Source organism: Kutzneria sp. CA-103260 (assembly GCF_018263855.1).
Lineage (GTDB): Bacteria > Actinomycetota > Actinomycetes > Mycobacteriales > Pseudonocardiaceae > Kutzneria.
In genome coordinates this window covers 1,378,506-1,492,626 of record NZ_CP073318.1, presented here as the reverse complement: position 1 = coordinate 1,492,626, position 114,121 = coordinate 1,378,506, and the positions used below count along the sequence as shown (strand labels likewise).

The following is a 114,121-nucleotide window of genomic DNA, read 5'->3' as shown; positions in this document are numbered from 1 at the left end:
GTCGCCAGCGGCCGCACCTCCTGGCCGAACGGGATCATCGGCACCCCGACCCCGGCCAGGCGCTTCTCGAACTCCTCGTCGGGCGGCAGGCACACCCGCACCTCCGCGCCCTGTTCCCGCAGTCGAACGGCCAGCGCCACCAGCGGCTCGACGCCGCCCCGCGAGTCGAATCCAGACACCACTACACGCACTTGTTGTGCCCCCCAATTCCGCGGAATTTCCGCTACGGCGGGCAATTGTGCGGCACACCCCGGGTCTTGCCACAAGACCCGGGGTGTGCTATAGAGTTATAGTGGCGGGAAGAGGGATTCTCCCGCTTTTCTCATTTCCGGACGAAGTCGAGCAGGTCCGCGTTCAGGCGCTCGGTGTGCGTCAGGTACAGGGCGTGCGCGGCATTGGTGTACACCTTCAGCTCCGCGTCGGCCAGTAGCTCGGCGGTGACCCGCCCGCACAGCTCCAGCGGGGCCGAGGCGTCGTGATCGCCGTGCAGGATCAGCGCCGGCACGGTGACCTTGGCCAGCTCCGGCCGGAAGTCGGTGGTGGCGTTCGCGGTCAGGCAGCCGATCGCCGCGTGCAGGTTGACGCTCATGCAGTCGCGGATGGTCCAGTCCCGGGTGGCCTGCGGCAGCTCGCAGCCGGGCAGGCCGTCGCCGAAGAACGGCCCGGCGTTCTCGTCGATCCAGCCGCCGAAGTCGACCCGCAGCTGGGCCAGCAGCTGTTCCCGGGCGGCCGCCGGGATGCCGTTCGGGTTGTCCGGCAGCTGCGGCAGGCACGGCAGCGTCGAGCCGACCAGCACGATCCTGGCCACCCGGGCGTCACCGTGCCGGGTCAGGTAGCGCACGATCTCGCCGCCACCCATGGAGTGCCCCACCAGCGTGACGTCGGTGAGGTCCAGGTGTTCGACCAGCGCCGCCAGGTCGTCGGCGAGCGTGTCGATGTCGTAGCCGCCGCCCGGGTCGTCCGACCGGCCATGGCCCCGGCGGTCGTAGCCGACGGCCCGGAATCCCTTGTCCGCCAGGTGTTGCATCTGGTACTGCCACATGCTGCCGCTGAGCGCCCAGCTGGTGACGAACACGACCGGCCGGCCGCTCCCCCAGTCCCGGTAGAACAGCTGCGCCCCGTTGGCGTTCAGGAAAGGCATCTCGTTCCCCTCGTCGTTGACGAGGACAATCCTGCTGGGCCACAACGGGTCTTGGCGATTACGCGGCAGGTAATGGAAGCTACTCGGCCGGCGCGTCGCGGCCAAGGGCCAGGCCGATGACCGTGATCACCGCCGTGACCGCGATGTAGACGGCCAGCGCCGGCCAGGTGCCGGTCCACGCCAGCAGGGCGGTGAACAGCAGCGGCGCGGGCGCGCCGCCGATCACGCCGGCCAGGGTGTACGCCAGCGAGCTGCCGGTGTAGCGCAGCCGCACGGAGAACTGCTCGGCGACAAAAGCGCCCTGCGGGCCGTACATCGCCGAGTGGATCACCAACGCCACGATCACGCCGATGAACACCGCGGCGACGGATTTGCCGGCGACAGCGGGGAAGAACACCAGCGGCCAGATCGCGGCGGCGATGGCCGCGATCAGGTAGACCTTGCGCCGGTTGACGCGGTCGGACAGCGCCCCGAACGCCGGGATCGCCACCACCTGCACGGCCGAGCCGACCAGCACCGCGGCCATGCCCACCGCGCGGGACATGCCCAGCTGTTGGATGTACGTCAACACGAACACGGTGAACAGCGCGTAGTGCACGTCCGGGCAGACGCGGGCGAACACCGCCGCCAGCAGTCCGCGGCCCTCGTGCCGGAACAGCTCACCGACCGGCGCACTCGGCTTTTCATTGCGGGCGGCCAACTCCTGGAAGATCGGCGTCTCCTCCAGCCGCACCCGGATCCACAGTCCGAACGCGATCAGCAACGCGGACAGCAGGAACGCCACCCGCCAGCCCCACGACTCGAACTGCTGCTCGGTCAGCGCCACACCGAGGACGGCCAGCACGCCGTTGGCCAACAGGTTGCCGACCGGCGGGCCGACCTGCGCAGCCGAGGCCCAGAAGCCGCGCCGCGCCGGCTCGCCGAACTCGCTGGACAGCAGCACCGCGCCGCCCCACTCGCCGCCGATGCCCACACCCTGCACGAAACGCAGGCACACCAACAGAATCGCCGCCGTGCCGCCGATGTCCTGGTAGGTCGGCAACACTCCGATGAGGACAGTCGCGAAGCCCGTCAGCAGCAATGTGCTGACCAGCACCCGTTTGCGGCCGATGACGTCGCCGAGCCGGCCGAACACCAGGCCGCCGACCGGGCGGGCCACATAGCCCACGGCGTAGGTCGAGAAGGCCAGCATGGTCGCGGTCAGCGAATCGCCGCCAGGGAAGAACAACTTCCCGAAGATGGTCGCCGCGGCGACCGAGTACGCCGCGAAGTCGTACCACTCCAGGGAAGTCCCGGACAGACTCGCCGCGAACGCCCGCCAGAGCGCTCTCCGGTCCACCACCGCGTTCGACATGTGGCATATTCTATGTATACAACGTGCATGCGCAAGGGAGCAGGCGTGAACGAGTTGACATTCGAGCTGGTCGACGGCCAGAAAGTGACCGTCGAGGTGCGGTCCGCGCTGAACGGCGGCTACGCCGGACGCAGCCAGGAGGACGTGGCCGCGCACGTCGCCGAGCTGGCCGCCCTCGGTGTGCCCGCGCCGAGCACCACCCCGTGCCTCTACCCCGTCGCGCCCTACCTGGTCAGCCAGGCCGCCTCGGTGCCGGCCCAGCACGGGCACACCTCCGGCGAGGCCGAGTGGGCGCTCGTCGTCACCGAGAACGACGTGCTGCTCACCGTGGCCTGCGACCACACCGACCGCGACCTCGAAGTGCACGGCGTGGCCTGGAGCAAGCAGGCTGCCCCCGACGTCGTCGGCCGGCAGGCTTGGCGCCTGTCCGACGTCGCCGACCGCATCGACTCGCTGACCCTCACCGCCTGGGTCGGCGACGGCGCTTCGTGGACCGAGATCCAGCGCGGCACCCTCGGCGAGCTCCTCACCCCCTCGTACTGGCTCGACGTGCTGCGGCAGCGGGATCTGCTCGTCCCCGGCACCGTACTGCTGTCCGGCACCATCCCCATGCACGAGGGCGTCGACCAGTTCGCCGCCGCCTGGCGGGTCGAGCTGGGCGACCCCTCGACCGGGGCCGTGATCCGCTGCGAGTACGCCGTCAGCCAACTACCGCAACCGATCGCGTAACCTTTCGGGCACAAGGCGTATCGCGCGGCATACCGGAGGATCATCTCCGTCGTCGACCCGACGATTCCGAGAGGACCCGCCGCGATGGATCTCAAGCGCTTCTTCTCCCGTGAGGCCCGCCAGGCCGAGATCGGCGTCTTCCACGCCGTGGAGACCAAGGTCAAGGCGGCCAGCACCACCGCACTGGCCACCAGCTTCGTGATGGACCTGGTGGCCAAGTACGTCTTCCCCGACGGCGTGCCCGGCTGGGCGACGGCCCTGATCAGCGGGGCCGTCGTCGGCGGGCTGACCTTCGCCGCCGGCTGGCTGGCCAAGCACACCCCGCGGCCGCTGCCCGACACGCCGCCCGCCGCCACGCCGCCGGCGGCCCCGGCTTCCTGAGGCGTCAGGGGCTCGACGATCACCTCCGGCGCCGAACGCTGCCGGCCCGGCGGTGTGTCGTCGAGCCTCGTCGTCGCGCGGCAGCCGTTCCACCAAGCGGGCCGGGAAGTGTGGCTCCACATGGCTGATCGGCTTGTGCGTCAGCCGGGTGACAACGCCCGTGGGCAGTTCGGCCGAAGCACAGCACTCGACCAGCGAGCGGCCGGACCGATCACCGCGTGAGTCACGGCGTCTCCCTGACCATGAACAGAGGTTCATCGGGGTCGCCGTCGTCTCGTTACATTCCCCAGCTCTTGGCCCGCCCGCTAACCTCTGGGCCGAAGTTGACGGAGGGAAACGGTGTGAGGCCCTTGGGGACGTCCGACCCGGTGGCGGTGGCCCAGTTCCGGACCATCGCCCTGCTGGGACGGGGTAGAGCGGGTCGTGTGCTGCTCGGCGTCGGTCCGGACGGGCGGCTGGTGGCGCTGCGGCTGCTGCCGCCGCAGCTGGTGCGGGACGAGGGGTTCCGCCGCGAGCTGTCGAACGCCCGGCTGGTGGTGGGGCCGTGCAGCGCGCCGCTGGTGGACGGCGACCTGGAGTCGCCGGTGCCGTGGGTGGCGACGGCGTTCGTGGCGGGCCCGTCGCTGCGGCAGGCGGGGCGGCTGCCGGCGGAGTCGGCGCTGGTGCTGGCGGCGGGCATGGCCCAGGCGCTGGCCGAGATCCACGGCGCGGGCCTGCTGCACCGCAATCTCAACCCGGCCAACGTGCTGCTGGCCGAGGACGGCCCCAAGGTGATCGACTTCGGGCTCACGCACGCCCCGGGGCTGGCCGGCTCGGCCGGCTTCCTGGCCCCCGAGCAGGCGGCGGGCCAACCGTTCAGCTGGGCCGGCGACGTGTTCGCCTACGGCACGATCCTGTACACGGCGGTGACCGGCCGGAATCCGTTCGCCGCGCCGTCGCCGCAGCAGACGCTGGCCAACGCCCTGCACGTGGAACCGGACCTGGGCCCGGTGCCGGACACGCTGCGCTGGATCATCGGCCCCTGCCTGGCCAAGGACCCGTCCCGCCGCCCGCAGCCGGCGCAGATCCTGGAGGCCATCGGCCGCCCGGTCCATCCCTGGCCGCCCGCGGTGCAGGACATGATCGCCCGCAGACGGGCGGAGGTGTCCCGCACGGTCAGCGAGCCGCCGGAGCCGGGTTCGCCGCCGCCGACCGTCGAGACGCCGGAGGCCCGTCGCAAGACCGCCATCTTCGTCGGCGCCGGCGTGGTGTTCACTGTGTTCATCACGGCGCTGGCCGCCGTGCTGCTGGTGTACGGCGGCGGTTCGCACACCGAGGCGGCCCAGGTCCCGTCCACCACGCGGCCGCCGGTGACGACCACCGCCACCACGACCACCACGACAGCGACGACGTCCGCCACGACGCTCGCGGCCGCGGCGACCAAAATCGACGCCGGCGTCTGGTACACGATCAGCAACACCAGCACCGGCAAGTGCGTGGACGCCGCCGGCGGCGGCAAGGACAATGGCACGCCGGTGGTGGAGTGGACCTGTGGTGAGGGGAAGACCAACCAGGAGTGGCAGTTCGTCCCCACCGCCAACGGCTTCTACGAGATCATGAACCGCAACGCCCCGGCGCTCGGCCTGGACGTCACCGGCGGGCCGGCGGCGACCGCCAACGGCACGCCGGTGCAGCTGTGGACCTACGGCGGCGGGGCGAACCAGCAGTGGAAACCGGTCGACCAAGGCAGCGGCGCGTTCGCGTTCATGGCGCAGCACAGCAACGCCTGCCTGGACGTGACCAACGGCGCCACCGACGACGGCACTCGCATGCAGCAGTGGCAGTGTGGCGCCGGCGCGAACCAGGTCTACGCGCTCACCCCGGTGCAGTCATGACCGTGGACATCGTGGAGTTGTTGCGGGACGGACGGTTTGCCGAGATCCACGAGCTGTTCGCGCCGCAGCTGCGGTCGCTGGTGACACCGGAAGCGATCGAGTCGGGGTGGTCGGCGGTGGTGGCCCAGTACGGGGCGTTCGTCAGTGCCGGCCCAGCGGTCACCGAGCAGGGCACGACCCGGATTCCCCTGGAGTTCTCCGACGGTCGGCTGACCTTGGTGATCGTGGTGGGGCCCAACGGCCTCGGCGGTCTCCAGTTCGCGCCGGCCAGCGCGGCGGAGCCGATCGCCCCTTGGGAGCCGCCGTCCTATGTGGACGTCGAGCGGTTCGACGAGGTCCCGCTGGACGACGTGGCCGGCACGCTCAGCCTGCCGCGGGGATCCGGTCCGTGGCCGGCGGTGGTGACCTTGAGCGGATCCGGCTCGCACGACCGCGACGAGACCATCGGCCGCAACAAACCGTTGAAGGACATCGCCTGGGGGCTGGCCAGCCGGGGCATCGCCGTGCTGCGCCTGGACAAGCGTCCCCAGCAGGTCGCCACCGCGTACGACGAGTACGCGCCGGCCGTCCTCGCCGCTGTGCGGCTTCTTCGACAGCGCAAGGACATCGGCCCGATCTATCTGCTCGGTCACAGCCTCGGCGGCACCATCGCCCCGCGGATCGCCGCCGCCTGCACGGACGTCGCCGGCCTCATCCTGCTCGCCGGCGGGGCCCAGCCCTTGCACCGGGCCATGGTGCGCCAGTTCCGCCACATCGGGGCGCCCGAGGCCACCGTCGAGGCCGTCGCCCGGCAGGCGGATCTGGTCGACAGTCCAGACCTCTCTCCTGACACTCCCGCCGCCGAGCTGCCTTTCGGCGTGCCCGCCAGCTACTGGCTCGACCTTCGCTCCTACGACGGCCCGGCCACCGCGGCCGCCCTGGACCTGCCCATGCTCCTGTGCCAGGGCGCCCGCGACTACCAGGTGACCATCGCCGACGATCTGGCCCGGTGGCAGGCGAAACTGGCCGATCGCCCCAATGTGACCATCCGCGTCTACGACGCCGACAACCACCTGTTCTTCACCGGCAGCGGCCCTTCCACCCCGGCCGAGTACGAGCCCGCGCAGCACGTGGACCCCGAGGTGATCACCGACATCGCGGCCTGGCTGGCGGGCTGAGCCCCGCCCTTGACAGCTGACCGCGCATCGACGTTTCATACATTCATGAAACATGCTGGCGCGGTGGCCGAGCTGAGCCGCCAGCTGGCCCACCCGCTGCGGGTGACGCTGCTGAGCCACGTCGCCAAGCACGGCCCGTGCGCGTTCAGCGAGCTGGTGGAGGCGGCCGGCGCGGCGCAGGCCCAGGTGGGCAACCATCTGAGCCTGCTGCGAAAGGCCGGGCTGCTGGCCACCGAGCGGCACGGCCGGCGGAGCCTCTACCGGTTGCCGAACGCGCACTTGGCCGAGGCGCTGGCCAACCTGGCCGCGGCGGCGGGCGTCACGACCGAGACCGAGACCACCCAGCATGACATCGCCGAGGCCCGGGCCTGCTACGACCACATCGGCGGCAAGCTCGGGGTCGCCGTGCTCAACACGCTGCTCCGGCAGGAGATCATCACCGGCGAGACGAACCTGCTCGAAGGCCCAGCGGCCGGGCTGCTGTCCAGGTTCGGCGTAGCCGACCCGGCCCCACTCCACGACAGCCGCCGGCGCTTCGCCTACGGGTGTCCTGATTGGACGGAGCACGCGCCGCACCTGGGCGGCGCGTTGGGCGCGACCATTGCCGACAACTTCTTTGCGCGGCAGTGGGTTCGACGTCGACCGGGAAGCCGAATCCTGGACGTGACCGGCAAGGGGCGCACGGCCCTGCGCAAGCTCGGCGTAGAGGTCTGATGTCGCCCACGGTCCACATGACCCACGTGTTCACCGCCGGCCCGAACGGCGGCAACCCGGCGCCGATCGTGATCGAGGCGGACGACCTGTCCGATGCCGAAATGCGACAGGTCGCCCGCGATCACGGTCACGAGGCCGGCTTTGTGCTGACCGCACCGGAGGGATTCGACCACGCCCTGCGGTTCTGGGTGCCGAACCACGAGATGTCGATGTGCGGGCACGCCACGGTCGGCGCGCTCTGGGTGTTGCGCAAACTGGGCCGCATCACCAAAGACCGCCTCACGCTCACCACCGCCGGAGGCGTGGTCCACGCCCGCCTGACCGACGACACCATCGAGATCAGCCAACCGGAAGGCATCGTCGAACCAGTGTCGGAGTTCGACGACATCCTCGACGTCCTGGGCATCACGACCACCGACCTCGCGCCGTTCCCGGTCCAGAACGCCCGCACCGCCCGGGTCAAGACCCTGATCCCCATCGCCGACCTGGCCACACTCGATGCCCTACGCCCGGATTTCGGCCGCGTGCAGGAGGTTTGCGACCAGATCGGCTCCACCGGCCTGTACCCCTACGCGCCATCGGGCGACCGGCGATTCGACGCCCGGCAGTTCCCTCGCGCCTCCGGCTATCCCGAGGACGCGGCGACGGGCATCGCCGCCGCCGCGCTCGCGTTCGGGTTGCTGCCCAACGGCCTTGTCGACCGAACCGACCGTCCACTTCGGATCCGCCAGGGCCGGGCGATGGGCCGGCCGTCAGAGATCATCCTCCGGTTCGCCCCGGACGGCCTCTGGCTCGGCGGCGAGGTCCGCTAGGCGCAGGTCTTGTCGGTGGCCGGCAGCGGGCCGCCGGTGAAGTAGTCCACCACGGCGGCGTCGATGCAGTCGTTGCCGAGGAAAACGCCGTGGTGGTAGGCGCCGAGCTGGGTCACCATCCGCGACCCGGTCAGGTCCTTGTGCATCACCAACTGGCCGGAGTACGGCGTGACCGGGTCACCCTGGGCGCTGACGATCAGGACCGGGACGTCATTGTGGACCTTGGTCGGCGGTTCGATCGGTGTGGTGGGCCAGAAAGCGCACGGCGTGATGTCGCGGGTGATCGGGCCGAACAGCGGCTCGTCGGCTCGATGCGCCTGAATGTCACGGTAGTAGGACGCCGGATCATGCGACACCGCGCGGTCGGCGCACAGGATCGGCGTGCCGGCCTGGTCCGGGGAATCGGGGCTGCCGTTGAAGAGCCCGTCGAGCTTGGCGGCCAGCTGCGCGGTCGGGGTCGGGCTGCTGTCGCGCAACTGCCGGATCTCGGTGGCGAGCTCGGTGTAGCTGGCGGCGTCGTCGCTGGGCAGGCCGGCGTAGATCAGCAGCGGCAGCACATGAGCGTCCACCGTGTACTTGCCGACGTGCGCCGGGGCGTGCTGCACCAGATGGTTCACGGTGTCGAGCACGGCCTGGGCGGTGTCACCGATGCCCTGCTTGCCGGCGGCCCACTGCGCGAAGTGGTTCAGCGCGGCGTTCATCGCCGGCCCCTGGTTGGTGAACACGCCGGGCCCGAAGGTGTCGGGATTCGCCGCGCTGTCCAACACGAACCGGTCCGCCCGGTCGCCGAAAATCTGGAGGTACACAGCGCCCAGATAGGTGCCGTACGAGCCGCCGTAGTAGGAGATCCGCTGCTCGCCGAGCGCCTGCCGGATGGCGTCCATGTCGCGCGCGGTGTTGCGGGTGCTGGCGTACGGCAACACATCCCGGTTGTTGTTCACGCAACCGGCGGCCAGTTTCGCTTGCAGCGCCGCGTTCTGCCAGTAGCTGCGCAGGTCCGGACCGGCCGAGCGCTGGAAGGTGGTCGTGGTCCAGCCGCACGTCATCGCCCCGCTGCGGCCGACGAAGCGCGGGTCGAAGCCGATCAGGTCGTAGGCCGCGCCCAGCGGCGCCGAGTACGCGCCCATCATCGCCATCTCCAGGCCGCTGCCGCCGGGGCCGCCCGGGTTGAGCAGCATGACGCCGCGTCGGTGGGCCGGGTCGGTGGCGCGGATCCGTGAGATGGCGATGGACATCGTGCGGCCGTCAGGTCCGGTGTAGTCCATCGGCACGGTGATCTCGGCGCACTGGCCGCCGTGGTCGTCGAGTTCCCTGCCGATGGCGTCGTCGGGTCCGGTGGCACAGGCGTGCCAGTCGAGGACCGGGTGCGGTGCGGCGGTCAGCGACGCGACGGTCGCGACCGCGATGGCCAAGGCTGATATCCCCATGATCGCCAGCCTGGCCAGCCCGGCGTTGCGCCCGCGTCCGACCGGAAGACGACCAAGGGTGTCCGCCCCAGGTATGACGCGGGGCGAGACCGGGCGTGTTAATCGGGTGGCCCGCTATCCGGTCTCCTCCAAGGGCACGTCGCCCGAGCGGATCAGGCCCAGTTGCACCGTTTGGCGGCCGAACACCGCGTCCGCCGCCCAGTCGATCAACGTCCGCGCCCGGTTGCCGGGCATTGCCAACAGGTGGTACCCGCGCGTCACGAGCGCGGCCGGCAGCCCGGACAGCGGCACGCCGAGCGGGTTCGCCGCCGCCTGCAATCCGCCCAGGTCGACGACGAAGCCCAGGTCGTGGTGCTTGTACTCGGCGATCCGGCCATGGCCCAGCGAGGCGGCGACGTTGAGACCAGCCCGCTTGCCCTGTCGCATCGCGTGCTGCGCGGTCATCGCCGTCAGCTCCCCGGGCCGGGTCAGATCCGGCACCGCGGCGCAGTCCCCGCAGGCGAAGACCTCCGGATGCCCGGGCACGGCGAGCGTCGCGTCGACCACGATCCGGCCGCGCTCGGTCGGCAGGCCGGTCGCTTCCGTGACCGGATCCGGCCGCACGCCGACACACCACGCCAGCGTCCGGCTCGGCACGAAGTCGCCGTTGGTCAGCAGCACACCCTCCGCGGTCGCTTCCTTCACGGATGTGCCGGTCAACACCTCGACGCCACGCTTGCGCAGCAACCGGTCCGCCGCCTTGGACAACCGGGGATCCAGCTCCGGCAACACCTTCGGCGCCACGTCCAGCAGCAGCCAGCGGATCCGCTGCCCGCGAAGCGCGGCGTAGCGGTGCGCGACCGCCGCGGTGAGCGGCGGGCCCTGGGCCGCCACCTCAGTGCCGGTGTACCCCGCCCCCACCACGACAAACGTGCAGCGGGCGTCCCGTACGGCCGGATCGTCGGTGGCACCGGCCAGCTCGATCTGCCGAATCACGTGATCCCGCAAGTACAACGCCTCGGCGATGCCACGGAAACCGTGCGCGTGGGCGCCGACCCCCGGGATCGGCAGCAGCTTGTTCACGCTGCCAGCGGTCAGGACCAGGCGGTCGTAACCCACGGCACGTGAGCTACCCTCGGGATCGGTGTAGCTCACCTCGCGGCGGTCCACCGACACCTCGTCGACCGCGCCCAGCGCCAGCCGCACCCTGGGCAGTGCCTTGGTCAGCGACACCGCGATCCGGCGCGGGTCCAACGCGGCCGACGCCACCTGGGGCAGCAACGGCAGGTACAGGAAGTAGTCGGTTTTGTTGATCAGCACCAGCTCGGTGCCCGGCGGCGCGGCGCGGGACAGCGCGCGAGCCGCGTGGAACCCGGCGAAGCCACCGCCGACGATCACGATCCGGTTCGCCGTGCCCACATCTCTCACCGACTTCGGGTCGACTGCGTCTGGGCCCCGGCCCAGCATCCCAACCCGTCAGCCCAGCGGCAACCGCAGGCGCAACCGGAAGCCGCCGTCCTCGGTCGGACCGGCGCTGACGGTTCCGCCGAGCAGGGCAGCCCGCTCCTGCAAGCCGACCAGCCCGTGCCGGGCGCTGGGCAGCGCCAGCACCGGTCGGGACGACGGCGTGTTGGCCACCGTGACGGCGAGTTCTCCGTCCGCGCGCTCGAACTCCACGGTCGCGACGCTGCCGGGGGCGTGCTTGCGGACGTTGGTCAGCGCCTCCTGGATGGTGCGGTAGATGGTCCGCTGCACCGGCGGGTCCACCTCCGGGACCGTGCCGACGACACGGGTCTCGATGCCGCTGGTGGCCACCAGCTTCGACAGGTCGGACAGGGTCGGCTGCGGCGCGAGCTCGGTGTCGGCGCTGCCAGCGGCCCGCAGCAGGTTGACCATGTGCCGCAACTCGTCGAGGGTGTCCACGGAGAGCCGGCGGATGTTCTCGGCGGCGTCCTTGGCCGCCGGATCAGCGGTGCTGACCTGCAACGCCCCGGCCTGCACGGCGATCAGCGACACCTGGTGCGACACGACATCGTGCATCTCGCGGGCCAGCTGGTTGCGCTCACGGGCCAGCACCGCCTGGGCGTCCATCTCCCGCTCGTGCTCACGAGCCTGCCGGATGTCGCGGAGGCTGCGCACCAGCTGCCCGAGGAACAGCGGCGCGGCGGCGGTCATGGTGGCGTAGATGGCGTCGAGCACCAGATTGGCGTCCAGCTGCTCGAAGTCGTGCCACGGGTACAGGTCGCCGATCGCCGCGGCCAGTCCACATGCGACAAGCAGCCCCTTGTTGCTGTGCCGGACCGCGAGGGCGTACAGGGTGATCACCGTGGCGACCACCGAGCTGGAGACGAACAGGGCCGGCAACGTCAACAGGAACGCGGCGACGGGCCAGCGGCGGCGGAAAACCAGCGCCAGCACGGCAAGCGCCGCATAGGCGATGGTGTCCCCGGTGTTGTCGGCGTACAGCCAGGCGTCGAAAGCGGCGACCGCCAGGAGGCCGGTCTCCGCGAGCACCTGCTGGATTCGTGTGGTCACGATTCGAGCAGTCCGGCCCGCTGCGCCACCAGCGCCGCCTGCACCCGGCTGCCCACGCCGAGCTTGGTGAGGATGGCGCTGACGTGGTCCTTCACCGTGCCGACGCTGACGTGGATGCGCAGCCCGATGTCCGCGTTGGACAGTCCGTCGGCGATCAGCACCAGCACCGCCCGCTCCCGCTCGGTCAGCTTCTCCACCTGGGCCACGGCCGCCGCGCCGGAGCCGGACAGGTAGCCGTCCACCACGGTCCGGGTGACCTTCGGCGACAGCACCACCCCGCCGGCGGCGAGCGTGCGCACCACCTGGGCCAACTGGTCCGGGCCGGTGTCCTTGAGGATGAAGCCGGCGGCCCCCGAGCGCAGCGCGGTGGCGATGTACTCGTCGGAGTCGAAGGTGGTCAGCATCGCCACCACCGGCGGCGTGGCCAGGCCGCGCAGCTCGCGCAGGATCGTGAGCCCGTCCACGTCCGGCATGCGGATGTCCAGCAGCACCACGTCCGGCCGGTGCAGGCCGATCTCCTTGACCGCCTGCCCGCCGGTCGCGGTGGCGACCACCTCGATGTCGCCCGCCGCCTCCAGGATGAGCCGGAACCCGGAGCGCACCAGTTCCTCGTCGTCCACCACGACCACCCGAATCATGCTCGATATTGTCACCGGAACCGGGTGATTCGCGACATCCGACCCGCGCCCGCCGACCGGCTGGCCGGATCCAGCCGGTCGGCGGGGTGATCGGGCCGGTCCGCCGATGCGGCCGGGGGCCAGCCGAGCCGAGCATGGGGCCCATGGAGAGCCCCACCGTCCCGGCTGACGTGGCCGACCACGCCCGGGAGACGGGGCCGCTGGAGTCGCCCTGGATCTGGATCACCCTTCTCGCGCTGGCCATGCTGGCGCTGGTCCTGACCATCCGGCGCCGGCGCAAGATCGGCATCGTCGCCGTGGTGGTGTTCCTGCTGCTGGCCGGGATCACCGGGCTCAACAGCTACGTCGGCTACGTCCGCACCCAGCACGACTTCGCCATGCTGTTGCAGCGGGCCGGCTGGCCGTTACGCGACCTCGGCAAGTCCCTCGACAACGGGTCCTCCGACGCCTCGCGCGCCGCCTTCGACCCCCGGTCCACCACCCCCGACTCCCCCACCGTCGACAAGGTCGACCTGCCCGACCCGGCCAACGGTGTGCCGTCGGGCCGGAACTACGTGCTGTTACCGCCCGGATACGCCGATCCCGCCAACGAGAACCGCCGCTATCCCGTGGTGTACCTCGTGCACGGCTATCCCTACGGCGGCCCCGAGGACTGGCTCGCCGCCGGCGACGCCCCGGGCACCCTGCGGCTGATGTACGAACACAGGACGATCTCCCCGGTGATCATCGTGAGCGTCGACCTCACCGCCGGCCAGGCCAGCAAGTCCTGGGACGGCCTTGACGTCCCGGGCGGGCCGCGGTTGGAGACCTACCTGTCGCGAACGGTGGTCTCCGCCGTGGACCAGCGCTATCGCACCCTCTCCGACCGCGGCCACCGCTCTCTGGGCGGCATGTCCGGCGGCGGCTTCGCCGCCCTCAACATCGGCCTGCACCACCTGGACACCTTCGGCTCGCTGCTCATCACGCTGCCCTACGACACCTTGGACGGCAACGAGTCCCTGCTCGGCGGCGACCGGAAGCTGGTGTCCGCCAACACTCCCCGCGACTACATCCCCACCATGGAGTTCCCCCAGCCCGTTTCGGTCATCCTCACCGCCGGCTCCGGCGCCCCCACCGACGGCGCCTCGGCCAACCGCATCGCCACGGCGCTGCGGGCGCGGGGCCAGCACGTGGTCGTCCGCACCGAACAGGGCTTCAACCACACCTGGCACACCGCCCGCGCCACGCTCCCCTACCTGTTGGCCTTCGCCGACAACGAGTTCCGGCGCTGAGGCCGGTCAGAACTGCTCGCCGGCCGGCTGCTTGATCGTCACGTTGATGCGGTTGAAGAAGTTCGTCGTGGCGATCATCAGGATGAGCGCGGACAGGCCCTTCTCGTCGAAGTGGTCGGCGGCCTCGTCCCACACCGCGTCCGACACCGGGTCGGCCTGGTCGGCCATGCGGGTGGCGGCCTCGGTCAGCGCCAGCGCGGCCCGCTCGGCGTCGGTGAACAGGTCGCTCTCCCGCCACGCCGGCACCCGCAGCAGCCGGTCGACGCTCTCGCCGGTCTGCTGGGCGTGCGTGACGCCGGAGTCGACGCAGTAGCCGCAGCCGTTGATCTGGCTGGCCCGCAGGTGCACCAGGTCGAGCGTGGTCTTGGGCACGCCGCCCTGGTAGATCGCCTTGAACAGGCCCTGCACCGCGGTCGTGGTGTCGGGAAGGACCTTGGCCGGGTTGGTCATGCGTGCTGCCATTGTTCTCGCCCCTTCAGGGAGTTGCTGTGTTCCGACACCTCCTTGACGAGTGGGGCGGCGAAAGTATGACAGGCCGCTGCGTGACCGCTGTCACACCGAAGTCCGTTCGCGCCGGCAAACGGGTGAACCCGGTTCACCGCAGTCCATTGTGGAAACCCATGGGACCAGCGGGAAAGCCCTTTCCGGAACCGCTTCCGAGCGGAAGGCTCCTCGGTGACGGCGTCCCATTCCGAGCCGTTGTCGATCAGCGTGAAGGAGAGACCGATGAACGCTCTGCCCCGTCGTATCGCCGCTGCCGTGGTCGCCGCCGCGGCCGCCGGCGCCCTGCTCGGCGGCGCCGCCATGGCCTCGGCCGCGCCCGTGCCGGCCGCCTCGTCCTCGGCGGAGGTGTCGGTCTCCGGCACCCTGTCGGCCATCGCCGGCGACGTGCTCACGGTGAAGACCAGCGCGGACGCCGACGTGCAGATCCAGCGGACCGGCGCCACCAAGGTCCAGGGCAGCCTGTCCCTGCACGGGCTGGTCACGGTGAAGTGCCACCAGGTCAGCGGCTCGCTCGTCGCCGACCTCATCGTGGCGGGCTGATTCACCGTGGACGCGCTGGGGTCAGGTCAGTCCCCCAACCCCAGCGCGCCCCTCAGCTCGCGCCGGCCGGCCAGGCCGAGCTTCCGGTAGACGCTGGTCAGCGCGAACTCGACGGTCCGCGTGGTGACATACAGTTCGGCCGCGATCTCCCGGTTGGTCCGGCCGGTTGCCGCCCGCCGCGCGACGAACGACTCCCGCTCGGTCAGCACGGCCGGATCCGCGACGGCGAACCTGCGGCGACCCCCGGCCTGCCGCAGTTCCCGCCCGGCGCGTTCCATCAACGCCACCGAGCCGCAGCGCATCGCTATGTTGTGGGCCATCCGCAACACCGACCGCGCCGGCAGCTCACCACCCGACTCCCGCAGAAACTGGCCCCAGTCGGCCAATGCCCGCCCGTACTCCAGCCGCGCCGGCGAATCCCGCAGCACGTCGACGGCTTCCGCGAGCAGCTCGGCGTCGCCGGCCACCATGCCGGCGCCGCGCAGCGCGACACCGACCGTCGACGCCGAGCCCCAGCGGCGCGCCAGCTGCAACTCCTTGTCCACCAACGCAATCGCTTGCTGCCGGTCGCCCAGCTCGCTCAACAGCCGTGCGGCCGACGACCGCCACGGGCACACCGCCGGGTTCAGCACACCCCGTTCCACCAGGCGCCGACCGCATTCGAGCAGGTCCCGCACCGCCCGAGCCTTGTCGCCATCGGCGGCGCGGAGCCGTCCCCGTTGGAACAGCACGGCATCGAACCGCGCCGAACCCGGCATCTCACCGTCAAGGTCTTGGGCGCTCAGCAGAACGGCCGCTGCCCGCGGTTCGTTGACGTCGATCAGGGCACCGATCATCGGCGCGAGGGCCGTGGCGTGCGGGTCGTGTTGCAGCAACGTCAGCCGACGGGCCTCCCGCAGATCACCGCGCCGCAGGGCCACGTCGGTACGCAGTCCCAGAGCCAGCCGGGACAACGCAGGCCGACGTTGGCCGGAGACGGCCGTGAGCGCGTTGTCGCACAACCAGTCCGCGTCGTCGAGTTCGTCCATCATGGACAGTGTGGTCACGACGTGCAGGAACACCCGTCGGGCGACCAGGTCGAAACCCGCCGTCACGGCCAGGTTCCGCCCGTTGGCCCGGGCCAGCGCGGCCGCGGCCGGCTCGCGATCACCCCGCAGCGCATGGGACACGGCCCCGATCGCGTGCCATAACCGTTGCCGACGCGGGTTTTCCGGCTTCGCCGGCAAGACACCGGCCACACCGGCGTGCTCGATCTCGATCGACAACGACGCCAGGTCGTCGTCGACGTCGGCCAGCACCCGGGTCGCTTCGACCAGCCGGCCCCGCTCGGCCAGCTCATAGGCCAGAGTCACGCCGCCGCCGGCCTGGGTCAGATGCTCCAACGCCGCCGGCGGATCGGTGTGCACCTCGGCCTCGCCCAGGGCGGCCAGCACGCGCCCATGGTCCTCATCGGACAGTGGCTCGGCGAGCAGCCGCCGCAGGCACTCCGTCGCGCGTTCCGGATCGCCGTCGGTCAGCGCGGTCGCCGCGTGTTCACGGAACATGCGACAGGTCCACTCGTCGCCGAGCGGATCGGTGGCCAGCAGGTGGTCGATCACGATCTCGTCGCCGGCCCGCCGCTGGTACAGGGCCTTCGCCGCCCGCAGCCGCAGTTCCGACGGCGTGCCGGCGACCAGCACCGACGTCACCAGCGGCACACCGACGCTGCCGAACTCGACCAGTGCTCGACTCGCCGTCTGGTGATCGACGCCCGCGACCGCCGCGACCAGAGCGGTGTCGGTGGTGCCGAGGATCTCCGCCGCCCGCCCGACGGCGGCCAGCTCCGGCCCCAGCGCGGCGACGATCCTCGAGGCCAGCTCGGGGGACGGCGTCCGGCACAGGTCCGCCAGCGACGAGTCGGCGGCCTCGCGCCGCAGTTCGGCCAGCAGCCAGGGATGCCCGCCGGTGGCGCGGAAGACCACGCCGGCATCCTCCGGCGCCATCTCCCGCACCACCTGCTCGCCGAAACAACTCAACGTCACGTGCCGGGCGTCCTGGCCGAACTCCCCCAGCCGGCCCGGCGACGTCGTCACGATCATCGCCACCGGCAGGTCCGTCAGCCGGCGGCGCAGGTAGTCCAGCAGCCGCAGCGAGTCGGCGTCGGCCAGGTCGAGGTCGTCCACGGCGATGAGCACCGGCGTCCGGGCGGCCACCTCACGCAGCTCCCGGTACAGCGCGCGGAGCGCGGACTGATGCATCCTCGGATCCGGGTCCCGCCGGCCGGCGATCCGGTCCACCACCGCGCCCGCCACCGGCTCGAACAGCTGCGCCGCGAGCTCGTACGGGAAGTCCCGCTCGGTCGCCGAGCCCTGCGCCCGCAGCACCGTGAACCCCAGCTCACCAGCGATCTCCGCGCACGCCCGCAGCAGCGTGCTCCGCCCCATCCGGGGCCCGGCCTCGACGCACACCACCGCCGGCATCTCGGAAAGCGCTTGCCTACAGCTCGCCAGTTCCGCGTCGCGCCCGACACATACTTGTCGCACCCGCACCCCAGGCTCCCTCCACTGTTCAACCGGGGGTCGTATGGGAAGCCCTCCACCCGCAAAAGAGAACGCGGCGACGGCACGGGGACCTTCAGGCGCACCGGTCGTGTTAGCTTCCAAACCGATCAAGGGAGGGCCATGACCGTCGACGAGTACGGCGCCGTCCGCGCCCACGCGGTGCGGCTGTGCCTGGCCGCCGGGGCCACCGTCGAGGAGGCCGAGGACTGCGTGCACGAGGCCCTGGTCGAGCTGCTGGAGGTGGCCGACCCCGACTCCGTGCGCACCCCGGCCGGCTGGGTCGCGACCGTGTCCCGGCGGCGGTTCATCGACCAGGTCCGCCGCCGCTGCCGGGAGCGCGTGGCCAGCCGGCGGGAGCACGCCGCCGCCCTCGCCCCGGTCGACCCCGCCGACCTCGTCGCCGACCGCGACCTCGCCCGCTACCTGGTCCGATCCATGGCCGACCTGCCGCGCACCACCCGTGAGGTCTGCGCCGCCATCGGCGAGGGCAAGTCCGAGGCCGACGTCGCCGAGTCCCTGGGCCTGTCCGCCCGGGCCGTCGAGTCCCACCTCACCCGGGCCCGCCGCCGGCTGCGCAAGCTACGGATCGCCCTCGTGCTGCCGGTCGGCGTCTGTTGCGCGCGGATCGTGCAGCGGCTGGCCGTTCCGCTGACCTGCGCCGCCGTCGCCACCCCGGTCGCCACCGTGATGCTCCTGCCCGGATCACCGTCGCATCGGCAACCGCTGTCCGGTCCCGAGACCCCGGCCGCCCTGACCACGACCGTGGCCCCGACCACCGTGACCACCACGCCCACCCCGGTTGTTGTCACGACAACACCGGCTCCCACCACGAGCTCCACCAGCTCTGCGAGCGCACCCCCGCCGACTGCGGCCAGCACGTCCAGCGCGGTGCCGGAGGTGGTCACACACGTGAAAACCGTCATCTCCGAGGTGCTCGACGCGTTGCCGACCACGCTGCCGTCGCTCCCGGAACTGCCGATCAAGCTGCCGCTCGACCACTAGCTTCCGCTGGGTACAGTGCGGGAATGGCTAACCTCAGGGAACAGATCCTCGCGGAACTCGGCGTCAAGGCGGCTGTCGTGCCGAAGGTCGAGGTACGGCGGCGGGTCGACTTCCTCAAGGACTTCCTGCGGTCAACCCCGGCCAAGGGCTTCGTGCTGGGTATCAGCGGCGGCCAGGACAGCACCCTGACCGGCCGGCTGTGCCAGCTGGCCTGCGAGGAGCTGCGGGCCGAGGGCCGCGAAGTCAGCTTCGTCGCGGTGCGGCTGCCCTACGGCGTCCAGGCCGACGAGGAAGACGCTCAGATCGCGCTGCGGTTCATCCAGCCCGACCGCTCGATCACGGTGAACATCAAGCCGGGAGCCGACGCGGTGGCGGCCGAGGTGGCCAAGAGCGTGGACGAGTCGCAGCTGCGGGACTTCGTGCGCGGCAACATCAAGGCCCGTGAGCGGATGGTCGCCCAGTACGCCGTGGCCGGGCAGCTGAACATGCTCGTCGTCGGCACCGACCACGCCGCCGAGGCCGTGACCGGCTTCTTCACCAAGTACGGCGACGGCGGCGTCGACCTCACCCCGCTGACCGGCCTGACCAAACGCCAGGGCGCGGCCCTGCTCCAGGAGCTGGGCGCCCCGCCGAGCGTGTGGGAGAAGGTCCCCACCGCCGACCTCGAGGACGACCGCCCGGCCCTGCCCGACGAGGTGGCGCTGGGCCTGAAGTACAGCCAGATCGACGACTACCTGGAGGGCGCGGACGTCCCGGCCGAGGTCGCCGAGAAGGTGGAGTCGGTGTTCCTCATGACCCGCCACAAGCGCACCGTTCCCGTCACCCCGCTCGACGAGTGGTGGCGCTGAACAACTCCTTGCAGTAGGCCGAGAACACCTCGGCCCTGCGGGTGGGGCGGCCGCCGGCGGCCCGACCGAGGACCAGCGGCGTCGTGGGCACGGCGTCCCTGAGCGGCACGGTACGGAACGGCCGGCCCTCGACGGAACAGTCGACGGCCGGCTGTTGCACGGAGAGCGTGTACCCGAGGCCGCGGGCGACCATGGCTCGGGCGAGTTCGAAGCTGCCGGCCCGATGGGCGACGGTCATCGGCACGCCGGCGGCGTCGAACACGGAGCGGAAGTAGCGCTCGCTCGGCGCGACGTCGAGCAGGATGAAGGGCTCATCGGCCAGTTCCCGAAGTGCCACCGAGCGGCGGCGCTGGAGGCGGTGTCCGGCCGGCAGCAGGAGGTGGGGCTGCTGGTCGGTGAGCACTTCGACCTCGATGCCGGGCAGAATGTCCTGCCGGTAGAGGAAAGCGAGCTCGCAGCGGCCGTCGAGCAGTTGGCGTTGCAGGTCGGGCAGCGAGCCCTCGACGAACTCGATCGTCACCTCGGGACGGAGCTCGCGGAACCCGGCGATAGCGGCCGGCAGGCACAGGGCGGCGACCGGGGCGTAGCAACCGATCCGGAGCGTGCCGGCGATCTCCTGGCCCAACCGCCGAGCCCCCGCGCCCAGTTCGGACACGGCCGTGAGCACGGCCCGAGCCTCGCCCACGACTTCCCGTCCGGCGTCGGTCAGCACGGCGCCGCGGCCGGGTCCCCGGATGAGCAGCCGCAGCCGAAGAGTGCTCTCCAGTTCGGACAAACCCAGCGAGACGGCGGACTGGGAGACGTGGCAGCGCTCGGCCGCGGCGGTCAGTCCCCCGGTGTCGGCCACCGCGACCAGGTACTCCAGCTGCCGCAAGTTCATCGGCTGAGCTTATGTCCTTCGTAAGAAGTTTGAGCTGTTCAGATGAATGGGGCCGTGCGAAGGTCGAACGGTGACCCGCGACCACGCGCATCCCTTTGTGCCGTACCACCGACCGCGCTTGTCCGTGACGGAGACACTGCGGCACGGCGAGGACTTCCACCGGCGGCTGGACGAGCGGCGGTCGGTGCGGTGGTTCTCGCCGAATCCGGTGCCGCTGCGGGCGATCGAGCTGGCCGTGCAGGCGGCGAACACCGCGCCGAGCGGTGCTCACTTCCAGCCGTGGACGTTCGTCGCCACCAACAATCCCGACCTCAAGCGCCAGGTCCGGGCGGCGGCCGAGGAGGAGGAACGCCGCTTCTACCACGAGCGCGAGGCCCCGGACTGGCACGCGGCCCTGGCCCGGCTGGAAACCGACGAGCACAAGGAGTTCCTGGAGACCGCCCCCTGGCTGGTGGTCGCGTTCGCGCAGAAGTCGACCCCGCTGCCGGACGGCTCGCTGCGCAAGAACTACTACGTCAACGAAAGCGTCGGCATCGCGTGCGGACTGTTCATCGCCGCGCTGCACGAGATGGGCCTGGCCACGCTGACCCACACGCCCAACCCGATGGCGTTCCTGACCGAGCTGTTCGACCGCCCGGCCACCGAGCGGCCGTACATCCTGTTCCCCGTCGGCTATCCCGCCGACGACTGCGAAGTCCCTGTCCTGCGCCGTAAGCCGCTTTCCGAGGCGCTGGTGGTCGTCACCGGCTGACTCACGGTTTCGTCTTCAATATCGCCACGATGGCGTCGATCAGCCCGCTCGCGGCGTCTCGCCAGCTGGCCCGGGGAGTCGGCCGGTTCTCGGCGAGGGCGCGTTCCCGCTCCGCCGTCATCTGCACGATCAGGTGCCGCGCCATCTCGTCGCGTTCGGCGCGGATCGGGGCCGGCAGGTCGGGCACGCACCGGTTGATGCCGTCCAGCACGGCCCGCAGGCCCGGCGTGCTCAGCGCCTCCTCGATGATGACCGACCGCAGCTCGGGGTCGGCCATCATCTGGGCCGCGCACCGGGCGAACCAGGTCGGACTGCCCAGCTCGGCCAGGTGCTCGGTGGCCGGGCGGACCAGGCAGGCGACCCAGACCCGCAGGTCGGTGGAATCGCCGGCGTCGGCGACCATGCGGTCGCGCAGCCGCTCCAACTCGTCGGTGTGCCGGCGCACGATGGCCCGCACCAGGTCGGCCTTGGTGCCGAAGTGGTAGCCGACGGCGGTGTTGTTGCCCTGCCCGGCGGCCTCACTGATCTGCCGGTTGGACACGGTGATCACGCCGTGCTCGGCGAACAGCCGCTCCGCCGCCGTCAGGATGGCGTCCCTGGTCGCCTGGGCCCGCCCGGCCCGCACCGTGTCACCGGCCATGATCATCTCCTCACCTCGAACCCGCCGACCCCAAATCTTCCACTCCGCCGTGCTCGTCCGCCGAACCGCGCCGGTCGGTGTGCGCGGAGCGGGCTCGGGGGTGGGGTCCGAGCTGGGCCGGCAGGCCGTCGAGGAGGGCGCCGATGAGCCGGGCGGTTTCGCCGTCGACGGCGGCGTCGTCGTCGAAGCGCATGAGGCCGTCGGCGAGGAGCATCGCCAAACCGTGCATGGCCGCCCAGACCAGGAAGTCGGCCGAGGGCAGGGAAAGGCGGTCGAGCTCGGCCGCGAGCACGTCATGGGGATGGGGCGAGATGGGGGCGTCGGGCTCGCCGGCGGAGAAAGCCAGCCGCGAGACGGCGGGGTCGGAGATGGCCCAGCGGACGTAGGTCTGGGCGATGGCGATGACCCGTTGCCGTGGGTCGGTGCCGGGGACGGCGGCGCTGAGGGTGCCGAGACGGGCCAGCACGCGTTGGGACAGCGCCCGGACGAGCACGTCCCGGGAGGCGAAGTGGTGGTAGGCGGCGCTGGGACTGACGCCGATCCGGGTGCAGGCCTCCCGCAGCGACCAGCCGTCGGCGCCGCGCTCGCGGACCAGGTCCTCGGCGGCGTCCAGCAGAGCGGCGCGAAGGTCGCCGTGGTGGTAGGGCACGAGCAATCTTAACACTGCTCAGATCCAGTGCTACGGTATCTGAACACCGATCAGATTGGAGTACGGCCATGAGCACGCTGCCGGAGATCACGGACAAGCCGCTGGTGCGGGGCGAGCCGGTGGAGGTGGCCGACGGCGTGCACGTGATCGCCGACAACCGGGTGCCGCTGGTGCCGAACGTGGGCATCGTGCTCGGCGACCGGGCGGCGCTGGTGGTGGAGACCGGCATGGGTCGGCGCAACGGGGAGTACGTGCTCGCGAAGGCCCGAGAACTCGCCGGGAACCGCCCGCTGTTCCTGACCACGACACACTTCCACCCGGAGCACGGCTTCGGGGCGCAGGCCTTCCGCGGCGCTGCGACCATCGTCTACAACCGGGCGCAGCGAGACGAGTTGCGCCGCAAGGGAACCGGCTACATCGAGATGTTCAAGGGCCTGGGCCCGCGCATCGCCGCTGAACTCGACGGCGTCGAACTGGTCGAACCGGACATGGTGTACGACGGCGAGGCGGAGATCGACCTCGGCGGCCGGCTGGTGCGGCTGACCGCGCAAGGGCCGGCACACACGGTCGGCGACCAGACCGTGCTGGTCGACGACCGGGTGCTGTTCACCGGCGACATGGCGGAGACCCGCATGTTCCCGATCGCGCCGCATTTCCCGCCGCACGACGCCGATGTCGACATCGCCGGCTGGATCGCGGTGATGGACCGCCTGATCGCCCTGGCCCCGGCCGTAGTGGTGCCGGGCCATGGCGAGGTCACCGACGTGTCGCTGCTGCGCGACATCCGGACGTACCTGGAGTTCGTGCAGGCCGAGGCGTTGCACCACAAGACCGCCGGCACGGATGTCGCGGCCGCCGCCGAAGCGATCTCGACCCAGGCCCGGAACCGGTGGGCCGGCTGGGAAAACCCGGAATGGATCGACTTCGCGGTGCGCGTCTGCTACGGATGACCGTGTGCTGGTGACGTCTCGCTCGGCGGCGGAGTATCGCGCGATGTTCGACCTCTCCCCCGCGCATCTGGCCGGGGCGACCCTGGACTGCTGCGCCGGCGGGGCGAGCTTCGCGGCCGAGACGGCCGGCGCGCTGGCGATGGATCCGGCCTATGCCATGGGAATTGCCGAGATGGACCGGCTGGTGCGCGCCGGCCTGCACGACGGGGACCAGATGATTCTGGACAACCAGGACCGCTTCGAGTGGAGCTGGTACGGCAGCATCGAGCAGCGCGGGGCGATCCGCATGGCCGCGGCGGAGGCGTTCCTGACCGACCTCCGCGCGCGGCCGCGCCGCTACGTGGCGGCGGCGCTGCCGGACCTGCCGCTGGCGGCGAAGAGCGTGGATCTGGCGCTGTGTTCCCATTTGCTGTTCACGTGGGCGAACCGGCTCGACGAGCACTGGCACCGAAGGGCCATCGAGGAGCTGGTCCGGGTGGCCCGGCGTGAGGTGCGGATCTTCCCCCTTGTCTTGCAGGGCACGGCCGAGCCGGTCGAATTCCTCGACCGGCTGCGGTCCGCCCTGCCGGCCAGCGAGATCCGGGAGGTGCCGTACCGGTTCCAGCGCGGGGCCCGGCACATGCTGGTCGTCGACGCCAGCGGTCTCACCGGGTCAGGAAGTCCTCCAGCACACGGTTGAACGGCTCCCCGGTGTCGGGCACCAGATGGCCGGCGCCGGGGCACACCGCGCGCTGCGCCCCGGTCGCCTCGGCGATGGCGTCACAGATCAGTTCGTACGGCTCCTTGTGTCCACCGGAGACGGCGAGCAGGGGAATTCCCCGCAGGGCAGCCAGATCCGGCACGGCTTCGTCCGGCGGACGCGCGCCGATGAGCTGACCGGTCCCCTGCAACAACGTGGGATGCACCAGATCAGTCACATCGACGGGAGCGCCCACCACATCAAGGAATTCCCTAAGCACCGTCTCAAGTGGACCGTCGGCCGACGTCAGCCCGCGAATGCGCGCCGCCCATTCGTCGACAACGGGATTTCCCTTGACCAGCGCGGTCGCGGGCGGTTCGACGACCGTCAGGGACCGAACGTTCTCCGGCCGGCGGACGGCGGCGTACATGGCGACGAGGCCGCCGTAGGAGTAGCCGACAAGGTGCACCGGACGGTCCAGCAACTGGTCGGCCAACTGCACCGACTCGGTCTCGAAGTCCTGCCGCGCGGCGGGTGTCCGCCCGTGGCCGGGACGATCGACCGCCAGCAGCGTCCACCGCTGCGTCAACGGCCGCTGCGCCCGCCAACACTCGCGTCCACCCAGGACCGCACCGTGCACGAGCACGACTTCCGGACCCTCACCCCACTGGTGCACATACACGCACACCAAGGTAGCTCAGGCGGTGTAGCCCCCGTTGACGTCGAGCACCGCGCCGGTGATGTAGCCCGAGCCGGGGCCGGCCAGGAAGGTGATCACGGTGGCCGTCTCGGCCGGATCGCTGACCCGCTGGATGGCCAGGTTGGACAGCATCACCTCCAACGTCTTCGGGTCGGGCGGCGTGAAGCTGGTGTCCATCAGCCCGGCCTGCACCAGGTTCACGGTGATGCCGCGCGGCGCGAGGTCGCGGGCCGCGCCCTTGGTGTAGCCGGTGAGCCCGGCCTTGGTGGCGGCATAGTCGGCGAAGCCGGGCGCGCCGACGCGGCTGCCGATGCCGGAGCCGATGTTGATGATCCGCCCGCCGTCGCGCATCACCCGTGAAGCCGCCCGGATCAGGGCGATCGGGCCAAGGTAGTTGGTGGCGTGCTGACGGTCGAGGCCTTCGGTGTCGGCCTCAGGGTCGTCGATGGTGCGGCCCGAGCCGTCGCCGATGGCGGCGTTGTTGACCAGGATGTCCAGCCCGCCCAGACGGGCGACGACCTCCTTGATCAGGCCCGGCGCGAGCGACGTGTCGGCCTGGTCGTGTTGCAGCGCGACGGTGTTGGTCTCCTCGGCCAGGGCGTTGGCCCGCTCGGCCGAGGCGACGTAGGTGAACGCGACCTGCGCGCCGGCCTCGGCCAGGGCGCGCACGGTGGCCGCGCCGAGGCCGCGGGAGCCGCCGGTGACCAGGGCGACCTTGCCGGCAAGGGGGGAAGACATGAGCGCTCCTCTCGAACGGCCAGTTATTGACCGTACGGTCCACAATAGGCATGGTGGACCGAACGGTCAAGAATTGCTAGCCTGGCACCATGGCCCGGCCCCGGCAGTTCGACGAGGAGAAGGTGCTGCTCGCCGTGCGCGAGCAGTTCTGGCGCGCCGGCTACGCGGCGACCTCGTTGGAGGACCTGATGCGGGTCAGCGGCCTGGGCAAGGGCAGCCTGTACGCCGCCTTCGGCGACAAGCACCAGCTCTTCCTCAAGGTGCTGCGCGGCTACAACGACGCCAACGACGCCGCGCTGCGCAAGGCCCTCGCCTCGGCGCCGCGGGCGATCGACGGCCTGCGCAGCCTGTTCACGGCGTCGGTCGGCGACACCACCGGGGCGGTCGCCCGGCTCGGCTGCTTCATGGGCAACAGCACCGGCGAGCTGGCCGCCGCCGATCCCGACGTGGTGGCCGAGGCCGGCCGCACCTACGACGGCGCGGCGGCGGTGATCGCCGAGTGCGTGCTGCGGGCCCAGCAGGAGGGCGACCTCCCGGCCGACGCCGATCCGCTGGAGACGGCCCGAGCCCTGCTCACCGCCCAGCAGGGCATCACCTACATGGGCCGCGCCGGCATGGACATCACGACGCTGACCATTACCGCAAACCTCCTCGCAAACCAGCTGCTCCGGGCAGAATGATCTCCATGGGGTATCAGCACCGGCCGGCCACGCCGGCCGATCTGCCGGCGATCGTGGACATCTACAACGCGGCGGTGGCCGCCCGGACCAGCACCTGCGACCTGGACCCGATCACCGTCGAGTCCCGGCGGGCGTGGCTGGACCAGGCCCAGCACCCGATCTGGGTCGCGCACACCGACGACGAGCCCGACACGGTCACCGGCTACCTGTCGTTCGAGCCGTTCCTCAACGGCCGCCCCGGCTACGACGTCACCGTCGACCTGGCGATCTACCTGCACCCCGGGCACCACGGCCGCGGGCAGGGCCGCTACCTGCTGGGCGAGGCCGTCGCGCACGCCCCGAAGTTGGGGGCACGGACCATCGCCACCACGATCTTCGCCAGCAACGAGCCGAGCCTGCGGCTGTTCCGCTCCTACGGGTTCGAGGAGTGGGGCCGGCTGCCGGCCGTGGCCGAGCTGGACGGGGTGGCCAAGGACGTGGTGTTCGTCGGCAAGCGCCTTTAGATCCCGATGGTGTCGGGGATCTCGGCCGAGTCGGTGAGCCGCAGCTTGCGGCGGGCCCGCTGGTAGAAGGTGGTGCGGCCGAGCCGGACGACCCGGGCGGCGCCGGGCCGGGCCAGCAGCTCGATCCGGTCCCCTGGGCCCACGTAGCCGGCGACCTCGCCGTCCACCTCGACGGCCAGCCGCCCGCTGGTGGGCAGCATCTCCAGCTCCACCGTGTCGTGCACGGACAACACGACGCCCCGGCTCCACGAGGAGTGCGGAGCGGCCGGCGTGACCAGCAACGCCTCCACTGAAGGACTGGTGATGGGACCGCCGGCGGAGAAGCTGTACGCGGTGGAGCCGGTCGGCGTCGCGACGATCACGGCGTCGGCGGCGTAGCTGACGAACCGGTGCCCGGCGACCCGGACAGCCACCACGGCGCTGCCGTCGCCAGGCACCCGCACCACGGCGACGTCGTTGAACGCCGTCACGGTCCGGTCGCCGAGCATCGCGTCGACGGCCAGTCGCGGCTCGATGGTGAACTCGTGGTCGTCGATGGCGGTCAGGGCGTCGGGCAGGTCGGGCACGTCGACCTCGGCCAGGAAGCCGAGCTTGCCCAGGTTGACGCCGAGCACCGGGGCCCGCTGCCCGTCGGCGATGCGCATCGCCCGCAGCATCGTCCCGTCGCCGCCGAGGCTGACCACCAGGTCGGCCCGGCGGCCCAACTCGTCGGCGGTGACCGGGACGGCGGCGCAGTCCAGCCGGCTGACCTCGCCGGCGATGCCGAGGATCTCGATGTCCCGCTTGGCCGCCCAGCCGAGCACGGCCTGGACGGCGGCCATCGAGTCACGCTGGGGGTGTAGCACAAGGCCGGCGGAGTGCATGGGTGAAAGTCTGCCGGTTCCCGGCCGTTCCGGCGAGTGTCGGCATCCTCGGACCAGCTCGTCCACGCCGGTGCGGGGCCAGCGCCGCGCGGCCTCTACCTGGAAGTGCTGCGCCAGATGCAGGCCGAGATCGAGGCCCTGCACGACCGACGTCCCGGTGAGGACACCAACCAGCGCTGGCTGCGGATCGCCATGCGCGGCTGTCTGGGCGCGGTCAACGAGATGACCATGGACTGGCTCGCCCACGGCCTCGACACAGTCGCGCCTGGTCGACGGCCCTCCACACGCACCGCGTTCTACGTCACGCAGAAAATTCTCGACACTGTGCAGATTTTTCTCTGCGCCGTGTCATAGTGGGGTGGTGGCAGCGAAGCGGCGTGACGCACCGAGCAAGGGCGACCAGCGGGTCCAGGCGATCCTGGACGCCGCCGAGGTGCTGTTGGAACGGGAGCGCACCGAGCCGATGACGGTCGAGTCGATCGCCAAGGGCGCCGGCATCCTGCGCGGCTCGCTGTACTTCTACTTCGGGTCGAAGCAGGAAGTGCTCACGGCGCTGGTCGCGCGCACCGTCGCCCAACTGCACATGGAGGACCCGCCCGACGAGTCCGAAGGTCCGGCGCGCGACATCGTGCGGCGGGCGGTGGAGAACACGGCCCGCACGTGGCGTGAGCACGGAACCGTGATGCGGGCGGCCGTCGAGTTCGGCCCCGAGGTGCCGGCGATCGCCCAACTGTGGCAGGACACCATCGCCAACAACACCGAAGTCATGGCCCGGGTTCTGGTCGGGGCCGGGCTGCCCGACGACGACGGTCCGACCGGCGCGGCGGCGCTCGCGGCCGCCCTGTGCTGGATGACCGAACGCAACTTCTACCACGCGTCAACACAATCCGGCGGCCTGGACCGCATGGCCGAGACGATGGTCGAGGTCTGGTGCCGCGTCCTACCTGGAGGACAGTCGTGCTCTTCCTGATCACCGGTGTCAGCGGCGGCCTCGGCCGGGCGTTCGCCCAAGGGGCCCTCGACGCCGGGCACACCGTTGTCGGCACGGTTCGCCGACCCGACGACCTCGCGGCGTTCGAAGCGCTCGCACCGGGCCGTGCACACGCACGGCAGCTGGATGTCACCGACGACGAAGCGGTGTTCTCCGTCGTGGGCGAGATCGAGGCCGGTGTCGGCCCGATCGACGTGCTCATCGCGAACGCCGGCTACGGACACGAAGGCGTGTTCGAGGAATCACCGCTTTCCGAGCTGCGGTCCCAGTTCGCCGTCAACGTGTTCGGGGTGGCCGCGACCGTGCAGGCGGTGCTGCCGTTCATGCGCGAACGCCGCGCCGGGCACGTGTTCGCGGTCAGCTCCATGGGTGGGTTGATGACCGTGCCCGGACTGGCCTACTACCACGGCAGCAAGTACGCGGTGGAAGGCATTCTGGAGACCGTCGCCAAGGAGGTCGCGGACTTCGGCGTACACGTGACGATCATCGAACCTGGCTCGTTCCGCACCGACTGGGCCGGCCGTTCGATGGTCCGCACGCCACGCTCCATTCCGGACTACGACAAGCTGTTCGAGCCGGTCCGAGCGGCGCGGCAGGCGGCCAGCGGCAACCAGTTGGGCAACCCGGCCAAGGCGGCCGAGGCCGTCCTGGCGGTTGTCGGGGCCGACCACCCGCCGGTGCATCTCGTGCTCGGCTCGGACGCGCTGCGCCTGGTCGCGGCCGGCCGCTCGGCAGTCGAGCAGGACCTGCGCGAGTGGGAGAAGCTGTCGCGCTCCACCGACTTCCCGGACGGCCACCAGATCGCCTCGAACTGATCCCTGATGTCAGGAAGGGCCTTTCCTGACGTTCAACGTCAGGAAAGGCCCTTCACAGCACGGGATCAGACCGACGGGCTGACTTGACTTCATGTCAAATACTGCGCTCGGGCTCACACCAGGACCACAGGATCACAACAAGTGAGCGCGCCGTGACGGCTAGCTTCGGTCCAATGTGGAAGACCTTCTCCGCGCTCGCCGCCACGGCCGGTCTGCTGGCCTCGCCCGGCGCCGACGGCGTCGGCGACCCCTACTACCCGCAGGACGGCAACGGCGGCTACCGCGTCAGCGACTACGACGTGCACGTCACCTACGACCCGGCCAAGCCCGACTTCCTCAGCGGCGACACCACCGTGACCGCGGTGGCGACCCAGACCCTGAGCCGGTTCGACCTTGATCTGCAGGGGTTCGACATCGGTTCGGTGACGGTGAACGGCCTCAAGGCGACGTCCTCCCGGGCCGGCGAGCACGAACTCGTTGTCACGCCGGCGATCCCGCTGGTCAAGGGCCAGCCGTTCAAGGTGCGGGTGGTGTACTCCGGCAAGCCGGTCGGCGACAGCTGGCAGCCGCTGCGCGGCGGCGGGGTCTCGGTCATCGGCGAGCCGCATTCGGCCACGGCCTGGTATCCGGTCAACGACACGCCCTCGGACAAGGCCACCTTCCACCTCACCGCGACGGTGCCGACCGGCTGGACGGTGATCGGCAACGGCCTGCCCGGGCCGACCACCACCAGCGGCGGCAGCACGACATTCCGGTGGAACGAGGACCATCCGGTCGTTTCCTACGCGACCACGATGGCCGTCGACAAGTTCACCGTGCGCACCTCGACGCTGCCCGACGGCAAGCCGATCATCAACGCCTACGGCACCGACACCACCTACCTGCCCGACTCCGAGGCGCTGCTGCCGGAGATCATCCAGTTCCTGTCCTCGAAGTTCGGGCCCTACCCGTTCGATTCGACCGGCTCCATCGTGGTGTCGGCCGCGCAGGCCAGCGGCAGCCTCGCCCTGGAGACGCAGACCCGGCCCACCTACGACGGCGCGTTCTTCGACGCCTCGGCCGTGCACGAACTGGCCCACCAGTGGTTCGGCGACAGCGTGTCGTTCGCCGACTGGCGGGACGGCTGCATCGCCGAGTGCTTCGCCCAGTACGCCGGCCAGCTGTGGGACGAGTACAAGAACGGGGCCGACCTGACCAGGAGCTACCGGGAGATCGTCCAGTCCAACCAGGACAAACCGGATTTCTGGCAGGGCAAGCTCTACGACCCCGGCGCCGACCAGCCGCTGTCCCCGGCCCTGTACAACAAGGGCCCGCTGATGTTGCAGGCACTGCGGATCGCCGTCGGCGACAGCATGTTCTTCCACATCCTGCAGACCTGGACCAGCCAGCACCGCTACGGCAACGCCTCCTGGCCCGACTTCGAACACCTGTCGGCCCAGCTGTCCGGAAAAGACCTGACCGACTTCTTCCAGTCCTGGGCCCACAGCACGACGATCCCGCCGGCCCAGTACCTCTACCTCTGAACCTGCCAGTAGACCTCAGTCCACACCTGGGCCGGGTCGTCGTGGTGCGGGCCGTAGACCTCCCACCGGACTCCGGTCCGCACCAAGCCTTGTTCGGCGCACCAGGCGATCACGGCATCGTGCGCGGAACCCAGCTCCGCGTACGATCCATAGTGGACAGTCTTGGCGACCCGGCCCGCCGGCAGCGTCGAGGCGACAACCGGGCCGGTCAGCGCACAGGGCACCAGCAGCTCGACGCCGACCTCCACCCGGGGCGTGTCGTCCAGGTACAGCATGACGTTGCGGCAGCCGCGGGTGACGCCGCCGGCCCGCAGGCAGGCCCACACCTCATCCAGCAGCCGCTTCCACAGCGTCGGGTACTCCGGCCAGGTCGTGGTGGCCGTGACCACCGCGGTCGGCCGGGACTCGACGTCCTCCGCTGTCACCGAATGCCGCACGGACGCCATCGTAAGGGCCTACCGTGGGGTAATGATGGTTGTGGTGTGGGTCGTCATCGCGCTGTGGGCGCTGGGTGAGGTCGGGCTGCAACTGACGCAGTTGCTGCGCAGCGGGCCCACCAAGACTCGCGAATGGGGCAGCTACGGCGGCATCGTGGTCACGGTGGCGCTGGCGGTCGTGCTGGCGACGCTGATCCGGCGGACGCTGCCGGCGCTGGACTACCCGTCGCGGAGCACGGGCTGGCTGGTCGCCATCGCGCTGCTGGTCGTGTTGGGCGCCGGGTTCCGGCTGTGGTCGATCGCCATGCTCGGCCGCTACTTCCGGGCGGTGGTGCACATCCAGGAGGACCACCACGTGGTGCGGTCGGGCCCGTACCGGGTGCTGCGGCACCCCTCGTACACCGGACTGCTGGTGGCAGTGCTCGGCGTGGCGCTGCTGTACGGCAACTGGCTGTCGGCGGTGGTGTTCGAGGTGCTGGTGATCGCCGGCGTGCTCAATCGGATCCGCATCGAGGAGCGGGTCCTGCTGGACGGTCTCGGCGAGGACTACGCCGTCTACATGCGCGAGACCAGCCGGCTCATCCCCGGCATCTGGTGACTTGAGGGTTTTGGCCCCAGAGCCGGACTCTGCCGGGAAAAGTCTCACATTGCGGTTCAATGACACACTTGAAGGGTGGATGTCGACGAACTGACCAGGCACATCACGGACGCCTTCACCGGGGTGTGCGTCGCGGAGAACGCGGGCGACCTCTTCTTCCTTTACGACCCGGACGGCGACCTGCCGCCACTGCGGCAGCTCCCGTTCGTCACGATCGTCACCGGTGACCACTACGACACGGCGTCCCGGCTCGACCGCGACGGCGCGTACCGGATCAACATCGGCCTGACCAAGGCCGGCTACGCCGAGCTGATCGGTCAGTCCACTGTGGACGACCACACCCCGAGGGACTTGTTGCTGCCGCACCCCGAATACGCCGGCCAGCACTGGGTGTGTGTGGTCAACCCGGGCGAGCGCACCGCCGACACCGTGCTCAAGCTGATCGCGGACGCCTACGAGTTCGCGGCCCGCAAGTACCACAACCGCCGCTGAGCGACCGGCCTGCCGGTCACCACTCGACCGGCAGGCTCCACACCCCGTACACCAGGTCGTTGCGCCGGAAGTCCGCTTCCCCCAGCGGCCGGGCCAGTCGCAGCGACGGGATGCGCCGGAACAGCGTGGTCAGCGCGACCTTCAACTCGATGCGGGCCAGGTGCTGCCCGAGGCACTGGTGCGCGCCGAAACCGAACGCCAGGTGCGAACGGTGCGGCCGAGAGAGATCCACGGTGTCCGGGTCAGTGTACACGGTCTCGTCCCGGTTGCCCGACGAGATCGCCCCGATCAGCCACTCCCCCGCCTTCACCTCCTGGCCGGCGACCACCACGTCCTCCAGGGCTTCCCGCAGCAGCCCGAACTGGATCACCGTGAGGTAGCGCAGCAACTCCTCGACGGCCGTGTTGGGATCGGCCCGCAACGCGGCCACCTGCCCGGGATTCTCCAGCAGTGTCAGCACACTCAGGCCGAGCATGCTGGCGGTCGTCTCGTGCCCGGCGACCAGCAGCGTCACCGTCAGCATGATCAGCTCGTCCATGCTCAGCGGGTCGCCGGACTCGTAGGCCCGGGTGATCAGCCGGCTCAGCAGGTCGTCCCGGGACTCGGCCTTGTCCAGCCGGTCCTCGACCAGTTCGCACAGATAGCCCGACATCCGCTGGAAAGCGGCGCTTCGGGCGTGCCGGTCCGCCTCCAGGGTCATCAGGAGTTGGCTGTTGCGGTCGAACTCCTCGCGGTCGGCGTAGGGCACGCCGAGCAGTTCGCAGATGGTCAGCGACGGAATCGTCAACGCGAAGTCCCGCACCAGCTCGGCGCTGGTCCCGCCGAGCATGGCGTCGATGCGCTCGTCGGCGATCTGCTGGATGTAGGGCCGCAGCGCCTCCATCCGGCGGACCGTGAACTCGCCGATCAGCAGCCGCCGCAGCCGCGAGTGCTCCTCGCCGTCCAGGTGCACGATCGAACCCGGCAGCACCGGCTTGCTCAGGTCGTAGTCCGGCAACATGTGCTGGGAGCTGGCCGCGCGGGCGCTCAGCCGCGGATCGGTGAGCATGGCGCGGATGTCCGCGTACCGGCTGACCAGCCAGGCGTCGATGCCCAGCGGGCAGCTGACCGACGTGACGGGCTCCTCCGCCCGCAGCCGCGTGTAGACGGCGTCCGGGTCGAAAGGGCAGGACTCCGGCCTCGAAGCCGGGAAGGCAGGGCGAGTTCGGGTCACGTCGGCCAGCTTGCCAGCGATCAGCGGAGGCCGGGAAAAGTCTGCTCGATCGGGCTGAGGGTGCCGGCCCGTGACCGGCACCCCCCGGGCTCACCACGTGACGGGCAGGCTCCGCAGGCCGTAGATGATGGCCGAGCTCTTGAACTCCGACAACGGCAACGGCGCCGTCGGCCGCAGCCCCGGCAGCCGGCGCAGCAACGTGGTCAGCGCGACCTGGAGCTCGATGCGCGCCAGCTGCTGCCCGAGGCACTGGTGCGCGCCGAAACCGAAGCCCAGGTGGGTGCGGGCCTGCCGGCCGAGGTCCACGGTGTCCGGATCCGCGTACACGTCCCCGTCCCGGTTGCCGGACTGGATGGCGGCGACCAGCCACTCCCCGGCCTTCACCTCGGCCCCGCCGACCGTGACGTCCTCGGTGGCCTGCCGGAGCAGCCCGAACTGGATCACCGTCAGGTAGCGCATCAGCTCCTCGACAGCGGCCTCCGGCTCGGCTTGCAGTGCGGCCAGCTGCGCGGGATTCTCCAGCAGCGCCAACGTGCCCAGCGCGATCATGTTCGCGGTGGTCTCGTGCCCGGCGATCAGCAGCGTCCCGCCCAGCGTGACCAGCTCGGCCATGGTCAGCGGCCGGTCGGTCTCGTTGCCACGGGCGATCAGCCGGCTCAGCAGGTCGTCCTCCGGCGCGACCTGCCGCTGCTGGACCAGACCCCCGATGTAGTCACAGGTGCGCTGCCAGGCCGCGCCACGGGTCTCCCAGTCGGTCTCGGTGTCCAGCAGCAGCACGCTGTCCTGCTGGAACGCCTCGCGGTCGGCGTAGGGCACGCCCAGCATCTCGCAGATCACCAGCGACGGGATCGGCAACGCGAAGTCCGGCACCAGGTCGGCACCCGACTTCGCCAGCATGGCGTCGATGTGCTCATCGGTGATGCGCTGGATGTAGGGCCGCAGCGCCTCCATCCGCCGCACCGTGAACTCGCCGATCAGCAGCCGCCGCAGCCGCGAGTGCTCCTCGCCGTCCAACTGGATGATCTGGCCCGGCGCCGGGTCCTGGCCGGAGTCGTAGCCGGGCACCATGTGCTGGGAGCTGGCGCAGCGCGAGCTCAGTCGCGGATCGGCCAGCACAGTCCGGATGTCCTCGTACCGGCTCACCAGCCACGCGTCCATGCCGGCCGGGCAGCGCACCGGCGAGACCGGCTCCTCGGTCCGTAACCGGGAGAAGGCCGCGTCGGGGTCGAAGGGGCAGGACTCCGGCCGGGCCACCGGGAATTCGGGCACATCGACGGCGCGAGTTGAGGTCACATGGGATAGCTTGCCAGCCATGAAGTCACGCTGGGTGGTTCTGCTGGTTCTCTGCGCGATCTCTGGGTTCACCCTGGCCGCGCCGGCCGCGTCGGCGACCTCGTTGCCGCTCAAGCACTGCACGTTCACGCCGACGCCGGACAACCCGGCCGCCCGCCCGGTGCTGCGGCCGCTGCCGATCGCGCCGACGGTCGGAACCGTGGACGTGACGTTCCGGTTCAACTACGGCCCGGTGACCGTGCGGCTCAACCGCGCCGGTGCCGCCCCGTGCGCGGTGCAGAACCTGGTCAGCCTGGTGGCGCAGCGGTTCTACGACCACAGCCAGTGCTGGCGGCTGACCAACAGCGAGCGGCTGGGCGTGCTCCAGTGCGGCGACATCTACGAGGTGGAGAAGGGCGGCCCCGGCTACAAGTTCCCCGACGAGACCGACGGCACCGAGACCTACGGGCGGGGCACCATCGCCATGGGCAACCAGGGGCCGGGCACCAACGGCAGCGAGTGGTTCATCGTGCACTCGTTCGCCCACATCCCGACCAACTACTCGGTGATGGGCACGGTCGTGCGGGGCATGGACGTGCTGGACCGGATCGTGGCCGCCGGGATCATCCCCAGCGACCGCGGCCCGCTGGACGGCGCGCCGGCCCAGCCCGTCAAGATCCTGCGCGGCAGCCTCGGCTAACGGTGGTCGGCCTCGCCGGTCTCCAGCAGCGTGGAGGCCGCGCCGATCACGTTCGGGTCCGGCTTGCCGATGATCTCGTGGTCCTTGTCCTCGTAGTCGATCAGGGACAGCACGTGGCGCATGGCCTCGACCCGGGCTCGCTTCTTGTCGTTGCTCTTCACCACGGTCCACGGCGCGTGGTCGGTGTCGGTGGCGCGGAACATCGCCACCTTCGCCGCCGTGTAGGCGTCCCAGCGGTCCAGTGACTCCACGTCGTTGGGGCTGAGCTTCCACTGCCGCACCGGGTCCACCTGGCGGATCAGGAAGCGGGTGCGCTGCTCGGCCTGGGAGACCGAGAACCACAGCTTGACCAGCAGCACGCCGTCGTCGACCAGCATCTTCTCGAAGGTCGGCACCTGGTGCAGGAAGCGGTCGTACTGCTCGCCGGTGCAGTAACCCATCACCCGCTCGACACCGGCCCGGTTGTACCAGGAGCGGTCGAACAGCACGATCTCACCGGCCGTGGGCAGGTGGTTGACGTAGCGCTGGAAGTACCACTGGCCCTGCTCGCGGTCGGTCGGCTTGTCCAACGCCACCACCCTCGCCCCGCGCGGGTTGAGGTGCTCGGTGAAGCGCTTGATGGTGCCGCCCTTGCCGGCCGCGTCCCGGCCCTCGCAGACGATGACCATGCGCCGGCCGCTGTCCTTGATCCAGTACTGCATCTTCAGCAGCTCGATCTGGAGCAGCCGCTTGGCCAGGTCGTAGTCGTCACGGGTCATCCGGGCCGAGTACGGGTAGTTCTCGCGCCAGGTGTCGACCACCGAGCCGTCGGCCCGCAGCAGGATCGGCTCGTCGCCGTCCTCGTACTCCACCACCATCTCGTCGTGCTGGAGTTCGGGGAACCGGGCCAGGACCTCAGGGGATTGCTGGATCACGGCCCCAGGCTTACCCACCGGTCACGTTGGGACAAGAAACTCCGGGTTACCAGGAGATGGACTTCAGTTGTCACTGAAACGATAGTGTTTTTATTCACACGCGATGCCGTCGTTGTCCCGGTCCAGCGCGGCCCGATAGCCGGGCTGACCTCGGTAGATCGGCGCGGCGCCGGCGGCTCGGGCGGCCGCGCAGTTCTTGTAGTAGACCTCGGTCGGCGCCGGGGGCGTGTACGCGGGCGGCGGGGCTTGGTATGTGGTCTGCGGCGGTGGCGGCGGGGCGACGGTTGTCGTCCGGTTCGGCTCGACCCGGACGGTGACCCGCGAGGTGGTGGGGGCGTTCGTGCCGACGCCGTCGACCGACACCACGTGCCAGTCGTCGGTGAGCACGACCGGGCTGCCGTCCGGCCCGTACACCTCCACATCCCAGAAACCGAGGCTGTTCAACTCGGTCTGCACATCCTTCGCGGACTTGCCCACCACATCAGCCGGGATGGTCGCCAGCGAAACCGTGGTCGTCGCCGTGGTTGTGGTGGTCGTTGTCGTGGTCGTCGCCGATGGCGTGGTGGTTCGCGGCACCGCCACATTTCCGGCCACGCCGCACGCCGACGCCAAGCCGATCAGCGCCACTGCGGCCGCGGTTCTGGCACACGTTCGCAATTCCACGATGGTCCCCCTTCCGGACGCGCTACGGCCGTGACTATCGGCGGCCTTCCCGGTCCGTTACACCCGTAATGCCCGGTCGGCGTCGCACGATGCACTGGCATAGCCTGCCAACGTGGCGTTGTGTGAGCGGGAGTCGGAACGCGCCCGGCTGGCGGAGCTGATCGAGGGAGTTTCGGACCGCGGCGGGGCGCTGGTGGTGCGGGGCGAGGCGGGCATCGGCAAGTCGGCGTTGCTGGCGGAGATCGAGGCGCCGGGGCTGCGGACGTTGACGGCGGTGGGTGTGGAGGCCGAGCACCACTTGCCTTATGCGGGCCTGCACCAGCTGTTGTTCCCGCTGCGCAAGGACATCGACGGCCTGCCGGCGACCCAGGGCGAGGCCCTGCGCACGGCGCTGGGGCTGGCCGACGGGCCGCGGCCGGAGGTCTTCCTGGTCGGCATGGCGGTGCTGAACCTGCTGGCCGAGGCAGCGGCTCACCACCCGCTGCTGCTGGTCGTGGACGACGCGCACTGGCTGGATCCGAACAGCCAGGATGTGCTGGCCTTTGTCGCCCGGCGGCTGGAATCGGAGCCGATCGCGCTGGTGGCGGCCATTCGGGACGGAGAGCCTGCCCGAATGGCTACTCTTCCGACGCTGAGCCTGAAGCCGCTGACCGACTCCGGGGCGGCGGAACTGCTGGCCCGCACCGCGCCCGAGTTGTCCTCGGCCGAACGGCGAAGGGTGGTGGCCTCGGCGGCGGGAAATCCGTTGGCGCTACGAGAACTGACCAGCGGCGACGTGACCAGCCTGGAGCAGGCGTTCGCGGTCCGCGCGCGAAAGCTCCCGCCGCAGACTCGGACCGTCCTGCTTGTCGCAGCGGTGAATGACACGAATGCGTTGCACGAAGCGTTGTGCGCCGCGAAGGCGGACTTGGCGGCACTCACCCCGGCCGTGGACGCCGATCTGGTCACGGTCGCCGAGGACACCCTGGCCTTCCGACACCCGCTGGTGCGGTCGGCGATCGTCAAAGCCGCGGACCCGTGCCAACGGCAGGCGGCCCACCAAGCCCTGGCCGAGGTCGTCAGCGACGAGGACCGCCGGGTCTGGCACCGAGCGGCGGCCACCACCGGTCCGGACGAGGCCCTGGCCGCTGAGCTGCAGGAATCAGCCGAACGACTGGAGCGCCGGGGCGGCGTGGACGCTACGGTGACCGCCCTGGCGCGGTCGGCCCGCCTGAGCGAGTCGTCGCAACGGAAAGCGGAGTGGCTGTTGAAGGCAGCCACGCTCGCGGTCGAGACGGGCCAACGGGACCTGGTCGACCGGCTGCTGGCCGACGCCTCGACTCTCGATCTGACCGACAACCAGCGGGCGGTGGTCCGCTGGTTGCCGACCGCCTTCGACGACGGCCTGCGCGATGACGTCTCCGGCCCTGGTGAGCTGGCCGACCTGGCGATCAAGGTCCTGGCCGACGGGGACCTCGACCAGGCCATGCTGATCCTGTGGGGCGCGGCGATGCGCTGCTTCTGGGTCGAGCCGGGCCCGACCGACCGCTGCCGCCTGACCCGGGCCGCCGACCGGATGCCGCTGGCGCGACGCGACCCGCGGCTGGTGGCGATCAACGCCTACGTCACACCGTTCGAACGCGGCGAGGCGGTGCTGGCCGACCTGGCCGAGCTGGCCCGACACGGCGACCGGGACGCGTCGGTGGACCGGTTCCTGGGCAGCGCCTCGATGCTGGCCGGCGCGTTCGACCTGGCGGCCCGGTTCTCCGCGAGCGCCCAGCCGGGCCTGCGAGCCCAGGGCCGGCTCGCGCTGCTGGCCCGGGCTCTGGGCGTGCAGGCGTGGAGTTCGGTGCGGCTGGGCGACCTGGCCACGGCGTTGTCGGCGGCCGAGGAGGGTCAGCGGCTCGCGGTCGAGACCTCGCAGCCGTACATCCACGGGCTCACCCTGGCCACGCAGGCGGAAATCGCCGCGCTGCGCGGAGATTACGACAAATGTGAGGAACTGGCCGCGCAGGCGGAGCGGATCGGGCTCGCCGCCGGCGCGCGGCCGGTGTTGGCCACGGTGCAGTTGGCCCGTGGCATCGCCGCGCTGGGCGAGGGCCGGCACGCCGACGCGTTCGCGAACCTGATGCGGCTCAACGATCCTGCCGACCCCGCGTACCAGATGGCGTTGCGCTGCTACCAGATCGCCGAGCTGACCGAGGCGGCGGTGCGCTGCGACCAACTCGGCGTCGTCGGGGAACTGGTGCAGGAGTTCGAGATGCACGCCATGGCGTCGCCGTCCCCGGCGCTCCACAGTGGACTCCGGCACGCCCGCGCGGTGCTGGCCCCGGACCATGAGGCGGAAAAGCTGTTCCGCGCGGCCCTCGACGCCGAGACGTGGCCGTTGGAGCGTGGCCGCACGCAGCTCGCGTACGGGGAATGGCTGCGCCGGCAACGACGTCCCGTCGATTCACGGCCGCAGCTGCGGGCCGCGCGCGAGACGTTCGAGGCACTGGGCGTGACGGCGTGGGCGGAGCGGGCCCGGCACGAGCTGCGGGCCGCCGGCGAGGCCAGCCCCGACGCGCATACCGACGCGGTCGGCGAGCTGACGCCCCATGAGCTGCACATCGCGCGGCTGGCCGCCGAGGGCTTGACGAACCGGGAGATCGGGCAGCAGCTTTATCTCTCGCACCGCACCGTCAGCACCCACCTGCACCGGATCTTCCCGAAGCTGGGCATCACCTCCCGCACCGAGCTGCGAGAAGTGCTCGGCCGATGACGTACGCCGACTACGTCATCCGACGGTCGCCCCTGGTCCACGGCCGGAACTAGCGTCGGGGACGCAGTGACAAGCCGTCCGATCAGGAGTGTGCTCGATGATCAGCAGGAGAGTTTTCGCGCAGGGGTTCGCCGGCGTGGTGGCGGCGGGCACGCTGGCCGCCTGCTCGTCGGGCAACACCGCCGCCCCGGCCGCGACCACCACCGCCGGCGGCGGCCACACCTCGTTCCCCGCGCTCAAGCAGATCCAGGCCGGCCCGCTCAACGTCGGCTACGCCGAGGTCGGCCCGGCCGACGGCAAGCCGGTGTTCCTGCTGCACGGCTGGCCGTACGACATCTACTCCTACGTCGACGCGGCCCCGATCCTGGCCGCCGCCGGCTATCGGGTCATCGTGCCCTTCCTGCGCGGCTACGGCAGCACCACGTTCCTGTCCGCCGACACCATGCGCAACGGTCAGCAGGCCGCCACCGCGTCCGACCTCGTCGCGCTGATGGACGCCCTGCACATCGACAAGGCCGTGCTCGCCGGCTACGACTGGGGCAGCCGGACGGCCGGCTGCGTCGCCGCGGCGTGGCCGGAGCGAGTCAAGGCCGCGGTGCTGGTCAGCGGTTACCTGGTGACCAACCTCAAGGCCCAGCAGCAGCCGCTGTCCCCCGCCGCCGAACGCGGCTGGTGGTACCAGTTCTACTTCGCCACCGACCGCGGCGTGGCCGGCTACACCCAGAACCGGCACGACTTCAACAAGCTGATCTGGAACCTGGCCTCGCCCGACTGGAAGTTCGACGACACCACCTACGACCGCAGCGCCAAGGCCTTCGACAACCCCGACCACGTCGCCGTCGTCATCCACAACTACCGCTGGCGCCTCGGCCTGGCCGACGGCGACAAGCAGTACGAGGACATCGAGCAGAAGCTCCAGGCCGCCCCGCCGGTCACCGTGCCCACCATCACCATCGGCAGCGACTTCGACGGCGCCGCCATCGACGGCAAGGCCTACCGGAACAAGTTCACCGGCAAGTACGAGCACCGCGTCTTCAAGGGCATCGGCCACAACGTGCCCCAGGAGGCCCCGCAGGACTTCGCCAAGGCCGTGCTGGACGCCGACAAGCTCTAGCCGAAGCGGCCGTGGACGTAGTCGGCGGTGCGGGGGTCGACGGGGGCGTCGAACATCGCGTCGGTGGGGCCGGACTCGACGATGTGGCCCGGTTCGCCGTTCTCGGCCAGGAAGAAGGCGCAGTGCTGGGAAACCCGTTGTGCCTGCTGCATGTTGTGGGTGACGATGACGATGGTGACCTCGGTGCGGAGCTCTTCGATGGTCTCCTCGACCCGTCGGGTGGAGGTGGGGTCGAGGGCGGAGCAGGGCTCGTCCATGAGCAGCACTTCGGGCCGCACGGCCAGGGTTCGGGCGATGCACAGCCGCTGCTGCTGACCGCCGGACAGGGCGCCGCCGGGCTGGCCGAGCCGGTCCCGGACCTCGGCCCACAGGCCGGCCCGGGTCAGGCATTCCTCGACCAGATCCCGTTTGTCGGCACGGGAAGCGCGCACGCCGATCAGCTTCAGGCCGGCGGTCACGTTGTCGGCGATGGACATCGCGGGAAACGGGTTGGGCTTCTGGAAGACCATGCCGATCTGCCGCCGGGTCTCGGTGATCCGCCGGCCCGGCTCGTAGATGTCGTTGCCGTCCAGGCGGACCTCGCCGGCCAACGAGGCGCCGGGCACCAGCTCGTGCATACGGTTGAGGATGCGCAGGAAGGTCGACTTGCCGCAGCCGGACGGCCCGATCAGGGCGGTCACCTCGCCGGCGTTCATGGTCAGCGAAACCCGTTGCAGCACCTTGCGCCGGCCGAACCAGGCCGACACGCCGACGGCGTCCAGGGTGGCGCCGGTGACCGGGCCGGGGCTGGGGGTCGGCGGCTGCTCGTCCTCCACGCGGGCGGTGGGATTGAGGTCCAGCCGGGTGCGCTCGAGCTCGGTCTCCTGCGGTAGCACGACCAAACCCTAGTCGCGGCGGGGCACCGGCGCGTGAACGACGGGTTCACCGGACATGTCCAACGCGGGCGGCGCGCTGTTGGTTGCTGGTTAACCCGGTGGGAAGGGGGCGAAAGCCCAACCTTCAGCGTCACGTCCTGGTAACCGAGCGGCACGCCAGGCAACGTTGTCATCGCCTCGCCAGGGGCAGGAAAACGTTGGAGAACAAGGAGTTCTATCCATGCGTTCCACCTTCGCCAAGGGTGCCGTGCTGGCCGCCGGCGTCACCGCGCTCGTCGCCACACTGGCCGCGCCGGCCTTCGCCGACCCGCAGCAGGCCGTCGCCGCCACCGACATCACCGCCGTCGGTTCGGACACCATCCAGTTCGTCGACGACGACCTGGCCACCGCCTACAACGCCACGAACCCGGGCAGACTGTTCGACTCGTGGGACGCGGTGAACCCGAGCACCGGCGCGGCGCACGAATCGATCACCGTGAAGCCGGGCGTCAGCCTCACCCGCCCGAACGGCTCCAGCGAGGGCATCACCGCCCTGCTGCAGAACAGCAGCGTGGACGTCGCCCGCTCCTCGCGCGGCCCGCGTGACGGCGACCAGGGCCTGATCTTCCTGCCCTTCGCCCAGGACGAGGTGCGCTACGCCCTGTCCGCCGCCACCGCCACCCACGGTGTCGACGGCCTGACCGCCGCGCAGCTGAACACGATCTACTCCTGCGGCAACACCGGCTCCGCGGTCAAGTGGAGCGACCTGGTGCCGGGCGCCAGCACCGACGCCATCCAGGCCATCATCCCGCAGGCCGGCTCGGGCACCCGCAGCTTCTTCGAGGGCGCCATCAACGTCTCCGACGCCACCATCCAGGCCGGCGTCAACAACGGCTGCATCACCCAGGCCGAGGAGCACGACCCGGCCCCGATCGCCAACAACAGCGACGCCATCGCGCCGTTCTCGGTGGCCCGCTTCAAGTCCAAGGTGCCGGCCGGCCAGATCGCGCTGAACACCACGGGCTTCGACGCCACCCGCGAGGTCTACAACGTGGTCAAGGCCGACCCGACCACGGGCACCGTTGACGCCACCATGCAGAACCTGCTCGGCGACGGCGGCATCAGCAGCACCGGCTGGATCTGCAGCTCGGCGGCGGCCGGCACGATCACCAACAACGGCTTCACCACGATCAGCAACTGCGGCGTGGCCGAGTCCTTCCAGGGCTGACCTTCCGCGACGCACGACGGTGCCCCGGGACGAAAAGTCCCGGGGCACCGGTGTTTTCAGGAGCCGCTGACGGCCAGCGCCAGGATCTCGGTGTTGATGCGCCGGTCAAAACCGTTGTCGGAGACGAACACCAGCGTGCGCTGGCCGTTCGGCAGGACCGGGCCCCAGGTCAGGCCGGAGAACGCCGCGGGCTCGCAGAGGCCGAGCGAGGCGAAGTCCAGCACCAGCTTCTTGCTCACCGGCGTGAAGGTGGCCCCGGCCAGCGCGGACACGCCGGCGACGTTGGTCGCCCCGGTCACGTCGATCTCGTAGAGGCGGACGTTGTTGTTGTCGGCCCGCTCCAGCACCAGGTAGTGCGTGGTGTCGACGGCCAGGATGTCCACGACCTGGTCACCGGTGAGCGCGTCGAGCTGGTAGGTGTACTGCCAGACGATGTTCCAGTTCAGCGCCCGGCTCTGACCGGTGATGCGGGTGACGCCGGTGCCGTCCTGGAGCAGCGGGGCGGCCACGGTGGACACCGCGAGCGCGTTGTTGGTGGAGAAGGTCAGGCCGGACAGGCCCTTGCCCGGCTGGATGCCGCCGGTCACGGTGGACTTGAGCCGGTTGGACGCCGGCAACTGGGCCACGAACTGCCCGGTGGCGCTGGCTTCCCGCAGCGATGGGTCCACGGTCAGCGTCGAGGTGTTCTCGCCGGCCTCGGCCCAGAACACGTTCTTGGTGGTGGGGTCGTAGCGGATGGCCTGCGGCTGCACGGTGTCCGGGCCGGCGGTCGCGGACGGCGGGTAGGGGGTGCCGTCCTTGCGGAGCAGGGGAACCATGCCGGACTGCACCGAGGCGGTCATCGCCGACTGGGTCACGCCCAGGCTCAGCGAGTAGAACCGGGCCGGGCCGTGGTCGGATCTGTCGTCGCTGATGGCGCGCCAGGTGTTGGACGCGGCGTCGAAGTCCACACCGGACAGTCCGCCGAAGGTCGCGCCGTTCACGGTGAGGCCGGGAATCCCCACCTCGCCGAGGACGTGGAAGCTGAGCCCGTCGGCCGGGGCGGCCTGGGCCGGCCCTGCCAGCGCGGCCGGCACGGCCACCGCGGCGACGGCGAGTGCGGGGACAAGTCGTTTGAACATCAGGGGTTTCTCCTTGTCGTCCGGGAGCCTTCCGGCCCCGGGAGAAGGAAAGTCCCCTCAGGCGAAGAACAGGCAAACGCGCGCTGTTCGCCACACGTCGGTCACAGCATGTTCGGCAGCAGTTCGGCCACCGAGCCGTAGAGGTTCCACACCACCGCGACAATCAAGGGAATTCCGAGCAGAGTCGCTTCCCTTCTGCCCCAACGATGCCGGGCCCAGACCAGCAGACCGAGCAGCACGCCCAGCGCCTGGAGTCCCAGCACCAACGGGATCGAGGCGTTGGCGTCGGAGGCCATCGCGCTCTCCTCCGGCGGGATCACCCCCGGCCGCCCGCCGGGCGTTGGCGCGGCGGTGGAGACCAGGTCGGCGTCCACGAACAGGGTTTCACCATGCTGCAACGGATCCGCGCCGGCCGAGGTCTCCAGGGTGAGCCGGCCGGAGCCCTTGGCCAGCTGCGGCGGCAGCGGATCGCCGACGCGTCGGACGCCCAGCACCCGATAGGTGAACTCGCCCTGACCGGTGGACGCGGTGATCCGGTCCCCCGGCTGCAAGCGGTCGATCTGGGCGAACGGCGCGCCGAACGTCGCGGACCGACCGTACACAAGGGACACTCCGGCTTGGCCGGGCAGCGGCGTGTCCCGCCGGTGGCCGGGCCCCTTGCGCAGATCGCCGGGCGCGGTGCCCTCGACGACCACCTGGTTGAAGGACAAACCGGGAATCGTCAGCAGCGCCACCGGACTGCCGGCGTTGATCACGCCGCCGGTGGGCGCGGTGGCCGCGGCCAGTTCCTCCCGCAGCTGGGCGTACAGCCGGTCCTGGTCGTTACTCTGCTCGATCGGGCTGAGCACCAGCAGATAACCGGCCAGGCCGAGCAGGCCGACGGCCAGCATGCCCAGGATCTGGCTGAGCAGCTTGGCCTCGAACGGCATCGGTGGCCGTGGCGGACGGGTCGCAGCCGGCGGGGGCGCGCCGGCCCCGATCTCCTCGGTGGCCGGCTCCGCCTGGACCAACGGCGCCGTATCCAGTTGTGTTGTCGTGTCCGGATCCGTCGTGGTCACCGGTGCTCCGTCAGCTCGACCGTCGGGGGAGGATCTTGCCCAGCGTCCGGTTGAACGCGCCGGCCACCGCGACCCGCACCGGGTGCCCCGGCTGCGCGGCCAGCCGCACCAGCGGCACCGCGACCCCGGCCAGCACGCCGACGGCGAGCAGGATCGGCAATCCCCAGGCGGCGAGCCAGGAATCGACGCCCCGCGTGGTGGCCAGCGTGGTTGGGGTGTTCTTCGGCGAGTCCCCGGAGCCGGGCGTGGCCGATGTCGACGGCGTGGATCCGCCGGCCGGCACGGTGTTCTGCCCGCCGAGGCCGTTGCCGACCGTGGCCTGCTGGCTGGTCTGGTTGCGGATCTGGTCGGCGATGTTGTTCGGCGGCGTGGGAACTTGGCCGTTCTGCGCGGCAACGGCGGCCGCCGCGGCCAGCGTGTACTGCCTCAGCACGTCGGGCAGCGGCGCGTAGCCCGGCGGCAGGTTGCCCACGTTGGTGCCGGGCGTCTGGCCGTCGGTGGCGGCGAAGGTCAGGAACGACGCGTACGCCTGGGCGGTCGCCTTGTCCAGGCCGGACGTCGGGATCGCCGCGTAGACCGGCATCGTGCCTGGATAGGAGTTCGAGGACAGGTGCGGGAAGTCCAGCGACAGCACGCCGGTGTCCTTGTCCTGCACGGTGTATCCCAGCGCGGCGGCCATCGAGTCGGAGCTGGGCCCGGCGAACAGCCGCGAGGTGTCCGACACCTGGTGCACCTGGAGCTGGGCCATCGGCATCACGTACGTGTCGGCCTGGGCCACGCTGGTGATCGCGAGCAGATTGCGGGTGCCGACCACCTGCGCGGCCTGCTTGACGAACGTGTTTGCGGTGGCGCTGGCCGGGTCGGAGTCGCAGGCGCGAGGCGCGGGGCTCTGCCGGGCGAGCAGCGCGTTGATCGAGTCCTGCAACGTGCCCACGCTCTGCTTGACCAGGTTGAAGTACGGCGGCGGCGCGCTCAGCGAGTGCACGCACGCGTAGTCGCCGGACTGCGGAGTGGCGGTCCGAACGGCCGGATCCGGGGTGTTGTCCCGCAGTTCGGCGAACAGCTGCGGCAGCTGGTAGCCGCGGAAGGCCGGGTTGACCACCATGCCGCTGTAGTGGTCCGGCGCGCCGTCCAACCACGCCCGCGCCTCGGGGTCGGCGTTGATATAGCTGGTGAGCGCCCAGATCACGTCGGCCTGGGTCGGCTGCGGCATGATCATGTTGTAGTCGATCGGCGCGGCCCCCTTGTTCAGCGTGAAGCCCGGGTTCACGGCCAGGAACTCGGGATCACGGAACAGGCTGAACGGATTGCCCTTGAGCGCGGCCTCACCGCTGCCCGCCTCGTACGACTGCGTGATCAGCTTGGCCAGCATCAGCGGCGTCAGCTTCAACTGGGTGACCTGGCTGCCGTTGCCGTCGTCTATCAGGAACGTGACGGCGAATCCCGCGTCCAGCACGGGCGCGTGCACCACCGGCCGCGGGGATCCGGTGGCCGGCAACGTGGTCAGGATGGCGTTCGCGCCATAGCCGGTGGGACCGTTGGTGGTCAGCGACGACCGGGCCAGCGGCTCGGGCTGCACGACGTAGGTCATCCGGAAGCTCTTGGGATCCAGGCAGAAGTGCGGCGCCCAGTAGTAGCTCAACGCGTAGGCGGCGGGCTCGGAGCCGCTGATCGTCACCGGCTTGCGTTGGTCGACCACGTCGCACGGATGCTGCGGCGCGAAGGTCAGCCCTACAGAGAGGCGGTTGCGCCAGTTCGTCGTCAGCCACCAGGCGTTGGCCCGCAGGTACGGGCTGACCGAGGCGACCGGCTGACCGCCGATCCCCACCGGCGTCTTCGGACCCGCCGCGCAGGCGGCGGCCGCGGTGGCGTTGCACTGCGGATCCATGATCGGCACCGCGACCAGCGTGCACGCCTGCGTGTCCGAGCAGCCGAGGAACGGGTACTCGCCGGAGCTGCGCATCTCGAACGGCACCCCGGCCCGGCTGCCGCTGGCGTCGGACCACTCGCCCCGGGCGGTCAGCGCCAGCGAGCCACCCGACCGCAGCTCCGGCGGGATGGAGTCGTTCTGGCTGGCCGCCGAGCCGTAGTACATGTTGTACCAGGTGCCGTTGACCGCCTGGAACTGCAACTGGTGCGCGATCAGGCCGAGGTTGTAGACGTGCGAGTTGTTGTCCGGCTGGTTGGCGATGCCGTTGGTGTCCTTGACCACCGCCGGCACGAACGAGTTGAGCCCCATGCTGGTCGCGCAGTGCGTGGGGTCCATCGCGCCGTCGCTCATCGGGTTGCTCGGGTCGGACGGCTTGTCCAGGCCCCAGCACTGCATCAGCACCATCGGGTACTCGTCGGCGTTGGTCAGCGAGGGGTCGCTGGTCACCGAGTAGTTGTGCGTCGGGGCCGCGCCGCTCCAGCTGACCAGGACGTTCTGCCGGGCCAACAGGTTCTGCGTCTGCGACACGCTGACCGTGACAGTGTGGCTGACGCCCTTGCCGTCGGTGATCTTCTTGGTCACCGTGACGGCACTGCCGGTGGCGTCGGCCGACGCCGGCGCGGCGGCCGGTCCGACGACGGTCAGCGCCAGGCAGACCAGCACACCCAGCAGTGCGGCGATTCGCTGGCGCATCTCAGCCACCCCCGTTGTTTCTGTTGCGGCGCTTGCTGATCGCCCGCGCGACGAACGCGGGCACGAGGAGCACGAGCACGACCTCGACGGCCGCGAGCACGCCCATCACGGTGGTCATGCTCTGGGCACGGAAGGCCGCCAGCTCGCTGGCCGTGGCCGAGGAGTCGCCGCCGGAACCGCCTGCGGAATCGCCGATGGCCTGCCCGGTCTCCGGGTCGATGGACGGCGGTGCCGACGTCGAGGTGGCCGCTGCGCCACCGGATCCGGTGCCGCCGGTGCCGCCGCCCGAGCCGTTCTTGAGCGGGTCGGAGTTGTTGTCCGTGCCGCACGGCCCGGCGCCCTGCTTGTCGCAGGCCTGCGGCGCCGGATCGATCTCCGCCAGCTTGTTGGCGCTCGGGTTGCCCGGGTCGAACGTGGGATTGTCGCAGCTGCGCGGATCCCGGTTCTGCAGGTCCTTCGGGTCGATCCGGCTGAACCGCTTGACCTGGTCGAAACCGGCCTGCACCAGGTTCAGCGGCAGCGGCGAGTAGCCCAGCGCCGGCGCCTCCTGCTGGCCCTCGCACAGGAAGTAGTAGGAGAAGTCGGCGAAGGTCTTGGCCTTGTCGGCTGTGATCAGCCGGTCGTTCTGGCCGATCGGGACGATCATGTACGAGTACGCGGACATCGGGTACACCCGTGGGTCGCCGAAGGTGAAGACGTCCGACAGGTCCTGGGTGAGATACTTGGTGATGTCGGACTGGTCCATGTTCAGCTTGGCCTTGGTGAGCGCGACGGCCACGTTGTAGGGCGTCGGCGCGGCGTAGTAGCCGGCGGCGTTGAGGATCTTCGCCACCGGGAACTTGGCGTTGAGCGCGTAGGAGTACTGCACGTAGCCGATCGCGCCGTCGTAGCTGTCGGCGGCGATGGTGCTGGACATCGTGGAGTCGTTGCCCTGCGCGGTCACATTCGGCGCGTTCACCGGGTAGTACGAGGTGGCGGCGGCCTGGCCGGCGTAGGCCTTCCACACGTCCGGGAACTGGTGGTTGATCCAGTCGGTGAACTGGAACGTGGTACCCGACCCGCCGGACGCGACAACCACCTGGATCTTCTTGGCCGGCAGCGCGTGGCCGTTCATGTCGGCGGTGATCGCCGGGTCGTTCCACATGGTGATCTTGCCGGTGAAGATCTTGGCCACGGTCAGGCCGCTCAGCCGCACGTTGCGGATCAGGTCCTTGCCCTGCTGCAGGTGGTACATCAGCGAGGTGCCGCCGGCGATGATCGGCATGTACGCGAAGTCCCGGCCGTTGGCGTTGTCCGGCTGCTTGGTGAGCGGGTCCACGCCCTGGAACGGGATGTCGGAGTTGGCGAAGTCCTGCTGGTACTGGCCGAACTTCTGTCGGCCGGCGCCCGACGACGAGCTGGTGAACGCGATCTCCACGCCCTTGGCCGACTCGTCGGACGTCCACTGGTTCATCGCGTTGGCGCTCCACGACGAGCCCTCGCCCTGCAGCACCTCACCGGCCATCGCCGCCGGCGCCGGCCCGACCAGCACCGCGAGCGCGGCGGCGGCCAGCAGCAGCAGAATCCTTCGTGTCATCGTCTTCCTCCCCGCCCGCGGGCGAGCGCACGTGCCGCGACGAACAGCAGCACCACCAGGACAAGCAGCACGGTCGCGCCGCCGAAGGCCCGTTGCACCTGAACCTGCTCGGGTTGCAGGGCCATCTCGTAGACGAAGAACGGCAGCGACACCATCGGGCCGCTGACCGGGTTCGCGTTGAGGTAGGTGCTGTAGGTCGAGGTGAGCAGCACCGGCGCGGTCTCGCCGATGCCGCGGGCGACGCCGAGGATCAGCGCCGTGGCCAGGCCGGCGCGGGCAGTCGGCAGCACCACGTGCCAAACCGTGCGCCACTGCGAGGATCCCAGCGCCAGACCGGCCTCGCGCAGGCCGCCGGGCACCACCCGCAGCACCACTTCGGCGGCGCGGGCGGTGATCGGCAGCATGGTGATGGCCAGCGCGATCGCCGCCGCGAAGCCGGATGCGGGCAGGCCGAGCGCCACCAGCAGGACGATGTAGACGAACAGGCCGGCGACCACGTCCGGCAGCGCGGTCATCGCCTCCACCACCGTGCGCACGAAGGTGGCCAGCCGCCCGCCGACCTCGTTGAGGAACACGGCCGTGAGCACTCCCAGCGGCAGCGTGATGACCACCGTGATGGCCACCTCGATCAGCGTGCCGACCACGGCGTGCAGCACACCGCCGACAGTCAGCGGGTCGAGCGGGCCGGCGTGGCTGAGGTCGGAGACGAAGAAGTTCAGGTGCGCCAGCGCCGGAATCCCCTGCACCACAGTGCTGACCACGACCAGCGCCAGCGTGCCGCCGACGATGATGGCCGCCGCGTGCACCACCGCCGCCATCACCCGGTCGACGATCTGCGCCCGGCCGTGCCGCAGGCCCGTGACCACCGCGTACAGCACCAGGAACAGGGCGAACCAGCTGACGACGAAGCCGAAAACCCCGGAGAACGGCAGCAGCCGATCGTAGAGCACCCAGTCCAGCGCGGCCGCCGAGGCCAGCGAGCCGATCAGCGACAGCTGGTCGTCCAGCGTGCGGCTGCGCAGATCCCGCTTGGTCTCCGGAGTGGCCGCGGCCATCTCGAAGCTGAGCGGGCGGGCCTCGGCCCCGCTGAGCAGCTCGGTCTCGCGCGGCATGTCGTGCAGCACGGTCGTGTTCTCGGTCATCTCAGATCTCCGTCGCCGCGCCGCTGCGGCTGCGCGCGACGATCACGCCGGCCAGCAGGTTGACCACCACCGTCATCAGGAACAGCACGAACCCGGCCGCCAGCAGCGCGGACAGCTGTGTCGGGCTGGCGTCACCGAACCGCAGCGCGATCATCGACGCGATGGTGTTGCCGCCGCGCTGCAGGATGTGGTCGGTCAGGTCGAAGGTGGGCGAGATGATCAGCGACACCGCGATCGTCTCGCCCAGCGCCCGGCCCAGGCCGAGCATCGTGCCGCCGATGACGCCGCCGCGGCCGAACGGCAGCACCACCGCGCGGATCATGCCCCAGCGGGTGCCGCCCAGGGCCAGCGCCGCTTCCCGTTCGCCTTGCGGCGTCTGGGAGAACACCTCGCGCATCACCGAGCAGGCCATCGGGATCACCATCATCGACACCGCGATGCCGCTGATGAACATGGACTTCTCGTACAGCGGCTGCTCCCACAGCGCGGCCCTCGGGTCGGTGTCGACCTGGAAGAACGGCAGGAAGCCGAGATAGGTGTGCAGCCAGCGGGCCAGGAAGTGCGCGGCCGGCTGGAGTGTGTAGAAGCCCCACAGGCCGTAGATGACGCTGGGCACCGCCGCCATCAGGTCGACCACCGTGATCAGCGTGGCCCGCAGCCGGCGCGGCGCATACTCGCTGATGTAGAGCGCGACCAGCATGGCCAGCGGGAAGGAGATCACGATCGCCACCAGGGCGACCAGGGCGGTGCCGGTGATCACCGACAGGATGCCCGCGTGCCCGGCGTCCGGGTTCCACACGGTCGTGGTGAGAAAGCCCAGGCCGTAGGTCTGCAGCGTGGGCAGCGCCCTGATCGCTAGGAACACGCCGATGCCGCCGGTGATCAGCAGCATCAGCAGTCCGCCGCCGCGCGCGACTCCCCGGAAGGCCAGGTCGCCCAGCGGCGCCGCGGACCGGATCGGTCTCGCCTCGTCGGTCACCGCTCTCCCCTGTCATCGTTGTCTTGACGGGAGTCAGACAATCGTGGATCGGTGACCAGACGCGTGGTCAGCGGTGAACGCGCAGACAACGGGACGCTGCCGCCGCATGGCCGATTCTCCGGCTCCCCCAACGGTATTTCCCGGCCCCGGCGGCCCGGCTGGAACACCGCCAGCGGCAGGTCGCTGTCCGCGCCGCGCACCGACCGGCCGAACCGGTCCGCCGCCAGCGCCGCGTCCACCCGCCGGGCGAAGCCGTGCGCCGACTGGGCCACCGGCCGGTCGCGCACCGACATCCGCCACCACCACTGGCCGCCGTCGCCGTGCTCGAAGTCGAACTCCGCCTGCGCCGCTGATCTTCGGATCCGCTCCACGTCGTCCAGCGCCGCCGCGTGGTCGGCGAAGTCCCGCGCCGACACCCCAAGCACCCGGTTGTTGCCCCCGAGCAGACGCCAGCGCACGCGCCGTCCGTCCGTCCGGAAACACTGAAACCTCGCCACTCCCCAGCCCTCCCCCAGCACCCTCCCCCACGCCGACGCAGCCACTCGTCGACATCACCCGACAGAAGGTTGTTGACAAATCACACGTCCGCCGGACTGGGCGCTGAGCGCCACATGCACGGCAGGTGAACAGGATCCGACCGAACGCCCATTCGGCGGTGCCGATTGGTTCAGCGGGCTGCGGTCTTCCGTGCCTTCTGCACGGATGTGGGGCATGCGAAGCCTCGCTCGCCTCCCGCACCGCCGCATCTCCTGTGTCCGCACCCCGGCAGCCGAGCTGCCGGTGGTCTGCCCAGCCCGGCAGAGCACCGCACCCCACTTCCCGCAACACCTCCACCCTTGCCCTCACCCGCACCACCTCCCACACACCCCTGTCCCCACGTCCGCGCTTCCCACAGACCCTGCCCCCACCTCCACCGCCTCCCAGACCCCCCTCCTTTCCCTTGCCCTCAAAGCCCTCCACGCAGCCCACCTCCCACACATCCACCCCCTTTCCCTTGCCCCCAAAGTCGCCGAGACACCCCACCCCTTACTCTCACGCCGCCACGTCCCACACACCCGCCTCCTTTCCCCTGCCCCCAGCGCCTCCCACACACCCCCTACCTCACCACCTCTCACACACCCCTCTTTTCCTTTTCCTCCAACACCTTCTACCCATTCGAGTGATGAAGTCGATCTTTCGGGGCGAGTAGAATTGCTGGTATGGAAGAGAAAGTCGCTCGCTTGATCGAATGCGAGCGAGTCCTTCGCAAGACCCAGGCCGAACGGTTGCGGTTGATCGCCGAGTTGCACGTCGACGACTGGGCCGTCAACGACATCGGCATGGCCCTACAGCTCTCGCCCAGCAACGCCTCCACGCTTGTCGAGTGGGCAACCCGTGTGGCCACAGTGTTTCCTGACGTGCTGGACGCCATGGACGCCGGGATGATCAGCGAGTGGTCCGCACACGGGTTGGTCGATCCGACCGAGAACTACAAGCCCGAGCTCGCGCAGAAAGCCGTCACGAAGACCCTGGAGACCGCTGAGGGCCGGTGTTGCCAACAACTGCGGCGATCGGTGCGGAGTCGGTTGCAGCGGGCGGATCCCGCCGGGCATGCGCAGCGGTGCGCCGAGCGGCGGCGGGACCGGAAAGTCGTGCTCTACGACGAAGACGACGGCATGGCCGCGATCAAGTGCGAGCAGCCGGTGGAGATCGCGCAGGCCATGTACGCGAAGGTCGACCGGTTGGCGCGACAGGAGCCCAAGAACGGGCGGTCGATGGATGCGGTGCGGGCGGATGTGGTGGCCGCGTTGGTGTTGGAGGAACCGAAGAGCGCCGGGTCGAAGGCGCTGATCCAGGTCACCGTGCCGATCACCGCGCTACTGGGCGTGGATGATCGGCCGGGGCAGCTGGATGCCGGGCAGGTGATCCCGGCGGAGGTGGTGCGGGACCTGATGGCCCATCCGGGCACGGTGTTTCACCGGTTGCTGACGGATCCGGCGGGGAACTTGTTGGAGTACAGCCCGGGGATCTATCGGCCGAAGGCGGAGGTGGATCGCTTCATTCGGACGCGGAACAGGACGTGTGTGATGCCGTGTTGCTCGCATCCGTCGCGGTCGTGCGATGTCGATCACGCGGTGGCGTGGCCGGAGGGCAAGAGCACCGGCACCAATCTGGGGCCGTTGGATCGCAGGCATCACCGGTACAAGCACGCGACCAAGGCGAAGGTCAGCATCACGGAGGATGGGACCGCTACCGTCGAGACGAGGTGGGGGCAGACCTACATCACCAGGCCGGAACCGGTGGAAGAACCGCCGTTCTGAGATCGTCTCGACGGACCCGCCCTAACGGCTTGGAACATCACCGACTCGTGGGCTGGTGATCCGCTGCCGCGGCCACGACGGCCGACTCCTGCGCTGACGATTCCGGGGTGCCGTCGCGGCCTTGCCACCCGACACCGTGGCTGGGGTCCGTAGGTGCGTGCGTCAGGTGGGGACGTTGGGCGGTCTGCCGGCGGGTGCGTCGTGGGTACGTTGGTGGGCGCGTCGCGTTGTTTTCGAGCATCAGCCAACCGTGCGCCCGAGGGCTGTTTGCGGTTGGCGGGGGGCGCGCAGTACCGTTGGGGTGGCGGTGCCGGCCGCCTCTGGGTCCGCGGGTAGGGCTGCAAGCCCACCGGTTGAGCTCCACTCCACTGACGGCAGGTCTTCCAGCCCGATGTCGCGGACCCGCGGGCGTTGAGGAAGGACTGCCTTGTCCGAATCTTCGCGTGCCCTTCCCGAGCGGCCGAACCTGCGTTTCCTCAAGATGGAGGCGAAGCGCAGGGTGACGGCGGGGGAATTCGGCGCACTTCACGAGGCGCAGCTGGCAATCGCCCGAGAGCACGGGTTCGCCAGTTGGACGGCGCTGAAGACGACGATCGAGAACGAGAGCCGGGCGCTGCCGCACGTGCGGTGGCTGGTGGAGAAGTTCCAAGGGGCGGACGGGCCACAGTGGACGCCGCCGACGGGGGCTGAGCTGGGGGAACACATCGGGGAAAGGCTGCTGGAGCTGGTGCCGGCGGAGGCGATCGGGCAGCAGCTGAGCTCCATAGCGCAGAAGCTCCGGGAGGAGCTGAGGGTCGAGGCGGCCACGGTGGACACAGTCTGGGCCGAGATCGGGGCCCTGACGATCGAGGCGTCGGCGGAGAGCGAGGCGCCGCACAGGCTGGCGTCATTGCGGATCTACCCGGTGTCGAAGTCGGTAACCGATCCACGGGTGGCCAATCCCGTGACCAGCGCGAACGGCGGAGCGCCGGCGGAGGCGGTTGAGGCGGCGAAGCAGGCCCAGGCGGAGGTGGGGCTGCCGGGGGTGATCCTAGCTGGAGCTCCACAATGGACGGTCACGGCTGGGTGGGCTGATCTTGACCGAAGGGAAGAGCTGCGGGCGGAGCATCGGTTCCCGGCCTACGGGGTGGCCAAGGTGATCACGTCGGTGGCGGTGCTGCGGATCGTGGAAAGCATCGATGAGCGGGCCAGTGAGCTGCTGCGGGAGCTGCGGCTGGCCAACGACGGGATCACGGTGCGGCAGCTGCTGACGCACACGGCGGGCGTGGTGAGCCCGGAGCAGCAGTTCGCGGAACAGGTGCCGGAATCCGTCTATCAGGGGACGGTGCCCTGCGTGGAGACGAACGGCGAGATCAAGCCCAGCAACGGCGGGTACGAGGTGCTGGGACAGCTGATCGCCGACGTCACGGGACTGTCCTATCCGGACGCCATCCGGAAACTGGTGTTCGAGCCGCTGGGCATGGCCGAATCGGACTTTCCGACGAGTTGGCCCGGCGGTAAAACGATCACCGGGTATCGGCTGGGCGATGACGGGCGGTTTGAGCAGCAGGAACGGCAGGTGTCGACGATGGCGGCGGCGGGTGGGCTGTGGACCACGGCGTCGGACCTGGTTCGCTTCGGGAAGAACTGGACGTCACTCCTGACACCGGAGCTGGTGCGCGAGTCGCTGCGGACCCAGATCAGGCAGAACGCCATGGAAATGGGCCTGGGCTGGCTGCTCAACCCGGCCAAGGACCTCTACGGCCACGCCGGGGCAGGACCAGGAGCGGGAGTGTCGCTGCTGATCAGGCAGAGCACGGGCCTGGTGACGGTGGCGGCGACGAACCGGCTGGTGCCGATCGAACCGACCAACGCGCGGCTGAGCCGACGGCTGGCCTGAGAGCAGGGGGCGGGCCGGCGTCGGCAGGACGCCGGCCACGCCGTCAAAAGGCGACTACACGCCGGGAGTGGTGGGGGTCTTGGACAGGCCCTTGCCGCCGGTGCTCTTGTTGGAGGCGCCGATGACGTTCGGCGACTTCGACGAGGTGCACTGGCTCTGGTCGGTGGCGTTGATGCCGTAGCCGTTCTTGTTGGTCACGGTCAGCGTGTTCTTGCTGAACGTGTTGCCGCAGCCGGTCTTGCCCCAGACGTTGTGCAGCTGGATGTCGTCCAGGTAGCCGTTCTTGGCGGTGTTGCCGGTGATGCTGTACTTGTCGCCCTTGATGTCCATCGTGGAGTCGGCGTCGTGCTGGTTCTTCTCGCCGGTCCCGTCGAGGGTGTTGCCGGAGATCACGCCGTCATGGGTGCCCTCCTTGACGTCGATGCCCTCGGCGGCCACGTTCGGCCCGATCTTGTTGTTGAGGACCTGGATGTAGTTGCTGGCGTCGGGGGTGCTCGGGGTGGCGCCGTAGCAGTCCCAGTTGCTGTTGGCCGAACCGAGGTACACGCCCTCGCCGTATCCGGGCTGCTCAAGACCGGTGTTGTACACCGAAGAGTTCTTGATCACGCCGTAGGAGCTGCTCTTGCGGAAGTGCACGCCCTCGTAGCCGATGTCGTGCACGGACACCGAGTCGATGGTGACGTGGGACGCGCCGTCGAGCACGATGCCCTTCTTGGACTGGGTGACGCTGAAACCCTTGAGGTTCCAGTAGTTCGCGCCCTGCAGCCACAGGCCGTAGCCGGTCTGCCCGGACGGGCAGTCGGTGTCGCCCAACTTGAACTTGGGATCGTGCAGCACGGCCTTGGGACTGCCGACCAGGGTGATCGGCGCGGATGCGGTGCCGGAGGTGGTGGCGATGAACTGGTCGCCGTAGTCGCCGTCGGCCAGTTGGATGGTGTCGCCGGGCTTGGCCGCCTGGAGGGCGGCGATGAGCTGCGCGGCGTTGCTGACGTTGATCGTCGAGGCGGCCGGGTGCACGGCGAAACCAGCCACCAGGGCGGCCGCCGTCAGGGTCTTGATCACAGGGGGAGTTCCTTTCCGACCGGGATCGACGGGGCCGGCCCGCATAGCGGCTGGTATGCGGGACGGCCCCTCGATCACCTACACACCGGGCGTGGTCGGGGTCTTCGACAGACCCTTGCCCCCGGTGCTCTTGTTGGACGCGCCGATGACGTTCGGCGACTTCTGCGACACGCACTGGCTCTGGTCCGTGGCGTTGATGCCGTACCCGTCGGCGTTGGTGACGGTCAGCGTGTTCTTGCTGAACGTGTTGCCACAGCCCGTCTTGCCCCACACGCTGTGCAGCTGGATCCCGTCCAGATAGGCGTTGCGCACGGTGTTGCCGGTGACGGTGTACTTGTCGCCCTTGATGTCCATCGTGGAGTCGCCCGAGTTCTCGTTCTTCTCCCCGGCGCCGTCAAGGGTGTTGCCGGAGATCAGCCCGTCGTGGGTGCCCTCCTTGACATCGATACCCTCGGCGGCCACGTTCGGCCCGATCTTGTTGTTCAGCACCTGCACGTAGTTGCCGGCGTCGGGATCCTTGCCGCCGTTGGCCCCGTAACACGCCCAGTTGCTGTTGGCCGAACCGATGTAGACACCCTCGCCGTAGCCCGGCTGCTCAAGACCGGTGTTGTACACCGTGGAGTTCTTGATCACGCCGTACGCGCTGCTCTTGCGGAAGTGCACACCCTCGTACCCGATGTCGTGCACCGAGACCGAGTCGATGGTCACGTGCGCGGCACCGTCCAGGACGATGCCCTTCTTGGACTGCGTGACGCTGAAACCCTTGAGATTCCAGTAACTCGCCCCCTGCAGCCACAGGCCGTAGCCGGTCTGCCCAGAAGGACAGTCGGTGTCACCGGGGTTGAACTTCGGGTCGTGCAGCACCGCCTTGGCGCTACCCACCAAAGTGATCGGCGCGGACGCCGTCCCCGAGGTGGTGGCGACGAACTGGTCGCCGTAGTCCCCGTCGGCCAACTGGATGGTGTCGCCGGGCTTGGCCGCCTTCAGCGCGGCGATCAACTGGGCCACGTTGCTGACGTTGATCGTGGACGCGGCCGGGTGCACCGCGAAACCAGCCACCAGCGCGGCCGCCGTCAGCGTCTTGATCATTTGGCCACCGACTTCAGGAACAGCGACGGACCGCTGTCGGTCTTGGACACGTCCACGCCGTGCCCCTTGGTGTAGTCCGCCTGCTCGTTGTGCGCCCAGTCCACAATGGGCTTGCCACCGATGTCCAGGTGGTGGAAGCCCGTGCCGTCCCAGCCGAACTGGTAGATCGTGTTGTGGCTGTCGTAGTACGGCGTGAACGCGGCCCCGGCAGTGACCTGCTTGGTCATCGTGTTGTTGAAGAAGACGTTGCGCGGGCCCGAAGAGCCGGACCACTTGACCGCCTTCTGACCGGTCGACCAGTAGATCGGGAACCACGTCGAGTCGTCCGGCGGGTCGTTGCCCTCGTCACCGCAGTGCGCGGTGCAGTTGCCGGACCGGTGGGCGTAGGAGACGGCGTTCGTGTTGTCCTCGAACAGGTTGTTGCGCTCGTAGCCGCCGTGGATGTTGAAGTCGGAGTCGATGTCGTTGCCGATCACGACGTTGCCCGACGCGGACCACTGGAACGTGAAGTGCCGCAGGTCGCGGGTGGTGTTGCCGGCGTAGAGCGAGTCCCACACCCGGGAGCCGCGGAAGTAGCCGTTGCCGCCCTTGCCCTTGTTCCACGAGCCGTCCAGCTCGTTGTTGACGATCTGGAGGTTCTTGGCCTCCTCGGTCACGATCGGGTGCGAGCCGGTCATGATCGCGTGGATGCCGGTCACCCAGTCGTTGGCCGCCCACTTGAACACGATGCCCTGCATGGCCAGCGACGGCGCCAGGTTGCCGTAGTTGTCCTTGGCCTGGGCCTGGGTGACGCCGGGCGGCGCGACCTGGGTGTAGGAGAAGTTCTCGAAGCCGACGCCGACGATCGGGTCCACGATCGGCGAGGCCTTGGACGCGTAGACGGTGCCGTCGATCGGCGCCGAACCGTCCGAAGTGGAGTCCACCGGCACGTCGTACTCGAGCGGCTTGTCGATGGACACCGTGTGGTTCTTGGTGTCGATCGCGGTGATGGTGAACCACTGCTGACGCATGTGCAGGTTCTCCAGCGGCCACGTGGTCGGGTAGGCGTCCATCGACTTGTAGAAGTTGACGGAGTTGGCCGCCCGGATGTTGATGAAGCCGCCGACCTTCATGTTGGTGGTCTTGGCGCTGGTGTCCAGGTAGACCACCTTGTCGCCGGTGCGGGCGGCGAAGCCCTTGTCACCGGGCTTGGCCCGCAGCTTGGCGCCGGCCTTCCAGTGCACGTTGATCGTGCCCTCGAAGATGTCCTTGCGGTTGGCCGGGGCGCTCTTGTACTCGCTGGCGTAGCTGGGGTCGACCTGGCGCGACTGCACGCGGAACAGACCGCGACCCGGCCACAGCCATCCGCCGGAGCCGTCGTCGTAGTTCATGTTCTTCTGGTCCCACTGGTCGCCGTCCGGCGTCAGCACGTCGTACTCGGTGTTCTTGTCCGGCGCGTAGACGAACTTCGTCGCGTCCGTGCCGGCCCCGCGCAGCACCAGGTAGTTGGCGTCCACGTGGATCTCGTGCGTGACGTTGAGCGTGCCGGCCGGGAAGGTGATCAGGCTCAGCTTGTTGTAGTTGGCCGACGGCGAGCAGGTGCTGTGCAGCTTGTCGATCGCGGCCTGGATGCCGTTGGTGTCGTCGACGTTGTCGTTCGGGATGACCTTGTACGTGCTGGCCAGCTGGGCAGGGGTGATCTGGCAGCTGGCGCTGGGGTTGATGTCGCTTGCGCCGGGCAGGTTCTGCCCGCCGCGGAAGCCGGCCTTGCTCCAGTCGTACAGGCCGGGGATCGGGGCCCGGCGGTTGGCCGCCGAGGTGTCCAGTTTGGTCAGTGCGTGGCTGCCGGTGGCGCCGATGGCCGCCTGGCCCGAGGCCATCAGGCCGCCGGCGACGCACAGGGTGGCCGTCACGAGCGCGACGACCCGCTTTCGGTTCACTTGAGTGCCTCCGAGGAAATGGGGAATGGATCAGCGAAACGGCAGTGTTGGCGGCAAGTTCTCACGCGCGGCGGACGCCCCAGTCCGCCGCCGGCTCCTTCGCGCACCCTGACGCGCGTCGGAGCCGGCGACGTCCCGCCCCTGCCTGGGCTTGAAAAGACCCGACCAGCTCAGCGCTTGGTCGTGGTCGTGGGGAAGGTCCACTGCGCCGCCGTGCCGGAGCAGCTGGCCGCGGTCACCGCGGTCGCCGTCGCCCGGAAGCACTTCTTGCCGGTCTGGATGTCGGAGATGGTCCCGTTCGGGTTCTCCGACCACTGCTGTGTCGGTCCGCCCGTGCACGTCTTGAACAGGATGTTGCCGCCCTTGGAGTCGGCGCACAGGTTGTGGATGCTCAGGAACGTGCCATCGAAGGTGAAGCTCTGCTCGGCCGAGCCGTCACAGGCCTTGACGCCGAGCGTGAAACCGTTCTTGGTGCTGTTGCCCGGATCGTCGAGGCACACGTTCGAGCCCTTGCTCTTGTACGGCCCGACAGTGGTGATGGGCTTGGCCCCGCCGTAGCACTCGCCGGTCTTGGTGTTGAAGATCGGGTCGGCGCTGACCTTCTCGTTCGACGGCGGGTCCACGATCACCGACTCCATCACCGGCGTGCCGTCGGAGTTGTAGTTCGTCAGCGCGTCCTCGCAGTCGATGGCCTTGATCGGGTCGCCGCCCTTGCCACCGAGCCACAGGTCGAAGTGGGACAGCTTGGGACCGCCGTTGGGGCCCTTGCCGTTCCAGTCCGCGTCGCACTCCTCGCAGTCGTCCTCCATGATGAAGTACTTGCCCACCCGCGGCACGTAGATTCGGCCGCCGGCCTTGACCTCCTTGGTGGAGGTGGCGAACGTGATGGGATCCGCCCAGGTGCCGGTGCCGCCCGCGGTCTTGTGCAGGCCCGGGTAGGAGATGTCGCCGCCCGGCGGGGTGTTGTCCCACCAGCCGTAGAAGGTCAGGAACGTCTGCTGGGACCCGTGCGGCGCCGCCGCCGACGCCTGCTGCGCTGATGCCTGCTGGGCCGACATCTGCTGGGCCGTGGCCGGCCCGACGCCGGACAGCACCATGGCGATCACGGCGAGCGCCGCGAGCAGACCGGACGTCAGGACGGGGACGATCGCTCGTCTCCTCATGGTTGCCTCCGTAGCCTCCCGGCTCCCGCCAGGACAACGAAGGCGGCGGTGACGCCGAGCTTACGGCCCGTCACCCGCTTTAGTAAAGAACCCTTCCTAACAATTTCCGCCGACCGGCGGATCCGGTCAGCCGAGTGACCGGATCCGGTCACCAAGAGTCCATAGTGGACAGACCGTGGGCCCGCAGCACCCGCCGCTCCAGCGGGGAGAACACCAGCTGGTTCACCCCGATGCCGACGACCAGCACCAGCGCGATGGCGCCGAAGGCCAGCGCCATGTCGTTGGTGTCCTGGGCCTGTTTGAGCAGCTGGCCCAGGCCGTGGCCGAGCGAGGCCGAGGTCGCGATGATCTCGGCGGCCATCAGCGACCGCCAGGCGAAGGCCCAGCCCTGCCGGAGCCCGGCCACATAACCGGGCAGCGCCGCCGGCAGCAACACGTGCCGCACCGAGGAAAGCCCGGTGGCGCCCAGATTGCGGCCCACCTTCAGGTACAGCGGCGGCACCTGGCCCAGGCCGGACACCAGGCCGTTGGCGATGGACGGCACCGCCCCCAGCAGCACCACCGTGTAGATGGCGCCGGGCGTGACTCCGAAGAAGATGACCGCCGGCGGCACCCACGCCACCGAGGGCAGGTTCTGCAGCCCGGACAGGATCGGCCCGATCGCCGTGCGCACCGACCGGATCCGCCCGACGACAATGCCCAGCGGCGTGCCGATCGCCACCGAGACCAGGAAGCCGAGTCCGCCACGCGAAACGCTGTTCCACACACTGGACCACACCTCGCCCTGGCCGGCCGCGGCGGCCAGGGACTGCCACACCTCGCCCGGTCCGGGAAGCACCCAGTCGGGTTGCACGCCGGCCAGATACAGTCCTTGCCAGGCGGCCAGCACCACCGCGACCGCGACCAGCGGCGGCAGCAACTGCCGACGGAGTCCGCGCCGCTGCCTGGTTCGGGCGCCGGCCAGCGAGTCCAGGCCCGCCTCCAGCCGGGCCAGTCCGTTGCTCTCAGGTCTGGCCATGGCGGCGGATCTCCTCCCGCAGGTGCTCGGTGATCTCCAGCGACAGCCCGGCCACCGCCGGGTCCTCGATCCGGCGCGGGTGCGGGATGTCCACGGTCCACTCCCGGGCGATCCGGCCCGGGAGCGACGTCAGCAGCACCACCCGCTCGGCCAGCCGCACCGCCTCGCGCACGTTGTGGGTCACGAAAACCGTGCTGAACCGGGCATGCCGCCACAGCCGGATCAGCTCCTCGTGCAGCACGTCCCGGGTGATCGCGTCCAGCGCCGCGAACGGCTCGTCCATCAGCAGCACCTCGCTGCCCTGGGCCAGCGACCGGGCCAGCGCCACCCGCTGCCGCATCCCGCCCGACAGCTCGTGCGGGCGTTTGTTCCAGGCTTGTTCCAGGCGCACCAACGACAACAGCCGCTTCGCCTCGGCCGCCCGCTCCCGCCGCGGCACCCCGCGCAGCCGCAGCGCGAGCTCGACGTTGCGGGCCGCCGTCAGCCACGGGAACAGCGCGGCCTCCTGGAACATCAGCGCCGCGTGTCCCCCGGCCAGCTCGACCCGGCCGGCGGTCGGCGTGTCCAGGCCGGCGATCAGGTTGAGCAAGGTGGACTTGCCACAGCCGGAAGCCCCCAGCAGGCAGACGAATTCGCCAGGGCGCACGGACAGCGAGACGTCCTCCAGCACCGGCGGCCCGCCACCGAATGCCTTGCCCACGCCGGTCAGGGTGACGGCAATGCGGCCCACCATCCGCTGAGTCGTCTGGCCGGTGCTCGCGGTCATTGCTTGGCCCCCAGACCGGCGTCGTCCACGCCCGGTCTCCCCCGGGCCACCAGTTCTTCGTTCAGCTGCCCGACGTCCACGAACCCGCGCAGATCCGTCGCCGACATCAGGCCGACGGTCACGGCATGATCGGCCTGCACGCCGACGGTCGCGGCCAGCGGATCGGCGGCGACCTCCTGCTCGCCCCAGGCCCGGGTGATCTCGGCGTCGGTCAGGGTGGCCCCGGTGATCTGGCGCAGCTCGGTGTTCACCGTGCTCCGCGCCTTGGCGGCGTTGGCGGAAATCCAGTCGTCGGCGGCCAGTTCTCCATCGATGAGCCGGCGCACGATGTCGGGGTGGCCGCGCAGGAAGGTGGTCGACACGACGAGGTCGGCGCTGGCGAAACGGCCGTCCGGCCACAGGTCGCGCTCGTCCACCAGCATCTTGGCCTGGGCCGACACGACCAGCCGGGACGCCCACGGCTCGGGCAGCCAGGCCCCGTCGATCTTGCCGGCGCGGAACTGGTCGAGGGTGGTGGCGTTGTCCTGCGGGCGAATGGAGACGTCGCCGCCGCCGTCGTCGGTGGTGGCGTGCAGGCCGTGCTGGTTGAGCCAGTACCGCAGCGCCACGTCCTGGGTGTTGCCGAGTTGCGGTGTCGCCACCGTCTTGCCCCGCAGATCGTCAACGGAACTGATGGTCGGCCGGACGACCAGTTCGGCGCCGCCCACGGTGGCGCCGGCGACGATCTTCAGCGCCTGGCCGTGGCTGCGGACGTAGCCGTTCAGAGCCGAGGACGGTCCCACATAGGCGGCGTCGAGCTGGCCACCGAGCAGGGCGGTCATCTCCGCCGGGCCGGCGTTGAAGACCTGGGTGGACAGCGGGGTGGAGCCCAGCGCCTTGGCGAAGAACCCGTTGGCTACGCCGATGATCGGGGTGACGTGGGTCAGATTGCCCAGATACCCCAGCCGCAGCCGGTTTTCCGTCACAGCCGAACCGCAGCCGGCCACCAGCAGGGCCGCGGCGACGAGAGGCAAGAGCCGTCTCACGGCCACCACGGCGGTAAGCCCACCATCCCGGCCGTCAGCGTGTCGCCGGTGGCCTCGTCGATGAGCAGGACCGAGCCGCAGTGCCGGTTGTCCGCATAGGAGTCGGCGGCGACCGGCTCCGCGGTCCGCACCGACACGACGGCGATGTCGTTGGTGTGCAAGGTGTTCATCGCGTTGTCGACGCTCAGGGAGTGCACGTCCAGCCGCTGCGTGATCGACTCCACCACCGCGCGCACGGTCCTTGTGGTGTGCCGCAACAACACCCGGTCGCCGGCGCGCAGTGGCCGCGCGGACAGCTGGCAGGCGACCACGCGCAGCCGGTCCACCGGGTCCGGCATGGCCACCACCGGCGCGATCAGGTCACCACGGGCCACGTCCATGGCGTCGGCCAGGCCCACCACCACCGACTGCGGCGCGAACGCCTCGTCCACCGGCATTCCGTTGAGGTAGAGCCCGGTGATCCGGGTGCGGCGGCCGGACGGCAGGATCGCCACCTCGTCCCCGGCCCGGAGCACGCCGGCCGACAACTGCCCGGCGTAGCCACGGAAATCGCCGGCCCGGATGACGTACTGCACGGGCAGCCGGGTCGCCTCCAGGCCGTCCTGGGTCTCGACCGTCTCCAGGTGCTCCAGCAGCGTCGGACCGGTGTGCCAGCTCATGTTCGGGCTGGCCGCCACCACGTTGTCCCCGCACAGCGCGGAAATCGGGATCGCCCGCACGTCGGCCAGGCCCAGCCGGCCGGCGTACTCGGTGAACTCCCCGGCGATCTCGGCGAAGCGGTCCTCGGCGTAGCCGACGAGGTCCATCTTGTTCACCGCCAGCACCACGTGCGGGACCCGCAGCAGCGCCGAGACCACGGTGTGCCGGCCGGTCTGCTCCACGAAGCCGTGCCGCGCGTCCACCAGGATCACGGCCAGCTCGGCGGTGGACGCGCCGGTGACCATGTTCCTGGTGTACTGCACGTGCCCCGGGGTGTCGGCGAGGATGAACCGCCGGCGGGCCGTGGCGAAGTACCGGTACGCGACGTCGATCGTGATGCCCTGCTCCCGCTCGGCCCGCAGCCCGTCGGTGAGCAGCGCGAGGTCGGTGTCGGCCAGGCCGCGGCGCAGCGAGGCCCGGCGGACCGCGTCGAGCTGGTCGGGCAGCACCGCGCTGGTGTCGTGCAGCAGCCGCCCGACCAGGGTGGACTTGCCGTCGTCGACGCTGCCGGCGGTGGCCAGCCGCAGCAGGTCGCCGCGGGCCGAATCAACCACGGGGACCGACTCAGTGGTAGTCATCAGAAGTAGCCCTCCCGCTTGCGGTCCTCCATGGCGGCCTCGGACAGCCGGTCGTCGGCACGGCTGGAACCCCGTTCCGTCACGCGGGACGCGGCGATCTCGGCGATCACCTCGTCCACCGACGACGCGGGCGAGTCGACGGCGCCGGTGCAGGACATGTCACCGACCGTGCGGTAACGGACCGCTCGCTCCTGCACCGGCTCCCCGTCGCCGGGCCCGCCCCACGACCCCGGCGCGAGCCACATGCCGTCGCGTCGGAAAACCGTTCGCCGGTGGGTGAAGTAGAGGCTGGGCAGCTCGATGTCCTCGGCCCGGACGTAGCCCCAGACGTCCAGCTCGGTCCAGTTGGAGAGGGGGAACACGCGCACGTGCTCGCCGGGCCGGTGCCGCCCGTTGTACAGCCGCCACAGCTCCGGCCGCTGCCGGCGCGGGTCCCACTGGCCGAACTCGTCGCGCAGCGAGAAGACCCGCTCCTTGGCCCGGGCCTTCTCCTCGTCACGGCGGCCGCCGCCGAGCACGGCGTCGAACCGGTTGGCCTCGATGGCCCGCAGCAGCGGCACGGTCTGCAGCGGGTTGCGGGTGCCGTCGGTCCGCTCCTGGAGCAGCCCGGCGTCCAAATAGGACTGAACCTCGGCGACCAGCAGCCGTACCCCGAACCGGTCCACCGTGCGGTCGCGGAACTCCAGCGTCTCCGGGAAGTTGTGCCCGGTGTCCACATGCAACAGTGGGAACGGGACCGGCGCCGGCAGGAAGGCCTTGCGGGCCAGGTGCAGCATCACCGTCGAGTCCTTGCCGCCGGAGAACAGCAGCACCGGGCGCTCGAACTCCGCCGCCACCTCGCGGAGCACGTGCACCGACTCCGCCTCCAGGGCGGCCAGATGGGAGAGGATGTGCCGTGCTCGGGTCGTCGCCCTCACACCGAAACCCCTTTCGGTCGCGGCGGGCGGCGGTTCCGCCGGATCTTGTGGTGCGGTTTATCGGCCGTGCAGGCCGCACTCGGTCTTGGCCCGGCCGGCCCAACGGCCGCTGCGCGGGTCCGCGCCCGCTGCGACGCGGGTGGTGCACGGACGGCAGCCGATGGACAGGTAGCCCTCGCCGAGCAGCGGATTGAGCAGAACTCCGTGCCGTGCCGCGTAATCGCGCACATCATCGGCCGTCCAGCCGGCCAGCGGGCTGATCTTCAGCTTGCCCCGGCGGTCGTCCCAGCCGATCACCGGCGTGTCCGCCCTGGTCGGCGACTCGTCCCGGCGCAAGCCGGTGACCCAGGCGTCGTAGTGCTCCAGCACCGCGTCCAGCGGCGCGATCTTGCGCAGGGCACAGCACTTGTCCGGATCGCGGGCGTACAGCCGGGGCCCGTACCAGCGGTCCTGCTCGGCCACGCTCTGCTCGGGCGCGACCGTGACCAGCCGGATCGGGTAGGCCGCGGCCACCGCGTCCCGGGTGCCGATGGTCTCCGGGAAGTGGTAGCCGGTGTCCAGGAACAGCACGTGCACGCCGGGCGCGTGGCGGGCGGCCAGGTCGACGAGCACGGTGTCGGCCATCGACGAGGCCACCGCCAGCCGGTCCCCGAAGGTGCGGCCGGCCCAGCTCAGGATCTCCTCGGCGGTCGCGTCGCGCAGCTCGGCGGCGGCGAGGTCGGCGAGGCGCCGGAGTTCGACCCGCGGGCGAGCGTCCATGACGCATCCTCCTCCACGGGAGTGACCAATTTATTAGGAAACTTTCCTTACTGTGGGGCGGAGCGTAGGCCCGGCCGTGGCGCGCCGTCAAGCCCCGCCGTGGCGGCGACATTCCGCAGGCCAGGCGCTGTAACCGTTTCCAGAAACCAGGATAAACGAGGCATGCTCGACTACGGGTCGGGCTTGACTGGTTACACGTATGCGAATAGTCTCCGACTCCGAGTTAATAAAGTTTCCTATCTAACTCGACGACCGGCCGGCGGACCCTGACGCTCTCCCGCCGACGTCCTCCCCACCCGCGCCGCCCTTGGCCGCGCCTGGTGGTGTCCCTGAGCACAACTCCCCAAAGGAGTGGCATCTCGCATGCGTGTACTCGTTCTGGGCGGCGACGGATTCTGCGGCTGGCCGACCGCGCTGCACCTGTCCGACCGCGGCCACGACGTCACCGTTCTCGACAACCTGAGCCGCCGGGCCATCGACCTGGAGCTGGAGGTGGTCTCGCTGACCCCGATCCGCCCGCTCGGCGAGCGGCTGCGGGTCTGGCGCCAGGTCTCCGGACGCGACATCGGATTCGTCCGGCTGGACCTCGCGACCGAATACGACCGGCTGGTGTCCGAGTTGACCAGACTTCGGCCGGACGCCGTGGTGCACTTCGCCGAACAGCGGGCCGCGCCGTACTCGATGCGCTCCACCGGGGCCAAGCGGTACACCGTGGACAACAACGTGCGGGCGACCCACAACCTGCTGACCGCGCTGGTCGCCACCGGCGGCGAGCCGGCGCTGGTGCACCTGGGCACGATGGGCGTCTACGGCTACGGCTGGTCCGGCTCGGCCCCGATCCCCGAGGGTTACCTCACTGTCAAGGTGCCCACCCCGGACGGCGACCTGGAGCGGGAGATCCTGCACCCGGCCAACCCCGGCTCGGTCTACCACCTGACAAAAACGTTGGACCAGCTCATGTTCGCGTTCTACGCGCGCAACGACGGCCTGCGGGTCACCGACCTGCACCAGGGCATCGTGTGGGGCACGCAGACTCCGCAGACCGCCCGGGACGAGCGGCTGATCAACCGGTTCGACTACGACGGCGACTACGGCACCGTGCTGAACCGGTTCCTCATGCAGGCCGCCGTCGGCCACCCGCTGACCGTGCACGGCACCGGCGGCCAGACCCGGGCGTTCATCCACATCCGGGACACCGTGCGCTGCATCGAGATCGCGCTGGCCAACCCGCCCGAGCGCGGCGACAAGCCGGCGGTGTTCAACCAGATCACCGAGACGCACCGGGTCCGCGACCTGGCCGAGCTGGTCAGCGCCAGGACCGGGGCGGACGTGGCGCGGCTGCCGAATCCCCGGCAGGAGGCGGTGGAGAACGAACTCGTGGTCCGCAACGACCGCTTCCTCGAACTGGGCCTGCGGCCGACCACGTTGTCCGAGGGGCTGCTGGAGGAGTGCACGGACATCGCGGCCCGCTACAAGGATCGCGTCGACCCGTCGAAGATCGTCTGCCGGTCAGTGTGGCGTGAGGGCATGGCGGTCGCCGACGACCTGGTGACCGGGCTTCGGCAGCCAGTGGCGGTCGACTGATGGCGCGCGGCCAGGTCCGCGTCCGCGGCATGAACGCGGCCGCTGATCTCACCTCGGGGTCCGGCAAGGAGTTTCCGCACTCGTCGATCCGGCAGCTTCTCGTCGCGGTGGCGATCCTGTCCGGGGGCGCGGTCCTGGCCTACTTCACCTACGCCGACGTGTCGGCCCGCACCAGCTTCGTCGGCGCGGTGCGGCCGCAGCAGCAGCTCAACCTGGACTTCACCCAGACCGGGCGGATCCAGGACGTGATGGTGCGGGCCGGTGAGCACGTCAAGAAAGGGCAGCCGCTGGCCACCCAGGACCAGGCCGTGGCCAAGGCGACGGTGACCGACGCGCAGTCGGTGCTGGCCGCCGCGCAGGCCAAGCTCGCCGCCCTGCAGTCGCCGGCGCTGTCCGAGTCGGCCAAGCAGAACCTGGATCTCCAGGTGGCCAAGGCGAACACGCAGCTCGCCGGCGCGCAGAAGGCGTCTTCGGACGCGGTCGCCGAGGCGAACACCCAGGTCGCGCAGGCCCAGCAGGCCGTGACCGACGCCCAGTCCGGCTACAATGCGGACAACCAGCAGCTGACCGCGCTGTGCCGCGCCGGTTCCACCACCGACCAGACCTACTGCGCGAACCTTCAGGCCCAGGTGCGCAAGGACGCGTCGGCCATCGCCACCGCCAATGCGAACCTGACGCACACCAAGGCATCCACGGCACAGCTGCGGGACACCGCGGCCAGCGCCGTCGCCTCGGCACAGTCCACTTTGGCCATCACCCAGAACCAGCGCGCGGCCGCCGGCGAGCCGGCGTCCCCCGCGGACGTGTCGTCCGCGCAGTCGGAGGTGGCGTCCGCGCAGTCCGCCGTCGACCAGGCGCAGCACACCCTCGATCAGCTCACGCTGAACTCCCCCATCGACGGTGTGATCGCCAATGTCGGCGGCGTGCCCGGCGAACTCGACGGCACCACCGGTGTGCACGGGTTCGCCGGGCCCCAATCCATGCAGGCGGCCGACGCCCCGGCGTTCAGCCTGTTCCCGCCGGCCGCCGGGGCGACGCAGAACGCCGGCGGAGCCGACCAGCATCCCTTGATCACGCTGGTCAGCTCGGAGAGCGACGCGATCGCCCAGGTCGCCGAGACGGCGATGCCCAAGGTCAAGCCGGGTGCGCCGGCCCGAGTCACCGTGAACGCGTTGCGGCAGACCGTGGACGGCAAGGTGGACGAGGTCATCCCGATGCCGATCGACCAGTCCGGCGGGGTCGAGTACGCGGTTCGGATGACGGTGGCGCACTGGCCGGACGGCATCGCGCCCGGTATGAGCCTCAGCGTGGTCTTCCCATGATCCGAATACCGGGGCTTGTCCTGTTGGGACTGACCATCGCTTTGATCGCCGTGTTGGTGGTGCACGCCCTGCGGCGCCGGTTCGACGACTCCGACCGTGGCGTCGGCAATGTGGTGCGGCTGCCCAAGCCGCACCCACCGTCGCTGCGGCGGGTGGTTGCGTTCGTGGTGATCTGCCTGGGCGGCAGCGCCTTGCTCAACGGCCTGCGTTCACCGGACCTGTCCACTTCGTACCGATGGGTGATCGGCCGCGCGGTCACGTCGGTGGTGCCGCTGCCGGCGGTCGTGGCCGACTACGTGTCCCACCTGCGGCCGGTCATCCCGATCAGCTTCCTCGCCTTCACGGTCGCGTTGGCCGTGCTGGTGCGCGCGACTCCCCTACGTCGCCTCATGATCCTGCTGCACGCCCCGCTGGCCATCTTCGCGGCGATCACCGCGGACACCGCACTGGCGGTGATCGGCATCGAGCTCGGCCTGCCACTGGGGCCTTTTCCGCTGATCAGCATCCTGATGCACTACCTCGTCGCCTACGTCATGGCGATGCGGCTGGCACTGACCACCTATCTACTCCCCCGCCCCACCCAGGTCCCGATCCGGCGCACCGGCGACACGTTCGACACCGTGATCACCGTCGTGGCGCTGGCCGCGGTGTCGGCGTTCGTCGCCGCCGGGGCGGCCTTCGTGGTCAGCCTGATCGGCGACGACGCGGTCGCGTACACCTTCCTGCTGCTGGCGATCCCGGTCTACCTCAAGTTCGGGCTCTACGTGCTGCTGACCCTGTTGCGCGTGGTGGGGCGGCGCAAACTCCCGCCGCCCTTGGTGAATCCGCCGCCGATCGACGTGATCGGCCCGGCGTTCAACGAGGAGACCAACATCGTGAACTGGGTGGAGAGCGTCGACCGGGCCGCGGCGGCCTACGGCGGCCCGGTCCACCTGATCCTGTGCGACGACGGCTCCACCGATGACACCCGACGACTGGCCGAGGAGGCGATGGCGCGTGCGACCGCCCTACAGGGCACGGTGATCGCCGGTTCCCACACCGGCAAGGCAACCGCCCTGAACCTGGCGCTCACCCGCTGCACGGCGGATTTCGTGGTGCGCCACGACACCGACTGCGAGCTGCATCCGAACGTCTTCCGCCACTCCATCCCCTGGTTCCTGACCGACCAGCGGATCGGCCTGGTGGGGGCGTTCATGCTGCCGAAGTTCCCGTTCCGCACCTGGGTCGACCGGATGCGGTCGCTGGAGCTGGCGGCCGGTTTCGGCCTGCCCCGGCTGGCCTACGCCGTGGTCGACATGCAGCCGTGCGTGCCGGGCAACTACACGGCGGTGCGGCGCACAGCGGCGCTGGAGATCGGCGGCTGGCCGGAGGGCATGCTCGGCGAGGACATCGACTTCACGTGCAGCCTGGCCAGGATCGGCTACCGCGCGGTGTACGACCGGCGGATCTGGGCCTACGAGGACGTGCCGGAATCCCTGGCCCAGCTGCGGTTGCAGCGCCGGAGGTGGAGCCAGGGCTCGATCTACAACTTCGCCCGGTTCGTGCCGTTCGCCGCCGGCTCGGCCGGGCCCAGGTTCTGGTTCGCCGAGTTCTTCAAGGGAGCGCGGCGACTGGTGCAGCCTATGCAGTTCGCCGCGTACCTGTTCGCCTTGCAGGGCGCGGTGCTGCAACCGAACCTCCGGCAGAACGTGTTCCACCTGCTGGCGTTTTTCGTGCTGGCCAAGCTGCCCATGCTGCTGGTGACGATCTGCGCGCTGTGCTACCGGCGACTGTGGAAGTCCCTGCTGTGGTGGCCGCTGTTCCTCGGGTTCGTGATCGTCAAGCGGCTCGCGAACGTGGAAGCGTTGCTGCTGCTGCGAACCCGCCCGGTCCGCCCGATCTGGCGGACCGTCCACCGGGCCGTGCCCGACCCCGACATCACGTGGCCGGTCCTGCCGCCGCGCTACCTGACGAACGGAGAAGCGTGAACCGTGCGCATCGTGTGGCCGGCGCCCTGGCGTCGGTCGTCGCCCTCGTTGCCGCCTGCGCGGCGGCAGCCGGGGACCCCGATCCGTGGGCGTCGGCCGCAGCCGACGACGCCATCGTCGTCGACCCGACCCCGCACCTGACCGCCGACCAGCTGTCGTTCCTGCGCGAGGTCGGGGCCCGGACCTGGCGGCTGCTGTCCGGGCCGGGCGTCGACCCGGCGACCCATCTGCCGCTGGCCAGCGTGATGCTGGCCGGCGCCCCGGCTGGCACGGTCGACCTGGCGCCGGCGACACCGGCCCAGCAGTACACCAATCCGTCGCTGATCGGGAACTACCTCACGGCGATCGTGGCGGCCAAGGACCTCGGCCTCGACGACCAGGCCCAGAACCGGGCCGCCGCCGTGCTGGCCGAGATCCAGCAGCTGGCCAAGTACAACGGCTTCCTGTTCCGCTGGTACAGCACCACCACCGGGCAGGCGATCGAGACGCCACAGGGACGTCCGATCAAGAACGGCTACGTGTCCACAGTGGACAACGCGTGGCTGGCCCAGGGCATGATCACCGCCGCGCAAGCGTTTCCGGCGCTGTCCCAGGGCTTCCAGCAGCTGCTGGCCGCGATGCAGTGGGACTTCCTGTACAACGCCAAGGCGAACGTGCTCTACAACGGTTATCAGGTCGGCCAGGGCTATTCCGACTCCACCTACGACAACCTGTACTCAGGCCCCCGCATCGCCGACTACCTGGCCATCGGCAGCGGCAAGGTGCCGGGCGAGCTATGGTGGGGCCTGGCCCGCACGCCGTCGTCCGACCACCGGCAGCGGCAGACGCCGCAGGGTCTGAACCGGACGTACACGGATCCGCAGAACGGCAAGCAGTACACCATTTTCGAGGGCCACTACGTCTACGACCGGATCAAGTTCGTGCCGACCTTCGGCGGCAGCATGTACCAGGGCCTCGCGCCGGCGATGGTCGTGCCGGAGCAGACCATGGCCCCGCAGAGCCTGGGCATGAACAACCGCAACACCGCGCTGACCCAGGGCGCGTACGGGCAGTTCGGCGCGAAGACCCCGGTCTGGGGCTGGTCGGCCGCCACCTCGCCGACCGGCAAGCAGCGCTACGACAACTACGGCGCCACCGACCTGGCCATCAACCAGGGCGACGTACCCGACGACGTGACCACCCCATCGGCCGCCTTCCTGGCCCTGCCGATCATCCCTGAGCTGGCCTACGCCAACATCCAGAACCTGGTCCAGGCCTTCCCGACGATCTACAACCAGTACGGCCTGCTCGACGCGGTCGAGGTGCGGACCGGCAAGCTGGCCCCACGCTTCATGGCCATCGGCCAGACCGCGATTCTGATGGCGGTCGACAACGCCGTCGACCACGACCAACTCCAGGGCTACTTCGCCGCCAGCCCCACGGCGAAGGCCCTGACCCCGTACCTGGCCCTGGAGCGGTACTCGATCCACGGTCTGGTCGGTCCGGGCTGACCGGTACGCTGCCGCGCATGGAGTCCTTGGCCAAGGCGGCGGCGGAGCGCGACGAGACCGACAAGCTCGTGGTGCGCACGCATTTCGGTGACGACCGGGCATGGCAGGCAGTGCTGGCCGCCGGGCTGGAGTCGTGGGGCGACGAGGACGACCAGGACGACGAGGGCTTCGAGTCGACCACCTACGCGGTGGACGACCCGGCCCTGGCCGGCTGGTCGGTCGAGCAGGTTCGGGAGGCCGTGGCCGAGCAGGACCCGAACCTACCGGTGCTGTTCGTCGCCGACGAGCAGACCATGCTGGCCTCGCACCACGCGCTGCTGGCCGTGAACATGGACGACGAGCCGAACTTCATGGACAACGGCGAGTACGGCACCGAGCACCTCACCGAGTTCGGCCGGCAGTTCCGGATCGTGCCCCGCCACGCCTCCGGCGTGCACGTCAACCTGTGGCTGGCCAACATGGACTTCACCGACTGGGCGCAGACCGCCGGCGCCAGCCCGGACGGCGTGTTTCACGACTTCGACTGAGCCAGCAACGCCTCGACCTTGGCCCGGTGCGCGGACTCCCACTCGTCCAGGGTCTGCCCGGCCTCCTTGGCGAGCTTTCGCTCGGCCTCGGCCAGCACCTCGTCGGCCCGGGCCGCCGGCACCACGACCACGCCGTCCTCGTCGGCGATGACGATGTCTCCGGGGTGGACGGTGATGCCGCCGCAGGTGATCGGCTCGTTGTGCGGCGTCACGGCCTTCTTCACCCCGGGGATCGGCACGACTCCCCTGGCGTGCACCGGGAATCCGTCCTCGCGGATCTCGCCGATGTCCCGGATCACGCCGTCCAGCACGAACGCCTCGACGCCGCGGCGGTGGGCGACGGCGCAGACGTTGCCGCCGGCCAGGGCGTAGTCGGTGTCGCCGCTCTCGACGACGATCACCGAGCCGGGCTCGGCCCGGTAGATGGCGGCGTGCAGCATGAGGTTGTCGCCGGGCGGGCACCGGACCGTGAACGCCGGGCCGGCGACCCGCCCGGACGCCCACAGCGGCCGGATACCGAGATCCATGATGTGGCCGCGGTCCAGGATCTCGGCGAGGGTCGTGGTCGGAATGCCGTGGAAGTCACCCATGCCCGCGACCCTAGCCGGACCGCGCCTCGCCGTCGCGCGCGATCTACTGGGGGTGGGCCACGGTTTAGTTGGCGCTCACCGCCACGACGAGCTCCGCCCGCTGCTCGGCGGTCAGCTGGAGATCCGCCGCCGCCACCAGCGGCCGCAGGTGCTCGGCCGACCGCGGCCCGACCACCGCCGCCGTCACGTTGGGATCGGTCAGCACCCAGGCCAGCGCCAGCGTCGTCAGCGAAACCCCGTGACCGTCGGCGATGTCGGTCAGCCGTGGCAACGCCTCGAACGCCCGTTCCATGGTCAAATCGGTCAACTCGGGCGGGCGCAACGCCATTCGCGAGCCAGCCTGATACGACTCACCGCCACGGTGCTTGCCGGTCAGCAGGCCGCCGGCCAGCGGGCTGTAGGCGGTGAACCCCGCGCCCTTGTCGGCGCAGGCCTTGAGCACCTCGGCCTGCCCCAGCCGGTCGAACAGGTTGTATCCATTTTGGACATTCACCGGTGATCCGGCGTCGGCCGCCGCCTTGAGCTGGCCGGCGTCGACGTTGCTCACTCCGTAGGCGCCGATCTTGCCGGCCTGGACCAGTTCTTCGAAGGCCCCGACCGTCTCCTCGATCGGCACCGAGTCGTCGGGCCCATGGGCCAGGTACAGCTCGACCCGCTCCACGCCGAGCCGGGCCAGGCTGGCGTCGATCGCCCGGCGGATGTGCTCCCCGGACAGCCCGCTCCCGAACTCGACCGGGCCGCCCACCTTGGTCGTCAGGGCGATCTCGCCGTGGGCGCGCCGGCTGGCCAGCCACTCCCCGACCCACCGCTCGGAGTCGCCGCCGGCGTACGCGTCGGCGGTGTCGAACATCGAGATCCCGCTGTCCCGGGCCGCGTCCATCACCGCGAAGGCCGTGTCCCGATTGTCGCCCTTGCCCCGGAACTGCGCGGGTGACCCGATTCCGCCGAAGTTCCCGCAGCCCAGGATCACCGCCGACACCCGCGGCCCGGCCGCCCCCACCGTCTCGTAGCGCATACCACCAACCGTACCCAGCACCCCTTGACGTCGAATTGAGCAAGTGATTTAGTCAATCGCGATCGAAGGGAGTGCCGCATGTCACAGGCGCCGCAGGCCGGCGGCTTGTCCGATCGGCTGGTCGACGGGCTGCTCGACCTGATCAGCGAGGGTCGGCTGGGCCCGGGCGACAGCCTGCCCACCGTCCGCGAGCTGGCGCAGCGGTTCGCCGTCACGACGCCGACCATCCGGGAAGCGCTGCGGCGGCTGCAGACCACCGACGCGGTGCGGATGCGGCACGGCTCGGGCATCTACGTCGGCGACGGCATCAACCGCATGCTGATGCCCAACCCCAACTCCACCCCGCTGAAGGACGAGCACATCATCCAGCTCGTCGAGGCCAGGCTCACGATCGAGCCGGGCATCGCCGCGCTGGCCGCGGCCCACCGCTCGGACGACGACCTGGAGCGCCTGGCCCGCGCGGCCGACACGGCCAAGCGGGCCGCCGACGACAACCGGCCCAAGCTCAACTTCCACCGGGAACTGGCCGCCGCGTGCGGCAACCAGGTGCTGTTCGAGGTCGTCGACTCCCTGCTCGCGGCGCGCAGCCGGGAGCAGCGGGCCCTGCGGGCACAGATCGAGAACCGCACCCGCGACTACGACCAGCATGTGGCCATCTTCCTGGCCGTCGAGGCCGGGGACGCGGAGCTGGCCCGGCAGCTCACCGAGCAACACCTGCGCGAACTGCGCACCACTGTCACACGTCACCTGGGCGGCAACGAATGACGTACACCCCACGCACCCACCGGCTCGCCGACCTGACCTGGCCGGAGATCGACGAGCTCCGGCCGCACGCGCCGGTCGCGATCGTGCCGCTGGGCGCGACCGAGCAGCACGGCCTGGGCATGGCCCAGCGCACCGACACCACCCGGGCCGAGGCCGTGGCCGACATGGTGGCCCGCCGGATGTCGCCGCAAGTCGTTGTCACGCCTACGATCCCGGTCGGCATGTCCGAGCACCACATGGCGTTCCCGGGCACGCTCACGCTGTCCCCGGTGACGCTGCAGCAGGTCGTGGTGGAGCTGGTGACCAGCCTGCACCGGCACGGCTGGCGGCGGATCTTCGTGCTGACCGGCCACGGCGGCAACAACTCCGCGATCGACGTGGCGGTGTCCCGGCTGCGGGCCGAGCTCACCGACACGCACATCGCCTGGAGCGGCGTCACCCCGGTGGTCGCCGACATCATCAAGGAGCAGGGGGCCAGCCAGGTCCGCGGCCACTCCTGCGAGATCGAGACGTCCCAAGCGCTCTACGTCGATCCCGACCTGGTGCTGCCCGAGCGGCTGGTGCCGGGAAGCTCCACAGTGGACGACCTGAACCCGGCGGGCCGGCTCGGCCGGTCGCACCCGGGTTTCCACTTCCCACAGGGATACGACGCGCTCAGCCCGACCGGCAACCTCGGCAACCCGCGCCTGGCCACCACCGAGCTCGGCGCGCTCCTGGTCGACACCGTCGTCGACCGCATCTGCGGCTTCCTGACCGGCCTGATCGGCCTGCCGGACCGCAGCCCGGCCCCGCCACCCGCCCGCATCGCACTGGAGACCACATGACCGCCGCCCCGACCCGACGCCGTATCGGAGTGGCCGCCGTCGCACTCGCCGCCGGGATGTCCCTGGCCGCGTGCGGCGGCGCCGACGCCGGCTCCGACAACTCGCTCGGCACCGTCACGCCGGGCACGATCTCGTTCGCCTTCCGCTCCGACGACAAGCCGGTGTCCTTCGTGGACAACGGCAAGCCCACGGGCTTCCTGATCGAGCTGACCCAGGCGATGGCCGCCCGGATGAAGCTGACGCCGCAGTACACCGCCACCGACTTCGCGTCCATGCTGCCCAACGTCCGCAACCACAAGTACGACTCGGCCGCCTTCGGCACGCTGGCCACCGACGCCCGCAAGCAGGTCACCGACTTCACCACCCCGGTGTCCTTCGGCGAGGCGAAGATGGTCAGCCGCAAGGCCGCCGAACTGTCCACGGTGGACGCCTCGGCCGGCAAGACCGTGGCCATCACCCGGGGCAGCGAGCTGATCCCGCTGCTCAAGCAGAAGGTGCCGACGGTCACCGTCAAGGAGTTCCCGAACATCGCGGCCAGCGCCAACGCGCTGACCGCCGGCCAGGTCGACGGCCTGTTCACCGGCGACGCCACCGCGCTGGACCTGGTGACCAAGCACCCGGACTACGCCTACTCCCCCTCGATCACCAGCGGCCCGACCGCGCTGCCGGTGGCCAAGGACCGGCCGGCGCTGAAGAAGGCCCTGGACGACGCGCTCAAGGCGGTGATCGCCGACGGCACGTACACGAAGCTGTTCGACAAGTGGAACCCCAAGGGCGTGCCGATCCCGCCGGACATGATCACCACGTACCCCGGCATGCAGCAGCGCCCCGGCGCCGTGTCCTGAGAGGTCCACAATGGACGGCATCCAACACGTGCTCGACACGTTCTTCGACCTGCCGCTGATCCTCGGCACGCTGCCCACCCTGCTGCGGGAGGGCCTGCTCAACACGCTGCTGCTGACCGTGCTGGCCAGCCTGATCGGCCTGGTCGTCGGCATCCTGCTGGCCAGCGGGCTGATGTCGCGGCACCGGATCCTGCGCTACCCGTGCCGCTGGTACGTGGACGTGCTGCGTGGCCTGCCGCACATCCTGTCCATCTACCTGATCGGCCAGGGCCTGCCGCTGGCCGGGCTGAACGTGTTCGGCAGCTGGACCTACGGCTACGCCGCGCTGGCCATCGGGCTGATGGAGGGCGCGTACATGGCCGAGATATTCCGGTCCGGCTTCCAGAGCGTGGAGCGCGGCATCGTGGAGGCGGCCCGCAGCCTGGGCCTGTCCCGGGCCCGGACCATGCGGCTGATCGTGATCCCGATCGGGTTCCGGCGGGTGCTGCCCGCGCTGACCGGGCAGTTCATCCTGGTCATCAAGAGCACCGCCCTGGTGTACCTGCTGGGCCTGGCCACCGGGCAGCGGGAGATGTTCGCCATCGCCCAGGACACCTCCAGCAACAACGCCTCGCTGTCCCCGCTGGTCGCCGCCGGCCTGTTCTACCTGGTGATCACCATTCCGCTGACCTACGCCGTGAACGCGTGGGACCGGCGGATGCGCGAGGGCCGCCCGGTCGCCGCGCTGCCGCCCGTGGAGGCCGTCGCATGACCACCCTGACCCGTGCCGGCACCGCCGTCCACTTCGAACACATCGACAAGAGCTTCGGCTCCCACCAGGTCCTGCACGACATCGAGCTGGCGGCGCCCGGCGGCGCGACCACCTGCATCGTCGGGCCGTCCGGCTCGGGCAAGTCGACCCTGCTGCGGTGCGCGAACCTGTTGGAGGTGCCCAGTTCCGGCCGGATCCTGATCGGCGAGGAGGCCATCACCGATCCCGGCGCCGACGTGGACCGCATCCGCACCCGGGTCGGCATGGTGTTCCAGAACTTCCACCTGTTCCCGCACCATACCGTGCTGGACAACGTGACCCTGGCCCAGCAACGGGTTCTGGGTCGCTCGCGGGACGAAGCCGTGACGATCGCCCGAGCCCACCTGGACTCGGTCGGTCTGTCCCGGTTGGAGGATCGCCGGCCCGAGCAGCTGTCCGGCGGGCAGCAGCAGCGGGTGGCCATCGCCCGGGCGCTGGCCATGGATCCCGAGGTGATGCTGTTCGACGAGGCCACCTCGGCCCTGGACCCCGAGCTGGTGAAGGGGGTCCTCGCGGTGATGCGCGAGCTCGCGGACCGCGGCATGACGATGATCGTGGTCACGCACGAGATGCGGTTCGCGCGTGAAGTGGCGCAGCAGGTGGTGTTCCTGGACCAGGGACGCCTGTTGGAGGCCGCCCGTCCCACCGAGTTCTTCGACTCCCCCCGATCCGACCGGCTCCGGTCCTTCCTGAAGCAGGTGCTGTGAGAAGACTACTCGCCACCGCGATCGTCGCGCTGACCGCTCTTGCCGTGCCCGCAAGCGCTTTCGCCGCCGAGCCCGCGGTGCGCAACTATCCGCGCCTCTCGGCCGGCTGCCTCTCCCCGAACGCTCCGCCCGTGGGCGTCACCACCAACCAGACCATCACCTCCGGTGGCATGCAGCGGGATTACCTGATCCACCTGCCCGCCGGGTACCAGCCGTTCCAGCCGACACCGCTGGTCATGGCCTTCCACGGCCGCAAGGGTGACGGCTCGGACATCGAGGCCTTTTCCGGCATCGACAATCTCAACGCCATCGCCGTGTATCCGGTGGGGGCCAAGGGCCAGGACGACCAGCGCGCCTGGGAGAGCGCGCCCTACGCGGCCCCGGTCGACGACGTCCAGTTCGTCAGCGACCTGCTCGACCACCTCCAGGCGACGCTGTGCGTCGACCCCAACCGGATCTTCGCCACCGGCAAGTCCAACGGCGCCGGCTTCGTCGCCCTGCTGGCCTGCCAACTGCCCTTCCGCATCGCCGCTTTCGGCACCATCGCCGGCGCCTTCTACCCCGGCACCACCGTCGGCTGCGACACCAGCGCGCCCGCTCCCATCGTCGACTTCCACGGCACTGCCGACCCCACCATCGCCTACGACGGCGACGTCAGCCACGGCGTGGCCACCCCGCCGCTCATGCAGTGGGCCCAGGACCGTGCCACCCACAACCACTGCGCCACCGGGCCGTCCCAGACCCCGATCGGCACCGACGTCATCAAGTTCGCGTGGACCGACTGTTCCCAGCACGGCGACGTCACCCACTACCGGATCATCGGGGCCGGCCACACCTGGCCCGGCGAACTGGTGGACAGCGGCCCCGGCTCGGCCACCCAGACCATCAAGGCCACTCAGGTGATCTGGGACTTCTTCACCGCCCACCCGCTCACCGCGCACCTGTGAGGGTCGGGATGCTCGCCTGGCGTCGGGGGCGAGCATCCCTTGCCTTCGCCAGTAAGATGAATCCGCATCGACCTCGCGCCGCCATCCGCCGGCAGCCCGCAGCACTGTTGGGGGCTTCACCATGCCGTTGGCACGCACGACGCTGATCAGGTCAGCACTGGCCGGAATCGCGGTTCTCACCTCGGTCGTCTACGCCTGGGGCATCACGGTTCGGCCGGTGCACAACTACTACGCCTCAGCGGTCCGCAGCATGGCCGGCAGCTGGCGGGCGTTCGTGTTCGGGGGCTTCGATCCGCAGGGGTCGATCAGCATCGACAAGATCCCCGGGGCCTTCTGGCTGCAGGCGTTGTCGGTGCGGGTGTTCGGCTTCCACGACTGGTCGGTGGCGCTGCCGTCGGTGCTGGAGGCCGTGCTCACGGTTCTGGTGCTGTACAAGGTGGTCGAGCGCTGCTTCGGGCCGGAGGCCGGGCTGCTGGCGGCGCTGGTGCTGGCGGTGACGCCGATCGCCGCGGCGCTGGCGAAGTCGCAGATCTCGGACACGCTGCTGACGTTGCTGCTGGTGTTGGCGGCGGGGGCCTGGCAGCGCAGCGTCCTGGACGACAAGCCGCTGTGGCTGTGCGCGGTGTGGGTGGGCCTGGCGTTCCAGGTGAAGATGGTGCAGGCCTGGCTGGTGCTGCCGGTGTTCGCCGTCGGCTACGTCCTGTTCGCGCAGCGGCGGCGGATCGGCAGGCTGTTGGTGGCCGGCGGGGTGACGCTGGCGGTCTCGTCGGTCTGGATCGTGCTCACGCTGCTCACGCCGCCGGCCGACCGGCCGTACATCGACGCGACCACCGACAACAACCCGCTGTCCATGGTCTTCGGCTACAACGCGGCCGGCCGCTTCCACGGCGGGGGCGGCTGGCGGAACCTGTTGTCCGAGCACACTTTCGTCCAGATCGGCTGGATGTATCCGATTTGTCTGCTCGCGGTCGTGCTCGGTCTGCTCTGGACTCGGCAGCGCAGTGGGTTCGCGATGTGGGGCCTATGGCTGGCGGTGCATCTCGCCGCCTTCGGCTTCGGCCAGTTCCGGCACGCCTACTACGTGATCGTACTGGCGCCAGCCGTCGCCGCGCTGACCGGCGCTGGTCTGGTGCTGTTCTGGCGTGAGCGAACGAGCCGGCCGTGGCTGCTGCCGACGGTGGTACTGGTGACCGCCGGCTGGGCGCTGCTGCTCCCCCACCAGTCGCTGACCGCCGCCGTCGCCGTGCTCGCCCTGGTCGCCATCCTGGCACTGATGGCCGCCCGTACCTCTCGGGTGGCCGCGCTGGGAGCGGTGGCCGGGCTCGTCGCCGTGCTGATCACGCCCACCGCCTGGACCCTTTCCACCGATTCCCATGTGGCCAGCGCCAATGCCGCCAATCCGTCCGTCGGCGCAAAGCCTCGCAAGCCACACCTTCTGTCCAAAAAGGATCGTGAGCTACTGGACCTGGTCCAGCGGGCCGACACCCGTTACGCGCTCGCGGTCGACGGCGCCGGGCCGGCCGCCACGCTGATCTCCCAGGCCGGGGCCAGCGTGCTGCCGATGGGCGGCTACAGCGCGAAAACTCCGTTCCCGACCGCCGACCAGTTCCGGACGCTCATTCAGACCGGCCAACTCCGGTACGTCCAGGGCACCGTCAAGAAGCCGGCGCGGACCGTCCCGCAGGCCAACGTGAACTGGGCCGCCGAGCACTGCGCCGAAGTGCGCGAACACCTGTACGACTGCGCCGGCGTCTAGCAACCCGTTTGTCCGAAGCGCGTGCGGCACAACGGCGTGTGGGGCCACGACACCCCGATCTCCTGATCTGTCGAGCTCCGCGAACGGGGCGCCGACGGCTGTCGGCGCCCCGTTTTGTCATGACTCCGTGGGGAAAGCGATCAGGCTCAGCAGGCGTGGCCGACGGCCGCCACCGGGGCCGTTGGCCGCGCGCCGGCGCAGGGCGGCGACGATCTCCTCGGCCAGTTCCACGGCCTCGGCGTCGTCCAACCACACCACGCCCTGCTTGTAGCCGACGGCATCGGCCGGTGGATTCGCGCCGTCGCGGTCGAGGTAGGCGTTGAACTCCGCCATCAGCGAGGCCATCGCACCGGTGAACCCGCGCCGGTGATCTTCCAGCGTCATCGCCTCCGCGGTCTCCCGGTCGATCACCGCCCCGCCGCCCCGCAGCCGGTAGTGCCGCTCCACCGCTCCGTGCACCCGCTGCTCGTCGACGACCTCCAGGATCCCGCCGTCGGCGAGCAGCCCGACATGCCGGTACAGGCTGGTCTTGGGCACGTCGGGCAGCTGCCGGCAGAGGTCCGAGGTGGTTCGGACGCGGTCGCCGGACAGGGCGTGCACGATGCGCAGCCGGATCGGGTGCAGGAGGAGGTCGAGCTGGTCCACGGGTGCTATGTTCCCACATCTGGTACCGTTACCAAAGTTGGGAATGCGAACCCGAGGGGGACGACCATGGACAGGCTCAGCGACGCGGCGGTGTTCTCGCTGGACGACCTCGACCGGCTGGACGAGGCGCTCGGCGGCGCGCGGGTGGTCGCCATCGGCGAGAGCTCGCACTACAACCGCGAGCAGTACCTGTTGCGACACCGCCTGTTCCGGCACCTGGCGCAGCGGCACGGCTTCCGCGTCTACGCGATGGAGTCCGGCTTCGTCGAGGGCTGGGACGTCGACAAGTGGGTGCGGGGCGACGACTCGCGCGCACTCGGCGACCTGCTGGCCAACGGCGTGACCGGCCTGATGGGGCTGTGGACCGAGCTGCGTGAGCACCTGGAGTGGATGCGCGAGCACCGCATCGGCTTCTATGGCACCGATTTGCCCGGTTCGAACGCGTCCACGCTGCCCGGCCTGGACCCGGTGCTGGCCTATCTGGCCGAAGCCGATCCGCAGTTCGAGGTCGACCCCCGGATCCGGGAAGTCGCCGTCTCGCTGTCGGCCCCGTCGGCGTTCTCGCAGCTGGTGTCGCTCAACGCGTACACCACGAGCGCCGACAAGGACACCTTGAGCGCCGGCCTGGCCGACCTGCGCGCACGGCTGATCTCGGGCCGGATCGGTTACGTGCGGAGGACCTCCGTCGAGGCGTACGAGCGGGCGCTGCGGGCATTGGACGTCACGATCGGACTGGACGGCACCGCCCGCGGCATGGCGCGCGGCGATCAGCCCGGTGGCATGGAGGTTCGCGAGGTCACCATCGCCGACACCGTGGACTGGATCCTGCGCCGCGAGGAGCGGATCGTGCTCGTCGAGCACAACGCCCACGTGCAGCGTCGCCCCTCGGCGCTTCCGGGCATGCGGCCGATGGCGGTGATGGGCGTGCATCTGGCCGACCGGCTCGGCGACGACTACCGCGTGGTCGGCACGACCACCGGCGGCGGACAGGCCCTGAACATGACGCCGTCGTTCTACGAGGGCGTCATGTTCGCCGATCTGGACGAGCCCAAGCCGGACAGCCTCGACGGGCTGATGGCCGCCAGCCGCGCCGGCGACGAGCCGTTCGCTGTGGACCTGCGTCGTCTCTCCCCCGCCGACGAGGCCACCGTCAGCTCGGCGAAGGAGCAGCGATACGGCGTGTTCTACTCGGAGGTGGACGCCCTGGCGGCCTACGACGTAGTGGTGCACCTGCCACACGTGACCGGCGCGACCCTGGACCAGGACACCCTGAGCCATGCCGTGCCCGACGTGCGGGACCGGCTGGCCGGCAAGTGATGTCGGACTGGGTGTTGTCACACGCTTTGGAGGACGACTCCGTCCGGGCGGACGACCGCCGCGCGGGCTCGGCCCTTGCGTAGCCAGTCGGCGAGATCGGGATGAGACTCGGGCGTGACGGTGATCAGCTGGTCGGGATTCCTGGCGGGACACAGCGTTCCCGCCAGGCCCCGGCGGAATCGGGGCCGCAGTACCAGTTCGGACCGTCGCAGCGCGGGGGTTTCGCTGCTGAGAACGCGATTCCTCAGCCCCGGCACGAGATGCAGGCGGGGCATCAGGACGCGGCGAAGCAGGTTGCCGAACTCGCCGCCCTCGGTCATGGCCACGCCGAGCAGCTTGGCCAGCCGGATCATCGTTCGCACGTGCGGAAGTCGCTCGATCTGGTACGTGTCCAGGACCGAGGCCGGTAGCCGTGCATCGCGGACATGGGCCAGCTTCCAGGTGAGGTTGACCGCGTCACGGAGGCCGGCGCCGAGGCCCTGTCCGATGAACGGCGGCGTCAGGTGGGCGGCGTCGCCGAGCAGGAAAACCCGGTTCTCATGCCACTTGTCGGCAATCTGGGCCCGGAAGGTATACTCGGCGACCCGGCGCAGCCGGAGATCCTCGACCTTGGTCCAAGGGGCGATCAGCGGGCGGATTCGGGCCAGATCCTGGTAGTCCGCGGCGGACTCGTGGTGCTGAAGCCGGAACTCCCAGCGGTAGCGGGACTCTCCGACCCGCATGAACGTGGCCGCCCGCTTGGTGTCGCAGACCTGGTGCACACCGTCCCACTGGCCCAGGTCCTTGTCGGTGTCGATGTCCACCACCAGCCATCGCTGCGCGAAGCCAAGATCCCGCATGCTCGCGCCGATTGCCTTGCGCACAAAGCTGTTCGCGCCATCGCAGCCGAGCGCGTACTCGAAGCGCTCGCCGTTCACACGGACGTGATCGCCGTGCTGGGTGAGCTCCGTGGCCTCGACGCCGTCGACCACGCTGACCTTGCGGCGCAGGATCCGCTCCAGGTCGGGCTGGTCGAACATGTTGGCCTCGGGGAAGCCGTGCCGGCCGGCCGCCGCGGCACGGCGGAACTCGGCCAGCACCCGCATGTCGGCATCGAGCAGCCGCAAACCCTGGCCTGGTCGGGAGATCGCGGTGAACTCGTCGGCGACGCCGATGCTGGCCAGGATCCGGCACACCTCGTCGTCCAGGTGCACGGCCCGCGGTTGCGGATGCGGCGCCGGCCGGCGGTCCACGATCACGCAGTCGACACCATGCCGGGCCAGCAGCGCCGCGGCGGTCAGGCCGGTCGGCCCGGCCCCGACGACGATCACCGGTGCCACGTCAGAGGTCCGGCCAGCCGCGCGTCAGGTGCTCGAACGCGACCTCCAGCGCCGCCGGGGCGTTCGGCGCAGTGCCGGCGATGTCGGGAATCTCCAACACATACCGGGCCAGCAGCCGCAGCGACAGGTCGTCCGCGTCGCGGCCGGTCTCGGCCGCGATCACCGTGGTCAGCGACTCCTCGTTGTCCGTCCACATGGCCCGGGCGTAGGCCCGCAAGGCCGGTGTGGTCACCACCAGCTCCGTGACCTGGCGGGTGTACGCGTCGGGCTCCGCCTCGAACGGGCCCCGGGTGGCGAGGAAGTCCTTCAGCGCCTTGAGGATCGAAGTCCCTTGTGGACGGTCCCGGACCGCCTCCGCCAACGCCCGTCCGCGCTCCGCGCCGTCGCCGAGGATGAGCGCCTCCTTGCCCGCCGGGAAGTGCGCGAACAGGGTCGACACCGCCGTGTCGGCGGCCTCGGCGATCTCCGCGACCGTGACCTTGTCGAAGCCGCGTGCCAGGAACAGGCCCAACGCCGCGTCGGACAGCGCTCTGCGCGTGGCGGCCTTCTTGCGCTCGCGACGTCCCGGCGTGGTCATGCCGCCACCGTACCCACGCTCGAAGCGATTGCAAAGTCGGAACGACTCCGATTACGGTATGGCTATGACTTCCTGGGACGTGCACCGCCCGCCACCGGCCGAGGGCCGGACCGCGCTGGTCACCGGCGGCAACGCCGGCATCGGCTACTTCGTCGCCGAACAGCTGGCCGGCGCCGGCGCGACCGTGGTCCTCGGCTGCCGCTCCGCCGACCGGGCCGCCGCCGCGATGACCGCCATCCGGTCCCGCCATCCCTCGGCCGCGCTCAGCCATCTCCCGCTGGACCTCGGCGATCTGCCGTCTCTTCAGGAGTCCGCCGACCGGCTCGACGTGCGGCTCGACGCTGTGGTGCTCAACGCCGGCATGCTGTTCGACGGACCCGATCCGGACGAGCGGACCTTCGCCGTCAACCACCTGGGACACTTCGCCCTCACCGCCCGGCTCGCACCCCACCTGTCCCGTAACGCCCGAGTCGTTACCACCGGCAGCTTCGTCGCCAAGTCGGCCGACTTCGCCGCCCAGGAGCCCGACGGCAAGAAGGTCTACGCCCGGTCCAAGCTGGCCCAGATGCTGTTCGGCTTCGAGCTGGCCCGCCGCGGTGTCTTCAGCGTCGTCAACCACCCCGGCGGCGCGCTCGACTCCCTCACCCCGTCCCGCCCGCCCGTGCACACCCGCCCCACCGGCTTCCGCCTGCCTCTGTTGCAGGGCAAGGACGCCGGCGCCTGGCCTGCCGTCCGCTGCGTACTCGACCCCTTCGTACAGAGCGGCCAGCTGTGGGGCCCACGGCTTTTCGGTCTCCGGGGCCGCCCCCACCTCGAACCCGTCCGCGGCATCCTCGCCGACACCGCGCTGGCCGCCCGGGTCTGGGACCTCAGCGTCGAACTGACCGGCGTCGACCCCGCAGCGGCTCTTCTTCGGCGGCAGTGATCTGGCCGGAGGTCGCCTACGTGTTGGCTGAGCCGGAGGCGAGCTGACGGGCGGTGTCTTCGTGGAAGGACACCAACTCCGTCATGGGGATCACCTTGCGGGACACCGTCGCGAGGTCCTTGCCCTGCACGCTCCACGGTGGCGGGAAGGTGTGGATGCCCTGGTCGGGTCGGCAGGCGGAGACTTCCTCGGCCCAGCCGGGCCAACGCAGCGTCTCGTAGAAGCCGTCGAGCGAGCCACCGAGCATGGCCGCCAGCCACTCGGCGTAGCCCAGTTCGAGGTCACGCCATTCGAGCGCGTCGGGCCCGAAGTAGTGGATCGTCGGGCGCCCGCTGTCGTTCGGCGTCCACACGAACTGGCCGCCGAGCACATCGTGTCCGACCGGCAGGTACGCCGACTGGCGGTCGGCGTCGGCGAGAACGTCCGGCAGGCCGGGCGCACCGCTGCCCAGCACCCGCAGCCAGCCGTGGTCCAGCAGCAGGCCGCCGGTGTTCGCGACGACGGCGCCGAGCCACGACTGGTCGGAGATGCCCAGTCCGCTCAGGCATTCGGCGGCGTGCGCCGCGTCGGCCGGCAGCACGGCTACGGGACACTCGGCCTCGGCAATGGCGGCGGATACGTCTTCCCATGACACGCGGGGAGTGTGTCACAGCCGGCGGCGTCGGTATTCTGCGGTCAGAACCGGGACAGGGCACGCGTCTGGTGGCTGGGTAGGCGCGTCTCCTCATTGTGCCCGGGAGACGTCATGTCCTACCGCGAGCTCGCACGCTCGTCCGGTCCGTGGTTCCTGTTGCTGGGTCTGGCGGCGCGGCTGCCGTACGCGATGCTGCCGCTGGCGACGCTGTTGTGGCTGCGCGGCGGCGGGGTGAGCTTCACCCAGGCCGGCGTTGTGGCTGCCGCGCAAAGCATTGCCATTGCTGGTGGCGGGTTGCTGGTCGGTCGGTTAGCCGATCGGCACGGCCCGCGCCGGGTCGGGGTGGTGGCAGCGTTGCTGAACGCCACGGCGGTGGCGGTGATGATCGTGGCGGGGCCGAAGGCCTGGCCCGTGGCGGTGCTGGCCGGCCTGACGCAGCCCCAGGTGGGGCCGCTGGCACGGGTGCACTGGGCGTTGAGCCGACCCGATCTGCTGCCGGTGGCGCTGTCCTTCGAGGCGGCGGCGGACGAGCTCAGCTTCATCCTCGGGCCGGTGATCGCCGGCCTGCCGATCATGCTCCTGCTGGTGCTGGGTGCGGCGCTGCCGTTCGCGCTGCGGTACGACCGTCGCCGGCCGGAACGGTTGTCGGACAAGGTGATCAGCTGGCGGTCGATCGTGGTGCTGGTCGGTGCGATGGCCGCGGTGGGCATGATCTTCGGGGCGGTGCAGACGGGCGTGGCCGCGCGGGGCGCGACCGGGCTGTACGCGCTGCTCGGGGTCGGCAGCGGGCTCGGAGGGCTGCTGAGCGGCTGGATTCGGCTTCCTCAAAAGGTTTCCGCCGCGGCACTGCTGGTTGGCATGGTCACGTTCACGGTGCTGCCGCTGCCGGTGGCGATGGTCGTCGGCGGGGCGACCATCGCGCCGTTCATGGTGTCGCTGTTCGTGGCGGCCGAGCGTCGGGCCGGCGGCCGCCTCGGCACGGTGATCGCGACGCTGAGCGCTGGTGGTCCGGTGGGTACGGCGGGCGGGCAGCTGGTCGCCGGTTGGCTGACTGATCACTACGGCCCGGCGGGGGCTTTCGTGGTCGCTCCGGTCGCGGCTGTGGTGTGCTGCTTGGTGATCTGTTTGTAGGGTTCAGGACCAGCCAGGCACCAGATCGCCCAGATCGATCGGTGCGGGCGGCGGCAACGGCCCGGCGTGCTCGGCCCGGAACGACGTGAGCAGGTACGCGACGAGCCGGCGCGACGCGGCCGGCGCCGCCGCCGGCACGGCGGCCGCGATGCCGTTCACGGCCGTCATGACCAAGGCCAGGTCGGACACCGCGAAATCGGCGCGCAACTGCCCGGAACGCTTGGCCCGGTCGATGAGGTCGGCGACGACGTGCAGGCCGCGGTCGCGGCAGTCGCCGAAATCGAGCAGGTCCGGGAACGCGGCCAGGAATGCCGCGCTGAAGCCGCGGTCGGTGGCCTGCAACTCGGCGACCTTGGCCAGGACGGTGCACAGGCCCCGCCACGGGTCCGGGTCGGCCAGGGCTTCCTCGATGACCCGGGTGCAGTTCTCGAACTTGTCCGCGAACACCTCGGCGACCAGCGACTCCTTGGTCGGGAAGCGCCGGTACAGGGTAGCCGTGCCGACGCCGGCCAGCCGGGCTACGGTGGCCATCTGCACGTCGAGGCCGCGGCTGGCGAACAGCTCGCCGGCAGCCGCCACGATGCGTTCGCGATTGTGCTCCGCGTCCGACCGCAGCGGCCGGATCTGAGAGACGCCGGTGTCCATGTCACTCACTTCCGGGCTAAGTGGACTAGGTAATCCACTTCCGACGTTACGCTTTTCGTGATAACCCAACAAGGAGGAACGATGAGCCCACAGACAACCGCGCTCGGACGATTCGTCACCGGTTTCAACGGCGTCGTGCTCGCCCTGCGGTCGTCGCGGCTGCTCGGGCCACTGGTGCGCCGCCACGTCACGATCGCCAGCTACACCGGCCGCCGGTCCGGCCGGACGTTCAGCACCCCGGTCGGGTACAAGCTGTCCGGGGACGTCGCGACCATCACGGTGATGCTCGCGGACGCCAAGAAGTGGTGGCGGAACTTCACGGGGGACGGTGGGGCGCTGACGCTTGAGCTGGATGGGCGGGAGCGGACTGGGCACGCTGTGGCGGAGCGTATGTCGGGGAATCGGGTGCGGGTGACGGTGCAGTTCTGAGGGGGTGTCCCTATGTCGTTGTCAAGCCGCGGCTGCGGCGGGGACGGGTTCGGGATTCCGGTAGTAGGAGCGGTTGCGCAGCATCGCGTAGACCACGTCGCAACGGCGCCGGGCCAGGCAGATCAGGGCGGCGTTATGTTTCTTGCCCTCAGCCCGTTTCCGGTCGTAGTAGGCCCTGCTGGTGGGGTCGGACAGCGCGGCGAACGCAGCCAGGAAGAACGCGCGTTTGAGTTTGCGGTTGCCGGTCCGGGCGGGGTGCTCGCCCTTGATCGAGGAGCCGGAGCTGCGAGTGACCGGTGCGATGCCGGCGTAGGCGGCCAGGTGGCCGGAGGACTTGAACGCCGAGGCGTCGCCGATCTCCAGCAGGATCCGGGCGGCGGTCCTGACCCCGATGCCGGGCATCGAGATCAGGACCCCGGCAAGAGGGTGCGTGTCGAGTATCTCCTCGACTTCGGCAGCGACCTGTTTGCGTTGCTGGAGAATGGTTTTCAGGCTGTCAGCCAAGCGGGGCAGCACGGTGTCGGCTGCGGCGGTGCCCGGGACGGTGACCGTCTGCTCGTCCAGCGCGGTCAGGATCGCGGTGACCAGTTTGTCGCCCATGCGGGGTGCGTGCGCGGTGGCGATAGCGGTGATTTTGCGTCGTCCGGCGGCGCGGATTCCGGTGGGGCCGCCGCAGCGGGACAGGATCTCCAGCACGGCCGGGTGGCTGATCCTGGGGCCGATTGCGCGTTCGAGTGCGGGGTGGATGCCGGTGAGCAGGCCGCGGATGCGGTTGCCGATGCGGGTGGCTTCGCCGGCCAGGTCGTCGTCGAAGCCGACCAGCACCTCCAGTTCGGCCAGGGCGTCGTCGCCGACGTCGACTGGGCGCAGGGTGTGCGGCAGCGAGCGGGCGGCGTCGGCGATGATGAACGCATCTCGGGCGTCGGTCTTGGCCTTGCCGGGGTAGAGGTCGGCGATGCGGCGCATGGCCAGGCCGGGCAGGTAGGCGACCTGGTGGCCGGCGGCGCGGGCGACCGCGACCGGCAGCGCGCCGATCGTGGCTGGTTGGTCGACCACGACCAGCAGCGGGCCGTGGGTGGCGAGTTTGTCGAACAGCGCCCGGAGTTTGGGTTCGCTGTTGGGCAGGGGGGCGTCGTGCAGCCGCTTGCCGGCAGGGTCCAGGCCGACGGCGTGGTGGGCGTCCTTGCCGACGTCCAGGCCGAGGAACACCCCGAAATCGCTGGTCATCCGTCATGCCGTCCGTTCGTTGTGTGTGGTCGCCGGTCGAGCATCGATGGCCGGCACCCACGTTACGACGAGACCTGCCCGGTGGGCGGCCGTGTCCCTATCAGCGGTCCTTCGATGCCACCAGGTCCGGTGACACCACCCCCCGGATCATGGGTTCGACTGGGGGCGTTAGTCATGCCGGGCCTGGCGACCACGACTCCTTGATCAGGAGCTACGAAAAAGGTAACGGGGGCGTGGAGTGCGGGGGTGGGGGTCGGGTGCCCGCGCCGCGCAGTTGCCGTGAATGGGGGCGGGGGCGGGGTCGGGAGTGGTGATTGATCTTCGTTGAGAGGGCTTCGGTGTGACACTGAGGTGAATTGACTGGGTGGCTCCGGGTGGATTTTGCGTGGAGCCTCTGGGCGATGGCAGTCGAGGCAAGAATCGGGCAGGCTGCGCCTGCCTCGATTCGCGGATCAGCGTATGCCATCGCCCCCTCCACGCAAAATCCACCCTCCGACAGAGAGAGTTCGCGGCTCTTGTGTGCGCCTTTCCGTTGCGACCCATATTCACCCGTTAGTGATTCGAGTTCGATCTTCAATCGGCGTATTCTGGAGGCATGAAAGAACTCACCCAGGAGCTCGAATCCATGGAGCCCTCGGGGGCCATTGTGGACCTGCTTCTGGGTGCGAATGTAGCTACCCTCACCGAGGAGCAGAAGCTCACCGCGCTCGTTCTGGTTCACCGGGCCATCGCGTCTCTGCATCACGTCCGGCTCAGCCTCTTGCACGAGGTCGAGGACACCGCCGAGATCGCCATGGCCATTCACGAGCCGGAACAGTCGATGGTGCACCAGAAGCACCGCAGCGCGATGCTCGACCGGCTGCCTCGGATGGCGGAGCTGTTGCGGCGCGGCGAGATCGACCTGCGGCGAATGGAGACCGTGGACGATCGAGTGGTCCACCTGGCCAAGCCCGAACTGGTCACCCAGGTCGAGAATGCCCTGGTCGATCTCGCCCCAAGCCTCACCCGAACCCAACTGGCCCGGCGCACCACCAAAGCCGTCGCCGAAGCCGACCCTCTCGGCTACGACCAACGCCGCCTCAAGGCTCAATGCCGTTAAGTTTGGGTGTTTGGGCAGGCCAGCAGAGGCGTAGCCGGGCCGGGATGGCGGATGTTCTCGTCGGTGAGGCGTTTGACCCGGTAGGAGTTGTGCCGGGCGCGTTTGACGGCGCGGGGGCAGGCACGCTCGCGGCGCGGTGGGTTGGAGTGCCGGCGGATCTCCTCGATCGCGTCGATGTGAGCGTCGTTCAGGTACTCAGGGGGTAATGGCCGCCTGGTCGGTGACCTGGCGGCGGACCACGCGAAGACCCTTGATGAACGACATGCGATCGGGGTCGTAGCCGGCGGGGTCGGCGGCGTCCAGCAGCAGACCGCGGATGGCGTAGTGGGCCAGCAGCAGGCCCCACATCTGTTGTTCGACCAGGTCAGGAGTCTTGGAACGCAGGACCTCACCGCGACCGCGCAGATCGGTCTTGAGCTCGTCCAGCGCGGATTCGGCTTCCCAGCGCTGGTGGTAGGCCTCGGCCAACTCCAGCGCCGGCAGCTCATGCGGGTCCAGCACGGTGGTGATCACGACGATGAGCTCACCGTCGGGGTTGCGGTCCGGGACGGTGTACTCGACCACGCGCACCAGCCGTGCCAGGTCAGCCTGGATGTCCTGGCCGGCGTGGGCCTGTGCGACCAGCCGGGCACGCCGCTCGGCGCCGAGCCCGGACCGGTAGATCAGGGCCAGGTAGGAGCCATCAGGCAGCCACCGCACAAGCCCCACCGACACCGAGGCGCCGATCCGCCAGGCCAGGTCGGCGCCGGTGGCGGCGAACCGGCCGAACAACTCGTAGGAGTACAGGCCGGCATCGGCCAGCACCAACATCTCGGGGCCAACCCAGGCGGCCAGGTCGGCGGCCAGGGTACGTTCCCCGGTCCGGACCGAGCCCAGCACCGCGCCGACGATGGCGTGACTGCCGCATTCGGCCAACGCCGCGACGTGCAGCTTCGGATAAGCCGACGCCTTTGGTCCCGAACCGGTCCTGCCGAAGCGCTCGGCGTTGTCGGGGGTGTCGGCCACGTCGAAGCTGGTCGCGTCGATCGCCATCACCCTGCGCCTGGCCAGCCAGGCGCCCTTGGTGGCGGAGGTGGCCAACGGCACGCACGCCCGCTCGAACAGCGCCTTCACCGGGTGCGGTCCCAGTCGCTGGCGGGCCTGGGTGATCGCCGACTTGGTGGGCACCTGCCAGTCATCGACCCAGGAGCCGAGCTTGCGCAGGTTGCCGACCAACCGGCGCATCACCTCGTCGTAGGACTCGGCGAAGAACAAGCCCATCGCGATCACATAGCGGATCATCACGTGCGCGGGCAGCCGCCGGCTGCGTCTCTCCCGCCGCCCGGTGCGGTTGAGGACCTCTTCGATCAGGTCACGATCGAACCGGGCGGACAACACACCCAGTCCAATGTGGTCAGTCAACCGGCCCTGCGGCCTCGGTGGCGACTCCACCCCAGACGACGTCACGCCTGGGCAACGTACCGGTCATCCCTCGCCCCGTCAGTTCACCACACCGACCAGCACAGACCGCTTATCTGAACGGCATTGCCTCAAGGCTCGGGAAGACCGGCGGGTGGAGTTCACCCCGCTGCCCGACGGCATGGCCAAGCTCAGCATCATCCTGCCGGCCATCGACGCCCGCCAGGCCTACGACATCCTGACCTGCGACGCCCGCTCGCTACCCAAGGACGACCGCACCACCGACCAGAAACGCGCCGACGCCTTCCTCGACCGCTTCCTGGGCTACGGGGTGGACCGCAAGGTCAAAGTCCACGTCACCATCTCCCTGGAGACCCTAATGGGGTTGACCGAAGACCCCGGCCTACTGGACGGGTACGGCCCCATCGCCGCCGACTCCGCCCGCGAACTGGCCATGCACGGCCCCTGGCGCGGACTCCTCCTCGACGAATACCGGCGTGCCTCCGAACTCAGCCGAGACCAGTACCGCCCCACCGCCGACATCAAGCAATTCGCCGAACTCAACGCAGGTGGAGTCTGCTCAGCACCCGGCTGCACCACCCCCATCCAAGAACTCGACCACACCACCCCCTGGCCCCAGGGCAAGACCAACGCCACCCAACTCAAGGGCTACTGCGCCCATCACCACCACCTCAAACACGGCGACTACACCGCCACCCTGGACGAAGACGGAACCCTGCACTGGCGCACCCCACTAGGCCGCCATTACACCACCCACCCCCACCAATACTGACCCACCCGCCCCGCCCGTTCTTTGACAACTCCACAGCGAAACCAGCGCAGATCCCCCAAGAACCCCTCACCACTCCGGATCGGAGGGTGGATTTTGCGCGGAGGGGGGCGATGGCATACGCTGATCCGCGAATCGAGGCAGGCGCAGCCTGCCCGATGACGCCTCGATACGCCATCGCCCAGAGGCTCCGCGCAAAATCCACCCGGAGCCACCCAAAACCCTCACACCATATCCACGGCAACTGCGCGGCGCGGGCACACGACCAAACCCACGCCCAACCAGCCTCCTCCCTCTACAACCACCGACCGAACCACTCCCGAACCCGGTGGTGTAGATCCACCTGATGCTCCCGTTCCCGAAACGAGTGCCCCTCCCGGGGATAGACCACGAACTCGTGCTCAACGCCGTAATACCGCAGCGCCCGGTGAAAGTATTCCGACTGAGCCACTGGCACATTGGTATCAGCCGCCCCGTGCACGATAAGCACCGGCGTACGCACGTTGGCCGCATAGGAGATGGGGCTGAGCTCATCGTGTCGATGCGGGCCGACACCTTCCCATCCGGTGCTACCGCCCAGCGAAGCCTCGAACATGCCCCATTCGCCGCTGCCGACCAGCATGCCCCAGTCGGTGACGCCGGCCCCCATGATGGCGGCGGCGAAGCGATTCGAATGTCCGATGGCCCAGGCGGCCATGAAGCCGCCGTGACTCCAGCCGTAGATCCCGAGCCTGGCAGCATCTGCGACGCCGTCGGCGACGAGCAGGTCGATGCCGGTGAGGATGTCGGTCCATTCTTCCTGCCCGACGGCGCCGGTGACGGTGGTGGCGAATTCGTGCCCACGGCCCTGGCTGCCACGGGGGTTGGGCAGGAACACGGCGTAGCCGGCGAGGGCGAGCCACTGTCCGGACGGGACCCAGTGCAGCCCGAACTGGTCGGCGAAGCGGTCGTACGGCCCGCCGTGCACGATGGTCACCAGCGGAAACGGCCCGGTGCCAACCGGCGGCAGGATCAGCAGCCCTTCCAGCTCCAGCCCGTCCGAGGCCTGGTAGGAGAACCGACGCTGGGTGCCCCACTCGATGTCCCGGGTCCAGGGCCGCAGGTCGGTTACCCGCACACCACGGAAATGCACGTCCGGCGGATCGTCAGCGGTGCTGACGATCGCCGCCACTGATTCTCCGCCCGCGCTGACCGCCTCCACCAGACCCGTGTGCCGCGACACCACCGGCCCGGAGAGCCTGCGGACAAAGGTGTCCAGCCCTGAAGCCACAACAACGAGCGGGTCACCGTCGGCCATCTGCACGAGTTCGACCGGGCAGGCCGGCAGCCCGGCGGTGAGGTTGCCGTCGACGACGTCGTACACGGCAGTCCCGGACTGGAGGCTGGGCGGCGTGTGCGCGAGGTACGCGACACGCCAGTCGCCGACCAGACGCCACACGGGCGAATGCGCGCCGACCACAGCCGGCCCGAGGTCACGCACCTCCCCCGACAACGAGACGACGTGCAACGACGGCGAGAGCAGCCCGGGATCGACCTCGTGGCTGGACCACGTGAGCACGGCCAGCGGCCCACCACCTGGCTGCTGCGCGACCTCGGCTACGTGCCGATCCCCGTACAGGACACGGATTCCCGACGAGTCCGCCAAACGCAGCCGGGACGGCCGGACAACACTCCGCACCTCGATCTCCGGGGCCGGCGAGTCAGCGGCGACAAACGCCACACCGTCCACCAGCGGCAGGTGGCTGTCGATGCCGGCCGGCCAGTTGACCAGCACAATGTCCGTACCGGACAAGGTGATCCGGTGCAGTTCGACGCCGTCGACCAGGTAGCACAGGGATAACGAGTCAGGATCCCAACGCGGATCGGTCCCGACGGCCAGCCGCCGAGGCGGATGGTCACCCCCGGCCAGCCACACCTCGCTCACCGGCCGCCCGACCTGCCGCTGGGTGTACGCGACCCAGCGGCCGTCCGGCGACACGGCCGTGGTCATCGGGATCCAGGAGTCGACGATCATCTCGGCGGTCAGCACAACCGGGCACACTATCGGCCGCACAAGCCGACCATCGGCCCTTGTGGCGGCACAACCGGGTTCCTAGCGTCGGCCGGGTGTTGAGACGAATCCTCATCGCCGGCGTGGCGTCGGCCCTGGCCCTCCTGCCGTTACCCGTGGCCGCCCAGGCGGACACCCCTACCGGGACGGTGGTGCCGATCCGGGTCACCGGCGACCCGGCCCAGCGCTTCAACCTGGTGATCCTCGGCGACGGCTACACGGCCGCGGACATGCCCAAGTTCCGCGCCGACGTGGACAAGCACATGAATGTGCTGTTCACCTTCGAGCCGTTCAAGTCGTACCGCAACTACATGAACGTCTACACGGTGGAGATTCCGTCGTCGGTGTCGGGCGTGAGCTGCGACCCGGACATCACCTCGCCCCAGCGGAACACCCCGCTGCACATGGAGTTCTGGTCGGGCTGCGACCCGCAGGGCGTGCAGCGCGGCCTGTACATGGACGAGAACGCGGCGACGGCGTACGCGAACCTCGTGCCCGGCACCACCGCGGCCAACCGGCAGATCCTGGGCATCGCCAACAGCACCACCTACGGCGGCATCGGCGGCACGTACGCGACGGCCTCCGGCGGCAACGCGATGTCCTCGCTGATCACGCCGCACGAGCTGGGTCACTCGCTGGGCGGGCTGCAGGACGAGTATGACTACTACGCCCGGGGTGTGCGCGGCGACGCCTACACCGGCGGCGAGCCGGACTCGGTGCACCACACGCTGCTCACCGAGCAGCAGATGGCCCAACAGCAGAAGAAGTGGTGGCGCTGGCTGGGCGAGCCGAGCGAGGCCGGCGGCACGATCGGCCGCTACGAGTCGGGCATGTACAGCAGCAGCGGCGTGTGGCGGCCCAGCGCGCACTCCATCATGAAGACCCTGGGCTACTACTACGACCAGGTCGGCCGCGAGGACATGGTCAAGTCGATCTCGGCCAAGACCAGCATCGTGCAGGACACCACGCCGACCGCCCAGCCGATCGGCGCGGACCGGGTGGTGTTCGCCGAGCCGATGCACCCGAACAGCCACCAGCTCACGATCGCCTGGAGCCTGGACGGCCAAGCGCTGTCGGCGAACGGCCAGCAGCTGGACCTGCGGACGCTGAACCTCAAGGCGGGCAAGCACAAGCTCACCGCGACGGTCACCGACCCGACGGATTTCGTGCGTGACCCGGTGATCAAGCAGGCGCTGACCAACACGCACACCTGGACCGTGGACACGGCGGTCAAGACGCCGCCGACGACCACGGCGGTGGACTTCGCCGACACCACCGAGACGGACCGCCCGATCGGCGCGGACGAGGTCGTGTTCGCCGACACCACACACCCGACCAACCAGGTCGTACCGGTGCGATGGGCGCTGGACGGCAACCCGCTGGCCACCACGGCCAACGACGTGGACCTCAAGAACCTCAAGCTGACCGGCTCGCACACGCTGACCGCCACGGTCGGCGGCAAGTCCCGCAGCTGGACCGTGGACGCGACGGATCCGTCCACCTCCTACCAGTTGTCCAACGCCCTGCTCAGCGTCAAGAAGGCCGACGGCACCTCCGAGTACGTCTACAATGGACCGTTCGACATGCGGCTGACGGCCGCCGACGACAGGACCGGCTCGCTGGTCAGCGAGTTCCGCACCGACGGCGACGGCTGGTTCAACTACTTCGGCTGGCCCACGGACTCGACCCAGCCGTGGCACTTCACGCCCAGCGGCACCGAGATCGACCATCTCGTCTACGGCAAGCTGGGCAAGCCGCGACTGTCCCCTTGGGACGATGCGACCCCCAGCTACGGCCAGCACACCATCGAGTACCGCACCACCGACGCGGCCGGCAACACCGGGGCGGCCAAGAGTTTCCAGGTGAACCTGCTGCCGGCCCCGCCGGCCTGCACCAAGACGATCACCGGCCAGCACAGCGGCGCGCTGGTGGTCACCGACGGCGTCACCTGCCTCGACCACGCCAGTGTCACCGGCGCGATCGTGGTGTCGCCGGGCGCGTCACTGGTCGCCACGGGCTCGACGATCACCGGTGGCGTCAGCGCGAGCAACGCCAACGCGGTGGAACTGCTCGACACCACCGTGCACGGGGCCGCGTCCATCACCGGCGTCACGCAGGACGTGACGATCGTCGGCGGTCGCGTGGACGGCGCGCTTGTGTTGTCCGGCAACCACACCGGCGCGCGGCAGCCGGTGGTGGCCGGCGTGGCGGTCACCGGCGCGCTGAGCTGTGCCGGGAACGCGCCCGCACCGAGCAACATCGCCGCGCCGAACACCGTGCGCGGCGGGGCGATCGGGCAGTGCTCCGGTCTGTGAGCCAATCACACGCGTCCTCGTCCATGCGGGCATAATCGCCCGCATGGACGAGGCGTTGCACGAGCGGATGCGCGAAGCGATCAAGGACGTGCCGCCCGGCCGGGTGTCGACCTACGGCGACATCGCGGCCATGGTCGGCGCCCCCAGCCCGCGAATGGTGGGCGCGATGCTCTCCGAGGACGGCCACGACCTGCCGTGGCACCGGATTCTGCGGGCCAACGGCACGCCCGCCCCGCAGATCGCCCACGAGCAGCTGGCCCGGCTGCGGGCCGAGGGCGTGCTGGCCGACGGCCAGCGGATCAACATGCGGAAATACCGCTGGCAGCCGGAAGACTGAGCCGAACCCCGGTGGCGCTGGGAGCGAGCACGAACGACAGTTTGGGCCGCACGGCCACAGTGGGGATCCGCTCCAGCGACCACCGCCGCATCAGCGCACTCAGCACGACCACCAGTTCCATCATGGCGAACTGCTCGCCCAGGCAGTTGCGCAGGCCGGCGCCGAACGGCAGGTAGGTCACGCCCTGGATCTCGGGCCGGGCGTCCGGCAGCCAGCGGTCGGGGTCGAACCGCTCCGGGTCGGGATAGATCGCCGGATCGTGGTGCAGGGCGTAGGGCGAGAACAACACCGTGCTGCCGCTGGGAATGGTGTGACCGCCGATCTGGACGTCCTCGATCGCCCGGCGGGTCATCAGGTACAGCGGCGGATACAGCCGCAGCGCCTCGGTGACCACCCGGCGGGTGAGGTCCAGCCGCGGCAGGTCGTCGTAGCCGAGCGGACCTTCGGACACCTCGTCGCCCACCCGGCGCTGCATCTCGGGGTGTTCGCCGAGCGCGTGGCAGGCCCAGCACAGCGCCCGCGCCGTGGTCTCGAAACCGGCCTGCAGGATGGCGATCGCCTCGTCGCGGATCTGCCGGTCGGGCATGAGCTGGCCGTCGTCGCGGGCGGCCAGCAGCGTGGACATCAGGTCATGCCGGTCGTCGCCGCGCTCGCGGTACCGCGCGATGAACGCCTCCATCAGCTCGTGAGTGCGGGCGCGGGCCTGTTCGAACCGCCGGTTCACCGGCAGCGGCAGCCGACCGGCCAGGCCGGTCGGGTCCAGCACGCGCAGCGCGACTCCCTTGTCCAGCGCATCGATCAGACCGGTGAGCTCCCTGCGCTCGTCGTCCGGAAAGTCCGGTGAGAACAGGGTTCTCGCGGTGATCGCGCCGACGACGTCTCGCAGCGCCGCGGTGATGTCGGTGTCGGCCGACCACTGCCCGACCGCCGTCTCCGCGCAGTCCCGCATCACGTCGAAGTACTCGCGCAGCCGGGCTTGCAGGAATGCCGGCCTGATCATTTTCCGCTGGCGCCGGTGGAACGCGCCGGCCGAGACCGGCAGGCTGTTTCCGATCACCGCGGCGGCCTTCTCGAACTGCACGCCCTTGTCGAATCGGCCGGGATCGGTGACCAATAGTGTGCGCAGCTGCTCCGGCTGGTTGACGAAATAGACCTTTTCGACGCCCAGTCGGAGCAGAACGACGTCGCGCTGCGCCTGGGCCGCACGAAGGAATTCCAGCGGACGGCGGGCCAGCGCCGGCAGGTGCCCGAGCAATGGCACGGCACCCGGCATCGAGTTCGGTTTCATGACACCCGTTCCGTGACGATCACAGCGCGGCCAAGGGTCTTTGTGACATAGGTGTTCGGGAGGTCGGCCAGTGCCGGGGCAGCCGGCAGCGCCGCCAACTCGCGGCCGGCCTCGCGGACGTAGCCGTCGATCAGGTCGAGCACCGGCCCGGTGCCAATCCGGCGGGCCCGGTCCAGGACGAGGTCGACCTGCGCCGGAGTCATCGACGGCCCGAACAGCCGCTGGAACCGCTCGTCGGCGTGTTCCAGCGCGGCGATCACCGCCGCCGTGTACACCCCGTTGGGCACGTCCTGGCCCACCGGCTTGCCCCACGAGTCGGCCGTGGCGACCACGTCCATCAGGTCGTCGACCAGCTGGAACACCATGCCGAAGGCCTCGCCGAAACGGGCGGCGGCCTCGACCTCGGCCGGCCCGAGGCCGCCGCACAGGGCGCCGAGCCGGCAGGAGGCGGCCATCAGCGCTGCCGTCTTACCGCGAATGGCGGCCAGGTAGTCGACGGTCGTGACGTCGGTCCGGTGGCTGTTGGCCAGTTCGCGGGCCTGGCCGACGCAGAGGTCGGCGTAGGCCTGGTGCCAGATCAGCGCGGCCTCGGCCGACACCTCGGTGACCAGCCGACCGGCCACGGCGATCAGGTAGTCGCCGCCGACCACCGCGGCGGCCAGCCCGGCGCTGGTGTGCAGCGTGGGCAGGTCGCCACGGGACTCGGCCCGGTCGATCAGGTCGTCGTGGATCAGCGAGCTGAGGTGCGTCAACTCCAGCGCGGCGGCGCATTTCGCGGCGGCGATCCGATCAGGCTCGGAACCGCAGGCCGCCATCGCGAACACCAGCGCCGGACGAAGGCGTTTGCCGGGCCGGGCCAGCAGCGGGCGCAGCCCGGCGTCGAGACCCGGTTCGGGGCATCGGCCGGCCGTCGTCATCGTCGACTGGAACAGCTCCCGATCAATTGCCGCCAGGGCGAGAAGGGGTTGGGTCAGCATGCGATCCACCGTTCCGAGGGGCCGTTGTCGCCATCGTGCCCGGCCCCGGCAGGCTGGCAATAGCGCTTGGCCGAACGGTCCGATCGGCTCAGCCGCACAGTAGCCGTTCGGCCACAAATGATGGTGGTGTCCGCGCTTTCACCCATACGCTCCGGCCGATGGGGATAACGCGTCAATCTTTTACTGGGCACCAATCATTTGCTGGGAGGACTTGGTGGCCGACCCCTATGGCCAGACCACTCCGTCGATCTACGAAACGGCCCGAATGGTCAGTCTCGCACCCTGGCTGGGCGGCCACGCCGACCGCGTGCGGTTCCTACTGGCCGAGCAACAGCCGAACGGGGCCTGGGGCCAGCCCGACGGATACGGCGTGGTGCCGACGCTGAGCGCCACCGAGGCGCTGCTGCGGAGCCCGGAGACCCGGGACGCGGCGATGCGCGGGCTGCACGTGCTGTTCGACTGGAACGACCGCGCCATCCCCGACACCATCGCCGCGGAAGTCCTTGTGCCGCAACTGGTCGAGGACATCAACCGGCACCTGGACGAGGCCGGCTGGCCGCGCCGGCTCGGGTTGCCGGCCGGGATCGACTCCTCGCTGCTCACCGCGCTCCGCGCGCGGGCGGCCGCGGGCACTCCCCCGCCGGCGAAGCTCTGGCACTCCTTGGAATTCCTCGGCCCGGCCGCCGTCGCCGCTGCCGGCGTGGCTCCCGAGCACGGCCTGGTCTGCGGTTCCGCCGCCGCCACCGCGGCCTGGCTCGGCGACGGTCCGGCCCCGGCCAACCTGGAGGCCATGCAGGCCCGTCACGGCGGCCCGGTGCCGGGCATCTGCCCCATCACGGTCTTCGAGAACGCCTGGATCGCCGCGGCCATGGCCGACGCCGGCCTGGCCCATCTCGTGTCCCCACAGATCATCGACGAGCTGCGCGCGGCCTGCGGTCCGGACGGCGCACCGGCCGCGCCGGGTCTGCCGGCCGACGCCGACGACACGGCGGCGGTGCTCTATGCCCTGGCCAAGCTGGGCAGCCCGGTGTCGAGCGAGTGCCTGTGGCGGTACGAAACCACCGACTACTTCCAGTGCTTCCTCGGCGAGCGCTCGCCGTCGACCAGCACCAACGCCCACGTTCTGGATGCGCTGATCGCGGATCCGACGCGGGGAGCGCGACACGAGGCCGCGATTGCCAAGGTGGCTCGGTGGTTGGTCGCCCTTCAGGAACCGGACGGCAGCTGGTGGGACAAGTGGCATGCGTCGCCGTACTACGCCACGCAGTGCTGTGTCGCGGCGCTGGCCCGGTCCGGCCAGCCGGGCGCCACGGAGGCCGTCGAACGCGCCGGTCGATGGGTGCTGGCGACCCAGCGCGCGGACGGTTCGTGGGGCCGGTGGCGCGGCACCGACGAGGAGACCAGCTACGCTGTGCAAATCCTGTTGCACACCAACGGATCCCCTGGAGCGGTGGCCCGCGGCTGCGAATTCCTACGGCGCGAGGACCGCGACGGCCAACCCGATCCGCTGTGGCACGACAAGGACCTGTACGCCCCGGTGAACGTCATCGCGGCGAATCGGCGGGCCACGCTTCACCTCGCAACCTTGGCCCACGCCCGATGACCGCCAACCAGCGGCGATTCGCCTTCCGGACCCTGTCCTTCCTGGACTCCCTGGACGAGCAGCACGGCGTCGTCACACTGACCCCACGTCGGCTGCTGGTGTCGAGCCCGGAAGCTGTCGGCCGAATCTTTCGCGCCGACCGGCGGGCCTGCTTGGAAGGCACCAGCACCCTGGGCCCGCTGGTGGGGCCCCGCTCGCTGCTGTTCGCCAACGGCGCACGCCACACCGCCTACCGCAAGACGATCGGCCCGGCCCTGCGCGGCGACCGACTGCGCGGGGTGGTGCTGGACACGGCCCGGGCCGAGATCGACCGGCTCACCCCGGGATCGGTGATCACCCTGCCGGCGTGGACGAGATCGGTGACACTGAAGGTCATCGGCCGGGTGGTGCTCGGCGACGCCGACCCGGTGTTTCTCCGCTCCTTCACCGAGTGGGTGGAGGGTGCCCTCGGCTCACGGCGGCGCACGCTCCTCTACCGGCACGCCCGGTTGCACCCGGCGGTGCCGTCGCCGTGGCGGACTTTCCTGCGCCAGCGGGAAACCATCGACCGGGAGCTGCTCGCCCACGTTCGCACTCGGGCCAGCGACGGCAGCATCGCCGGCCTGCTGCTGTCCGGCGGAACTCCACTCGGCGTCCTGGACGATGACGAGCTCCGCGATCAGCTCGTGTCGCTGTTGTTCGCCGGCCACGAGACGACCGCATCGGCGCTGGCCTGGACGTTGTACTGGCTGCACCAGAACGAGAACGTGCGCCGGGATCTGCTGGACGAGCTGGCCGCCAGCGACGAGGCCGGGGAGACGCCGCTGCTGGACGCGGTGTGCCACGAGTCGCTGCGGCTCAGCCCGCCGGCGATGATCGCCGGCAACCGGGTGTTCGATGACGCCTCCGACCTGGTCGGCCGGGAACTGCCGGCCGGGTCGCGCCTGACGCCGTGCATCTATCTCGCCCACCGCCGCCGCGACGCCTATTCCGACCCGCATCGCTTTGACCCGCAACGGTTTCTCGGCCGGCGGCCGTCCAGCCAGCAGTACTTTCCCTTCGGTGGCGGAGTGCGGCGCTGCCTCGGCGCCGATCTCGCCATGACCGAACTGCGCATGATCACCGCCGCGGTGCTAAGCGGGCTGTCCCTTCGTTGCGTGAACCCGGAGCTGGGCGTGCCGCATCTGCGGGGGCCGGCGATGGGCCCCGGCCCCGGCCTGCGCATGGAGGTGCTCGCGTGTCGACGGTGACCACCACCGGATTCTGGCCAGCTGTACGGCGAGTTCATCGGCTCGAATACCCATTCCCGCTGGCCTATGCCTGCCACGGACTCTGGGGCGCGGCCTACGCCGTCGCCACGCCTGCCGGGCTGCTCAACCTACCGGTGTTGCTCGCGGTGGTGGCGGCGATCATCCCGATCATTGCCCAGAACCCGCTCAACGCCGGTCAGGACATCCGGTCCGACTCCGCCCACCCCGGCAAGCACAGCATCGCGGTGGCGGCGCGACGGCTGGGCGTGCGACGGACGCTGTGGTGGTCCGGCACCGAGTTCGCCGTCGCCATCCTCCTCGCTGCCCTGGCGGGTAGTCCGCTGGCGGTGTCGGCGGTGACGGTCTGTGTGCTGCTGCATCTGGCGTACAACCTGGAGCCGATCCGGTTGAAGCGGCGGGGCTTCGCCAATCCACTCTACTTTGGACTGACCTTCGGCTTCCTGCCGTTCCTGACCAGTTTCGCCGCTGCCCGAGCGGATCTGCCGGGCTGGGCCTGGTTGGTGGGCGCGGGTTTCGGCGGGCTGATGGCCGGCCGCACGCTGTGGTGGGCCGTGCCCGACCGCGACGCCGACGCGGCCGGCGGCGACCGGACCCTGGTGGTGTGGCTGGGCGCACGCCGGGCCTGGCTGACCGCCTGCCTGCTCACCGCGACCGGGATCGCCGTCCTCGGCTGGGGTGTGTGGCTGCGGCTCGGCCCGGCGTGGGCTCTGGTAGCGCTCGCCGCCACCGGGTTGTTCCTGGTGATCAAGCTGCGGGAGCTGGGTCGGGTCCGCGACGACCGGCTGCCCAGCGAGCGGCGGATGCGCCTGCGCACGCTGACCGTGGTCACCCTGACCGACACGCTGGTGACACTGGTCCCGCTCATCGCGAGCATGATCTGAGGAAAGGCCTCATGACACTGGACGTGCTGGCCCGGGCGCTGGACGACGACATCCGCGACGACCCCTACCCGTATCTGGCCTGGCTGCGCGAGAACCATCCCGTGCACCAGGGCCCTGCTGGCTTCTACCTGGTGGCCACGCACGCGGACTGCCTGGCCGTCACCGCGAACGCGGAGCGGTTCCGGGGGCCGCACGAGCACGAGATCCCCGAGCTGTTCCCGCTGGCCAGCCGCTACAGCGCCGTAGCCATGCTCGTGGACGCGCTGGCCATGAAGAACCCGCCCGCGCACTCCCGGCTGCGCCGGCTCTACAACCGCGACTTCACCGCCCGGCACGTCGACAAGATGCGGGCCGACACCGCCCTGCGCTGTGCACAGATCCTCGACGACGTCGAGGCCCCGCTGCGTGACGGCGAAGCCGTGGACGCCTACGAGCGGATCACTCGCCTGCTGCCGCAGGCGGTTCTCGCCGATCTGCTCGGCCTGCCCGAGTCCGACCGGGGCTGGCTGTTCGACCGCTTCCTCGCCGTGCTGTCCACCTTCGTGCCCGGCGTGACCGTGGAAATGCTTGACGCCGCCCAGAAAGCCAGCGACGAGGTCCGGGACTACATGGTCGACCTGATCGACCTGCGGCGGCGGACACCGGCCGAGGGGCTGCTGTCGGACTGGGTGCAGGTGCACCACAACGACCCGGACACCTTCAGCTATCCCGAGTTGCTGAGCATGTTGTGGGGCCTGGTCGCCGGCGGCGTGGACACCACGGCGTCCGCCCTGAGCAACGGCGTGCTGGCCATGCTGCGACACCCCGAGCACAACTCGTGGCTGCTGGACGACGCCCGCGCCTACGCCAACGAGGTGCTGCGCCACGAGTCGCCGTCATTCGTCGCCGGCATTCCGCGTTTCGCCGTCGCGGACACCGAACTCAGCGGCGTGCTCATCCCGGCCGGCTCCGACGTGCGGACGCTGCTCGGCGCGGCCAACCGGGATCCGGCCGTGTTCCCGGATCCCGATCGGTTCGATCCCGCGAGGGACACCGCGAAGTCGCTCAGCTTCGGTCGCGGCATCCACTTCTGCCTCGGCGCCAACGTCGCTCTCCAGGAGCTGACGACCCTGCTGCCGGCGCTGCACCAGCGGTTTCCCGCGCTGCGACTGGCCGACCGGCCGCGGTGGCGCCGTTCGTTGCCGGTACGGGCCATCGAGAAACTCCCGGTGGCCCTCGATATCTAGTGACCGACGAGATCGTTCACGGCTCGCCTGCGGCGCAGCAGCCGCGGCAGCATGCCGTGATCCATCTGCTGACTCAACGGCGACGGCGGCACCAGCAGCACCGTGCACCGCGCGTGGGCCGCGCAGTACCTCGGCACCAGGGGAATGAAGGCCCGGCGCCACAAGCTGCGCCGGCCCGCGCCGATCACCATCAGGTCGTTCTCGTCGTCCGCGACACAGACCAACGCCTTGCCCGCGTCGGCCCGCACCGCCACCTGCCGCACGTCCACATCGTCAGGGATGCCGCCCAGTGCCTCGTCCCACGCTCTGGCCAGCCGCTCCCAGGCGCCCTGCTCCCACAACCGCTTGAGCTGCACGTCGAACGTGCGCCGGTAGGCGGCCTCGCCGCCCGGCGCCGTCCACGCGATCACCGCGACGAGCGGCACCGAGCGCATCCGCGCCTCGGTCACCGCCCGCCGCAACGCCTGCAAGCTGCCGACCGAGCCGTCGACACCGACGACGACCCGTCCAACACCATCCATCACCGGAACATGGTAGGTCTCCGGCGCAAGTGGTTACGTCACCCGAACGAGTTCTTGATGAGATGTGTGCCCAGCGGCACAGATCAGAAGTCCTCGTCGAAGCTCACGGTTCCGGTCACCGCGACCTGATATGCGGACACCCGGCGCTCGAAGAAGTTGGACAGCTCCTGCACGTCCTGCAACTCCATGAAGGCGAACGGGTTCTTGGCGTTGAACTCCGGAGCCAGGCCCAGCGCGGCCAGCCGGCGGTCGGCCACGTGCTCCAGGTAGGAACGCATGTCCGCCAACGACATTCCGGCCACGCCCTGGCCGAGCAGGTCCTCGGCGAACTTGGTCTCCGCGTCCACCGCCTCGCGCAGCATCTGCCGGACCTGCTCGTGCAGCTCGTCGTCGAACAGGTCGGGCTCCTCGCGGCGCACGGTGTCCACCACGTCGAAGGCGAACGCCATGTGCATGGACTCGTCGCGGAACACCCAGTTGGTGCCCGAGGCCAGGCCGTTGAGCAGGCCGCGCGAACGCAGGAAGTACACGTACGCGAACGCACCGTAGAAGAACAGGCCCTCGATGCAGGCGGCGAAGCAGATCAGGTTGAGCAGGAACGCCCGCCGGTCGGCCTTGCTGTGCAAGCGGTTCAGGTGCTCGATGGAGTCGATCCACTTGAAGCAGAACTCGGCCTTGTCCCGGATGGACGGGATGTTCTCCACCGCCGCGAACGCCTCGGCCCGCTCGTTCTCGTCGGGCAGGTAGGTGTCCAGCAGCGTCAGGTAGAACTGGACGTGCACGGCCTCCTCGAACAGCTGCCGCGACAGGTACAGCCGCGCCTCGGGCGCGTTGACGTGCTCGTACAGGTTGAGCACCAGGTTGTTGGCGACGATCGTGTCGCCGGTGGCGAAGAACGCGACCAGGCGGTTGATCAGGTGCTGCTCGGCCGGCGTCAGCTTCTTCAGGTCGGCGAGGTCGGAGTGCAGGTCGACCTCCTCCACCGTCCACGTGTTCTTGATGGCGTCACGGAAACGCTCGTAGAACAGCGGATAGCGCATCGGGCGCAGCGTGAGGTCCATGCCCGGGTCGAGCAAAGACTGCTTGCGGGCGGTGTTCTCTAGCGTGGTCACTGGCAGGCCTCACACGATTCGGGGTTCTCAAGGGAGCAGGCGATGCCAGCAGCGATCGACTCTGTGGCGTCGACGGCGGGAGCCGCCGGCACGGTGGCCTGCTGGATGCGGGTCGCCGGGCGGGACCGCAGGTAGTACGTGGTCTTCAGCTGGGACTGCCAGGCGTAGCGGTACATCGACGACAGCTTGCCGATCGTCGGCGAGGCCACGAACAGGTTCAGCGACTGGCTCTGGTCGACGTACGGGCCACGCGCGGCGGCCAGGTCGATCAGGGACCGCTGCGGCAGCTCCCACGCGGTGCGGAACAGCGAGCGGCTGGCCTCGGGCAGGCCGGCCAGCGCCTGCGCGGAGCCGTCGTCCCGCTTGAGCTGGGCCCTGGTCTCCGCGGTCCACCGGCCGTGCTTCTTCAGCTCCGCGACGAGATAGGTGTTGACCTGCAAGAACTCCCCGGACAGGGTTTCCCGCTTGAACACGTTGGAGACCTGCGGCTCGATGCACTCGTAGCAGCCGGCGATGGAGGCGATGGTCGCCGTCGGCGCGATGGCGATCAGCAGCGAGTTACGCAGGCCACTCTCGGCGACACGCTCCCGCAGCTGGGCCCAGCGCTCGGTCTGCGTCGGCGTCACGCCCCACAGGTCCGGCTGCAGGTCGCCCTGGGCCGCCCGGGTCTGGTTGTACGCCGGGTGCGCGCCCGCCGACGCGGCCAGGTCGGCCGACGTCTCCAGCGCCGTGAGGTAGATCTCCTCGGCGATCCGGGTGGACAGCTCCTTGGCCGTGGCCGAGTCGAAGTCCAGGCGCAGCTTGAAGAACACGTCCTGCAGGCCCATCACGCCCAGGCCCACCGGGCGCCAGCGCGGGTTGGACCGGCCGGCCGGCGCGGTCGGGTAGTAGTTGATGTCGATCACGCGGTCGAGGAACGTGACCGCGGTGCGGACGGTCTCCCGCAGCCGATCCCAGTCCATGGAATCGCCGGCCAGGTGCGCGCCCAGGTTGACCGAGCCGAGGTTGCAGACCGCGGTCTCAGTGTCGCTGGTGACTTCCAGGATCTCCGTGCAGAGATTGGACAGGTGCACCACGTTGCCGGGCTCGGCGGTCTGGTTGCAGGTGCGGTTGGCGGTGTCCTTGAAGGTCATCCAGCCGTTGCCGGTCTGGGCCAGCGTGCGCATCATCTTGGCGTACAGGTCACGGGCCTTCACCGTGCGCACCGCGCGGCCGGCCTGCTCAGCGGCGCGGTAGGCGCGGTCGAAGTCCTCGCCCCACAGGTCCGGCAGCTCCGGCGTCTCGTCCGGGTTGAACAGCGACCAGTCGGCGTCGGCCTCGACCCGGCGCATGAACTCGTCCGGGATCCAGTTGGCGATGTTCAGGTTGTGCGTGCGGCGCGCGTCCTCGCCGGTGTTGTCGCGCAGCTCCAGGAACTCCTCGACGTCCGGGTGCCACGTCTCCAGGTACACGCAGGCCGCGCCCTTGCGCCGGCCGCCCTGGTTGACCGCCGCCACCGAGGCGTCCAGCGTGCGCAGCCACGGCACGATGCCGTTGGAGTGGCCGTTGGTGCCGCGGATCAGCGCGCCACGGGAACGGATCCGGGACCACTGCACGCCGATGCCGCCGGCGAACTTGGACAGCTGCGCCACCTGCGCGTATCGCTCGTAGATCGACTCGAGTTCGTCGCGCGGCGAGTCCAGCAGGTAGCAGGAGGACATCTGGGTGTGCCGGGTGCCCGAGTTGAACAGCGTCGGCGAGCTCGGCAGGTACGCCAGCGAGGACATCAGGCGGTAGAAGCGAATCGCCTCGGCGGCCGTGTGCGACAGGCCGCAGGCCACGCGCAGCAGCCAGTACTGCGGGCGCTCCACCACCGCGCGCTTGTCGGGGTGGCGCAGCAGGTAGCGGTCGTACACCGTGCGCAGGCCGAAGTACTCGAACCGGCGGTCGCCGTCCGCGTCGATGGCGTCGTCCAGCTTGCGGGCGTGGGTGGCCACGAACTTGGCCGTCTCGTCGCCGATCAGACCCTCGCGATGGCCCAGCTCGATGCTCTGGCTGAACGAGTGGATGCCTTGCAGGCGAACTTCTTTGTCGATGTACGCGGCCAGCAGCTGGGCCGCCAGCTTGGAGTACTCGGGCTCCTCGGAGACCAGCTCGGCCGCCGTCTGGATGGACAGCCGGTCCAGCTCCTCGGTGGTCGCGCCGTCGTACAGGCCGTTGATCGTCTTGGTGGCCACCCGCAGCGGGTCCACCTCGGCCAGCCCGACCGCGCAGCGGCCGACCGCCTTGACGATCTTGTTCACGTCGACGGTCTCGAAGGCGCCGCTTCGTTTTCTGACCCGCATCGTCGGGTGGGGATCGACGTCTACCCGCGCGACTGTCTGCGTCACAGCCTGAGCTCCTCGCACGCTGTCGGCCTTTCGGGCACGCGCGAGGACCCGCCGTGCCGGCGATCCCCACGCCCTCCCTCGGGGCCTGGACACGAGCCCGTTCACGGTGCGAACGGGCGAGCGGGCAGGTCTTCGGACTCACGGGCATGCCGGCAGGCACCTACTGGCCGTCGCTTCCCGGACGCGTCGCGTCCAGTGCTTCGTGACGGCGGTCGTTCCCGTTCACCGCTGCGGGGCAGTCCCGGACTCGCACCGGGTTCCCTCTTACGACGACCACCCTGGCGGGGCGGCCGAACCAGCTCGGTGAACACAATACATGGGTGGGGATCAGTCGCAAGCACCCACATATTGTGTCGGCGTGTCGAAGGTCGTCAGCGACCGCGGACCCGGCGGATCGCGGCGGCGGCCTTGTCCGCCAGTTCGGCCACCTGGGTCTCGGTGATCACCAGCGGCGGGCCGAACAGCAGCAGGTCGCCGTCGCGGCCGTCGGCGCAGCCGGTCGAGTGGTAGACCAGCAGGCCACTCTCCTTCGCCTGGGCGACGACCTTTTCGGCGACCTGGTCGGCCCGGGCGAACGGCTTCTTCGACTCCGGGTCGGCCACCAGCTCGACCGCCTGGAGCAAGCCGATGCCCCGGATGTCGCCGACCGCCGGGTGATCGGCCAGCCGGTCGCGCAGCGCCTGGGCCAGATCCCGGCCGCGTTGCTCAGCGGCGGCCACCAAGTCCTGGTCCTGCAACACCTTCAGCACCGCGTGCCCGGCCGCCGCGCCCACCGGGTGGTGCGAGTACGTGAAGCCGTGCACGAAGGCCCCGATGGTGTCCCGGACCTCGGCGGTGCAAACCGCCAGCCCGAGCGGCCAGTAGCCCGAGGCCGCACCCTTGGCCGTGACGAGGATGTCGGGCCGGATTCCCCAGTGCTCGCAGGCGAACCAGCGGCCGGTGCGGCCGAAGCCGGTCATCACCTCGTCGACGATCAGCAGCACGCCCCGCTGCCGGCAGACCGCGGCGACCGCCGGCCAGTAGTCGTCCGGCGGCACGCACGCGCCGAGCGCTGCCCCGGCTACTGGTTCGGCGATGAACGCGGCGACCTCCTCGGTGATCATCCGGTCCAGTCGGCCCGCGTGCCAGGCGCCGCACCCGGTCGGATGGTCCGGGGCCGGGCAGCGGTACTCGTACGGCGCGGAGGTGTGCCAGGCTGCGCCGAGCCAGGGCCGGTACGGCATGCGCAGCCCGGCCCGGCCGGAAACATCCAGCGCACCACGGGAATTGCCGTGGTAGGCCCCCTGCCGGCCGATGATCACGTGCCGGTCCTCGCCGCGGGCCAGGTGATAGGCCCGGGCCATCTTCAGCGCCGTCTCCACCGCCTCGCTGCCGCCGGACACCGGGTAGATCCGCGGGTCGTCGAACGGCAGCAGCGGGGCCAGCGCGTCGGCGTAGTCGTCCAATGCCTTGGAGGCGAAGGCGGTTCCGTGTGCGTAGGCGATCCGCCGGGCCTGCTCGGCGATGGCGTCGACGACCTCGGTGACGCCGTGACCGATGGACGTGACCACCGCGCCGCCGGACCCGTCCAGGTACCGGCGACCGTCCACATCGAACACTTCGGCCCCCGTTCCCCCGGCCGCGCGCGGCAGACCAGGGGAACGGGTGAACACGTGCCGACTCATCCGGCGACGGCCCGGCCGAACAGCTCCAGCGCGGTCCGAGCCTCCTCGGCCGTGACGACCAGCGGCGGCGACATCCGGATGCTGCTCTCACCGCACTCCAGCACCAGCAGCCCGAGCTCGAACGCCCGCTGCTGCACCTGGGCGGCCAGCTCGGCGGTGGCGAACTCGACGCCGATCATCAGGCCGACGCCGCGGACGTCGGTGATCGACTCCGGGAAGCGTTGCTGGAGCTCGCGAAGCCCGGCCAGCAGCTGGTCGCCGACCACGGAAGCGTTGGCCAGCAGGCCTTCCTCCTCGATGACCGCCAGCGTGGCCAGCCCGGCCGCACACGGCACCGGGCTGCCGCCGTAGGTGGAGCCGTGCGCGCCGGCGGACCACTTCTCCATCAGGTCGGCACGGGCGATGAACGCGCCGAGCGGCAGCCCCGAGGCAATACCCTTGGCGCTGATCAGGACATCCGGCCGCACGCCGGTGTGCTCGATCGCCCACAGCTTTCCGGTGCGGCCCATGCCCGACTGCACCTCGTCGGCGATCAGCAGGATCCCGTGCCGGTCGCACAGTTCCCGCAGCCTGCGCAGCCAGCCGTCCGGCGGCACGATGTAGCCGCCCTCGCCCTGGATCGGCTCGACGAAGACCGCCGCCACCTCGTCCGGCGACACCTGGTGCCGGAACAGCAGGTTCTCCAGGTGCTCGAACGTCTCGTCGCTGCCGTACGGGGCGTGCAGCACACCGGGCAGCAGCGGGCCGAAACCCTTGTGGTACTTGGCCTTCGATGCCGTCAGGCTGACCGCGCCGTAGCTGCGGCCGTGGAACGCGCCGTAGAAGCTGATCACGTACGGGCGGCCGGTGCAGTACCGGGCCAGCTTCAGCGCGCCCTCGACCGCCTCCGCGCCGGAGTTGCTCAGGAACACCCGCACCGGCCCGTCGATCGGTGCCGTCTCGGCCAGCGCCTGGCACATCCGGGAGTAGATGGGCAGGTAGAAGTCGCTGGCCGAGTAGTGCAGCAGCTCCTCGCTCTGCCGCTGCACGGCCTCGACGACCTTGGGATGGGCGTGGCCGGTGGAGTTGACGGCGATGCCGGCGTTGAAGTCCAGGAACCGGTTGCCGTCCACGTCCTCGATGACGCAGCCGCGTCCCCGTTGCGGCACCAGGGGATACGCACGGGGCAGCGAGCGGCTGGTGACGGCGTCGTCCAGGGCCAGCACCTCGCGGGCCTTCGGACCCGGCAGCTCGGTGCGGATGTCGGGCGCGGTGATCATGGTCGTCCCAGTGGTCATGCTCACTGCGCAACCTCCGTCCGGGACTGCTCACGCAGGTACTGCTGCACGTAGTAGAGGCCACCGCCGGCCTTGCCGGTGCTGCCCGATCCCTTCCAGCCGCCGAACGGCTGCACTCCCGGCCAGGCGCCGGTCGTCGCGCCGGCGGCTCGGTTCACGTACACCACGCCGGCCTCGACGCGGTCCAGGAAGGTGTCGATCTCCGCCCGCTCACCGGCGAAAACCCCAGCCGTCAGGCCGAAATCGGTGTCGTTGGCCAGGGTGATGGCCTCGTCCAGCGAGTCCACCGGCACGACCGCCACCAGCGGCACGAACAACTCGTCCCGCAGCAATCGGTCGTCCGCGGGAAGATCCGTCACCACCGTCGGCGTGACGTAGTGCCCGTCGGCGCGGCCTTCGCTGCGCCGCAACACCTCTCCCCCGGCCGCGACCCTGCCGACCGCCCGTGCGTGCTCGACGGCCGCCTCGAACCGGCCGACCGCCGCCTCGTCGATCACCGGTCCCATGAACACCGACCGCTGCGTCGGATCGCCGACCACCGTCTCGCCGGCCTTCACCACCAGCCGGTCCAGCAGCCCCTGGTACGCCTCGCGCGCCACGTACACGCGGGAGCAGGCCGAGCACTTCTGGCCGGAGAAACCGAAGGCCGAGCGGGCGATGCCGGCCGCGGCGACGTCCAGGTCGGCGCTGGCCGTGACCACCGCGGCGTTCTTGCCGCCCATCTCGCAGATCGCCGGCTTCGGGTACCGGGTGGAAAACCCTTGGTACACGGCCATGCCGGCCTGGTAGGAGCCGGTGAAGGTGAGCCCAGCGACGCGCGGGTGCGCCACCACCGCCCTGCCGACCTCGTCGCCGCCGAGCAGCAGGTGCAGCGCGTCGGCCGGGATTCCCGCGTCCCGCAGGCATTCCACCAGCTTCACCGCGGTGAACGTGCCCTGCTCGCTGGGCTTGAGCACCACGGTGTTGCCGGCGACCAGCGCGGCCCCGGCCGGGCCGGCGGCCAGGGCCATCGGGAAGTTGAACGGGCTGATCACCGCCCACACCCCGTGCGGGCGCAGCACGCTGCGGGTGTGCTCGACCTCGGAAAGCCTTTCCATGTCACGGGAGAAGCCGTTGTTGTCCTCGAACTGCCGGCAGTAGTACCGGATCAGGTCGGCCGACTCCTCGACGTCGCCGAGGGCTTCAAGGCGGTTCTTGCCGACCTCCATGCTCATCAGCGCGGACAGCTCGCCGGACCGCTCGCTGATCAGGTCGGCGGCCCGCCGGAGCAGGGAAACCCT

Annotated in this window: 107 protein-coding genes and 1 riboswitch (2 of these 108 only partly in view); of the genes, 51 read left to right on the top strand and 56 right to left on the bottom strand. The window is 70.0% G+C overall.

Going from position 1 to position 114,121, the window contains the following annotated elements; all coding sequences use genetic code 11:
* The 3 genes from JJ691_RS06610 to JJ691_RS06600 all read right to left on the bottom strand — a co-directional run.
* A protein-coding gene (locus tag JJ691_RS06610) for a glycosyltransferase (RefSeq protein WP_211767900.1) crosses the window boundary here: on the bottom strand, positions 1–191 show its beginning. It extends 1,012 nt beyond the left edge of the window; the window shows 191 of its 1,203 coding nt (coding positions 1–191); it begins with the start codon at positions 189–191; its stop codon lies off the left edge, out of view.
* Positions 192–322: 131 nt separating this feature from the next.
* Positions 323–1,141 carry an alpha/beta fold hydrolase gene (locus JJ691_RS06605; RefSeq protein WP_211767899.1) on the bottom strand — a complete coding sequence of 273 codons (819 nt, stop codon included), beginning with the start codon at positions 1,139–1,141 and terminating at the stop codon, positions 323–325.
* 79 nt (positions 1,142–1,220) lie between these two features.
* Entirely contained in the window at positions 1,221–2,495 is a 1,275-nt protein-coding gene (locus JJ691_RS06600; RefSeq protein ID WP_211767898.1) for an MFS transporter, read from the bottom strand.
* Positions 2,496–2,540: 45 nt separating this feature from the next.
* Here JJ691_RS06600 and JJ691_RS06595 point away from each other — a divergent pair, with 45 nt between their 5' ends.
* The 6 genes from JJ691_RS06595 to JJ691_RS06570 all read left to right on the top strand — a co-directional run bounded on the left by JJ691_RS06595 (position 2,541) and on the right by JJ691_RS06570 (position 8,162).
* The gene (locus JJ691_RS06595) at positions 2,541–3,224 is read left to right on the top strand and encodes a DUF2848 domain-containing protein (RefSeq protein WP_211767897.1); all 684 of its coding nucleotides are present in this window, start codon (positions 2,541–2,543) and stop codon (positions 3,222–3,224) included.
* Positions 3,225–3,308: 84 nt separating this feature from the next.
* The gene (locus JJ691_RS06590) at positions 3,309–3,605 is read left to right on the top strand and encodes a hypothetical protein (protein WP_211767896.1); all 297 of its coding nucleotides are present in this window, start codon (positions 3,309–3,311) and stop codon (positions 3,603–3,605) included.
* 341 nt (positions 3,606–3,946) lie between these two features.
* Positions 3,947–5,479 carry a serine/threonine protein kinase gene (locus tag JJ691_RS06585; RefSeq protein WP_211767895.1) on the top strand — a complete coding sequence of 511 codons (1,533 nt, stop codon included), beginning with the start codon at positions 3,947–3,949 and terminating at the stop codon, positions 5,477–5,479.
* Positions 5,476–6,636, top strand: a complete 1,161-nt coding sequence (locus JJ691_RS06580; protein ID WP_211767894.1) for an alpha/beta hydrolase — start codon at positions 5,476–5,478, stop codon at positions 6,634–6,636. Before JJ691_RS06585 ends, JJ691_RS06580 begins: the two co-directional genes overlap by 4 nt.
* Before the next feature lie 45 nt (positions 6,637–6,681).
* Positions 6,682–7,350: an ArsR/SmtB family transcription factor gene (locus JJ691_RS06575; RefSeq protein WP_211767893.1), complete on the top strand. Its 669-nt coding sequence runs from the start codon at positions 6,682–6,684 to the stop codon at positions 7,348–7,350.
* On the top strand, positions 7,350–8,162 hold the full coding sequence (locus tag JJ691_RS06570; RefSeq protein ID WP_211767892.1) for a PhzF family phenazine biosynthesis protein: 813 nt from the start codon (positions 7,350–7,352) through the stop codon (positions 8,160–8,162). The genes JJ691_RS06575 and JJ691_RS06570 overlap by 1 nt, the downstream gene beginning before the upstream one ends.
* On the opposite strand, the gene JJ691_RS06565 is transcribed toward JJ691_RS06570, so the two are convergent.
* From JJ691_RS06565 to JJ691_RS06550, 4 genes are all read right to left on the bottom strand, one after another.
* Positions 8,159–9,589, bottom strand: coding sequence for an alpha/beta hydrolase (locus JJ691_RS06565; RefSeq protein WP_211767891.1), 1,431 nt, complete (start codon positions 9,587–9,589; stop codon positions 8,159–8,161). The two genes, JJ691_RS06570 and JJ691_RS06565, sit on opposite strands and share 4 nt — an antisense overlap.
* Before the next feature lie 114 nt (positions 9,590–9,703).
* Positions 9,704–10,987, bottom strand: coding sequence for an NAD(P)/FAD-dependent oxidoreductase (locus JJ691_RS06560; protein WP_249227735.1), 1,284 nt, complete (start codon positions 10,985–10,987; stop codon positions 9,704–9,706).
* Between the two features lie 57 nt (positions 10,988–11,044).
* Positions 11,045–12,103, bottom strand: coding sequence for a sensor histidine kinase (locus JJ691_RS06555; RefSeq protein ID WP_211767889.1), 1,059 nt, complete (start codon positions 12,101–12,103; stop codon positions 11,045–11,047).
* Positions 12,100–12,741: a response regulator gene (locus JJ691_RS06550; RefSeq protein ID WP_211767888.1), complete on the bottom strand. Its 642-nt coding sequence runs from the start codon at positions 12,739–12,741 to the stop codon at positions 12,100–12,102. The genes JJ691_RS06555 and JJ691_RS06550 overlap by 4 nt, the downstream gene beginning before the upstream one ends.
* 143 nt (positions 12,742–12,884) lie before the next feature.
* Here JJ691_RS06550 and JJ691_RS06545 point away from each other — a divergent pair, with 143 nt between their 5' ends.
* Positions 12,885–14,012: an alpha/beta hydrolase gene (locus JJ691_RS06545; protein ID WP_211767887.1), complete on the top strand. Its 1,128-nt coding sequence runs from the start codon at positions 12,885–12,887 to the stop codon at positions 14,010–14,012.
* Between the two features lie 6 nt (positions 14,013–14,018).
* Here the strand turns inward: JJ691_RS06545 and JJ691_RS06540 are convergent, their stop codons facing one another.
* Positions 14,019–14,474 carry a carboxymuconolactone decarboxylase family protein gene (locus JJ691_RS06540; RefSeq protein ID WP_211767886.1) on the bottom strand — a complete coding sequence of 152 codons (456 nt, stop codon included), beginning with the start codon at positions 14,472–14,474 and terminating at the stop codon, positions 14,019–14,021.
* Between the two features lie 264 nt (positions 14,475–14,738).
* Between JJ691_RS06540 and JJ691_RS06535 the strand changes: the two genes are divergently transcribed.
* The gene (locus JJ691_RS06535; protein WP_211767885.1) at positions 14,739–15,056 is read left to right on the top strand and encodes a hypothetical protein; all 318 of its coding nucleotides are present in this window, start codon (positions 14,739–14,741) and stop codon (positions 15,054–15,056) included.
* 26 nt (positions 15,057–15,082) lie between these two features.
* Here the strand turns inward: JJ691_RS06535 and JJ691_RS06530 are convergent, their stop codons facing one another.
* Positions 15,083–17,578: a helix-turn-helix transcriptional regulator gene (locus JJ691_RS06530; protein ID WP_256449422.1), complete on the bottom strand. Its 2,496-nt coding sequence runs from the start codon at positions 17,576–17,578 to the stop codon at positions 15,083–15,085.
* A gap of 138 nt (positions 17,579–17,716) precedes the next feature.
* Between JJ691_RS06530 and JJ691_RS06525 the strand changes: the two genes are divergently transcribed.
* Both JJ691_RS06525 and nadE read left to right on the top strand, forming a co-directional pair.
* Positions 17,717–18,598, top strand: coding sequence for an RNA polymerase sigma factor (locus JJ691_RS06525; protein WP_211767883.1), 882 nt, complete (start codon positions 17,717–17,719; stop codon positions 18,596–18,598).
* Between the two features lie 23 nt (positions 18,599–18,621).
* Positions 18,622–19,446 carry an ammonia-dependent NAD(+) synthetase gene (gene nadE, locus JJ691_RS06520; protein WP_211767882.1) on the top strand — a complete coding sequence of 275 codons (825 nt, stop codon included), beginning with the start codon at positions 18,622–18,624 and terminating at the stop codon, positions 19,444–19,446.
* Here nadE and JJ691_RS06515 read toward each other — a convergent pair.
* Positions 19,418–20,326, bottom strand: a complete 909-nt coding sequence (locus JJ691_RS06515; protein WP_211767881.1) for a LysR family transcriptional regulator — start codon at positions 20,324–20,326, stop codon at positions 19,418–19,420. The two genes, nadE and JJ691_RS06515, sit on opposite strands and share 29 nt — an antisense overlap.
* A 70-nt stretch (positions 20,327–20,396) precedes the next feature.
* On the opposite strand from JJ691_RS06515, the gene JJ691_RS06510 reads away from it, so the two are divergent.
* Complete coding sequence (locus JJ691_RS06510) at positions 20,397–21,077, top strand: nitroreductase family protein (RefSeq protein WP_211767880.1); 681 nt, start codon at positions 20,397–20,399, stop codon at positions 21,075–21,077.
* 1 nt (position 21,078) lies between these two features.
* Here the strand turns inward: JJ691_RS06510 and JJ691_RS06505 are convergent, their stop codons facing one another.
* Both JJ691_RS06505 and JJ691_RS06500 read right to left on the bottom strand, forming a co-directional pair.
* Positions 21,079–21,717, bottom strand: a complete 639-nt coding sequence (locus tag JJ691_RS06505; protein ID WP_211767879.1) for a TetR/AcrR family transcriptional regulator — start codon at positions 21,715–21,717, stop codon at positions 21,079–21,081.
* Between the two features lie 10 nt (positions 21,718–21,727).
* Complete coding sequence (locus tag JJ691_RS06500) at positions 21,728–22,366, bottom strand: TetR/AcrR family transcriptional regulator (RefSeq protein WP_249227733.1); 639 nt, start codon at positions 22,364–22,366, stop codon at positions 21,728–21,730.
* A 68-nt stretch (positions 22,367–22,434) separates the two neighbouring features.
* Here JJ691_RS06500 and JJ691_RS06495 point away from each other — a divergent pair, with 68 nt between their 5' ends.
* Positions 22,435–23,316 carry an MBL fold metallo-hydrolase gene (locus tag JJ691_RS06495; protein ID WP_249227732.1) on the top strand — a complete coding sequence of 294 codons (882 nt, stop codon included), beginning with the start codon at positions 22,435–22,437 and terminating at the stop codon, positions 23,314–23,316.
* Positions 23,317–23,326: 10 nt separating this feature from the next.
* Complete coding sequence (locus JJ691_RS06490; RefSeq protein WP_211767877.1) at positions 23,327–23,995, top strand: hypothetical protein; 669 nt, start codon at positions 23,327–23,329, stop codon at positions 23,993–23,995.
* Here the strand turns inward: JJ691_RS06490 and JJ691_RS06485 are convergent.
* Positions 23,961–24,677, bottom strand: a complete 717-nt coding sequence (locus JJ691_RS06485) for an alpha/beta fold hydrolase (protein ID WP_249227731.1) — start codon at positions 24,675–24,677, stop codon at positions 23,961–23,963. The genes JJ691_RS06490 and JJ691_RS06485 overlap by 35 nt on opposite strands.
* A gap of 15 nt (positions 24,678–24,692) precedes the next feature.
* On the bottom strand, positions 24,693–25,433 hold the full coding sequence (locus tag JJ691_RS06480) for an SDR family NAD(P)-dependent oxidoreductase (protein WP_211767876.1): 741 nt from the start codon (positions 25,431–25,433) through the stop codon (positions 24,693–24,695).
* An 89-nt stretch (positions 25,434–25,522) separates the two neighbouring features.
* Here JJ691_RS06480 and JJ691_RS06475 point away from each other — a divergent pair, with 89 nt between their 5' ends.
* Both JJ691_RS06475 and JJ691_RS06470 read left to right on the top strand, forming a co-directional pair.
* Positions 25,523–26,113 carry a TetR/AcrR family transcriptional regulator gene (locus JJ691_RS06475; protein WP_211767875.1) on the top strand — a complete coding sequence of 197 codons (591 nt, stop codon included), beginning with the start codon at positions 25,523–25,525 and terminating at the stop codon, positions 26,111–26,113.
* Positions 26,114–26,118: 5 nt separating this feature from the next.
* Positions 26,119–26,616 carry a GNAT family N-acetyltransferase gene (locus tag JJ691_RS06470; RefSeq protein WP_211767874.1) on the top strand — a complete coding sequence of 166 codons (498 nt, stop codon included), beginning with the start codon at positions 26,119–26,121 and terminating at the stop codon, positions 26,614–26,616.
* Here the strand turns inward: JJ691_RS06470 and JJ691_RS06465 are convergent.
* Entirely contained in the window at positions 26,613–27,437 is an 825-nt protein-coding gene (locus JJ691_RS06465; protein WP_249227730.1) for an NAD(+)/NADH kinase, read from the bottom strand. The genes JJ691_RS06470 and JJ691_RS06465 overlap by 4 nt on opposite strands.
* A gap of 78 nt (positions 27,438–27,515) precedes the next feature.
* On the opposite strand from JJ691_RS06465, the gene JJ691_RS06460 reads away from it, so the two are divergent.
* The 4 genes from JJ691_RS06460 (at position 27,516) to JJ691_RS06445 (ending at position 30,808) form a co-directional block, all read left to right on the top strand.
* The gene (locus JJ691_RS06460; protein WP_211767872.1) at positions 27,516–27,833 is read left to right on the top strand and encodes a hypothetical protein; all 318 of its coding nucleotides are present in this window, start codon (positions 27,516–27,518) and stop codon (positions 27,831–27,833) included.
* Positions 27,834–27,840: 7 nt separating this feature from the next.
* Positions 27,841–28,449 (top strand): TetR/AcrR family transcriptional regulator, encoded by a 609-nt coding sequence (locus JJ691_RS06455; protein ID WP_211767871.1) that lies wholly within the window; start codon positions 27,841–27,843, stop codon positions 28,447–28,449.
* Positions 28,437–29,285 (top strand): oxidoreductase, encoded by an 849-nt coding sequence (locus JJ691_RS06450; protein ID WP_211767870.1) that lies wholly within the window; start codon positions 28,437–28,439, stop codon positions 29,283–29,285. The genes JJ691_RS06455 and JJ691_RS06450 overlap by 13 nt, the downstream gene beginning before the upstream one ends.
* Positions 29,286–29,458: 173 nt before the next feature.
* On the top strand, positions 29,459–30,808 hold the full coding sequence (locus tag JJ691_RS06445) for a M1 family metallopeptidase (protein ID WP_249227729.1): 1,350 nt from the start codon (positions 29,459–29,461) through the stop codon (positions 30,806–30,808).
* On the opposite strand, the gene JJ691_RS06440 is transcribed toward JJ691_RS06445, so the two are convergent.
* Complete coding sequence (locus JJ691_RS06440) at positions 30,799–31,245, bottom strand: GyrI-like domain-containing protein (protein ID WP_249227728.1); 447 nt, start codon at positions 31,243–31,245, stop codon at positions 30,799–30,801. The two genes, JJ691_RS06445 and JJ691_RS06440, sit on opposite strands and share 10 nt — an antisense overlap.
* Positions 31,246–31,276: 31 nt before the next feature.
* On the opposite strand from JJ691_RS06440, the gene JJ691_RS06435 reads away from it, so the two are divergent.
* Together JJ691_RS06435 and JJ691_RS06430 are read left to right on the top strand one after the other, a co-directional pair.
* A complete protein-coding gene (locus tag JJ691_RS06435; RefSeq protein ID WP_211767868.1) occupies positions 31,277–31,843 on the top strand; it encodes a methyltransferase family protein in 567 nt (188 codons plus the stop codon).
* Between the two features lie 75 nt (positions 31,844–31,918).
* Positions 31,919–32,335, top strand: a complete 417-nt coding sequence (locus JJ691_RS06430) for a DUF6194 family protein (RefSeq protein ID WP_211767867.1) — start codon at positions 31,919–31,921, stop codon at positions 32,333–32,335.
* Positions 32,336–32,351: 16 nt separating this feature from the next.
* Here the strand turns inward: JJ691_RS06430 and JJ691_RS06425 are convergent, their stop codons facing one another.
* Both JJ691_RS06425 and JJ691_RS06420 read right to left on the bottom strand, forming a co-directional pair.
* Positions 32,352–33,548, bottom strand: a complete 1,197-nt coding sequence (locus JJ691_RS06425; protein ID WP_211767866.1) for a cytochrome P450 — start codon at positions 33,546–33,548, stop codon at positions 32,352–32,354.
* Positions 33,549–33,638: 90 nt separating this feature from the next.
* Positions 33,639–34,841, bottom strand: coding sequence for a cytochrome P450 (locus JJ691_RS06420; protein ID WP_249227727.1), 1,203 nt, complete (start codon positions 34,839–34,841; stop codon positions 33,639–33,641).
* 19 nt (positions 34,842–34,860) lie between these two features.
* On the opposite strand from JJ691_RS06420, the gene JJ691_RS06415 reads away from it, so the two are divergent.
* The gene (locus JJ691_RS06415) at positions 34,861–35,520 is read left to right on the top strand and encodes a peptidylprolyl isomerase (protein WP_211767864.1); all 660 of its coding nucleotides are present in this window, start codon (positions 34,861–34,863) and stop codon (positions 35,518–35,520) included.
* Here the strand turns inward: JJ691_RS06415 and ppk2 are convergent.
* Positions 35,517–36,377 carry a polyphosphate kinase 2 gene (gene ppk2 / locus JJ691_RS06410; RefSeq protein ID WP_211771314.1) on the bottom strand — a complete coding sequence of 287 codons (861 nt, stop codon included), beginning with the start codon at positions 36,375–36,377 and terminating at the stop codon, positions 35,517–35,519. The genes JJ691_RS06415 and ppk2 overlap by 4 nt on opposite strands.
* Positions 36,378–36,524: 147 nt before the next feature.
* Positions 36,525–37,097, bottom strand: a complete 573-nt coding sequence (locus JJ691_RS53265; protein WP_442912717.1) for an excalibur calcium-binding domain-containing protein — start codon at positions 37,095–37,097, stop codon at positions 36,525–36,527.
* A gap of 112 nt (positions 37,098–37,209) precedes the next feature.
* On the opposite strand from JJ691_RS53265, the gene JJ691_RS06400 reads away from it, so the two are divergent.
* The gene (locus tag JJ691_RS06400) at positions 37,210–39,837 is read left to right on the top strand and encodes an ATP-binding protein (protein ID WP_211767863.1); all 2,628 of its coding nucleotides are present in this window, start codon (positions 37,210–37,212) and stop codon (positions 39,835–39,837) included.
* A 97-nt stretch (positions 39,838–39,934) separates the two neighbouring features.
* Positions 39,935–40,951: an alpha/beta fold hydrolase gene (locus JJ691_RS06395; protein WP_211767862.1), complete on the top strand. Its 1,017-nt coding sequence runs from the start codon at positions 39,935–39,937 to the stop codon at positions 40,949–40,951.
* On the opposite strand, the gene JJ691_RS06390 is transcribed toward JJ691_RS06395, so the two are convergent.
* Positions 40,948–41,712, bottom strand: a complete 765-nt coding sequence (locus JJ691_RS06390) for a phosphate ABC transporter ATP-binding protein (RefSeq protein WP_249228197.1) — start codon at positions 41,710–41,712, stop codon at positions 40,948–40,950. The genes JJ691_RS06395 and JJ691_RS06390 overlap by 4 nt on opposite strands.
* Before the next feature lie 334 nt (positions 41,713–42,046).
* Here JJ691_RS06390 and JJ691_RS06385 point away from each other — a divergent pair, with 334 nt between their 5' ends.
* Entirely contained in the window at positions 42,047–43,033 is a 987-nt protein-coding gene (locus JJ691_RS06385; protein ID WP_211767861.1) for a substrate-binding domain-containing protein, read from the top strand.
* Between the two features lie 56 nt (positions 43,034–43,089).
* On the opposite strand, the gene JJ691_RS06380 is transcribed toward JJ691_RS06385, so the two are convergent.
* The 7 genes from JJ691_RS06380 to JJ691_RS06350 form a co-directional block, all read right to left on the bottom strand.
* A complete protein-coding gene (locus JJ691_RS06380) occupies positions 43,090–44,154 on the bottom strand; it encodes an esterase-like activity of phytase family protein (RefSeq protein ID WP_211767860.1) in 1,065 nt (354 codons plus the stop codon).
* A gap of 101 nt (positions 44,155–44,255) precedes the next feature.
* A complete protein-coding gene (locus JJ691_RS06375; protein WP_211767859.1) occupies positions 44,256–45,212 on the bottom strand; it encodes a class E sortase in 957 nt (318 codons plus the stop codon).
* 10 nt (positions 45,213–45,222) lie between these two features.
* A complete protein-coding gene (locus tag JJ691_RS06370; RefSeq protein ID WP_211767858.1) occupies positions 45,223–47,835 on the bottom strand; it encodes a hypothetical protein in 2,613 nt (870 codons plus the stop codon).
* A 1-nt stretch (position 47,836) separates the two neighbouring features.
* Entirely contained in the window at positions 47,837–49,411 is a 1,575-nt protein-coding gene (locus tag JJ691_RS06365) for a phosphate ABC transporter substrate-binding protein PstS (RefSeq protein ID WP_211767857.1), read from the bottom strand.
* Positions 49,408–50,553 carry a phosphate ABC transporter permease PstA gene (pstA, locus tag JJ691_RS06360; RefSeq protein ID WP_211767856.1) on the bottom strand — a complete coding sequence of 382 codons (1,146 nt, stop codon included), beginning with the start codon at positions 50,551–50,553 and terminating at the stop codon, positions 49,408–49,410. Before pstA ends, JJ691_RS06365 begins: the two co-directional genes overlap by 4 nt.
* A gap of 1 nt (position 50,554) precedes the next feature.
* Positions 50,555–51,532: a phosphate ABC transporter permease subunit PstC gene (gene pstC, locus JJ691_RS06355; protein ID WP_249227726.1), complete on the bottom strand. Its 978-nt coding sequence runs from the start codon at positions 51,530–51,532 to the stop codon at positions 50,555–50,557.
* Positions 51,529–51,990, bottom strand: coding sequence for a DUF1508 domain-containing protein (locus JJ691_RS06350; RefSeq protein ID WP_211767855.1), 462 nt, complete (start codon positions 51,988–51,990; stop codon positions 51,529–51,531). The genes pstC and JJ691_RS06350 overlap by 4 nt, the downstream gene beginning before the upstream one ends.
* Before the next feature lie 741 nt (positions 51,991–52,731).
* Here JJ691_RS06350 and JJ691_RS06345 point away from each other — a divergent pair.
* The gene (locus tag JJ691_RS06345) at positions 52,732–53,832 is read left to right on the top strand and encodes an HNH endonuclease signature motif containing protein (RefSeq protein WP_211767854.1); all 1,101 of its coding nucleotides are present in this window, start codon (positions 52,732–52,734) and stop codon (positions 53,830–53,832) included.
* Between the two features lie 427 nt (positions 53,833–54,259).
* Positions 54,260–55,711 carry a serine hydrolase domain-containing protein gene (locus JJ691_RS06340; RefSeq protein WP_211767853.1) on the top strand — a complete coding sequence of 484 codons (1,452 nt, stop codon included), beginning with the start codon at positions 54,260–54,262 and terminating at the stop codon, positions 55,709–55,711.
* A 54-nt stretch (positions 55,712–55,765) separates the two neighbouring features.
* Here the strand turns inward: JJ691_RS06340 and JJ691_RS06335 are convergent, their stop codons facing one another.
* The 10 genes from JJ691_RS06335 to JJ691_RS06290 all read right to left on the bottom strand — a co-directional run bounded on the left by JJ691_RS06335 (position 55,766) and on the right by JJ691_RS06290 (position 66,706).
* Complete coding sequence (locus JJ691_RS06335; protein ID WP_211767852.1) at positions 55,766–56,773, bottom strand: right-handed parallel beta-helix repeat-containing protein; 1,008 nt, start codon at positions 56,771–56,773, stop codon at positions 55,766–55,768.
* A 78-nt stretch (positions 56,774–56,851) separates the two neighbouring features.
* Positions 56,852–57,862 (bottom strand): right-handed parallel beta-helix repeat-containing protein, encoded by a 1,011-nt coding sequence (locus tag JJ691_RS06330; RefSeq protein WP_211767851.1) that lies wholly within the window; start codon positions 57,860–57,862, stop codon positions 56,852–56,854.
* Positions 57,859–59,781, bottom strand: a complete 1,923-nt coding sequence (locus tag JJ691_RS06325; RefSeq protein ID WP_249227725.1) for a hypothetical protein — start codon at positions 59,779–59,781, stop codon at positions 57,859–57,861. Before JJ691_RS06325 ends, JJ691_RS06330 begins: the two co-directional genes overlap by 4 nt.
* 170 nt (positions 59,782–59,951) lie before the next feature.
* Positions 59,952–60,944, bottom strand: a complete 993-nt coding sequence (locus JJ691_RS06320) for a ricin-type beta-trefoil lectin domain protein (RefSeq protein ID WP_249227724.1) — start codon at positions 60,942–60,944, stop codon at positions 59,952–59,954.
* A 148-nt stretch (positions 60,945–61,092) separates the two neighbouring features.
* Positions 61,093–61,962: an ABC transporter permease gene (locus JJ691_RS06315; RefSeq protein WP_211767850.1), complete on the bottom strand. Its 870-nt coding sequence runs from the start codon at positions 61,960–61,962 to the stop codon at positions 61,093–61,095.
* Positions 61,949–62,728, bottom strand: coding sequence for an ABC transporter ATP-binding protein (locus tag JJ691_RS06310; RefSeq protein ID WP_211767849.1), 780 nt, complete (start codon positions 62,726–62,728; stop codon positions 61,949–61,951). Before JJ691_RS06310 ends, JJ691_RS06315 begins: the two co-directional genes overlap by 14 nt.
* The gene (locus JJ691_RS06305) at positions 62,725–63,753 is read right to left on the bottom strand and encodes an ABC transporter substrate-binding protein (RefSeq protein WP_249227723.1); all 1,029 of its coding nucleotides are present in this window, start codon (positions 63,751–63,753) and stop codon (positions 62,725–62,727) included. Before JJ691_RS06305 ends, JJ691_RS06310 begins: the two co-directional genes overlap by 4 nt.
* Positions 63,750–65,030: a sulfate adenylyltransferase subunit 1 gene (locus JJ691_RS06300; protein ID WP_211767847.1), complete on the bottom strand. Its 1,281-nt coding sequence runs from the start codon at positions 65,028–65,030 to the stop codon at positions 63,750–63,752. Before JJ691_RS06300 ends, JJ691_RS06305 begins: the two co-directional genes overlap by 4 nt.
* Positions 65,030–65,947: a sulfate adenylyltransferase subunit CysD gene (gene cysD / locus JJ691_RS06295; RefSeq protein WP_211767846.1), complete on the bottom strand. Its 918-nt coding sequence runs from the start codon at positions 65,945–65,947 to the stop codon at positions 65,030–65,032. Before cysD ends, JJ691_RS06300 begins: the two co-directional genes overlap by 1 nt.
* A gap of 57 nt (positions 65,948–66,004) precedes the next feature.
* Positions 66,005–66,706 (bottom strand): phosphoadenylyl-sulfate reductase, encoded by a 702-nt coding sequence (locus JJ691_RS06290; RefSeq protein WP_211767845.1) that lies wholly within the window; start codon positions 66,704–66,706, stop codon positions 66,005–66,007.
* A 363-nt stretch (positions 66,707–67,069) separates the two neighbouring features.
* Between JJ691_RS06290 and JJ691_RS06285 the strand changes: the two genes are divergently transcribed.
* The 5 genes from JJ691_RS06285 to JJ691_RS06265 are packed head-to-tail and all read left to right on the top strand — an operon-like array spanning position 67,070 to position 73,596.
* Positions 67,070–68,290, top strand: coding sequence for an NAD-dependent epimerase/dehydratase family protein (locus tag JJ691_RS06285; RefSeq protein ID WP_211767844.1), 1,221 nt, complete (start codon positions 67,070–67,072; stop codon positions 68,288–68,290).
* Entirely contained in the window at positions 68,290–69,612 is a 1,323-nt protein-coding gene (locus JJ691_RS06280) for an HlyD family secretion protein (RefSeq protein ID WP_211767843.1), read from the top strand. Before JJ691_RS06285 ends, JJ691_RS06280 begins: the two co-directional genes overlap by 1 nt.
* Positions 69,609–71,579, top strand: coding sequence for a glycosyltransferase (locus JJ691_RS06275; protein ID WP_211767842.1), 1,971 nt, complete (start codon positions 69,609–69,611; stop codon positions 71,577–71,579). Before JJ691_RS06280 ends, JJ691_RS06275 begins: the two co-directional genes overlap by 4 nt.
* Positions 71,576–73,069 (top strand): glucoamylase family protein, encoded by a 1,494-nt coding sequence (locus JJ691_RS06270; protein ID WP_211767841.1) that lies wholly within the window; start codon positions 71,576–71,578, stop codon positions 73,067–73,069. Before JJ691_RS06275 ends, JJ691_RS06270 begins: the two co-directional genes overlap by 4 nt.
* Before the next feature lie 17 nt (positions 73,070–73,086).
* Positions 73,087–73,596: a DUF6924 domain-containing protein gene (locus JJ691_RS06265; protein ID WP_211767840.1), complete on the top strand. Its 510-nt coding sequence runs from the start codon at positions 73,087–73,089 to the stop codon at positions 73,594–73,596.
* Here JJ691_RS06265 and JJ691_RS06260 read toward each other — a convergent pair.
* Both JJ691_RS06260 and JJ691_RS06255 read right to left on the bottom strand, forming a co-directional pair.
* On the bottom strand, positions 73,581–74,186 hold the full coding sequence (locus tag JJ691_RS06260; protein ID WP_211767839.1) for an RraA family protein: 606 nt from the start codon (positions 74,184–74,186) through the stop codon (positions 73,581–73,583). The two genes, JJ691_RS06265 and JJ691_RS06260, sit on opposite strands and share 16 nt — an antisense overlap.
* 64 nt (positions 74,187–74,250) lie before the next feature.
* Entirely contained in the window at positions 74,251–75,201 is a 951-nt protein-coding gene (locus JJ691_RS06255; protein ID WP_211767838.1) for an aldo/keto reductase, read from the bottom strand.
* 78 nt (positions 75,202–75,279) lie between these two features.
* Between JJ691_RS06255 and JJ691_RS06250 the strand changes: the two genes are divergently transcribed.
* The 7 genes from JJ691_RS06250 (at position 75,280) to JJ691_RS06220 (ending at position 81,835) form a co-directional block, all read left to right on the top strand.
* Positions 75,280–75,966, top strand: a complete 687-nt coding sequence (locus JJ691_RS06250; protein ID WP_211767837.1) for a FadR/GntR family transcriptional regulator — start codon at positions 75,280–75,282, stop codon at positions 75,964–75,966.
* Entirely contained in the window at positions 75,963–76,790 is an 828-nt protein-coding gene (locus JJ691_RS06245) for a creatininase family protein (RefSeq protein WP_211767836.1), read from the top strand. Before JJ691_RS06250 ends, JJ691_RS06245 begins: the two co-directional genes overlap by 4 nt.
* A complete protein-coding gene (locus tag JJ691_RS06240) occupies positions 76,787–77,635 on the top strand; it encodes a substrate-binding periplasmic protein (RefSeq protein WP_211767835.1) in 849 nt (282 codons plus the stop codon). The genes JJ691_RS06245 and JJ691_RS06240 overlap by 4 nt, the downstream gene beginning before the upstream one ends.
* A gap of 10 nt (positions 77,636–77,645) precedes the next feature.
* Positions 77,646–78,386: an amino acid ABC transporter permease gene (locus tag JJ691_RS06235; RefSeq protein WP_211767834.1), complete on the top strand. Its 741-nt coding sequence runs from the start codon at positions 77,646–77,648 to the stop codon at positions 78,384–78,386.
* On the top strand, positions 78,383–79,132 hold the full coding sequence (locus tag JJ691_RS06230; RefSeq protein WP_211767833.1) for an amino acid ABC transporter ATP-binding protein: 750 nt from the start codon (positions 78,383–78,385) through the stop codon (positions 79,130–79,132). Before JJ691_RS06235 ends, JJ691_RS06230 begins: the two co-directional genes overlap by 4 nt.
* On the top strand, positions 79,129–80,079 hold the full coding sequence (locus JJ691_RS06225; protein WP_211767832.1) for an alpha/beta hydrolase family esterase: 951 nt from the start codon (positions 79,129–79,131) through the stop codon (positions 80,077–80,079). Before JJ691_RS06230 ends, JJ691_RS06225 begins: the two co-directional genes overlap by 4 nt.
* Positions 80,080–80,200: 121 nt before the next feature.
* The gene (locus tag JJ691_RS06220) at positions 80,201–81,835 is read left to right on the top strand and encodes an ArnT family glycosyltransferase (protein ID WP_211767831.1); all 1,635 of its coding nucleotides are present in this window, start codon (positions 80,201–80,203) and stop codon (positions 81,833–81,835) included.
* Between the two features lie 117 nt (positions 81,836–81,952).
* Here the strand turns inward: JJ691_RS06220 and JJ691_RS06215 are convergent, their stop codons facing one another.
* Positions 81,953–82,480 carry a helix-turn-helix domain-containing protein gene (locus JJ691_RS06215; RefSeq protein WP_211767830.1) on the bottom strand — a complete coding sequence of 176 codons (528 nt, stop codon included), beginning with the start codon at positions 82,478–82,480 and terminating at the stop codon, positions 81,953–81,955.
* Positions 82,481–82,546: 66 nt separating this feature from the next.
* Here JJ691_RS06215 and JJ691_RS06210 point away from each other — a divergent pair, with 66 nt between their 5' ends.
* A complete protein-coding gene (locus JJ691_RS06210) occupies positions 82,547–83,797 on the top strand; it encodes an erythromycin esterase family protein (protein ID WP_211767829.1) in 1,251 nt (416 codons plus the stop codon).
* A 17-nt stretch (positions 83,798–83,814) separates the two neighbouring features.
* On the opposite strand, the gene JJ691_RS06205 is transcribed toward JJ691_RS06210, so the two are convergent.
* Both JJ691_RS06205 and JJ691_RS06200 read right to left on the bottom strand, forming a co-directional pair.
* Complete coding sequence (locus tag JJ691_RS06205; protein WP_249227722.1) at positions 83,815–85,107, bottom strand: bifunctional 3-(3-hydroxy-phenyl)propionate/3-hydroxycinnamic acid hydroxylase; 1,293 nt, start codon at positions 85,105–85,107, stop codon at positions 83,815–83,817.
* 10 nt (positions 85,108–85,117) lie between these two features.
* Positions 85,118–85,693 carry a TetR/AcrR family transcriptional regulator gene (locus JJ691_RS06200; protein WP_211767827.1) on the bottom strand — a complete coding sequence of 192 codons (576 nt, stop codon included), beginning with the start codon at positions 85,691–85,693 and terminating at the stop codon, positions 85,118–85,120.
* Between the two features lie 64 nt (positions 85,694–85,757).
* Here JJ691_RS06200 and JJ691_RS06195 point away from each other — a divergent pair, with 64 nt between their 5' ends.
* Entirely contained in the window at positions 85,758–86,618 is an 861-nt protein-coding gene (locus JJ691_RS06195) for an SDR family NAD(P)-dependent oxidoreductase (RefSeq protein WP_211767826.1), read from the top strand.
* A 16-nt stretch (positions 86,619–86,634) separates the two neighbouring features.
* On the opposite strand, the gene JJ691_RS06190 is transcribed toward JJ691_RS06195, so the two are convergent.
* On the bottom strand, positions 86,635–87,252 hold the full coding sequence (locus JJ691_RS06190) for a DUF2625 family protein (RefSeq protein WP_211767825.1): 618 nt from the start codon (positions 87,250–87,252) through the stop codon (positions 86,635–86,637).
* Between the two features lie 111 nt (positions 87,253–87,363).
* Between JJ691_RS06190 and JJ691_RS06185 the strand changes: the two genes are divergently transcribed.
* Positions 87,364–88,383: an MFS transporter gene (locus JJ691_RS06185; protein ID WP_211767824.1), complete on the top strand. Its 1,020-nt coding sequence runs from the start codon at positions 87,364–87,366 to the stop codon at positions 88,381–88,383.
* Positions 88,384–88,386: 3 nt separating this feature from the next.
* Here the strand turns inward: JJ691_RS06185 and JJ691_RS06180 are convergent, their stop codons facing one another.
* The gene (locus JJ691_RS06180; protein ID WP_211767823.1) at positions 88,387–89,028 is read right to left on the bottom strand and encodes a TetR/AcrR family transcriptional regulator; all 642 of its coding nucleotides are present in this window, start codon (positions 89,026–89,028) and stop codon (positions 88,387–88,389) included.
* A gap of 81 nt (positions 89,029–89,109) precedes the next feature.
* On the opposite strand from JJ691_RS06180, the gene JJ691_RS06175 reads away from it, so the two are divergent.
* Entirely contained in the window at positions 89,110–89,457 is a 348-nt protein-coding gene (locus JJ691_RS06175; protein WP_211767822.1) for a hypothetical protein, read from the top strand.
* 21 nt (positions 89,458–89,478) lie between these two features.
* On the opposite strand, the gene JJ691_RS06170 is transcribed toward JJ691_RS06175, so the two are convergent.
* A complete protein-coding gene (locus JJ691_RS06170; protein ID WP_211764232.1) occupies positions 89,479–90,684 on the bottom strand; it encodes an IS110 family transposase in 1,206 nt (401 codons plus the stop codon).
* A 595-nt stretch (positions 90,685–91,279) separates the two neighbouring features.
* Between JJ691_RS06170 and JJ691_RS06165 the strand changes: the two genes are divergently transcribed.
* Positions 91,280–91,783, top strand: a complete 504-nt coding sequence (locus JJ691_RS06165; RefSeq protein ID WP_211767821.1) for a DUF222 domain-containing protein — start codon at positions 91,280–91,282, stop codon at positions 91,781–91,783.
* Between the two features lie 195 nt (positions 91,784–91,978).
* On the opposite strand, the gene JJ691_RS06160 is transcribed toward JJ691_RS06165, so the two are convergent.
* Positions 91,979–93,229: an IS4 family transposase gene (locus JJ691_RS06160; RefSeq protein WP_211764286.1), complete on the bottom strand. Its 1,251-nt coding sequence runs from the start codon at positions 93,227–93,229 to the stop codon at positions 91,979–91,981.
* On the opposite strand from JJ691_RS06160, the gene JJ691_RS06155 reads away from it, so the two are divergent.
* Positions 93,171–93,974, top strand: a complete 804-nt coding sequence (locus JJ691_RS06155) for a DUF222 domain-containing protein (protein ID WP_256449372.1) — start codon at positions 93,171–93,173, stop codon at positions 93,972–93,974. The genes JJ691_RS06160 and JJ691_RS06155 overlap by 59 nt on opposite strands.
* A 292-nt stretch (positions 93,975–94,266) precedes the next feature.
* On the opposite strand, the gene JJ691_RS06150 is transcribed toward JJ691_RS06155, so the two are convergent.
* Entirely contained in the window at positions 94,267–96,000 is a 1,734-nt protein-coding gene (locus JJ691_RS06150; protein ID WP_211767819.1) for a S9 family peptidase, read from the bottom strand.
* A gap of 77 nt (positions 96,001–96,077) precedes the next feature.
* On the opposite strand from JJ691_RS06150, the gene JJ691_RS06145 reads away from it, so the two are divergent.
* Positions 96,078–98,336, top strand: a complete 2,259-nt coding sequence (locus JJ691_RS06145) for a M64 family metallopeptidase (protein ID WP_249227721.1) — start codon at positions 96,078–96,080, stop codon at positions 98,334–98,336.
* Between the two features lie 43 nt (positions 98,337–98,379).
* The gene (locus JJ691_RS06140) at positions 98,380–98,673 is read left to right on the top strand and encodes an MGMT family protein (RefSeq protein WP_211767818.1); all 294 of its coding nucleotides are present in this window, start codon (positions 98,380–98,382) and stop codon (positions 98,671–98,673) included.
* Here JJ691_RS06140 and JJ691_RS06135 read toward each other — a convergent pair.
* Both JJ691_RS06135 and JJ691_RS06130 read right to left on the bottom strand, forming a co-directional pair.
* Complete coding sequence (locus JJ691_RS06135) at positions 98,636–99,961, bottom strand: cytochrome P450 (protein WP_211767817.1); 1,326 nt, start codon at positions 99,959–99,961, stop codon at positions 98,636–98,638. The two genes, JJ691_RS06140 and JJ691_RS06135, sit on opposite strands and share 38 nt — an antisense overlap.
* On the bottom strand, positions 99,958–100,938 hold the full coding sequence (locus JJ691_RS06130; RefSeq protein ID WP_211767816.1) for a polyprenyl synthetase family protein: 981 nt from the start codon (positions 100,936–100,938) through the stop codon (positions 99,958–99,960). Before JJ691_RS06130 ends, JJ691_RS06135 begins: the two co-directional genes overlap by 4 nt.
* A gap of 214 nt (positions 100,939–101,152) precedes the next feature.
* On the opposite strand from JJ691_RS06130, the gene JJ691_RS06125 reads away from it, so the two are divergent.
* From JJ691_RS06125 to JJ691_RS06110, 4 genes are read left to right on the top strand one after another with little or no spacing between them, the layout of a single operon-like run.
* Positions 101,153–102,541, top strand: a complete 1,389-nt coding sequence (locus JJ691_RS06125) for a prenyltransferase/squalene oxidase repeat-containing protein (RefSeq protein ID WP_211767815.1) — start codon at positions 101,153–101,155, stop codon at positions 102,539–102,541.
* Positions 102,538–103,770: a cytochrome P450 gene (locus tag JJ691_RS06120; protein WP_211767814.1), complete on the top strand. Its 1,233-nt coding sequence runs from the start codon at positions 102,538–102,540 to the stop codon at positions 103,768–103,770. The genes JJ691_RS06125 and JJ691_RS06120 overlap by 4 nt, the downstream gene beginning before the upstream one ends.
* Positions 103,758–104,672, top strand: coding sequence for a UbiA prenyltransferase family protein (locus JJ691_RS06115; protein WP_211767813.1), 915 nt, complete (start codon positions 103,758–103,760; stop codon positions 104,670–104,672). The genes JJ691_RS06120 and JJ691_RS06115 overlap by 13 nt, the downstream gene beginning before the upstream one ends.
* 11 nt (positions 104,673–104,683) lie before the next feature.
* A complete protein-coding gene (locus tag JJ691_RS06110) occupies positions 104,684–105,898 on the top strand; it encodes a cytochrome P450 (protein WP_211767812.1) in 1,215 nt (404 codons plus the stop codon).
* Here JJ691_RS06110 and JJ691_RS06105 read toward each other — a convergent pair.
* The 6 genes from JJ691_RS06105 to JJ691_RS06080 all read right to left on the bottom strand — a co-directional run.
* On the bottom strand, positions 105,895–106,419 hold the full coding sequence (locus tag JJ691_RS06105; RefSeq protein ID WP_211767811.1) for a universal stress protein: 525 nt from the start codon (positions 106,417–106,419) through the stop codon (positions 105,895–105,897). The genes JJ691_RS06110 and JJ691_RS06105 overlap by 4 nt on opposite strands.
* Before the next feature lie 83 nt (positions 106,420–106,502).
* The gene (locus JJ691_RS06100; protein WP_249227720.1) at positions 106,503–107,531 is read right to left on the bottom strand and encodes a ribonucleotide-diphosphate reductase subunit beta; all 1,029 of its coding nucleotides are present in this window, start codon (positions 107,529–107,531) and stop codon (positions 106,503–106,505) included.
* Positions 107,528–109,900 carry a ribonucleoside-diphosphate reductase subunit alpha gene (locus JJ691_RS06095; protein WP_249227719.1) on the bottom strand — a complete coding sequence of 791 codons (2,373 nt, stop codon included), beginning with the start codon at positions 109,898–109,900 and terminating at the stop codon, positions 107,528–107,530. The genes JJ691_RS06100 and JJ691_RS06095 overlap by 4 nt, the downstream gene beginning before the upstream one ends.
* Positions 109,901–110,006: 106 nt before the next feature.
* Positions 110,007–110,215, bottom strand: a riboswitch (cobalamin riboswitch).
* 56 nt (positions 110,216–110,271) lie between these two features.
* Positions 110,272–111,552 (bottom strand): aminotransferase family protein, encoded by a 1,281-nt coding sequence (locus JJ691_RS06090; protein ID WP_249227718.1) that lies wholly within the window; start codon positions 111,550–111,552, stop codon positions 110,272–110,274.
* Between the two features lie 8 nt (positions 111,553–111,560).
* Entirely contained in the window at positions 111,561–112,841 is a 1,281-nt protein-coding gene (locus JJ691_RS06085) for an aminotransferase class III-fold pyridoxal phosphate-dependent enzyme (protein WP_211767809.1), read from the bottom strand.
* Positions 112,842–112,843: 2 nt separating this feature from the next.
* Positions 112,844–114,121 carry the 3' portion of an aldehyde dehydrogenase family protein gene (locus tag JJ691_RS06080; RefSeq protein ID WP_211767808.1) on the bottom strand. 264 nt of this gene lie beyond the right edge of the window, so the window shows 1,278 of its 1,542 coding nt (coding positions 265–1,542); the start codon falls outside the window, past its right edge; the stop codon is at positions 112,844–112,846.

Excerpts from the sequence above, each read along its gene's own strand:
- JJ691_RS06605 (WP_211767899.1), bottom strand. The coding sequence starts at position 1,141 with ATGCCTTTCCTGAACGCCAACGGGGCGCAGCTGTTCTACCGGGACTGG.
- JJ691_RS06600 (WP_211767898.1), bottom strand. The coding sequence starts at position 2,495 with ATGTCGAACGCGGTGGTGGACCGGAGAGCGCTCTGGCGGGCGTTCGCG.
- JJ691_RS06590 (WP_211767896.1), top strand. The coding sequence starts at position 3,309 with ATGGATCTCAAGCGCTTCTTCTCCCGTGAGGCCCGCCAGGCCGAGATC.
- JJ691_RS06580 (WP_211767894.1), top strand. The coding sequence starts at position 5,476 with ATGACCGTGGACATCGTGGAGTTGTTGCGGGACGGACGGTTTGCCGAG.
- JJ691_RS06575 (WP_211767893.1), top strand. The coding sequence starts at position 6,682 with ATGAAACATGCTGGCGCGGTGGCCGAGCTGAGCCGCCAGCTGGCCCAC.
- JJ691_RS06570 (WP_211767892.1), top strand. The coding sequence starts at position 7,350 with ATGTCGCCCACGGTCCACATGACCCACGTGTTCACCGCCGGCCCGAAC.
- JJ691_RS06565 (WP_211767891.1), bottom strand. The coding sequence starts at position 9,589 with ATGGGGATATCAGCCTTGGCCATCGCGGTCGCGACCGTCGCGTCGCTG.
- JJ691_RS06550 (WP_211767888.1), bottom strand. The coding sequence starts at position 12,741 with ATGATTCGGGTGGTCGTGGTGGACGACGAGGAACTGGTGCGCTCCGGG.
- JJ691_RS06545 (WP_211767887.1), top strand. The coding sequence starts at position 12,885 with ATGGAGAGCCCCACCGTCCCGGCTGACGTGGCCGACCACGCCCGGGAG.
- JJ691_RS06540 (WP_211767886.1), bottom strand. The coding sequence starts at position 14,474 with ATGGCAGCACGCATGACCAACCCGGCCAAGGTCCTTCCCGACACCACG.
- JJ691_RS06535 (WP_211767885.1), top strand. The coding sequence starts at position 14,739 with ATGAACGCTCTGCCCCGTCGTATCGCCGCTGCCGTGGTCGCCGCCGCG.
- JJ691_RS06525 (WP_211767883.1), top strand. The coding sequence starts at position 17,717 with ATGACCGTCGACGAGTACGGCGCCGTCCGCGCCCACGCGGTGCGGCTG.
- nadE (WP_211767882.1), top strand. The coding sequence starts at position 18,622 with ATGGCTAACCTCAGGGAACAGATCCTCGCGGAACTCGGCGTCAAGGCG.
- JJ691_RS06515 (WP_211767881.1), bottom strand. The coding sequence starts at position 20,326 with ATGAACTTGCGGCAGCTGGAGTACCTGGTCGCGGTGGCCGACACCGGG.
- JJ691_RS06505 (WP_211767879.1), bottom strand. The coding sequence starts at position 21,717 with ATGGCCGGTGACACGGTGCGGGCCGGGCGGGCCCAGGCGACCAGGGAC.
- JJ691_RS06495 (WP_249227732.1), top strand. The coding sequence starts at position 22,435 with ATGAGCACGCTGCCGGAGATCACGGACAAGCCGCTGGTGCGGGGCGAG.
- JJ691_RS06480 (WP_211767876.1), bottom strand. The coding sequence starts at position 25,433 with ATGTCTTCCCCCCTTGCCGGCAAGGTCGCCCTGGTCACCGGCGGCTCC.
- JJ691_RS06475 (WP_211767875.1), top strand. The coding sequence starts at position 25,523 with ATGGCCCGGCCCCGGCAGTTCGACGAGGAGAAGGTGCTGCTCGCCGTG.
- JJ691_RS06470 (WP_211767874.1), top strand. The coding sequence starts at position 26,119 with ATGGGGTATCAGCACCGGCCGGCCACGCCGGCCGATCTGCCGGCGATC.
- JJ691_RS06465 (WP_249227730.1), bottom strand. The coding sequence starts at position 27,437 with ATGGCCGCCGTCCAGGCCGTGCTCGGCTGGGCGGCCAAGCGGGACATC.
- JJ691_RS06445 (WP_249227729.1), top strand. The coding sequence starts at position 29,459 with ATGTGGAAGACCTTCTCCGCGCTCGCCGCCACGGCCGGTCTGCTGGCC.
- JJ691_RS06435 (WP_211767868.1), top strand. The coding sequence starts at position 31,277 with ATGATGGTTGTGGTGTGGGTCGTCATCGCGCTGTGGGCGCTGGGTGAG.
- JJ691_RS06415 (WP_211767864.1), top strand. The coding sequence starts at position 34,861 with ATGAAGTCACGCTGGGTGGTTCTGCTGGTTCTCTGCGCGATCTCTGGG.
- ppk2 (WP_211771314.1), bottom strand. The coding sequence starts at position 36,377 with ATGGTGGTGGAGTACGAGGACGGCGACGAGCCGATCCTGCTGCGGGCC.
- JJ691_RS06395 (WP_211767862.1), top strand. The coding sequence starts at position 39,935 with ATGATCAGCAGGAGAGTTTTCGCGCAGGGGTTCGCCGGCGTGGTGGCG.
- JJ691_RS06385 (WP_211767861.1), top strand. The coding sequence starts at position 42,047 with ATGCGTTCCACCTTCGCCAAGGGTGCCGTGCTGGCCGCCGGCGTCACC.
- JJ691_RS06380 (WP_211767860.1), bottom strand. The coding sequence starts at position 44,154 with ATGTTCAAACGACTTGTCCCCGCACTCGCCGTCGCCGCGGTGGCCGTG.
- JJ691_RS06370 (WP_211767858.1), bottom strand. The coding sequence starts at position 47,835 with ATGCGCCAGCGAATCGCCGCACTGCTGGGTGTGCTGGTCTGCCTGGCG.
- JJ691_RS06365 (WP_211767857.1), bottom strand. The coding sequence starts at position 49,411 with ATGACACGAAGGATTCTGCTGCTGCTGGCCGCCGCCGCGCTCGCGGTG.
- pstA (WP_211767856.1), bottom strand. The coding sequence starts at position 50,553 with ATGACCGAGAACACGACCGTGCTGCACGACATGCCGCGCGAGACCGAG.
- JJ691_RS06345 (WP_211767854.1), top strand. The coding sequence starts at position 52,732 with ATGGAAGAGAAAGTCGCTCGCTTGATCGAATGCGAGCGAGTCCTTCGC.
- JJ691_RS06330 (WP_211767851.1), bottom strand. The coding sequence starts at position 57,862 with ATGATCAAGACGCTGACGGCGGCCGCGCTGGTGGCTGGTTTCGCGGTG.
- JJ691_RS06320 (WP_249227724.1), bottom strand. The coding sequence starts at position 60,944 with ATGAGGAGACGAGCGATCGTCCCCGTCCTGACGTCCGGTCTGCTCGCG.
- JJ691_RS06315 (WP_211767850.1), bottom strand. The coding sequence starts at position 61,962 with ATGGCCAGACCTGAGAGCAACGGACTGGCCCGGCTGGAGGCGGGCCTG.
- JJ691_RS06310 (WP_211767849.1), bottom strand. The coding sequence starts at position 62,728 with ATGACCGCGAGCACCGGCCAGACGACTCAGCGGATGGTGGGCCGCATT.
- JJ691_RS06300 (WP_211767847.1), bottom strand. The coding sequence starts at position 65,030 with ATGACTACCACTGAGTCGGTCCCCGTGGTTGATTCGGCCCGCGGCGAC.
- JJ691_RS06290 (WP_211767845.1), bottom strand. The coding sequence starts at position 66,706 with ATGGACGCTCGCCCGCGGGTCGAACTCCGGCGCCTCGCCGACCTCGCC.
- JJ691_RS06285 (WP_211767844.1), top strand. The coding sequence starts at position 67,070 with ATGCGTGTACTCGTTCTGGGCGGCGACGGATTCTGCGGCTGGCCGACC.
- JJ691_RS06280 (WP_211767843.1), top strand. The coding sequence starts at position 68,290 with ATGGCGCGCGGCCAGGTCCGCGTCCGCGGCATGAACGCGGCCGCTGAT.
- JJ691_RS06275 (WP_211767842.1), top strand. The coding sequence starts at position 69,609 with ATGATCCGAATACCGGGGCTTGTCCTGTTGGGACTGACCATCGCTTTG.
- JJ691_RS06265 (WP_211767840.1), top strand. The coding sequence starts at position 73,087 with ATGGAGTCCTTGGCCAAGGCGGCGGCGGAGCGCGACGAGACCGACAAG.
- JJ691_RS06260 (WP_211767839.1), bottom strand. The coding sequence starts at position 74,186 with ATGGGTGACTTCCACGGCATTCCGACCACGACCCTCGCCGAGATCCTG.
- JJ691_RS06255 (WP_211767838.1), bottom strand. The coding sequence starts at position 75,201 with ATGCGCTACGAGACGGTGGGGGCGGCCGGGCCGCGGGTGTCGGCGGTG.
- JJ691_RS06250 (WP_211767837.1), top strand. The coding sequence starts at position 75,280 with ATGTCACAGGCGCCGCAGGCCGGCGGCTTGTCCGATCGGCTGGTCGAC.
- JJ691_RS06245 (WP_211767836.1), top strand. The coding sequence starts at position 75,963 with ATGACGTACACCCCACGCACCCACCGGCTCGCCGACCTGACCTGGCCG.
- JJ691_RS06240 (WP_211767835.1), top strand. The coding sequence starts at position 76,787 with ATGACCGCCGCCCCGACCCGACGCCGTATCGGAGTGGCCGCCGTCGCA.
- JJ691_RS06235 (WP_211767834.1), top strand. The coding sequence starts at position 77,646 with ATGGACGGCATCCAACACGTGCTCGACACGTTCTTCGACCTGCCGCTG.
- JJ691_RS06230 (WP_211767833.1), top strand. The coding sequence starts at position 78,383 with ATGACCACCCTGACCCGTGCCGGCACCGCCGTCCACTTCGAACACATC.
- JJ691_RS06220 (WP_211767831.1), top strand. The coding sequence starts at position 80,201 with ATGCCGTTGGCACGCACGACGCTGATCAGGTCAGCACTGGCCGGAATC.
- JJ691_RS06210 (WP_211767829.1), top strand. The coding sequence starts at position 82,547 with ATGGACAGGCTCAGCGACGCGGCGGTGTTCTCGCTGGACGACCTCGAC.
- JJ691_RS06200 (WP_211767827.1), bottom strand. The coding sequence starts at position 85,693 with ATGACCACGCCGGGACGTCGCGAGCGCAAGAAGGCCGCCACGCGCAGA.
- JJ691_RS06195 (WP_211767826.1), top strand. The coding sequence starts at position 85,758 with ATGACTTCCTGGGACGTGCACCGCCCGCCACCGGCCGAGGGCCGGACC.
- JJ691_RS06185 (WP_211767824.1), top strand. The coding sequence starts at position 87,364 with ATGTCCTACCGCGAGCTCGCACGCTCGTCCGGTCCGTGGTTCCTGTTG.
- JJ691_RS06180 (WP_211767823.1), bottom strand. The coding sequence starts at position 89,028 with ATGGACACCGGCGTCTCTCAGATCCGGCCGCTGCGGTCGGACGCGGAG.
- JJ691_RS06175 (WP_211767822.1), top strand. The coding sequence starts at position 89,110 with ATGAGCCCACAGACAACCGCGCTCGGACGATTCGTCACCGGTTTCAAC.
- JJ691_RS06170 (WP_211764232.1), bottom strand. The coding sequence starts at position 90,684 with ATGACCAGCGATTTCGGGGTGTTCCTCGGCCTGGACGTCGGCAAGGAC.
- JJ691_RS06165 (WP_211767821.1), top strand. The coding sequence starts at position 91,280 with ATGAAAGAACTCACCCAGGAGCTCGAATCCATGGAGCCCTCGGGGGCC.
- JJ691_RS06155 (WP_256449372.1), top strand. The coding sequence starts at position 93,171 with ATGTGGTCAGTCAACCGGCCCTGCGGCCTCGGTGGCGACTCCACCCCA.
- JJ691_RS06140 (WP_211767818.1), top strand. The coding sequence starts at position 98,380 with ATGGACGAGGCGTTGCACGAGCGGATGCGCGAAGCGATCAAGGACGTG.
- JJ691_RS06135 (WP_211767817.1), bottom strand. The coding sequence starts at position 99,961 with ATGAAACCGAACTCGATGCCGGGTGCCGTGCCATTGCTCGGGCACCTG.
- JJ691_RS06130 (WP_211767816.1), bottom strand. The coding sequence starts at position 100,938 with ATGCTGACCCAACCCCTTCTCGCCCTGGCGGCAATTGATCGGGAGCTG.
- JJ691_RS06120 (WP_211767814.1), top strand. The coding sequence starts at position 102,538 with ATGACCGCCAACCAGCGGCGATTCGCCTTCCGGACCCTGTCCTTCCTG.
- JJ691_RS06110 (WP_211767812.1), top strand. The coding sequence starts at position 104,684 with ATGACACTGGACGTGCTGGCCCGGGCGCTGGACGACGACATCCGCGAC.
- JJ691_RS06105 (WP_211767811.1), bottom strand. The coding sequence starts at position 106,419 with ATGGATGGTGTTGGACGGGTCGTCGTCGGTGTCGACGGCTCGGTCGGC.
- JJ691_RS06085 (WP_211767809.1), bottom strand. The coding sequence starts at position 112,841 with ATGACCACTGGGACGACCATGATCACCGCGCCCGACATCCGCACCGAG.